Here is an 83,440-nt window from a genome sequence, read left to right as displayed (position 1 = left end):
TTTCCCGTCCGCCCCTGTCTGTCACTGTCTAAGACTTGCCAATCTGGTGGAGCCGGGGGGAATTGAACCCCCGTCCGCAAGCCCTCCGCAACCAGTTCTACATGCGTAGTCGACCTATTTAGTTTTAACCATGGACTTAGCCGATCGACAGGCCGGACCATGGCGATTCACGTAATTTAAGACTGAACCGTGTGACCCCAGTGCAGCCCGATTCCTTGTAAAGGACGCTGCTGCGATTCGAGGTTGCCCCCTAGGAAGTTGCCTTCCCTCGCCTGACCCAAGGACAGATCAGTGCAGCGGCTCACCGCTTAAGCGGCGAGAGCGAAACGCTCTTCGTTTGCGTTTAAAGTGTTCCAGTGGTTTTACGAGCTTACTGGTGCTCGGCATGCCCTGAGTTGTTTCGCGACCCACGTCGAATCCGGATCGGCCCCAAGATTCTCTATTGTACTCCAATTGGACCAGATAAAGCAGTCGCACACACCTCTCGCACAATCTGCGCAAACCGCTCCTCGGCGTCCAGCGGCAGGTCGCGTACCTGGCGTATCAAACTGACTGGCGGCAGCTCCCAGTTCCATTCCCAGGCCACGCGCGCAACGCCTCCGCCCTGCTCCATGTCATGCGCAATATCCTCTGGAACGATGGAAAGCAGGTTTTGATTGTTGCGCAACATCCCGGAGATCACATCGATGGAATAGGTCTCCACACGTGCGACGGGTGGGCGGACTTGTTCGCGGGTGAAGAGCTCGGTCACCATGTTGCCGATAGGGGTCGCCGACGACGGCAGGATCCAGTCTACGTCGGCCAACATGCGCCAGTCGGGTTTGGTGCGCGCGATGCGCCGGGCGAGCGCAGGATGGGCGATCAATGCAGGCCGCTGCGTGTACAGCACCTGGTGCCACATGTCGTTCATGCCAACGGCTGCTGCGGCGCGGCCGATGACGCAATCGATTTCGTGGGCGCGTAATTCCTTTAACAGCTGATCGGTGGTCGCTCGGTGCAGCACGACGTTGATGCCTTCGGCGCACAGGCGCTCCAGCGTCGGCGTCAGAATGCGGCCGGAAACAAAGGGAATCGCCCCTACCCGCAATTGGGCAGCTCGGCCTGAGCGTACGGCCTCCATTTCCTGGCCCCAATGGTCCAGGTCCAGCATCATCCGTTCCGCTCGCACCAGGGCCAGCTTGCCCAGCGGCGTAGGCTCCAGCCCCTGGCGCGAACGCACGAATAAGGGGGCCTCGAAGATGTCTTCGATTTCGGCCAGAGCCTTGGTCGCGGCGGGCTGGCTGATGCCCATCGCGTCCGCTGCGCGCGTCAATGAACGCAGACGCCCCAATCGAGTCAGCAACGTCAGGTGCCGCAATTTCAGCCGTGAAAACAATCGTGCGCCGGGTCGACGGCCGGCAGTATCGGAATGGGAGGAACGCGCAGTTGTCATGGCAATGACGAAGAAGAAAGACCGGTCTGGGTGAAAAAGAACCGAACGAAAAAACCGTGGTGGAGCCGGGAAAAAACGGCCTATAGCGCCGCTAAACGCCCACAAATGCATAACCAAATGGTTATGCATTGATTGGAAATACGCATATTACCGTTATTTGCACTCTTTATACTGACCTCCTCTTCCCCGCGCTTTCCTCCGGTATTCGCCTATGTCCTCCCCCAGTTTCACGACCCGCCCGGAAATCCGTGGCACGTTTGGCGTGGCATCGTCTACGCATTGGCTGGCCACGCAGGTCGCCATGAGCGTGCTGGAGCGCGGCGGCAACGCGTTTGATGCCGCCGTCGCGGGCGGTTTCATGCTGCAGATTGTCGAGCCACATTTGAACGGCCCTGGCGGCGAGGTGCCTATCCTGTTCTGGAACGAAAACGATCCGCGTATCCAATCGATATGCGGTCAGGGCACCGCGCCTCAATTGGCAACGCCCGCCTATTTCCGGAATATGGGCGTAGATCTGGTGCCCGGCGTGGGCCTGCTGCCAGCCACCGTGCCCGGCGCGTTTGGCGCGTGGCTGACGATGCTGCGCGATCACGGCACCTGGGAACTGGCAGATGTACTACGTCCGGCGATTGATTACGCTCGCAATGGTTTTCCGCTGGTGCCACGCATCGTGCAGGCGATTTATTCGGTACAGGATCTGTTTCGCCAGGAATGGCACAGCTCGGCCGATGTCTGGCTGCCTGGCGGCAAAGTGCCGCATCCCGAGCATCTGATGCGTACGCCTGCCATCGCCGATACCTACACGCGGATCGTTAGCGAGGCCAATAACAGAGGTAGCGATCGGCGTGCCCGTATCGATGCCGCACTGGAGATCTGGTATCGCGGTTTTGTCGCCGAGGCGATCGACGCCGCATACCGTACCCCGATGCGCGACTGCACCGGTGAACGGAATGCTGGCCTGCTGCGCCGCGAGGATATGGCGGATTGGCAGGCGACATACGAAGACCCTGCCATGGTGGATTTTGGCCGCTATACCGTCGCCAAATGCGGCGTGTGGTCGCAAGGGCCGGTGTTTTTGCAGCAGTTGGCGATGGCGCGGCATTTGCCGCTAGAGGGACTCGCAGCGGACTCGCCCGCGTTCGTGCACCATATCGCAGAGGCGGCAAAGCTGGCGTTTGCTGATCGACTGGCGTGGTACGGCGACCCACGTTGCAATGATGTGCCGTTGGCCGATTTGCTGTCAGATGATTATGCGCGAGCGCGCGCGGCATTGATCCGTGACCAGGCATCACGCGAACTCATACCCGGATCGCCTGGCGGGCGTACGCCACGGTTACCCGATCTGGACGCAGCACGCCGTGCGCTGGCGCAGGCCGATACGCGTTTTGGCGTGGGAGAACCGACCTTTGCCCAATTACCGCCCGTGGACCAATGGCTGGAGCGCGAGCTGTTTGTGGGGGATACCTGCCACATCGATGTCATCGACAAGGACGGCAACATGGTCGCCGCGACGCCATCCGGGGGATGGCTGTCGTCCAGTCCAGTCGTACCAGGGTTGGGGTTCTCTATCACGACGCGATTGCAGATGACGTGGCTCGACGAAGGTCTGGCAGGACAATTGCAGGCAGGTGCGCGGCCTTGCACCACACTATCGCCCGGCATGGCGTTGCGTGATGGCCAGCCGTATATGGCGTTCGGTACGCCCGGCGGAGATCAACAGGATCAATGGACGGTGGCGTTTTTCCTGCGCCATGCGCTATGCGGAATGAATCTGCAAGAGGCCATCGACGCACCGGCCTGGCATATCGATCACTTTCCAGGCTCATTCTGGCCGCGCACGACAACACTCAACCGTATCACGGTGGAATCGCGCATGCCGGAGAGCACATTGGACGCGCTGCGCGCGGCCGGTCACGAGGTCAAGGTCGGAGCGCCCTGGTCCGAGGGCCGCATCAGCGTATGTACGCGGGAACCGACCGGCAATGGCACGAGACTGCTGCGCGCAGGGGCAAATCCGCGCGGCATGCAGAGCTATGCCGCCGGACGTTGATCGCTATTCAACAAGCGGGCCCGCATTCGGGACTCGCATTTTGTATCGCGGCGCAGGCCGCACATAACAAGGGGATTGATCCATGACTTTTTCATTTCGCAGCGCATTACGCGCTTTCGTTTTAGCGGCAGGCATCGTGCCCGCTGCAGCAATGGCGGCATGGCCAGAGAAACCGATTACGCTGATCGTGCCGTGGGCAGCAGGCGGCTCGACAGACATTCTGGCGCGCATGTTGTCCGAACAGATGACCAAGACATATGGCCAGCCGGTGATCGTGGAAAATCGCTCGGGAGCCTCCGGCAATATTGGATCGGCGTTTGTGGCACGGTCAGAACCGGATGGCTATACCTTGCTGGTCGGGTCGATGAGCACCCATACGATGAACGAGGCGCTCTACGACAACATGCCATTTGATGGCGTGAAAAGCTTTACGCCGATCGCAGAACTCGCGCTGGTGACGAACACGATGGTGGTAAATCCTTCGCTGCCGGTCAATAACGTCAAAGAGTTCATCGACTATGCCAAGGCGAACCCCGAGAAAATCGCGTATGCCTCGGCAGGCCCCGGCTCGACCAATCACTTGAGCGCGGCCATGTTCGAGAAAGCGACCGGCATCAAGATGGTTCACATCCCCTATCGCGGCGGCGCACCAGCGGTCTTGGACACTGTCGCGGATCGTACGCAGGTGCTGTTCAGCGCGGGCACGCAGACTTTGCCGCACGTGCAGGCAAAGAAACTGAAGCTGTTGGCAGTGACCGAGGAATCGCGCTCGCCGCTGCTGTCCGATGTCCCTACCGTTGCGGAAACCGTGCCTGGCTATTCGATGGCGGTTTGGTATGGCGCCTTTGGGCCGGCCGGCATGGATCCTGAGTTGGTTGCCAAATTGAACAAAGAGATCAATCGCATCCTGGAACTGCCGGAGGTGAAAAAGAAAATGGGCGATATGGGAGTGCTGGTCATGCAATCGACACCCGAAGGCTTTGCCAAGACAGTGGCGGCCGATGCACAGAAATACTCCGCCATCGTGCGCGAATTGGGGATCAAGGCGCAATGACGGAATTGGACGTTCGAATCGCCCGGGCAGTACGCGACAGTGCCGCCGTGACCGATGCGCTGACCAGCGCCGATCCTGCGGCGGTATTTGCCGCCATGGATGAATGGTCTCAACCCGTGTTGCAACAAGCGCTATGCACCGTCAATCGTTTCGACTCGCTCAATATGGCTGTGGTGCGGCTCTATAGTTCGGATCCGGTGTCTTATCCGCCTGGCGGGTCGAAGCAGAAACGCGGCATGCCCTGGGGCGAACACGTGCTATTGCAGCGGCGTATCTATGTCGGCGAAGGCCCGGACGCGATCCGGGCCTCGTTTGACGATCATTCGGCGATCTTGGGACTGGGGCTGCAGTCGGTGATCAATGTGCCGGTGGTCGTGGGCGATGTATGCCTGGGAACGGTCAATTTTCTGATGCGCGAAGCACGTGTTCACGACGCGCATATCAGTTTTGCACGACTGGCGGCTTATTTGACGGTGTCAGGATTTCCGCGCTGATTCCGTTTCGAGCGATGGTTCGCGAACACTTTCCCGGCGCGAACCATGCGCCTCGGCATATATCCGAGTGAACTCCGCCCCGAGCAAGAATACCTGCGCGGCGTAATACACCCAGATCAGTACGATTACGAGCGAGCCTGCGGCCGCGTAGGAGGACGCGACCGAGGCTCTCCCCAGGTACAGTCCGATCAAGGATTTACCGATCTCAAATAGCACCGCCGTCACGAAAGCGCCGGTCCAGACGTCCCGCCAGGCAACTGGCGCCTGCGGCATGAATCGATAGATCAACGCAAACAGCAGCGTCAATGTCCCCAATGTCACGACGATATTCAGCCCCTGTAGCAAGATTTCCCAGCCGGGCATCATGACGCCCGCCCAGCTGCCCAATGCCGCGAGTATCGAACTGATGATCAGTGACACCATCAACAAGAAAGCCAGTGTCAGGACCAGCCCGAAAGACAACAAACGGGCCCGGATCATGCTCCATATCCCGGACTGTTTCTTTGCACCGACTTTCCAAATGCGATCGAGCGCGCTTTGCAGTTCCGAGAATACTGTCGTCGCGCCAACCGCCAATACAACAACACTGATAACGGTGGCCACGATACCTTGCGATGGTTCTTGGGCACCTCGGACGACGCCTTCAATCGTCTTGGCGCCTTCTGCGCCGATCATGGCATGGACCTGCTGAAACAGTTGGCCGCGTACGGCTTCTTCGCCCCAGAAAAAGCCGGCAATCGCGATGACAATGATGACTAAAGGCGCCAAAGAAAACACGGTATAGAAGGCGATCGCTGCGCCCATACTCGGCGCGTAATCATCCAGCCAACTATTAACGGCCTGTTTGGCTAAACCGTAGAAACGTTTGATATGCATTCGGCGCTCCGCATTGGCCGGGACTGCTTATCAGCTCAACCGCTTCACCACTCGCGCCACGCGCGCGATGCCATCTTTACCACTGGCGGCGCGGCCGATTAACGCGGTACCGACCGTAGTCAAAATGCCGCGTCGCAGCACGGTACGACTACGCATACCCGCGACCATCAGCAAGGCACCCAGGCTGAACACGATCAGATGCTCGCCCGGAAAACCGGGCCTTTCGTCGTCAAAGGATTTCAACTCTCTCAACATCGAGCCGGCATCTCGAGCGGAAATGGAAGCCTCGGGGAGGGAATGTGTAGGCATGATGTTCCTTGTTCGATACCGCACAAACCGATGGTCCAGCAAGTGACGTGCCAGAGGTCGTAGACGTCATCAAAACGGGGCGGCGTGTACCCGGCCCGTTGATTTCACCTCAACGACGGGGCCGTACTCGCATGCGGCCATGCAATCGGCGCCCCGTCGAAACGACCCGGATGTGCTCTCGCCATCCGGGCCCGCTATCAGAACATAGTATTGTTATTGGCCGATTTTTCCGGAATCGGCTGAACGGCATCCCAGTGTTCGACGATCTTGCCATTCTCCAGCTTGAAAATATCAATGATGGCGTTACCACGCGTTCCGGGCTCGCGCACCGAATGCACATGCAAGATGACGTAATCACCATCCGTAAATGAACGCTTTATCTCGCTGTGGGATTTGGGGAATTTCTCTTTGAGAAACGCGATGAATTTCCGAAAACCTTCGGGCCCGTCGGCAGCGTTCGGATTGTGCTGCACATAGCGATCACCCACATAAGCAAGTGCCGCGTCGGCGTCCTTCTGGTTCAAGCCTTTTTCATAAAAGGCAAGCACGGTCTGGCGATTAGCCTCTTGCTGCGCCTCGCTCGTTGCCGCTGCGGCGGTACCGGCGGACAGAGCCAGTGCAGCGACAACAACCGTGCGCAAAAGATATTTCGTCATAATGAAACTCATCAACGTTCTCCTGTTGCTGGCGAAAAACCGCAGTGATCAACACATCACTTATTTGCGGCCAACGTCTCTAATTTACCCAGCAACTCGCGAAAACGCACGTTATCGTTCTGTATAACTTCAGAGAACGCTTGTTGATCCCCGCATGGACCATTTGTTTACATTATGGAATGCGAGACTGTATTGTTTGCTGCCCACAGCTGCAATCTTTGGATTTATCCGTGGACGGACGAAATGCGACGTCCGTATGCGATCAAGCCTCGCAAAGTTGCGCAGATCATGGGTAGCATTAGCACTTTCATGGCTCATATCACTATGAACTCTCGTACGCACATCGAACCCACCACCGTCGGTGCGCTGGCCGGCTGGCGTGTCACCACGCCTTATGGCAGCGCGTTGATCTCTCAACAAGGCGCACAACTGCTGAGCTACACGCCAGCAGGCGGGCGGCCATTGATCTGGCTGTCTGAACAAGCAGTCTTCAAACCCGGCACTCCTGTACGTGGCGGAATTCCGATTTGCTGGCCATGGTTCGGCGTCTATGACCGCAACCCGCAATCAGTGCGAGACAGTGTGGCCGCCGCGCCGGGCGCCTCATCGCACGGCTGGGTGCGGCAGGTCGACTGGCAGTTGTCGGCACAACTCATAGAGGATGACACGGCGAGACTGGAGTTCACTTTCGAGGCGCCGCGAGACCATGCCCCTGGATGGACACATCATGCGCAGCTCACACTACTGATGCGGTTCGGCAAAAACATCGAAATCACGCTGTCCGTGCGCAACCGAGGGGTCCAGGACCTGACCACAACGCTGGCGCTGCATACTTACTTGGCCGTCTCAGACAGCCAGCATGTCACCATCCAGGGACTCGAGGGCCACCGTTATTTGGACACCGTGGAAAATTGGGAACCTCGGCAACAACAAGGTGCAGTCAGATTCAACGGCGAAACCGACCGGATATATCTGGACACGGCTACGCCACTCACGCTGCATGATCCTGGTTGGAAACGCGATATCCGCCTGCAAGCGAACGGCTCTCGATCCACCGTTGTGTGGAACCCTGGTGCAGCCAAAGCCGCTCGATTAGCCGATATGGCGGACGACTCGTGGTCGCACATGGCCTGCATCGAAACCGCACGGGTGCTTGACGATGCATTGACGGTAGCGCCTGGAGCCACTGAGCGTGTTTCGTTGTCGATTGGCTGGTTGACGACGGGCTAACGCGGTCAGATTGACTCTAGATCTGGAACAATCTGTCCACCAAATGCAGATTTATCTCGAATAACAACAGAATTACAGTAGTGAAAACGGCATTTCCAATGAATTGCCGCCCCTGTTTTATTGGAGAGATCTGCCATGCAAGCCCAACCTACTCTTTTCGTATCTCATGGCGCCCCGACTTTTGCGGTCGAGCCAGGTTTGGCCGGCCCACAATTGAAGGCGCTGGGCGAGCGCCTTCAATCTCCGCGCGCAGTGCTGATCGTCTCGCCTCACTGGATGACGCGCAGCCTGAGCATTACCGCCTCGGCGCATCCTCAAACCATCCACGATTTTGGCGGTTTTCCCGCTGAACTGTATACGTTGCAATACCCCGTCGCGGGCGACCCCGCACTGGCCGAACGCATCGCAGCGTTGCTGCGAAACGCGGGGTACCACGCAGACCTGGATACCGAACGGGGCCTGGATCACGGTGCCTGGGTGCCGATGATGCACATGTTCCCCGAACACCAAGTTCCCGTGCTGCAGCTCTCGTTGCCGATGCATATCAGCCCCGAACAGACCTGGGCGCTGGGACAGGCTTTGGCACCGCTATCGCAACAAGGCGTGTTGATTGTCGGCTCGGGCAGTTTGACGCACAACTTGTACGAGTTTCGTCAGCATGGCGCGGATGAACCGTATGTGAAGGCGTTCGCGGACTGGGCTCGCCAAGCCGTGCAAACGCATGATCAAAATGCGCTGGTGGGCTATTTGGAACACGCACCACAAGCACGGCGTGCGCATCCTACTGCCGAACATTATCTGCCGCTGTTGATCGCCGCAGGCGCGGCTGCGCCCGATGCCGAGGTCGATGTGCTGGACGGCGGCATCGCCCATGGCGTGTTGTCCATGGACAGCTATGTGTTCAATGCGCCCGCTGTGCACTGATTAATCAGTGCATTTCATGCCGAGGTCTTGCCGCGCATCGGCGACCTCGCCAAGAACGGGGATGACATTGACACTCGGAACGTCGCCCCGTGCCTTGGCAAGCATGAACGCAAGCCCACTGCCAAGGACTGGACTACTGCGATGCAGCGCCGCTCGTCGTAGGCTGCCCCGCGGGCGCATTCTGCTGCAGCCATTGCAGTGACTTCATCCCCGCGCGGCCATCGGGTGTCAGGCCGGCGTCGCGCTGGATGGATTTCAGGGCCTCGCGGGTACGCGCGCCTATCAGGCCATCGGGCTGGCCGATATCGAAGCCGCGCGCGATCAACAGGGTTTGCAGCTCGCGCCGTTGGGCGCGTGAGAGGCCGGGATCGTCGGTCGGCCACGCATGTACAAACGGCCCACCGCCGCGCAAACGATCCGACAGGTGCGAGATCGCCAATGCGTAGCTTTCCGCCGCGTTGTAGGAATATATCGCGTCAAAATTCCGCGTCACCAAAAACGCCGGACCCGAAGGGCCTGCGGGCAATAACAACGCGACCTGCATATCGCCCGTTGGCAATGCGCTGCCATCGGCCTTTTTGACGCCCTTTGCCGCCCAGGTGGATATGGGCTGTTTGTTGCGGCGTCCGGCGCCAGAGGTATCCATGCCATCAGGCAGACTCACCTCAAAGCCCCAAGGCATATCGGGCTTCCAGCCGGCGCGTTTGAGGAAATTGGCGGTGGAGCCCAGCGCATCGGGTACGCTATCGACCAGATCGCGACGGCCATCGCCGTCAAAGTCTACGGCCAATCGCAGATACGTTGAGGGCATGAATTGCGTCTGGCCAAATGCGCCCGCCCACGAACCATTCAGGCGCTCGACGCCCAAGTGTTCCTGCTGGATGATCTTCAGCGTGGCAAAGAACTCGCCACGGAAATAGCTTTGCCGGCGGCCGACACATGACAATGTCGATAACGATGTCAGCAACGGACGTCCGCCCAGGATTTTGCCGAAATTGCTTTCCACGCCCCACACGGCGACCACGGTCGCCGGATCTACACCGAACTGAGACTGCGCACGAGACAACTCGGCCTGCCACTGCTGCAAGGCGAGCTTGCCGTCGGCAACGCGCTCGTCGTCAACCAGCGAAGCCATGTAGTCCCAGATCGGCGTCTTGAACTCGGGTTGCGCGTCCAGCAGAGGCAAGACGCTCAGGTCTGGTTCCAGGTCTTTGGTGTAGGTATCGTAGGTGCTGGCCGATACGCCTTGCTTGATCGCCTGGCCACGCAATTGCGACAGGCACTGAGCGAAATCGGCCGAACTATAGGCGGTTGCCGAAGCGGCCTCGACCGCGGCATTGCCGGCCGTAGCGGCCGATGCCAGCGGTGCAGCGCCCGCCCACAGCGCGAGAGAGATAAAGGGCAAGGAATATCGTAGTGTCATGGGCGGGATTTTATAAGCTGGCGCAAAAAATAGCCGACTGGCGAGGTGACGCCATAGTATCGCGCTGTAACCGGCCTGACACGCTCGATCTGCCCTCCCCCCTTTTCACCGTAACAGCGGCCCAATAGTTGACAGACCATATCGGGCCGCCTGCCGATGCCTATCGATCAAGTCGGAGGAATACCCGCGCTCTCTACCGCCCGATGCCAACGCTCACGATCCTGTTGCAAAAAGGTAGCAAACTCTGCCGGTGTATTACCTACTACCTCAACCCCGTCATTGCTCAGACGCTTCGCGATTTCTGGTTTTGCCAGCACGTTGCTGACCGCCCGTTGCACCTTGTCCAGCACCTCGGCAGGCGTGCCCTTTGCCGCGCAAAGCCCTGTCCATGGCACCAGATCCAATTTGGGCAGGCCGACCTCCGACACAGATGGAATATCCGGAAACGCCGTCAACCGTTTCGGGTTCACGGCCGCCAAGGCACGCAACTGGCCGCTTTGCACATACTGGTACGAGCTGATGGGTTGGTCGAAGATGACCTGGACTTCGCCCGACACCAGATCGCTCAACGCCTGACCGGTGCCCTTGTACGGGATGTGCAGCATTTTCACATCTGCCAAATGCTGCATGGCCTCGCCTACCAGGTGGCCAGCCGCGCCGACTCCCGAAGACGCGAAACTCAGTTTGCCCGGATTCTGCTTCGCATAGTCGATGAACTCCTGCATGGTTTTCACAGGCACCTTGGCATTGACCAACGCCAAATAAGGCGTCATCCCAACCAAGGTCACGGGCACAATGTCGGTTGCGGGCTTGATCCGCAGGCTGGGATATAGAAACGGCTGCACCGACATGAAACCCGTTGTGCAAACCAGTAGGGTATGCCCATCCGGCTCGGCCTTGAGCAACGCATCGGCAGCGATATTGCCGTTGGCCCCTGGCTTGTTTTCAATCACGACTTGCTGGCCCAGTTCTTTACTCAACTCCGGCGCAATCAAACGCGCAATCAGATCGTTCGATCCGCCGGGCGAAAAACCGACCAGAATATGAATAGGCTGAGTTGGAAACTCGGCCGCAAGAGCGCTGGCCGCCATCATCGATAGTGCCGCACCGATCGTCTTGATCAGTAACATGCTGCGTTTGGTTTTCATTGATTCCCCTTGTAGCCAAACATGTGGATGTGGACGCAAAACGCCCACCGTCAAGAAAGCACTGCGCGAGCGCGCGCAATACGTCGACACCCTTCCAGCAACTGCGCGTCGCTGGCCGCGAAAGACAGACGGAAGTGGCTGGGAATTCCATAAGCACTTCCCTGCAGCACGGCCAGGTTCTCTGTATCGAGCAAATGCATCACCCACTCATCGCTGTTGTTGATCACACGCCCGTCCGGCGTTTTCAGGCCGAACAAGGCATCGCAAGCGGCGAAAATATAAAAAGCGCCCTCGGGCCGATAGGCCTGGATACCATCGATCTCGTTCAGCGCCTGAACCACCAGGTCCCGCCGTGCCTGAAAACTGCGGCGGCTGGTCGCAATGAAGTCCTGCGGCCCATTCAACGCGGCAACAGTAGCGGCCTGTGCAATGGCGTTGGGGTTGGACGTGCTCTGCGATTGCAGCTTGACCATGGCTTTACACAACTCGATAGGCGCGGCCCCATAGCCGATACGCCAGCCCGTCATGGCATAGGATTTCGAGACGCCGTTGATGGTCAGCGTACGATCCCTTAGTTCGGGTACGACTTGAGCCATCGTGCAAAATTCGCGGCCGTCGTAAAGCAAGTGCTCATAAATATCGTCGGTCATCACCCATACTTGGGGATGGCGCTTCAATACCTCACCCAATGCCACCAGCTCGTCGCGGGTATACGTCGCGCCGCTGGGATTATTGGGCGAATTCAACAGCAACCAACGTGTGCGTGCTGTGATGGCGCGCTCGAGATCCTCGGGTTGCAGCTTGAATCCCTGCTCGGACTTGCCCGTGACGAAAACCGGTTTGCCATCGGCCAGCAACGTGATGTCGGGATACGACACCCAGTACGGTGCCGGAATGATCACCTCGTCGCCTGGCTCCAGCGTGCTCATCAGCGCGTTGAACACGATTTGCTTGGCGCCCGTGCCCGCCACGATTTCGTTAACGGCGTAATCCAGCCCGTTCTCACGCAACAATTTTTGCCGAATGGCCTCGCGCAACTCTGGCGTGCCGCCTACATCGGTATAGCGGGTTTTGCCTTGCTGCATGGCTTGCCAGGCGGCTTCCTTGATGTGTTCGGGCGTATCAAAATCCGGCTCACCCGCCGTCAGGCCAACAATATCGCGCCCTTGAGCCCGCAATTCTCGGGCACGTGCGCCAGCCATCGAACTCGGGGAAGGCTTGATGCGTTGCAGACGGGAAGATATGGCAATCATGCTTGCGGACCGTTGTCATGGAAAAGACAAAAGTATGTGGCAGGTCCTCGCCAACGGCGTAACGAATAATCGGCAGTCCGGGCTATTCCTTTTTTTCCTGCCTTGGCTGACAATCACTTGCGTGAAATTCGTTCTGATTGTTTTGCGGCCGACCCACCCTCTCAAACCTATGAATCCCACATTCAAGCAGCTCGAAGCGTTTTATTTCAGTATCAAGCTGGGCAGTTTCAATGCTGCGGCCGCTCGATTGCATACGACGCAGTCCGCGATCTCCAAGCGCGTGAGCGAACTCGAAACCATGTTGGACGGCCTGGTCCTGCACCGCAGGCCGGCAGGATTGGCGCTGACCAGCCTGGGCCATCGCTTATTGCCGCTCGCCACCCAATCCATACAGCTGCGTACGCAAATCGAAGACTTGGCCGGCACCGAGCAGACCATCAAGGGCGTATTACGCATCGGCGTCACAGAGCTGATCGCGCTGACATGGTTCAGCCGCCTGATTCAACAATTGCATATCAGCCACCCTGAGCTGCGGCTGGAGCCGCTCGTGGAGTCTGGGGTCACCCTATTTCGCAAGGTGGAGTCGGGGCGGCTGGATCTGGCCATCATGGCCGGGACCTACTGGAAAAACGGCTATACCACCGTACGCGTCGGCCAGACTCAGGACTATTGGATGGCAGGTGCGCATGTGTCCATCCCCAACCGTCCGCTGCAACCTGCGGAATTCGCCAACTATCCCGTGCTGGAACAAGTCGAAGACTCTGCAAAGAATCGTTTTTACGCGGCGTGGAGAGCGGAAAACGGTTTTGTATTTGGCCCGGTATTCACGACCAACAGCCTGGTGGTGCGGCGTGAAATGGTGGCCTGTGGCCTGGGCATCAGCCAGATGCCGCTCGATTATGTGAGGCAGGATATCGATAGCGGTGTGCTGAAAATCGTACGCAGCAATCCCATGCCGCCCGAGACCATCTACAGCGCCGTGTGCCACGAGGACAGCCGCAGCCCCGCCGTCGATCTGGTCGTCAACAAGGCTATCGAGCTATGCGATTTTTCGTGCAGGCCGGAATACCCCAGCGCGGATAATGACCTGAATCCCACGATTCCGCTGCGTTAACGGACAGTCCCCTGCAGCGCTGCCAGCTCTGCCTCGTCGAACCCCGCCAACCGGCGCGCCTCGAGATTGAACGGTCCGCGCAGCTTTGGGGCGCTATAACGCTGCGCCAACTCAGCATAGCAAGCCACAGGATCCAGCCCCTGCTGATCGCAAAGATAACGAAACCATTGATTCCCAATCGCCACGTGCCCGATCTCGTCACGCAGGATGATGTCCAGGATAGCGCCGCCGTCCTTGTCCCCGGCGCTGATCAGCTTGTCACGAATGAGCGGCGACGCATCCAGGCCGCGGGCCTCGAGGGTGCGCGGCACGAGCGCCAGGCGGGCCAGCAGATCATCGCGGGTTTTTTCCGCCATTTCCCATAGCCCGTTGTGCGCAGGAAAGTCGCCATAAACGTGACCCAAGGTGCCTAGATGGGTATTGAGCAGGTCGAAATGATAGGCCTCCTCACGCGCCACCCGCAGCCAGTCGCGGTAGAAACCTTCGGGCATGCCCGGGTACCGCCACACGGCATCCAGCGCCAGGTTCACCGCATTGAACTCAATATGCGCGAGCGCATGCAACAACACGGCGCGGCCCTCACGGGATTGCACAGAGCGCTGTTTGACCTGTTGAGGCGGTACGAGCTCGGGCGCGTCAGGGCGTCCGGGTAAATTGACAGGCTCGTCCAACACCAGGTCGGTACTAAGCACGGCATCGTCGCAAATAGCTCGGACAGCAGCCAATTTGTCCGGCCAGGCTCTCGCAGCCAAGGCTGACAGTGCCTGGCTACGCAGATCGGGGCGAATCATGGCGGAAATCACAGTATCGGTCATACAAAAAGAGAGAAAATCATCACCGTGCGATGGGTGTGCTCCATAGTAACCACAATGCCGGTATCACGGATTGCGGCAACTCGTCGGCCAGACTTTATCATTACGCCATGACCTCTCCCGCTCGCCTCGGCATCGCCACCTCGTTATCCCAAATAGACCCGTCCGAATGGAACGCGTTGGCGGGCAATCAGCCATTTGTGCGCCACGAGTTTTTGTCGGCACTACATGAGACAGGCTGCGCGTGCCCCGATACGGGCTGGGCACCGTACTACTTGGTACTACGCCGCGACGAGCGTCTAGTCGGTGGCGTACCACTCTATTTGAAATCCCACTCACGCGGCGAATACGTTTTTGATTACGCCTGGGCGGATGCCTTTGAGCGGCATGGTTTGCGCTATTACCCAAAACTGTTGAGTTCAATTCCGTTTACACCGGTCGGAGGATCGAGGCTATTGGCCGGCACGCAAGAAGACCGTCTGACCTTGGCGCAGGGCTTGATTGAATTGGCACAGGGATTGAAGGTCTCTTCGCTGCACATGCTTTTCCCTGACGAAGACGATTTGCTCGCGCTGCGCGAGGCCGGCTATATGGTGCGCGAAGGGGTGCAGTTTCATTGGCGCAATGCGGGATATGCGCATCTGGATGATTTTCTGGCGGCGTTGAATCACGACAAACGAAAAAAAATCCGCCAGGATCGCAAAAAGGTCCTTGAGGCAGGCGTCGAGTATCGCTGGCTGCACGGCACGCAAATCGATGCGCAGTCCCTGGATTTTTTCTATCGCTGCTATGAGCAGACCTATTTTGCGCACGGCAATGCACCCTATCTGAGCGCAGAATTTTTTGAACGCCTGCATCGCGAGATCCCCGACACCCTGGTATTGATTGTGGCAGTACGAGACGGACAACCCATCGCCGCAGCCTTGAACATGCGGGGCGGCGACACGCTGTATGGGCGTTATTGGGGATCGCTGGAATTTGTCTCGGGCCTGCATTTCGAGACCTGCTATTTACAGTCGATCGACTACTGTATCCAACATGGACTGGCCAGTTTCGAGGGTGGCGCGCAAGGCGAGCATAAGATGGCGCGGGGCCTGCTGCCCACGCCTACGTGGTCGGCGCATTGGATTGCTGATGCCAGATTCGCCGCAGCAATCGAGGACTTTCTGGAACGCGAGACACAGGCTGTAGACGGGTATCTGGGCGAACTGGAAGCCCACACACCCTTTCGGCGCGTACCCTGATTACAGAAAGTGATCGAGCAAGCGCCGGCTGTGTTTGTCCAGCGCGGCAACATCGCGGATCAGATAATGAATGCCATGGCTATCGTCGATCAACAAGGTCTGGCCAACCAGGCGGCGGATGTCTTCCTCGCCTTTTAGCGTGAACGACGTGTCTCCCCTATCTGTCTGAACGTCCCATACAGAGGGCGTGGCGTAGGTGGACACCGCGTTAATGCGCAGAATTTCCGGCATGAATTCGCGGCTGGCCAAAGCATCATTTACCTGCTGCTGCGTTTCGCGAGGCAAGTCGTCCAGCGTGTCCAGCCACAGCAGCTCGTATCCGTCCGCACTCACAATCGAGATGCCATGCAGCGGATCGCTGATCGGAAACGCCCGCACGACTTGAACGTCCTCGTGTGCCTGACCATCGGATGATACGTATACCCAGCGGCCCGAGACATTGAGACGCAAGGAAAACGCCGGCTTAGTATTGTGCATCGTCGTCCTCCGAGGGCAGATCATTTTCGTTGGTGCGAGCCTGGGCCTGATACAGCCGGTAGTACGCCCCCTGTCGAGCCATGAGTTCTTCGTGCCCGCCCTGCTCGATGACGCTGCCGTGATCCAGCACCACCAGACGATCCGCACGGCGCAAGGTACTGAGACGGTGTGCGATGGCGATCGTCGTCCGTCCACGAACCAGATTGTCCAAGGCTTTCTGGATTTCTTTTTCTGTCGTCGTATCGACCGATGAAGTGGCTTCGTCCAGGATCAGTACGCGAGGATCGATCAACAACGCCCGCGCGATGGAAATGCGTTGACGCTCGCCACCCGACAGCGCTTGGCCTCGCTCGCCGACCAACGAGTCATAACCATGCGGCAGGCGCAAGATGAAATCATGTGCATGCGCCGCACGCGCCGCCGCCACGATCTCGTCGCGTGTCGCTTCCGGTTTACCGTAGGCAATGTTTTCCGCGATGGAACCAAAGAACAAAAACGGCTCTTGCAATACGAGACCGATGTTGCGCCGATAATCCGCAATGCGCAGCAAACGAATGTCGGTATCACCCACGAGGATGGCGCCCTCGGACACGTCGTAAAAGCGGCAGATCAGGTTGATCAAAGTGCTTTTCCCTGACCCGCTGTGGCCTACCAGCCCGATCATTTCTCCGGGCTCGATACTCAGATTCAGCCCTCGAATCACCGAGCGATTGCCGTAGCGGAACGCCACGTTTCGCAGCTCGATACGACCATCCACTCGCTCCAGCCGTGCAGGGACGGCAGGCTCGGGAACACTGGATACATGGTCGAGAATATCGAAGATCCGTTTGGCGCCTGCAGCCGCCTTTTGCGTGACGGACACGATGCGGCTCATCGAATCGAGCCGCGTATAGAAACGGCCGATATAGGCCAGGAATGCTGCCAGCACCCCTACCGTAATCTGTTTGTTGGCGACTTGCCAAATACCGAACACCCATACGATGAGCAAGCCGATTTCCGTCAATAGCGTGACGGTGGGCGAGAACAGCGACCACAAGCTATTGACGCGATCGTTGACCTCGAGGTTGCGGTTATTCGCCAGCCGGAAACGCTGAACCTCGCGCTTTTCCTGGGCAAAGGCCTTGACCACGCGAATACCGGGAATCGTATCGGCCAATACGTTCGTGATCTCGGCCCAGATGCGATCGACTTTCTCGAAACCATGGCGCAGCCGATCACGCACTGCGTGAATCATCCAGACGATAAAGGGCAACGGTGCGAGCGTGACGAGCGCCAACCAGGGATTGATCGACACCAGGATGGCTGCCGTCATGGCGATCATCAACACATCGGTCGCGAAATCCAGCAGATGCAAAGACAGGAAAACGCAGATGCGATCGGTCTCGCTGCCGATGCGGGACATCAGATCGCCGGTGCGCTTGCCGCCAAAATACTGCAACGAGAGTTGCTGCAAATGCTCGTAGGTCGTGGTGCGCAGATCGGCGCCGATGCGCTCGCTCACCCAGGCCAGGATGTACGTGCGCGCCCATCCCAAGCCCCACGCCAATAATGCCGACAGCAACAAGCCGCCCAGATACCAGCGCACCAAACCATGATCGATCGGCGTGCCGTTCTGAAATGGAATGAGCACATCATCCATCAAGGGCATCGTCAGATAAGGCGGCACCAGCGTGGCGGCCGTCGCCAGCAAGGTCAATATGAATCCAACGATCAAGGCTGCACGATAAGGCCTCGCAAAACGCCACAAGCGCAATAGCGCCCACGTCGACGTGGGCGGCTCGATCGCCTGCTCACAGGTCTGGCACTCGGCATCCTCCGCTGACAGCGGCTGACCACAGCCTGAACAGCGCGGTTTGTCGTCAAGTACCGTGCTGTGCTGCCGCGCCTCGAACTTTGCAAGTAAACGCAACGCTGCGGAATTATTTGCCAACGTAAAGCACCAAACCCCTAGCCCCACATCGCCCTCATTCAGCGACAAGACCGCAGCACCCGCATGATCATGCAAGCTCAACCGCAACGTCGACGTCAGCCCCCATTCGCGCCACTGCTCATGGTCGGGGGATTTCGCCAGCAATCGTTGATTGGTCAATACAACCAGGCCAGGCCGGAAACGCAGGCGAGTGTCCAGATCGGTTTCCAAGCAGGCCAGAATGGCTTCGCCGGGCGCAAGGCGGGACCGCATTGCGTCGTACAGGGCAGCGTGAGGCTGCCCGGAAATGCCCAAAAAAGGCGGCTTGTTTTTCATGAATGGGGGTCCGGCGAGGCCGGGAAGGCGGCCTGTCCCTTCCTTACAACAGCACGAGTTTATCGGCGTAAAAAGGCGGCGTATAGTAGCAGCCGGATTTATCAATTTCCACTACTAGGAATCATCCCAGCCCAGGCTTCGGCTTCGCATTCTGCACGACATCCCCGCCACATTGTGGGGCCCCCTGTCCGCCGACGCTCCTCCCCCCTCCTCGACCATGAACGATAAAGACATTGAATTTCTCGATGTCGTGGCTTTGCGCGGCCCGAACATTTGGACTTACCGCCCGGTTCTTGAAGCCTGGGTGGACATTGGCGCCCTGGAGGACTATCCGTCGAACCTGATTCCTGGGTTTTACGAACGGCTCTCATCCTGGCTGCCAGGCCTGATCGAGCATCGATGCAGCCCTGGCGTACGGGGCGGTTTTTTGCAGCGCCTGCGCGAAGGCACCTGGACGGGCCATATCCTGGAACACGTAACGCTGGAGCTGCAAACGCTGGCCGGTCTGCCGGGTGGCTTTGGCAAGGCGCGGGAGACCTCGCGGCGCGGTGTCTATAAAGTCGTGGTGCGAGCCTGGCAGGAACACGTCACGCGTGCGGCCCTGGACGAGGCGAGAGCCCTGGTATTGGCTGCCATCAAAGACCATGATTTTGACGTTGATCGCGCGGTAGCGCGGTTGCATGATCTGGTCGATACGCACTGCCTGGGCCCCAGCACCGCCTGTATTGTCGACGCCGCCGACGATCGCGATATTCCTTGCATAAGGTTATTCGAAGGCAATCTGGTCCAGTTCGGCTACGGCAACCGCCAGCGACGCATCTGGACAGCCGAGACTGACCGCACCAGCGCGATCGCAGAAGGCATCTCGCGCGACAAGAACCTGACCAAATCCTTACTGTCCGAGTGCGGTGTACCCGTGCCCGAAGGCCGTGAGGTCGACACCCCCGAAGCCGCTTGGGAAGCCGCCCAGGATATCGGCCTGCCCGTGGTAGTCAAACCCTGCGACGGCAACCATGGCCGGGGAGTTTTCACCAACCTGACCACCGAAGCCGAGGTCTTATCCGCCTACGCTGTCGCCGTAGACGAAGGCAGCGGCGTCATCGTGGAGCGTTTTGTGCAGGGTAATGAGCACCGCCTGCTGGTCGTAGGAGACCGCCTGGTTGCCGCCGCCGCGGGCGAACCGGCCTGGGTGACCGGCGATGGCCAGCACTCCGTCGACGAACTGGTCGAGCTGCAACTCAATACGGACCCCCGGCGCGGCCGCACGGAAAACCACCCTCTGAACAAGGTACGGCTGGATTCCGCCGCCCGCCTGGAACTGACGCGGCAATCTCTGTCGGCCGACAGCATTGCCGAGCACGGCAGGCGCGTCCTGATCCAGCGCAGCGGCAATGTGGCCTTCGATGTCACCGACCGCGTACATCCCGATACGGCCCACACCGTGGTGCTGGCCAGCAAGATCGTCGGGTTGGATATTGCTGGCGTGGATCTGGTCGCCGAAGACATCTCAAAGCCCCTGGAGGAACAACGCGGCGCCATCGTCGAAGTCAACGCCGGCCCCGGCCTGCTCATGCACCTGAGGCCTGCCGACGGGACGCCACGCCCGGTCGGCCGAGCTATTGTTGACCACTTGTTCCCAGAGAATGACGACGGCCGTATTCCTGTTGTCGGCATCACAGGCACCAACGGCAAAACCGTGGTGGCGCGATTGGTAGCTCGCCTGCTGTCCTTGTCCGGCCGGCAAACGGGTTTGGCGTGCAGCGAAGGACTTTATGTTGGTCCCCAGCACGTGCAAACCGGCGACTGCGCAAATTGGGAAAGCGCTCGGCGGCTGCTGATGAATCGTCGTACCGAAGCCGCCGTGATCGAGAACGACAGCGCGGTGATACTCGGTCAAGGGCTGGCTTACGATCGATGCCAGGTAGGCGTGGTGACCAACATAGGCCAGGGCGATCATCTGGGCGATTTTGACATTCAGGACACCGAGCGTCTGGCCAATGTGTTTCGCACGCAAGTCGACGTTGTGCTTCCCACGGGCACTGCCGTCCTGAATGCACGAGATCCGCTGGTCGCGGAAATGGCTCCGCTATGTGACGGCGAGGTGCTGTATTTCAGCCCGGATGCCAATCTGGCGGTGCTGCGCGCGCATCTCGAGCTGGGCCACCGCGCGGTTTTCGTGCGGGACGGCAACATCGTGCTCGCCACGGGCCGCGATGAAACCTTGCTGGCCCGCGTGGCCGACATCCCGCTCACGCATGGCGGCCGCGTTGGCTTTCAGATCGAAAACGTTCTGGCAGCGGCAGGAACTGCCTGGGCGTTGGGCATCCCGGAGTCCATCATCCGCGCGGGTATCGAGGCTTTTGACGTCGACCAGGCTGATGCGCCGTGGCAATTCACGTTGTTTGAACGCAGGGGTGTCACGGTGGTGGTGGATGACGCTCACAACGCGTCGGGGCTGCAAGCATTGCTCGATGCCGTGGAGAATTTTCCCGCTGAGCGGCGTTGCGCGGTCTATGCCGCGGGAGCAGATCGGCGCGATGCCGACCTCGTCGAACAGGGGCGATTGCTCGCCCAGGCGTTTGATCACGTGGTGCTGTATGACGACGCCACTGTGAATAGCCGCCGGCCGGCTGGCGAGGCGCGTGCGCTATTGCGCCGGGGACTGGCGCAAGCCGCATTGGAATTCTCTAAAACGATCAGGATCGAAGAAGAACCGGATCATGCTCGTGCCATTGATCAGGTGCTGAATGCTATTCAGTCAGGCGACTTTGTCCTCCTGCAATCTGACGAGCGCTATTCCGGTCCCACCATCGATCGCGTGCGTCACTGGATTCAACAATAAATAACAACGCCTCGCACAGGACTCTAGACTATGGAAGTCTCCCGTATTCGCGCCCTGCGCGGCCCCAATTTGTGGAGCCGCAATACCGCTATCGAAGCCATCGTCACCTGCGACGATGCCGAGTGCGCCATCGATGAATATCTACCCAATTTCGAGGCCGAGCTACGGGCTCGATTTCCGCAGATTGGCCGGCTGCGTCCTGACGGCCATCAGGGCGCCCTCTCGATCGCTCACGTTTTGCAGGACACCGCATTGGCGCTGCAGGCCCATGCTGGCTGCCCGGTAACGTTCGGGCGTACAGCAGCCACCATTGAGCCCGGCGTATTCCAGGTCGTCGTCGAATACAGCGAAGAAGACGTGGGGCGGCGCGCCATGGAGGCGGCCACGCAACTGCTGCAGGCGGTACTGGCGGGCTCGCCCTTTGATGTGCCGGCGGTCCTGGCCGAGTTGCATGAGATGGACGAAGACGTGCGCCTGGGGCCCAGCACGGGCTCTATTGTCAATGCAGCGCTGGCGCGCAATATTCCCTTTCGGCGGTTGACGCAAGGCAGTATGGTGCAATTCGGCTGGGGCAGCCGGCAACGCCGTATTCAGGCCGCTGAGACGGATGCGACCAGCGCGATCGCGGAATCCATCGCGCAGGACAAAGACCTGACCAAAATGCTGCTGCATGCAGCGGGCGTCCCCGTTCCCAGAGGGCGTTCTGTGTCAGACGCCGAATCCGCATGGCAAGCAGCACAGGAGCTTGGCGGCCCTGTCGTCGTCAAGCCTCGGGACGGCAGCCAAGGCCGCGGCGTTGCTGTCAATATCGAGAGCCGCGAACAGGTCATTGCCGCGTATGAGGTCGCCGCCGGGATCAGCGACGAAATCATTGTTGAACGCTACATCCCCGGCCACGATTTCCGGCTGTTGGTCGTGGGAGATAGTCTGGTCGCCGCAGCGCGCCGTGATCCCCCTCGAGTGACCGGCGACGGACGCCACACTATCCGCCAGCTCGTCGAACAGGTGAACGCCGATCCCCTGCGCGGCGATGGCCATGCGACGTCTTTGACGAAAATCCGTTTTGACGACATTGCGTTGGCCACCCTGCAAAATCAGGGCTATGACGCCGATGCTATCCCTGCGGCCGGGACTTTGATCACCTTGCGCAATAACGCCAATCTCAGCACGGGAGGATCAGCGACGGACATGACCGACGAGGTCCATCCGGAGTTGGCGGCCCGTGCTGTGACGGCAGCGCGCATGATAGGGCTGGATATTTGCGGCGTGGATGTGGTGGCGGAGACGGTGCACCAGCCCCTTGAGGAACAGCATGGTGGTGTCGTCGAGGTCAATGCTGCGCCGGGTTTGCGCATGCATTTGAATCCCTCGTTCGGCAAAGGCCGTGCTGTCGGTGAGGCGATTATTTCCAGCATGTTCGCCGACGGCGATAACGGCCGCATCCCCATCGTGGCAGTGGCCGGCACCAACGGCAAGACAACGACGGTACGATTGACTGCGCACTTGCTCGCCAGCGCGGGACATCGCGTCGGCATGACGAATTCCGATGGGGTCTATGTGGGCTCGCGCTGCATCGATACGGGCGACTGCAGCGGCCCTCGCAGCGCGCGCCGCATTCTCGCGCACCCCGATGTCGATGCGGCCGTATTCGAAACCGCACGTGGCGGCATTTTGCGTGAGGGCCTGGCCTTTGATCGTTGTGATGTCGCCATCGTGACCAATCTGGGCATGGGCGATCATCTCGGGCTGGGCTATATCAGTACGGTAGAGGACCTGGCGGTCGTCAAACGCGTGATTGTGCAATACGTGCATGCGGGCGGCGCTGCAGTACTGAATGCCACCGATCCTGCCGTCGCCAACATGGCGATCGCATGTCCCGGAACGGTGGTGTACTTTTCCAATGATCCGACGCATCCGTTGATCGGTACGCATCGCGCTCAAGGGCACCGCGTGGTTTACCGTGATGGCCCCCTCATTGTCGCTGCGCAAAAGGACAGCGAAATCACAATTGCGCTCAGTGATATTCCGTTGACGCGCAACGGCAGCATCGGGTTTCAGGTAGATAACGCCATGGCGGCAATGGCCGCCGCATGGTCTCTCGGCATTGATTGGGCGGTTATCCGGTCGGGGCTTGCGACATTTGTGAGTGATGCGTCGACCGTACCCGGCCGCTTTAATGTGTTCGACTACAAGGGCGCGACGGTCATTGCCGACTACGGTCATAACCCTGACGCGATCCAGGCGCTGGTGCAGGCGATCGACGCCATGCCTGCGCAACGGCGCAGCGTAGTGATCAGCGGCGCCGGAGACCGGCGAGACGAGGACCTGCGGCTGCAGACCGAAATCCTGGGCGATGCATTCGACGAAGTCGTGCTGTACGAAGATCAATGTCAGCGTGGGCGGGCCGATGGAGAAGTATTGGCGCTCTTGCGCGAGGGCTTGAGCGCCGCGCGCCGTACCCGGCATGTGCAGGAAATCCATGGTGAATTCCTGGCCATCGATACTGCGCTGGATCGTTTATCAGAGGGTGACTTGTGCCTGGTGCTGGTGGATCAAGTCGATGAGGCGCTGGCACACCTGCAGCGCAGAATCGCGGCAGCTGAACATCCCGTGCAGGCCTGCACCAACGTCGCAACCGGCTGCGAATAGCACCCTATCTCTGCCCATAATTCGCCGAAATGTCGTTACAACTTTCCGTCAAAATCGCATAAAACTTTACTAATCAGTAACTGCCCCTGGGGCCGTCGCGCTCCCGCATCTCAGTGCGGGAATCGCTACGGCCCTATTTACATTTACCAACAGCATCGTTTGACAGCCCGCCGGGGTGGCTCGTAGGGTGGTAACACGCTCATCAACCCGGAGGATCACTATGAACAACGATATCGTTGCAGGAAAGTGGAAACAATTGACCGGTAAAGCCAAGGCGGCCTGGGGCGAACTGACCGACGACGAATTGACTCGCGTCGAAGGCAATGCTGAACGGCTGAGCGGTTTGATCCAGGAACGTTACGGCAAAACCAAGGAAGAAGCCGAAAAAGAAGTCCGCACTTTTTTCGACGCCAATCGCTAATGGGCTAATTGCACTCTTCGAGGAGAACTAAAAATGCTGTACTACGCTGCCGTGTTCTTCGTGATTGCCATCATCGCCGCTGTCTTGGGCTTCGGCGGTATTGCCGCCGGCGCTGCCGGCATTGCCAAGATTCTGTTCTTCGTATTTCTGATTTTGGCGGTGCTATCCATATTGAGCGGTGCACTTAGAAAGAAATAGACCGCGCGCGGCCACGCTCGGCCGCGCCCTCCACCCGATGCCACGTCATCGCTATGTAGAAGGAGCATTTCTATGAACATGCGTAAACTGATCATTGCCACGGCCATCGGAGCTGGTGCCATGTTCGGCGCCGTCGGTACGGCAGTTCATGCTGCCGAGGGCGATACCAGCAAACAATCTGTTAGTGAGTACGCATCGGACACAGTCATCACGACCAAAGTCAAAGGCGCGCTGGTCGCCGACTCGACACTCAGCGCGCTGGACATCTCCGTCGAAACTACTGATGGAACCGTCATGCTCAGCGGCACCGTGGGCACCGAAGCCCAAGTCGAACAAGCCGCCCGTGTGGCCCGTGACGTCGAAGGCGTCAAGCAAGTGCAGAACGACATCAAGGTCGATCCAAGCAAAGCTGAAAAGAAATAGTTGATAGAGGCGTCAGACTACGACATGAACCGCGTCTGGTCTGACGCCAACTATTTCCGACCGCTGCCGCCCTGACCGCCGCCCGGCGTAAAGGGAAACGAAGAGAACATGGCGCGCGTCTGGTCTTGCATTTGATCCTGCATCTGCACGAACAGGTTTTTGCTCTGATCAATATAGTTGTTCATCATGTTCTGCAGCATCGGCGTCTGCACATTCATAAACTGCGCCCAGGCCTCCGGACCGAATTGGCTACCGTACAAGCCTTTGGACTGCTCTGCCATGCGTTGCTGAATTTCCATGAATGCCTGGATATTCTTTTCCAGGTACGAACCCATGATGCCTTGCATGGCGTGGCCATAGAAACGAATGATCTGCGAGAGCATGTTCGAGGAAAACATCGGCATGCCGCCGCTTTCTTCTTCGAGGATGATCTGCAGCAGAATGCTGCGCGTCAGGTCGTCGCCGCTTTTGGCGTCGATCACCTGGAATTCCTCGTTGGCCAACACCAGTTGCTTGACGTCCGCCAGCGTGATGTAGGTACTCGTCTGGGTATCGTACAAACGACGATTGGGGTACTTTTTAATCAGGCGCTGACCGGCGCCAGTTTGAGCTTGCGTCATGGTTGTCCCCGAGATCGGGCGATCTCTTTAGCTTTGAAGTATTCCTAGTGTAAGCCGGAAAGCCTGCACATGCTTTCCGGCTCGTCTTTCATCAACCCATGTGCAGGCCGCCATTGAGCGAAAAATCAGCGCCCGTCGAAAAACCGGATTCGTCTGAAGCCAACCATGACGTCATCGATGCGATTTCTTCGGGGGTTCCCAGACGACGCACGGGAATCGTCGCGACGATTTTCTCCAACACATCGGGACGGATGGCGCGCACCATATCCGTGCCGATATATCCGGGCGAGATCGTGTTGACCGTTACGCCTTTGCTGGCGACTTCTTGAGCCAATGCCATCGTAAAGCCGTGAATACCGGCTTTGGCCGTTGAGTAGTTGGTTTGGCCGAACTGCCCTTTCTGCCCATTGACCGAACTGATATTGACGATACGGCCCCATTGACGCTCGACCATGCCTTCGATGACCTGCTTGGTCACATTGAACAAGCTGTTCAGATTGGTATCGATCACTGCACGCCAATCATCGGCGGACATTTTGCGAAACAAGCCATCGCGAGTGATCCCCGCGTTGTTGACCAGCACATCGACAGGCCCCAGCTCATTGGACACACGTTCGAACGCGGCCACGGTGGAGTCCCAGTCGGATACATTGCCGACCGATGCATGGAAGGTAAATCCCTGGGCAGCCTGCTCATCGAGCCACTGCTGGTAGTTGCGGCTGGGGCCGCAGCCGGCCACTACGCGAAACCCGTCTTTGGCCAATCGGCGGCAGATCGCCGTGCCTATGCCGCCCATGCCGCCCGTAACGTATGCCAGTTTCCCGCTCATATCCCTTCCTCCTGCGCACTGAGCGCCTCAATAACGTACTACCTGCTACTGATACTGCCGGATTGCTTATTCGATAACCACTGCTTGCTGTGCATACTCACTCTTGGTTCAAAACACTCCCGTCCGTCCATACAAAAATCCTGCTCGAGCGGCTCAAGCTGCTCGGACTTTAACGTAACTGCCTGGCGCCGGTTCGATCGGCGCATAGCGGGTATTTCCGGCTTTGGTACGTGCGCGGCGCTTGACGCCGGCACGTTCCGCCAACCACTGAGACCAATCGGGCCACCAACTGCCTGCACGTTCGGCCGCTTGTGAAAACCATACGCCAGGATCTCCGGGCAAGGCGGCATCGTCGCTGACCCAGTAGCTGCGCTTGCCAGCCTCGGGCGGATTGATGACACCAGCGATGTGGCCTGACGCACCCAGCACAAAACGCAGCGGCCCACGCAGCAACTGCGTCGATGCATAGGCAGAGGTCCACGGCACAATGTGATCCTCGCGCGAGCCGTATAAATAGGCCGGCATTTTCAAGCGCGTCAGATCCAGTGCGACGTCTGCGGCGCGGGCGCGTCCGGGCACCTTGAGATTATTTTCCAGGTAGGTATTGCGGAAATACCAGGTAAAAAAAGGCCCCGGCAGGTTGGTGCTGTCGCCGTTCCAGAACAACAAGTCGAACGCAGGTGGCGTCTGCCCTTTCAGGTAATTGCTCACCACATAATTCCACACGAGCTCGTTGGGCCGCAGAAACGAGAATGTCGTCGCCAGATCGCGGCCTGCCATCAAGCCGCGCTGGCCGATCTGCTGATCGCGCAGCATGGCATGAGCTTCGTCGACGAAAACCTGCAGTACGCCGGTGTCATGAAAGTCGAGCAGCGTGGTCAACAGCGTCAACGATGCGGCAGGATGTTCGCCGCGGGCCTGTGCCAGGGCCAACGCCGATGCCAGCATTGTTCCTCCGACGCAGAACCCCAGTGCGTTGACCTGGTCTTGCCCAGAAATGTCACTGGCGACCTGCAGAGCCTTGAGCACTCCATTATCCAGATACTCGGACCAAGTGGCCTGGTCGACGCCATCCTGATCGGTCGACAGCGGATTGCGCCACGACACCATGAAAACCGTGTGACCCTGAGCGACCGCATAGCGCACAAACGAGTTGGCCGGCTGCAAATCCAATATATAGAACTTGTTGATATTGGGCGGCACGATCACCAATGGACGCTCGTAGACCGTATCCGTTTGGGGTGTGTATTGAATCAGCTGGAACAACGCGTTCTGAAATACGACCTGGCCCGGCGTCGTAGCGACATTGCGGCCGATCTCGAACCGGCTGTCGTCGGTCTGGCTGATACGGCCCTTGCGCAGATCGTTGGCCAGATTGGCCAGGCCGTCGCTCAACGCCCGGCCTGCCGTGTCAATGATCGACTGTTGCGCATCCGGGTTGAAGGCCAGGAAATTCGACGGCGACAGCGCATCCACCCATTGCATGATGGAAAAGCGCAGCCGATTGCGCAACGGCTCGCCCACCTGCGCGGCATCGACCATGCGCGACAGCACCCGTGCCGACAACAAATACGCGTGCGCCATCAGCAGATGCTGGCGGCTGGCAGCCCACGCCGCGCCACGAAAACGCCGATCCGCAGGTGGCGCCAGTACGCCACGCTGCGCCTCGTCGCAAATACGCAGCCACTCTCGCGAAAAGTCGGCTTGGATATCTGCCAGCGCGTCCGGCGCCACGCTAACCGGGACGGGCCAAGCAGCGGAAATAGGGGCGTTCACTTCGACACCTTGTTATGGTCTAAGGCAGGAATGCAGCATCAACCTGCCTCCCCGCGAGATTAAATCACCTGCGTGACAGCCCGATGGTGCATGGCGCCCCAGAGGCTGTCAATGCGGGTATACAAGAACTCGGGTTTATACCGAAAACGAACTGTCACGCCATGCCAGCAGGGCCATGCGGCCAGTCGTCCCGTCCCGCCGGTACGAGAAAAAACGCCCGGGATCGGAAACCGTACACAACCCAGAAGCATGTACGTCCTCAACCCCTGCCCGTCGCAGCCGTAATAGCGCGAGCGCGGGAAGGTCTGCCAGCCATTTGCCAGGATGCCCGGCACGAGGTGTAAAGCAGGCCAGGGCCTGCGGACCGCCGGAGGCAAAAGCCTCGCGTACATCCTCTCCGACTTCGAAATGGTCCGGACCGATACCGGGCCCGACCCACGCTCGCCAGCCGCGTGCGGCCGGCGCCTTGGTGCGCAGTTGCCGCAAAGTATTTTCCAGAACACCGCCAGCCAGCCCCCGCCAACCGGCATGGGCGGCGCCTACCACGGTGCCATCCAGATCCGTCATGAATACGGGCAAACAGTCCGCCACCATGATGGCCAACACCCGCCCGGGGGTTGAGGTCACACTGGCGTCAGCGGCAAACTCTACTGTCCCCGCATCGGCCGCCGGGCTGTCGGCATCGACTACCTCGGCGCCATGGACCTGGCGCAGCCACAAGGGTTCGGCAGGGACCGCTGCACGCACGCGGCGGCGATTCTCCTGTACGGTTTCCGGCACATCGTCGGCCCGCAGCCCCAGATTCAAGGTGTCATGCGGAGCGACCCCTACGCCCCCGGCTCGCGTGGTGCAGAAATAGCGAACGCCCGGCCATTGGGGGCCGGTAATAACAGGTAATCCGTGAATCACGTGCTCCATTGCGTGGCTTCCTGGGCTTGTCTCATGTCTTCGGGAGGATCGGCACGAAAGACGGCTTCGCCGCGGCCGCCCGGATCATCGAAATGCAAGGCGCGGGCATGTAACATCTGCCGTGTCGCGCCCGTAGCCTCGCGTCCCCCGTAGATGGTATCGGCCAACAGCGGATGGCCCAGGCTGGCCAGGTGCACACGGATCTGATGCGTACGCCCCGTTTCCAGACGGCAAACCACCTCGGTCACCGGCTCGCCCCCCGGGGCGCGGCCGTGCCGCAAAGGTGAATAATGCGTAACAGCAGGTTTCGGAGCAATCGGGCGCTCGACGCTCATGCGGATAGGCACGCGCGCATCACGGCCGATCGCGCGATTGACGACACCCGCAGTCTTCAGCCAGCCATGCGCCAGGGCGATATATTCCCGGCCCATGCTGCGCGCCTGAAGTTGTCGAACCAGATGAGTTTGTGCCAAGTCGTTACGGGCGACCACCATCAAGCCGGAGGTATCCTTGTCCAGGCGATGCACGATCCCTGCGCGCGCCACTCGCGTCAGTTCGGGGTAGCGGTGCAGCAGGCCATTGAGCAGCGTGCCGTGCCAATTACCGGCGCCAGGGTGCGTCACCAGGCCCGCGGGTTTGTTGACGACGATCCAGTCGGGGCTTTCGTCCACCACCCCGAACTCGACCGGTTCGGGCGTAAACGCCAGGCTTTCCGGGGCAGGCTGCTCCCAGACGGCGATGACGTCGCCGGGGCCGACCACCTGGCGTACCTTGGCTGCAGCGCCGTTGACCTGGACCCAGCCGGCCTCGATCCATCCCTGCAAACGGCTGCGGGAATGCCCGTCCAACAAGGCGGCCAGTACCTTGTCGAGGCGGTCGGCTCGCGTGCCGGGCGGCACAGTAATACACTGAGGTTCGTCATCTGCCGCGAAGCTGGCACTGTCATCGGCAAGGGCGTCTGTATGGGACATGAAGCAAGATCATATAATTCAGCCGTGCCATCCTAACACCAAGGAAACGTATCTCGTGATTTTCCGTACTGCTGCCCTCTCGAACCGCCCTGCTCTACGCGGCTCGCTCCTGCGCGCGGCCATCGCGCTGTCCGTCGCTCTGACTGTCGCAGGCTGCAGCGGCACCGATACCAAGTATGACAAGACCGCTGGCTGGAGCGCGGAACAGTTGTACGCCGATGCCAAAGTCGAAATGGACTCCGGCGGCTGGAACGAAGCGCGCGACCGGCTCACCGCCATTGAAAGCCGATATCCGTTTGGGGTCTACGCTCAGCAAGCCCTGATCGACTTGGCCTACGTCAACTGGAAAGACGGCGAAAACGAACAGGCGCTGGCCGCCATTGATCGATTCCAGCAGATGTACCCCAATCACCCTGGCACCGATTACATGCTCTACCTGAAGGGGCTGATCAATTTCACCCCTGCCAGTGCGTTCATGAGCAACCTGACGGGCCAGGATCCTGCTGAGCGGGATCCCAAGGGATTGCGGGCCTCTTACGATGCCTTCAACGAGCTGATCAAGCGCTTTCCCCAAAGCAAATACACGCCTGACGCCCAACAGCGCCTGACATGGCTGGTCAATGCCATCGCCATGAACGAGGTCTATGTCGCGCGCTACTACTACGAGCGTGGCGCCTATATCGCAGCGGCCAACCGTGCCCAGACCGTGATCACGGATTTTGAGGGCGCCCCGGCCTCCGAGGAAGCCCTGATCATCATGTCGGCCTCGTATGGCAAGCTCGGCATGACTGACCTGCAGAACGACGCCCAGCGCGTGCTCAAGACCAACTACCCGGACAGCACCATGGACGAAAAAACGCTGCTGACCGACAAGAGCTGGTGGAACCCGTTCTCGTGGAAATAATCTCCGCGTAGTCGATATGAAATGTGCCGCCCGAGAGGCGGCACATTTCATTTATCTACAGGCGGACCACAATGTGGCCGCCCGGGAACACTCACTAATCGCCCTGCTCGCGGCGGGCGTAAAACGCCAGGACCTCGTTCATATCGCGCGTGCGGGAAAATGGCGGCAAGCCCCGCCACAAACGCTTGCCATAGGGTTTTTCGACCAGGCGGGCATCCCCGACCATCAGCACCCCCCAGTCACTTTCCGTCCGAATCAGACGGCCAGCCCCCTGTTTCAGGGAAATTGCCGCCTCGGGCAATTGATATTCCGCAAAGGGATTGCCGCCGCGCTCTCGACACGCACGCAGCCGGGCCTCGATCACCGGGTCGTCCGGCGGCGCGAATGGGAGCTTGTCGATCGCGACCAGGGTCAGCACATCGCCAGGCAAGTCGATACCTTCCCAGAATGTCGCGCTGCCGACCAGCACCGGATGCTCGAGCTTGCAAAAACGATCCAACAGATCGCGCCGGGTCGCGTCGCCCTGTTTCAGCAACGGCCAGTCGTACCCCTGATCCTCGAACGTCTCGGCCAACAGCGCGGCCACCCGATCGACGGCGCGCAAGGTCGTGCACAACACCAGCGTCCCGCCTGGACTGGCCTCGAGTAGCGGCATCAGCGTCTGAACAAAACGCTCGGCAAAACGCGGCGATTGCGGCTCGGGCATGTCGCGCGGAACAAACAGTAATCCCTGGTTGGTGTAGTCGAAAGGGGACTCCCAACGCCCTGTTCGGGCGTCATTTAGTCCTAATTGACGAGTGTAGTGGCCAAAGTCCGCCTGCACCGACAAAGTCGCCGAGGTCAGGATCCAGGCCTGGCCAGGTTTGCGAAATTTTGAGAACGCCTGGGCCACCGACAACGGTGCAGAATGCAGCCGGACATGATGCTGCCCATGCTCGACCCAGCGCACGGCCGGGCCGCTGAACAACCGCGCCGCCGCAGCACCTTGCAGCAGGGCGCGAGCGGTAGAAAGGCCATCATCAGAGGATTGGCCCGACGAATCATCATCCGCCCGAGCCGGCTCGTCATCGTCCGCAGGCTGAGCCGACGCGAGGGCTTGCAGATCCTGCCCCCAGCCTTCGTCAGCCAGTGTTGATCCACTGTTGGCCGTTGCATCGTCGCCCTGAACGACAGCGCCTGCGTTGGAACCATCCCTGGCAGGTGTCGCCCACTTTGCCAGACGCAATGCGATGTCTGCGCCGCTGCGGGCCGCAGCGGCCAGATCGGGGTGCTTTTCCGCGACGCCCGCCAATGCCCTCGTGGCAGCCTCGACCGCGTGGCGCAAGGCCGCCAGCGCGGCATCGAATTGCTCTGCGTCCGGCATGGCTTCAAAGGTCGCCTTGCGCCCCGGCAATTGGTCCAATGGCGCACAGACCAGGCGCAGTTCGCGAGCTGCGGTTTCCACATGCCGGCTGACATCGGCCCATTTCGCGGCTTCACGAGCATAGGCCAGGCCTGCGACCTCCAGAGCGCGGCCGAAATCGAGCAACTGATGGGTCGACACACTGCTGCCCAAGAATCGGGTCGCCGTGTCGGGCAACTGATGTGCCTCGTCAAAGATCACCGTGTCCGCCTCGGGCAACAAGTCGGTCACGCCTTCTTCGCGCAGTACCAGATCGGCCATGAACAAAGCGTGATTGACGACGACGATGTCAGCCTCCTGGGCCTGACGCCGCGCCTTCAGCACAAAGCAGTCCCGAATGCGCGGGCATTCCTGACCGAGGCAGTTTTCGCGCGTAGACGTCACCCGGTTCCAGATATCGGCATCCTCGGGGATTTTTCCCAGATCGGTGCGATCGCCGGTTTTAGAGATGCCTGCGAAGACCTGGATCTGGCGCAACTGCGAAATCTCGGTACGTGATTTCAGGGCGCGCTCGTCGCCTTGCAGGCGATCCAGATGATAGTGACAGACATAGTTCCCCCGCCCCTTGAGCAGAGCCGCCGTCACGGGCGCAGCCAAGGCCGCGCGCACCCGCGGCAAATCGCGGGCAAACAGCTGATCCTGCAGCGTGCGGGTTCCCGTCGAAATAACGACTTTCCCCCCGGCCACCATGGCGGGCACAAGATAGGCCCAGGTCTTGCCAATGCCGGTCCCGGCCTCGGCCACCAGCGTTGCGCGATCGGTAATGGCCTGGCCAATTGCTTGCGCCAGCTCGATCTGGGCCGGACGGGGGCTATAGCCAGGCAAGGCCTTGCTCAACGGACCGTCAGCGGCAAAAAACTCGGAAATATCCAGATCTAGCATCAATCACATCAACGATTAGGGGCGCTCAATGATACCCCGAGCCCCCAGGGCACCGTGCTCAAAATAACCCTCGACATGCGCCTTGTCGCCGCCTTGTGGCAAAATCCGGCCCTTGATTTCCCTTTGCAGCCGTATCGAGATGCCTGACACTTCCGCCACCACGAGCACTGCGCCCAGCGTCGACCAAGCCCGTATCCTTGCCCAGCTTGCCACCGAGCTGGGCAGCCGCCCCTCCCAAATCGCCGCCGCCGTCGAGTTGCTGGACGACGGCGCCACCGTGCCCTTCATCGCACGCTACCGCAAAGAAGCGACCGGCGGCCTGGACGACACGGTATTGCGTAACCTAGAAGTCCGATTGGGCTATCTGCGCGAGCTCGAAGAGCGGCGCGGCACCATCCTGGAATCCATCACGCAACAGGGCAAACTTACGCCTGAATTGCAACAGGAAATTGCCACCGCAGATACCAAACAGCGTCTGGAAGACTTGTACGCGCCGTACAAACCCAAGCGCCGCACCCGTGCCCAGATCGCTCGCGAAGCCGGCCTGGAGCCCTTGGCCGACGGCATTCTGGCCGACCCCGCGTGCGACCCGGCCGAGTTGGCGGCGCAATACCTGAATCCCGAGGCCTCGATCAACGACGCCAAGGCAGCCTTGGACGGTGCGCGCGACATCCTGGCCGAGCGCTACGCCGAAAATGCCGACCTGCTGGCCGACATGCGCGAGCACCTGTGGTCCACCGGCCTGTTGTACGCCAAGGTCGCCGAAGGCAAAGAAACCGAAGGCGCAAATTTCCGCGACTGGTTCGATTTCAACGAACCGGTACGCACCCTGCCCTCGCACCGTATCCTCGCGCTGATGCGCGGCCGCCAACAAGGCGTGCTGGAACTGCGCCTGGGACTGGAGGCGGAACTGGAAGCGCAGACGCCGCATCCGTGCGTGGCACGCGTGGCCAACTTCCTCAAGCTCGGCAATGGCCTGTTCGCCCTGGATGCCTCGCCACGCGCGCGCTGGCTGGGCGAAGTCTGCCGCTGGACCTGGCGCGTCAAACTGTTGACCACGTTTGAAAGCGAACTGTTCGGCCGTCTGCGCGAAGAAGGCGAAGCCGAGGCGATCCGCGTATTCGCCGCCAACCTGAAAGATCTGCTGTTGGCCGCGCCGGCCGGCCCCAAGGCCGTGCTGGGCCTGGATCCCGGCATCCGTACCGGCTGCAAGGTCGCCGTCATCGACCGCACCGGCAAGGTCGTCGATACCGCCACCGTGTATCCGTTCGAGCCGCGCCGTGACCGCGAAGGCACGATCGCCACACTGGCAGCCCTGGCAGCCCGCCATCAAGTCGAGTTGATCGCCATCGGCAACGGCACCGCCTCGCGCGAAAGCGAAAAACTGGTGGGCGACATGATGAGCCAGTTCCCCGATCTGAAACTGACTCGCGTGGTCGTCTCCGAAGCCGGTGCATCGGTGTATTCCGCCTCGGAAACCGCCGCTCTGGAATTCCCCGATTTAGACGTCACGCTGCGCGGTGCCGTCTCCATCGCCCGCCGCCTGCAAGACCCGCTGGCCGAACTGGTCAAGATCGATCCCAAGGCCATCGGCGTCGGCCAATATCAGCACGACGTCAACCAACGCGAACTGGCGCGCTCGCTCGACGCGGTGGTCGAGGACTGCGTGAACGCAGTGGGAGTGGATGTGAACACCGCCTCGGCCGCCCTATTGGCGCGCGTGTCGGGGCTAAATTCCCTGCTGGCCAAAAACATCGTTGCCTGGCGCGATGAAAACGGTGCATTTCCCACTCGCGACCAATTACGCAAGGTCCCGCGCTTTGGCGAAAAAGCCTTCGAACAAGCTGCCGGCTTTTTGCGTATCCCGAATGGCGCCAACCCATTGGACGCCTCGGCAGTGCACCCGGAAGCCTACCCCGTCGTCGAACGCATCGTGGCCAAGATCAAGGCCGACGTGCAACAGATCATCGGGCAACGCGAGGCACTGAAAGGCGTATCGCCTGCGGACTTTACGGACGATCGTTTCGGCCTGCCTACCGTGCGCGACATTTTCTCCGAGCTGGAAAAACCCGGCCGCGATCCGCGTCCCGAGTTCAAGACCGCCCAGTTCAAAGAAGGCGTGGAAACGCTGAACGACTTGTACCCCGGCATGGTGCTGGAGGGCGTCGTCACCAACGTGGCCAACTTTGGCGCATTCGTCGATATCGGCGTGCATCAGGACGGTCTGGTTCACATCTCGGCCCTGGCAGAGAAATTCGTCAAGGACCCACGCGATGTGGTGCGCGTGGGCCAAACCGTCAGTGTCAAAGTGCTGGAAGTCGATGCCGCCCGCAAGCGTGTCGCCTTGACCATGCGCTTGAATGACACGGCCCAGCCCGCACGCCGCAGTGGTAGCGATGTGCCGCGCAATGGTGGCAATGGTGGTGGCGCTGCACGCGGCGCAGGCGGCGGACGCCGTCCCCAGGGCGATGCTGGCCGTAACAACGAGCCGCGCAACAGTGCCATGGCGGATGCCTTCGCCAAGCTCAAACGCTAAGGCACGTCAGCCCAGCGCTCGTCTCACCGAGCCCTCGGGGGCCGGCCCTCCAGCCCCTGAACCGCACCCCAAACGTTGACATTGCGTTCAACCTTTGGGGTGTTTACGTTCTGGCGCCCAGGACAGGCCATCATCCGGCCCCTTCTGACCAAGCCTCTGCCGAATTACCGCGCCAACGCGTTACACTGGACGATTGTCCAATCATGCTTTCCGCCTCGACTCATGAGTACCCGCGTTCTAACCGGCATCACCACCTCTGGCACTCCTCACCTCGGCAACTGGGCTGGCGCTATCCGCCCGGCCATCAACGCCAGCACCCAGCCGGGTACCGACGCGTTCTACTTCATGGCGGACTATCACGCGCTGATCAAGTGTGACGATCCCGCCCGCGTAGCGCGGTCCCGGTTGGAAATCGCCGCCACGTGGCTCGCCGGTGGCCTGGACCCCGAACGCGTAACGTTTTATCGCCAATCGGATATCCCCGAGATTCCCGAACTGTGCTGGATCCTGACGTGTGTCACGGCCAAGGGCCTGATGAACCGCGCGCATGCCTACAAAGCCTCGGTCGATCAAAATACCGCCAAGGGTGTCGAACCCGATGACGGGATCACCATGGGCTTGTTTTCCTACCCGGTGCTGATGGCCGCGGACATCCTGATGTTCAACGCGAACAAGGTCCCGGTGGGGCGCGACCAGATCCAGCACCTGGAAATGGCGCGCGACATCGCCCAACGCTTTAACCATCTCTACAACGGCGAGTATTTCGTCCTGCCGGAAGTCGTCATCGAAGAATCCGTCGCCACCCTCCCGGGTCTGGACGGGCGCAAGATGTCCAAGAGCTACAACAACACCATCCCGCTGTTCGAGGGTGACCCGGCCGCGCTGCGCGCTGCCGTCATGCGTATCGTGACGGACTCGCGCCAACCGGGCGAGCCCAAGGATGCCGAGGGTTCGCATCTGTATACGCTGTACCGCGCCTTTGCAACCGAGGATGAGTCCGCAGCCTTTCGCGCGGAGCTCGAGGCCGGCATGGGCTGGGGCGACGCCAAACAAGCCCTCTACGAGCGCCTGGAGCGCGATATTGCCCCCATGCGCGAACGCTATCAGGCCCTGATGGCGCATCCCGAGCGTATCGAGGACATTCTGCAAGCGGGCGGCGAAAAGGCCCGCAAACTGGCCACGCCGTTCATGGCGCAATTGCGCGAGGCCGTCGGTCTGCGCCGCCATACCGCCATCCCGGCAACAAACAAAACCGCCACCAAGAAATCCAGCAAAGCAGCGCGCTTTGTCAGTTTCCGCGATGACGATGGCACGTTCCGTTTCCGGTTGCTCGGCGCAGATGGCCAAGAGCTCTTGCTATCACGCAGCTTTGATAATCCCAAAGAAGCGGGCGCCCTGGTACAACGCCTGCAGGCCGGCAGCGACCAGGACATTCTGCAGGTAGATGGGCTGACTTACACGGCAGTGCTGGATGGCTCGGCCATCGCTCAAGGACCCGCCGTTGCTGATGAAGCGCAGCGCGATGCGTTGTTGGCTCAAGTGCGTCTAGCCTTGGCTGCGCAAGGCTGACAAAACGCGAACGAAGCCTTTCCCGAACAAGGATGATCTTGAATCCCGCACCAACGTGCGGGATTCAAGAGGCTGCTCTGGCACAAAGACTGCTTAAAACCCGTACAAGCGCACCGAGTTCTCAACCAGCACACGCGTACGCAGCGCCTCGTCAGACAACCAGGTGCTGATTCCCTGCGCCAATCGTTCGCGGCCTATCTCCCGATAGGCGCTGACCTCGTGCGGTGACTTGCCCGGCTCGCGATTGGTGTGTGGCCAATCGCTGGCCCATAGCATCCGATCAGGATTGGCCTCGATGAATGCCGCCGCCAATCGTGCCACAGCCTCAACGGCAGCACCCGATGCATCGATGCGATATGGCGCGGACAGCTTGACATAGGCCGCGCCTGAGGCAACCAAACCCAACACCGATTGCACCCGCGAGTCTGTCAACGCAGTACCTGCCGGCACGCCAGCAAAGTGATCCAACACCACAGGCACAGGTAAGGTCTGCAGAATGGGGATCACCTCTGCGATGACGTCCAACGAGGCATACACCTGCACGTGCCAACCCAGCGGCGCCAACCGTTGCGCCCACACCTGCAGATCATCACGCATGCGCTGCGTATCGCGGCTACCTGTGCTTTCCAGGTTCAGCCGCAATCCGCGCACACCCGATGAATGCAAATCATGCAGCAACACATCAGAAGCGCCGTCATCCAACACCGCCACACCACGCCCTGCTCCATCCAGATCGCGCAAACCATCGAGCATGCAAGTATTGTCCGTGCCATACACGCTAGGCTGCACGATCACTGCACGGGTGGCACCCAATGAGCTCATGTGTTGCTTCAGGTCCGTCACCGAAGCGGCCCCTGGCGTGTAGTGGCGATCCGCCACCATGGGATAACGGACTGGATCGCCCACGATATGAACGTGGCAATCGCAAGCTCCCGGCGGCAGTGCTGGCGTGGCCATGATCATGCCGCCCGCAACTGATCGACCACGGCCTTGCCGGCAGCACGCGTACCGAGCTTGCCACCGACATCGGCCGTGCACTGGCCCGACGCAATGCTCGTAGCGAGCGCAGCTTCGATTGCTTTACCGGCGTCGAGGAATTTTTGTCCTCCTTTGCGCTGGCCGTACCAGGTCAACAGCATGGCAGCCGATAACAGTTGCGATGCGGGGTTAGCCAGATCCTTGCCTGCGATATCAGGAGCCGAACCGTGTGCAGCTTGCCCCATGGCATGATCACGTCCAGCGTTCAGCGAGCCCCCCAATCCCAGACTGCCAGAAAGCTCCGCAGTCAGGTCCGACAAGATATCGCCGAACATATTGGTCGTGACAATCACGTCATAGCGATCCGGTGCGCGGACCACATGCGCCATCATTGCGTCGACAATGACATCATCCACGCGCACCTCGGGAAACTCCTTGCCCACCTCGTGGCACGTATCGATGAACATGCCATCACCGATTTTCAACACATTTGCCTTGTGCACGATCGTCACATGTTTCTTGCGCGTCATCGCCAACTCAAACGCAGAGCGCGCGATACGTTCGCAACATTGACGCGTGATACGACGCAATGACACGACCACATCCGGCGTAATCAGCATCTCGCTGCCACCCGATTCGATATTGCGATCCGCGTAAAACCCTTCGGTGTTCTCACGCACGACAACCAGATCAAATTCGCCTAATCGTGCAGGCATACCCGCATAGGTGCGGGCTGGACGAATGTTGGCGTACAGGTCCAGATTTTTCCGAAAGAATTTCGAAGGATTGATTTCGCCTTTGGATTCATCCTTGAAATCGTACGTAGCCATAGGACCCAGCATCAGTCCATCGGCAGCCAGGACTTTTTCCAACAACGCGGGCGTCACCGTCGCACCATGACGCTTGAGACTGTCGTGGCCCGCCACGTCGTGATCCAACTGCAAGCCTAGATCGAAACGTTGCGACACAGCCTCTAGCGCATCTACTGCAACCGCCATCGTTTCAGCGCCAATACCGTCGCCCGGCAATACAACGATCTTCATGAGAACACCTCGAAAATAAATGACGTTAAGGTTCGATAGATACGCCGGTTTGCGCGACCAGGCGTTGATATTTTTGCATTTCGCGACGAACAAACGCCGCGAACTCATCTGCCGTATTCGGCCGAATAACGACGCCGTCTTCCTCGAAACGTTCACGTATGGACGCATCGGACAGCGCAGCGTTAATGTCTTTATTCAACCTTTGCACAATCGGGGACGGCGTCGCAGCGGGCGCAAAATATCCGCCCCATAAACTGAACTCGAATCCGGCCACCGTGTTTTCGGCTACCGCAGGGACATCCGGTAACGCGGCGATACGCTTGGGTGTGGACACCGCCAAAGCCTTCAGCTTGCCAGCAGAAATATGCGGCATCGCTGCCGCGGCGCTGGAAAAGAAGAAATCGACGTGCTGCCCCAACAAATCCGTCATCGCCTGGCCCGCCCCTTTATAAGGCACATGCACCATCGTACTCTTGGTCCCCAACGCCAATGCCGCCGCTGCCAGATGGCCTGGTGTTGCCGTACCGGACGAGGCATACGTCACACTATCCGGTTTCGCCAATGCAGCGTCAATCAATGACGCCAGCGATTTGTACGGTGAGTCCGCTGGCACAACGAGCACTAAAGGAGAGTCGCCCACCAGCGCGACGGGCACAAAATCCTTTTGCGGGTCATAACCCAGGTTTCGCATGGCAAACGGGTTCACTGCCATTTCACCCGTCTGTCCCAGCAGCAAGCGATATCCATCGGGATCATCGCGTGCAACCATGCGGGCGCCGATCGCGCCGGAGGCGCCGGGCCGGTTTTCCACCACCACGGTCTGCTTCAATGACTTGCTGAGTTTTTCGCCGATCAGACGCGCAAACACATCGCCTTGGCCCCCCGGCGCATAGGGAACGATCACCGTCACAGGCTGCGAGGGATAGTCCGCCTGGGCAAATGCAGTACGCCCGCCGATGGCCATCCAGGCAGCGGCAGCGCCCGCGCTAGCCAGCAGGCGGCGGCGAGCCGGCTGCTGTAGCGAGGAATTATTAGACATAGGGAATCTCCTGCACCGATACATCAATCCAGGCGCATGCCGGATTGCTTCACCACACCGCGCCACAATGCCAGTTCTGCAGACAGCGCCTTGCCAAAATCACCGGGTGTACCCGCAAACAAGTCTGCACCCTCGTTCGTCAATCGTTGACGCACCAGGTCTGCAGCCGCGGCTTCATTTACCGCGGTATTCAATTGCTGAACGATCGATGCCGGAGTGCCAGCAGGCGCCAGAATGCCCCACCACGTCGAAATATTGAAGTCAGATACCCCCGCTTCCGCCATAGTCGGCGCATCGGGGAACAAGGGAGAGCGCTTCTCCCCGGTCACAGCCAAGAGCTGCACCCGCCCTTCTTTAACCTGCCCCAAAATCGTCGGTACCGTCGCAAAGAACACCTGCACCCGGCCGGCCAGCAGGTCCACCGTTGCGGGGCCGCTGCCCTTGTATGGCACATGCATCATCTGCACATTGGCTTTTTGCTTGAATAGTTCGCCGGACAAATGATTGATACTGCCCGCACCGGCGGAGCAGAAATTGATTTCGTCGGGACGCTCAGTGGCCAGCTTGCGCAAATCCGCGATCGACTTTACGCCCAGGTCTTTGTTAGCCACCACCAGCAAGGGGCCACGACCGATCAGCGCCACCGGCGCGAAAGATTTCTCCACGTCATAGGTGCTGGAAACCTCAGCCGCGGCGTTGGTGACGAACGTCGACGTCGCGAACAGCAAGGTGTATCCATCGGGGTTGGCATGAGCCACGTTATTGGCCCCAATAGAGCCTCCGCCGCCGCCGTGGTTCTCTACCACGACAGGCTGCCCCAGGCGCTCACTCAAGGTGCGGGCCATATCGCGCGCAATGCTATCCGTACCGCCACCTGCGGCAAACGGCACCACCAGCTTGATGGGTTTAGTAGGAAAACCCTGCGCGCCGGCCAAGGCGGGCATGACGCATGCAACCGCTAAAGCTGCATATCGACGGATGTGCTTTAAGTAACGCATAAGGCGATGTCTCCTGATTGCCTGAATGGACTGGATTCTTTTGGTGAAATGACACAAGCTCTTTTGTTCTGGTCCCGCCGAAATGATTTGATATGCGACTACGTCAGCCGCGCTGCCGCAGCAATTTGAGGCGCTCCAGCAATGCCTGGTGAATGTGATGCCGCGCAGCGGCTGCGGCACGCTCAGGGTCGCGGCTGCGGATGGCTTCCACAATATCGTTGTGCTCTTTCATCGCGACCTTGGCACGCGCTTTGGAGCTCAACGTACTGCGTCCCAGCAGATAGGTGGTATCGGTCAAAGAGCGCAACGACCGGATCAAATGCCGGTTATGCGCGGCGCTGTAGATAGCGTCATGAAAACGCAGATTCAACGCCACCGGATCCGCATCGCCCTCGTCCAGAATCGCCTGCATATTGGCGATCTCGGCATCCGTGGCATGCTGTGCCGCCATTGCGGCAGCGGCCGACTCCAGCACTTCGCGCATGGCATAGAGCTCGCCCACCTCTTGCTGATCCATCGTGGCTACGACCATGCCTCGTCCGGGCTCATGGCGCAGCAGTCCTTCGTCCTGAATGCGCTTGAGCGCCTCGCGCACTGGCGTACGCCCCATGTCCAGTAAGGCCGCAACCTCGATCTCGCGCAACCGCATGCCGGGCGTAAATTCGCCCATGAAAATGCGCTGCTTGATCTCGTTATAGGCGGCGAACGCCTGCGAACTGGTTTGCGGAATAGGCATGAGCATCTCTATATATTCTTAAATATATTTTTGCATACAAAAAATAGAAGCGCAAATAGAGACAACGATGCCGCGTCTTATTTTTGACAGCACTGTGAGCGGCCGCCCTCCCTCATCCGCCTGTTACAGCTATGCTGAGTAGCCACCTTTCAGATAAGGTGCGTGGTTTCTCAACATCCTCAGATGCTCAGATTTCCACTTTCCCTATGTTGCGAATTTTGGAGGCAATCATGCGCAAACTTTCTTTATATGATCTTTCGAATGTATATGGCGGCATCACGCCGGACTCTGGCGATGTAGAGCTACAGAGAACACTGTTCTTGAGTATGGCGGCTCATGCGGCAGGCTACGCAATGGGTCAAACGCTGGGTGGGCAGTTTGATTTTGGAGACGCAGCGACATCAACGAAAGACAGCTTGATCGTACCGCTCGCCAGCGATTCCGTCTTACGCTGTATGGACGCTGGGGCGATCTCTGCAAGGCTTCGCCAAGCCGCCGTCCTCACCGCAGCGGGGCTATATGGATTCGCAGAGGGGTGGGACGATGCCCATGCGCATACCTTGGAAGTCCGCTGGTAAAGCGGCTCTTCGTGCTCTATAGCAACTGATCTATCGTGAAGCCCAAAAAAATGGATCAGTTGCCTACCTAACGGGCTTTCCCGAAGTGCCGAGGCCGCTCCCTCAAGCACAGCGTTACGATTTTGCCGGATTTCCTGGTCCTGGAGGCGCATGCTCCAAGGCCGCCGCCAATGCCAACACGTTTGCTGCCTCTTGTTCTCCGTTATCAAGCAGCGCGTGCATCGCCGGAAAAAAGTCGATGCCCAGACGGATGAACTGTTGCACTGTTGCTCGATAATTGAATCGTCCTAGATCCATTAACGCCTCGGTAGGCGACGCGCCAACAGACAAGAGAAGCTTCACCTCGTCGAGTGATTTACTGGTTTTCGCCATATCCCGTAGCAGAGCAGACGCTGCCGGCTCTGCCCCCTCGAGAACCACGGCTTTTAGGGCTGATCGCTTCTCCTCTTCGGATATACCGTCCGCCTGGAGTATATTTTTTAACTCAACATAGGCTAGAAGGTTGGCTGCAGGCCAGCTAGCAAAACACCGAGCGCTACGCTGGCGCAGAATCTGCAACGCGCCGACAACGTCACCGCCCCACTCGATCAGTTTTTGTAGTAGTTTCTCGCCTCCCTCCCACACACAGTGATGCACAAGTAACTCTCGACTATCCAGCCCGACTGCAATCAGCAATCGCACGCGCTCAAATCTCGGGGATTTAAACAGCGCCGCCCATTCTTGTTCATTTGGGGTGACACCTTTTTTGTACAGAATGGCGCCACCTCCTAGCCAACGCTCGGGTTCCGCACCCGGCACAGCCATCAGGCGCTTTAGCGTCTTTATCTTCTCGTCATCAGACCGGCTTTGCATGTCATCCAACATGAGGCATACCATGTCGTGCTGCGCAAGTCTCTTTAACACGTCGTTCTTGCCCGCGCGCTCGGCTTGGTCTAGAACGACAAAGACATCATCGGCACGGATGTGCTCGCGCAGAACAAGTTGATGAATTACGTCCCGGAAGGGCAGGCGCTGCATGGCGGGTAGCGTACTTGCCCCGGCGTCAAAAAATAATTTTGCGGCATATCTCGATCTGTGCTCCATGGCGAGAGCGAAGGCTTCGGATATATCGCCTCGCGCTTCGATCAGCATCAGCGCCGTGATCGTGGCCTGCTTGGCCGGCGACTCATAGTTCCCTCCTTTTTTTGCCAGAGAACCGAGAGCCACGCTGTCGTCTGTGCGAGCGCCCACATCGATCAATGCTTGCATCAACGCGACATTGCCCTTTTCCGTCGCGCGCATTAATGGGGTATATCCATCGCGATCCTTGGCGTCAAGAATCTGCGGATCATTACCCGCCCGGCCCAACAGCATCTTTACCATTGCATCATGACCGCCAGCGATTGCCTGATGGAGTACCGTCTGTCCCTCACGCTCGTCAATAGTGGTCAAGTCGAACTGATATTCATCAAGCAGATGCACAAGCGCGTCGATATCGCCCGTTTCCGCGGCGTGAAAAGCGCCATCCGTAATCATTTCCGGCGCAGGCGGCGTGTCGATCGACGGCATGGAAGGTGCCGTTTGGGAGATAGAACTCTGTAGTGTTTCCATGATGAAGCCTCCAAGAATGCAATAAGTAACTACAGCGCCAGGTGCGTTCCATCCAGCGCTGCTGATGCGATCTTAGTGACCTAAGTTCGAGTCCTCCCCGTATTGATACTTCCTGAGCAAGGGTGAAAATGGGAATCGGCGATAAATCAGCCCTGCTCTGCGCGCACGCCTTGTAGCGCGCCACATTCTGCTCGTTAGGTGGATACAAACCCGGCAACGGCGTGCCCGCCTTGACCTCGGACATGATCCAGCCCTCCAGGCGCTGCGCCGCCGTTTGCCCATACAGGCAACCCGGTTCCCAATACGCCCTCAAGGTAACGGCAGAACCGAATGTATTCCGTCTAAAATTTTTTGACATCCAATCAGGCCACGGGAAAAACGATCTCTGTCCCGGCTATACGTACTGCCTGGCGTGCTTGCCCGAGTGGTCGAGACCGTTCGAGTCACCGAGATGGGCAAGCTCGCTTGGCCCATACCGCGCGGGGAGAGACTCGTCAGCGCACACACCGGCAGCACTCAGGATCTCGACTGCGTTGAAATTCCCGCCTTTCAGTTCATCCTGAAGAAGTCGTTTGGCCCCGTGCACGACCGCGTCGTCACGCGCCAACAATTCTCTGAGTAACGTTATTCTGTCTGAAGCGGATAGATTTTTGGGCGCAAGTACGAGGACTTTTATCGCCGAATAGGCAATGAGGGCCTTTGATTCTAATGGAGCATCCGCCTTCAGCGCAGCAGTGGCATTGGCCCCCAATGCGATCAATATCTGCATTGGCAACATCTCGCGTTTGGCAGCCATCTTCAGTAATGTGCGAGCGGCAACCATTCCGACTACAGCCCTAAGGCTCTCCATGTCCGTTCTCCCCCAGAGCAACAATAAATTCCCAAGCATGGGTTCGGCAACATCAATATTCGCAGCAGCCAGGATTGTTTTCATAGCACTTACCTTTTCCGGATGCGCTTCCTCTTCCTTGCCAGCAATGTCAATCAACAGCAACACTGGATCGAATTCCCGAGTATCAATTAACGCTTTGACTCCCGTCACATCACCCTGCATGGCGAAACGCGTTAACAGATCCCTGGCTACCGTTTTTTCGTTCTGGCACGGCTGCCGTACCAATGGCACATCTCCGGTGGTTGAATCATCCATGACTTGATGGACATCATCAGAGGGATTTTTCGACAAAGACAGGACATCGACTACGTGCATTGCGGATGATGAATTGAAAGCCAGACTGTGTGCTTGTGTCATGCGGAAGGCTCATTAGGAGAAATAACGAACAGGACAGAACACCACAGAAGATCTATCGAACTGGTGTGGGCTGTGGTCGAGTCTTATTATTCGTACCCTAGCCAGTTCTGAACACGTCTATCAGTCTGAAATTCGCGTGCTCCTGCATTCCATACGAGGGAAGCATGCGATCACGAAATACGACGCCAACGCCTTGAGGAAAGAGGCACCCAATGCGACCGGTCATTTCCTGGAGACAACCAGTATTGCGCCCCTGAGCAAGATTGCTCAGGGGCAAAAAAAGATACAACGACGGATCAGCCCTGCTCTGCGCGCCACGCCTTATAGCGCGCCACATTCTGCTCGTTAGGTGGATACAAACCCGGCAACGGCGTGCCTGCTTCGACCTCGGACATGATCCAGCCCTCCAGGCGCTCCTGCTCGACAGAGGCCTCGACCACATCATTGATCAGATCTGCGGGAATCAACACGGCGCCGTCGCGATCGAGCACGATGTAATCGTTCGGAAAGACCGCCACGCCGCCGCAACCCACGGGCTCTTGCCAACCGACAAAGGTCAGGCCAGCAACGGATGGAGGCGCTGCGCCGCCATTTGCCCACACAGGCAACCCTGTTCCCAATACCCCTTCGAGATCACGCACGACACCGTCTGACACCAATGCACTCACTCCACGCTTTTTCATCCGCGCGCAGAGAATATCGCCAAAAATCCCCGCATCATTGACGCCCATTGCATCCACGACGGCAATCGCGCCCTCTGGCATAGCCTCGATTGCCGCACGCGTGGATATAGGAGAGGACCATGATGCAGGCGTGGCGAGATCCTCGCGAGCAGGTACAAAGCGCAAGGTAAACGCGCGGCCGACGATGCGTTTGGCAAAAGGAGCCAGCGGAAACGCGCCGCGCAGCCAGACATTGCGCAGGCCCTTCTTGAGCAGAACGGTGGTCAGCGTCGCGGTCGTGACGCCTTCCAGGGCTTGTTTGATCTTCGGTTCAATAGGCAATGCATCTACAGACATAGGAGGCTCCTGAAATGAATAAGAGAACAAACGGGAAATCAATCGGCCAGATCGGCCAACAGACGTTGCTTGCCTGCCAGTACGTGTTGTTCGGCCAGCTCGCCAGCGCGAACCACGTCACCCGCCTTGATGGCGTCGACAATGCCGCGGTGCTCTGCATTGGAACGATTCATTTTGGCGGTGTAGTTGAAAAATTTACGGCGAAACAGATGCAGCTCGTTGACATATTCCGTGTATGCACGCGCGGCATGGCGGTTGTTGCTGTATTCCAGGATCAAGTCGTGGAATTTCAGATTCAGCTCGTAATAGCTGCCGCCATCGGAGATTTCGGCAGCAGCCTCCATCTGGGTCAACAGATCCTCCAGTGCGGCAGTGCGCTCGGGCGACAGATACTCTGTCGTGCGCCGCGCCGCATAACCAAAGATCAACGCACGCAGGTCATAGCTCTCGAGCATGTCCCGCATCGACATCTGGCGTACGAACATGCCTCGATGCGGCACCGCAGTGACCAGGCCGCTGCCGGCCAGGATGCGTATAGCCTCACGGATCGGCCCCCTGCTGAACCCCATCCGCTGTGCCAGCGCGGCCTCGTTCAGCCGTGACCCTGGCGCAATGTCGCCCGAATAGATCAGACGCTTGATTTCCTCGGCCGCGGTCGCCGCGAGCAACGGTAGCTTTTGTTCGGATGGTTCAGTCATAGGCACGGAAAAGTGAGCAGGAAAGTGTCGCTGCGACAAGGCGATTATGACGGCAAATTGTACCTGCGCGCCTGTCAGTCCGCCCCACATCGAAGACAAATTTCAAACAATCGTATTCGATTTAAATAAAATTGTTGACACTTTTTGAGTGACTTCATACCATGACTTCACAAAACAAGAGCAAAAACCGGCCGCGCCCTTGGGGCTCGGCTCTCGCCTGGCCCATCGCCTCGCGGTAAAGGATGGGTCCGCCACGTCATGAGAGGAGCACTCGCCCATGTCTGACACGCAACACTCGCTGCCCTTGTCGCCCTACCGGGTCATTGATCTGACCCGGGTACGAGCCGGCCCGACGGCCGTACGCCAATTGGCAGACTGGGGGGCCGAGGTCATCAAGATCGAAGAGCCCGTCAACCCTGCCACCGAGACGGAGATGGGGGGAATGAGGCTAGGCCCCGATTACCAGAACCTGCAACGCAATAAGAAAAGCCTCACGCTCAATCTCAAGAGCGCCGAGGGGCGAGCCGTGCTCGAAAAACTGGTGAAAAACGCCGACGTCATCGTCGAGAACTACCGGCCCGACGTCAAACATCGACTGGGGATTGATTACGAGACACTCCGGCAGATCAACCCACGTCTGGTCTACGCCAGCATCTCCGGCTTTGGCCAGGATGGCCCCTATGCCAAGCGCCCCGGCTACGACCAAATCGTGCAAGGCATGGGCGGCTTGATGTCTGTCACGGGTCTGCCTGAGTCCGGGCCTGTGCGTGCAGGTATTGCCATCGCCGACACTACTGCCGGCCTGTATTGCTCGATCGGCATTTTGATCGCCCTGCTCGATCGTGAGCGCACGGGTGTGGGTCAATGGGTGCAGACATCACTGTTGGAAGCCCAACTGGCGATCCTCGACCTGCAGGCGGCCCGCTGGCTCGTGGCAGGTGAGGTTCCCGTCCAGGCGGGCAACAATCACCCCACGATCATCCCGACGGGCTTGTTCACTGCCCAGAATGGCCCGATGACGTTGCAGGTGCCAGGTCAACTGATGTGGGAACGCCTGTGCAAGGCGCTGGACAAGCCGCAGTGGCTGGACAACCCGCAATACCGCACCAATCGGGATCGATCCATCCATCGCGAAGCACTCAATCAGGAAATCAACGCGATATTTGTGCAGCAGCCTCGTGAATACTGGATCGAAAAACTCAATGCTGCAGGCCTGGCCTGCGGCGCCGTCAACACGGTGGATCAGGCCTTTGCCGACCCGCAAGTACAGCATCTGGGTATCGCGTGGCCGGTACGGCATCCCCAGTTGGGTGATATTCAATTGGTCGGTCAGCCGATCAAGAGCAGTCGGCACCAACCCACGTTACGGACGGTGGCGCCGATGCCGGGCGAACACAATACCGAAGTGCTGCAAGGGCTGGGCATCGACCAGTCCGAACTCCAGACGCTAAGGAATCAGCATGTCATCTGAGCACACTCCCATGCTGCGTTATCAAAAAGATGGCGGCGTAGCCACATTGTCCATTGATCATCCCACGCGGCATAACGCGATGACGTTCGACATGTGGGCGGCGTTGCCCGGGTTGATTGAACAGGCGGACGCCGATCCCGATGTACGCGTATTGGTGTTGCGCGGCGCAGGCGAAAAAGCCTTTTCGTCCGGCTCCGATATCTCGCAATTCGGCGAACGCCGCAGCACCGAAGCCGGCGTAAAGCTATGGAACGACACGGTGGTGGTCGCTGCAGATCGCTTGGTCCGCCTAGGCAAGCCCTCCGTAGCGCTGATACGCGGATTATGTTTTGGAGGTGGCGTCGGGCTGTCGTTGCATTGCGATCTGCGTTTTGCGACGCCTGATGCGAGCTTCAGCATCCCCGCAGCAAAGCTGGGGGTGGGCTACTACCCTGCTTGGCTTAAACGGCTGTCATCGCTCGTGGGACCTGCCGTCGCAAAGGAAATCATGTTCACGGCGCGCCGGTACGATGCAGCCCAGGCGTTGAAGGTAGGCCTGGTCAACGATGTGCGCGACGAGGCCGAAACACTGGAACTCGTCACCAGGATGGCGAGCCTGGCGCCGCTGAGTCTGCGCGCCAGCAAAATGGCCATCGACGAAGCCGTCGAACCGGGCAAGTACGGCGACGATGCCTGCCAACAAGCATTGCGCACGTGCTTTGCCAGCCAGGACTACAAAGAAGGCCAAGCGGCATTTCAGGAAAAACGGCCACCCGTATTCGCTGGCCGCTGATCTTCACCCAGCCTACCCCGACGCCCTGCAACAGGAAATAGGAGACAGAAAGTGAAGATAGAAAAAATCACCGCCACGCTGCATCGGCATGAGATCGACCTGCCCGATATCGGCAAATCGATCGAGAGCCGCATGTTTGTCTTTGTCGAAGTCACGACCGACGAGGGTCAAAGCGGCTTTGGCATCACGGGTTCAATCCTGCCCTGGGCCGTCATCGCCTGCATAGAAAATCATCTGGCACCGGCCCTGAAAGGACGCGACGTATTGCACACCGAAGCGATTCATGCGCACGTGTGGAAACAGCTGAACAGCCGCGCGTATACCGGCGTGATCTCCAATGCGTTGTCGGCTATCGACGTTGCGCTGTGGGATCTGCGAGGCAAGCGAGAGTCGCGCTCTGTGCACGAGTTGTTGGGCGGCTTTCGGAATTGGGCGCCGACTTATGCGACCTTTGGCTATCCGTTTTTTGATGAACGGCAACTCGCTGACTACGCGCGCAAGTTCATCGACGATGGGCACACGATGCTGAAGATGGTGGTCGGTGGAGAACCGTCACGCACTTGGCGCGACGATGTTCGGCGCGTGCACGCCGCGCGCGAGGCCATCGGCTCGGACGCGGCGCTGATGATAGACGCTAATTGCTGGTTCAACCCCTATGAGGCGCGCTTGTTGTGCCGCGCGATCGAGGATTGCGAACTGATGTGGTTCGAGGAACCCATCCAGCAGAATGATGCTCGCGCGCTGGCAGACCTGCGGGCCAATACTTCCATACCGATTGCCGCCGGACAAATGGAAGGTCATCGTTGGCGTTATCGCGAACTGGTCTCGCATCATGCGGTGGATGTGTTGCAACCCAATGTGCTCTATAACGGCGGCTATACCGAATCGCTGAAGGTGGCGCACCTGGCCCAGGCCTACAACCTGCCCATGGCCAATGGAGGCGGCTGGCCGATTTTCAATATGCATTTGCTATGCGGCCTGATGAATGGCGGACCGGTCGAATTCCATTACGGGATGTGGCAAACGGGCAAGCATTTCTTTTACGGCACGCCAGACCCTGTGAACGGCCGCATGACCTTGTCAGGCAAGCCTGGACTGGGATTTACGCCGAATTACGACGCGTTGGAGGCAGCCCGTATCACGGACCCATCTCAAAGCCGACTCGAAGGGCGCGATAGCCACGGATACTTGCTGCGTGAGGCCATCACCGCGACATAGAGCACCCCAGTTTTCGCAGTTCTGCAAAAAAAGGCCTCACATCACGCCTGCGGCTGACTACTCGCCCACGAGCACTTTTACCGTAAGGCAGACTCGGCAGCAAAACGAAATCCGGTCCATGGCACCGGATACATCCTGGAGGAAGACAAATGAGTATCTCTATCGCCGCTCGCATGGCGTCGGCCTGCGCAGTGCTCGCACTACTCTCTGCACCTGTCTCGGCTCATGCGGAGTATCCAGAAAAGAACATACGCATGATCATTCCGTTTGGTGCGGGCGGGGGCAGCGATGTGCTGGCTCGCACGATCGGCTCGGTCATCAAGGACCTCAAGCTCGTACCGGTGGATTTCATGTATGAGAATCTGCCCGGCAGCAGCGGTGCGCGCGGGTACAAGGAAGCGTCGCGCCGCAAGGGCGATCCATACACGATGGCAACGGTCAGCGTGAGTTTTTTCACGACGCCGCTCTTGGGCCGTGCGCCGTTCAAACAAGAGGACTTCACGCCTATTGCAGCGATTTCGATGTCACCGTATGTGCTGGTGGTAAAGAGCGACTCGCCTTATCAATCCCTGAAAGACATGGCTCAGTCCAAACGGCTGACTACGGGTACGGTAGGCGTGGTCTCGGACGCACGGCTGTTGGCTGACATGGTGAGCAAGCAGATGAAAGTCAAAGTAGACGTGGTGCCTTTCGATGGCGAAGGGGAAATCACCACGGGCGTGTTGGGCAAGCATATTGATTTCATGTTTGGCAATCCCAGCGAAGTCATGCCTCAGATCGAGGCCGGCACGATGCGCGCCCTGGCCGTGAGTGCAGGTCAGCGGTTGTCCTCGATGCCTGATGTCCCGACGTTCAAGGAACAAGGCTACGACATCGAACACACCATGCTGCGCAGCGTCGTGATGCCCAAGGGCGTCGAACCGGAGGTCGTCGCGTACTGGGAAAACGTGCTGCGTAAAGTCGCAGAGAGCAAAGAATGGAAAGAGCGCTATCTGGATCGCTACAAGGACGAGCCGCGCTATGAAGACGCGGAACAGACTGCGGCGCTGATCCAGCAAACCAACCAGCGCTATGTCGCCATCATGAAGGAACTGGACATCATCAAATAACTACCGGAACGCCAATAATGAAAATCGAGACACTGGATCGTGTTTTTGCGATGTTCTTGTTTCTGTTGGGCCTGAGCATCGCTTATTTTGCACCCTCGTATGGCTACATGACCGATGGCAATCCTGGCGCAGGATTTTTTCCGCTATGGGTGGGATTAGCCATCGCAGGACTGAGCATGGTGAATTTCGTGCGCAGCGTAGCAGGCAAGGAAAAACTGGCTCAGGAAATCGCATTGTCCAGCCTGATCAAACCGGTGGCCCTCACGGGTGCCCTGGTGGCCTTTGTTTTTCTGGCAGAGCCATTGGGCATGATGCTGGCGTGCGCGGCACTCGTGTTCGCGATAGGCTGGATCATCCGCCCGCACTGGGACCGGGTTTTTACCGCAAAGATCGTCGCAACGGCAGTGCTGTTTCCGGTCGCCGGCGAACTGGCCTTCGGCGTGTATCTTGGCGTGCCTTTGCCCAAAGGGTTGTTGGGAATCTGACTGTACACACATTAAATGAGGGAACAACATGGACTCCATCGTCCTGCTACTCGAAGGTATAGTCAACGCACTGTCATGGTCGGTGCTGGCAGCCACACTGATCGGTGTCTTGATCGGATTGTTCGTCGGTGTATTGCCGGGTCTGGGTCCCGCTGCCGGTGTAGCGATCATGCTGCCGGTAGCGGTCGGCTTTGGCGGTGTCGAAGCCATCGCCGGCCTGGGCGGGATTTATTACGGCGCCATGTTTGGCGGTGCTGTTACCTCCATTCTGCTGGGGATCCCTGGAGAGTCCGCATCAGTCATGACCGTGCTGGATGGCTATGCAATGGCCAAGCAAGGCAAGGCGGGCGAGGCGTTAGGCATCAGTGTGTTTTCCTCGTTCACCGGCGGCATATTCGGTCTGCTGGTCATGGCACTGCTGGCGCTGGCGATCGCGCGCGTAGCCATTGAATTTGGACCGACCGAAATGACGGCCGTCATGGTGCTGGCCTTTTCGCTGGTGAGCGTGCTGGGTGGACGCAACATCATCAAGGGATTCACTGCGCTGTTTCTGGGTATCTGGATCGGCATGATAGGCATGGATCCCATTTCGGGACCGCCGCGTTATACCCTGGGGTCGATGGACCTGCTGGATGGCGTGGATTTCACCATCATTGCGGTTGGCATATTCGGGCTCGCCGAGATATTTTTCAATCTGTCGGAAAAGGCTGAAGGCACCCGAGCTGCAGCCAATTATTCATTGCGCTCGTTACTGCCCCGCGTGAGCCATATGATCCGCTGCAAGGGCGCGGTGGTGCTGGGATCTATCATGGGTTTTCTCGTGGGCGTGCTGCCTGGCGTGGGCGCGACGGCGGCCACGATGTTGGCCTATGCGGCCGCCAAAAAGGTATCACGTACTCCCGAAGAGTTTGGCAAAGGCGCCATGCAGGGCGTTGCGGCTCCTGAGGCAGCAAACAACAGCGCAGCCTATGTGTCCATGGTGCCTATGTTCACACTGGGCATCCCCGGCTCGGCGACCACTGCCATCATGCTGGGAGGGCTCTTGATGTTGGGCCTGCAACCAGGGCCCTTGCTGTTTACCAACAATCCGGATTTCGTGTGGACGGTGTTCGGCAGTTTCTGGATAGGCAACGTCATGCTGTTGTTTCTGACACTGCTGATGATTCCCTTGCTGGCAAGCGTAGTGTTCGTTTCTACGGCGCTGCTCTACCCGGTTGTAATCGGCATGATTCTGTTCGGGGTATTTTCGATCAATTACTCGATGTCTGATGTCCTGCTGGCGCTGGGTGCAGGGGTGCTGGGCTATCTGATGCTCAAGCTGGAGTATTCGGCGGTCCCACTGGTGCTGGGAGTGGTGCTCGGCCCCATGCTGGAGAACAATATCCGCCGAACCTTGATCCTGTCCGAAGGCGGACTGGGCGTGTTCTTCGAGCGCCCGATCTCTCTGGCGTTCTTCCTGCTGGCCGCATCAGTGGTGCTCTTTCCGCTGATATCGAAATGCTGGAAACGAAAATCGGACAGGAGTTAGAGATCAGAAAAAAGCCAACACGGGGGCCGCCACTGCGCATAGCCCCCCGGCGGACAGTGCAGCGACTGGCCGATAGCTGACGAACCAAATCAGAATCAAGCCCGCAAAACTCAAGATACCGATCCATTCCACGGTGCCATAGGACCACCCCCATACCGCAGCCGACGCCCATAGCGACAACGCCAGTGCGGTCCAACCAACGATACGCAGGGGGGTACGATGACGGCGCGGCAATTCGCGGTCGAACACATCCTCGTAGTGGCGATCCATACCCAGGCACAACGCGGAGAAGCCAGCATAGGCCAAGCAGAAAGCGGCAATACTCATCATGACGTCACCTCATTAACAGTACAGCTGGCGGTGACGGAGGTGGCTGCAGCACGTGCTGTACTGACCGCATCAGGGCGAACGGCCTTGCGGCCTGCCGGAACTGGGCGGGCCGATGTTGTCTTGTTTTTCTGGTACGCCTTGCGCGCCTTGTGAGCCATCCAGCCAAACAGGACGGCCGCAGCCAGCGAGGTCAGGTCAAATCCCGCCATGACCCAATCGCCGGCCGGCAACGACATGCCCAAGTGCCGGTCCGTCGTCAAGGCATTCAACACTGGCAATGCCAGCGCCAACACCGCAGTCAACGACAACAGATCCATCCACTTGCGCGTACGAAATGCAAAGGCATAAATAAAACTCAAGCCCCAGACAATGAAGAACGCGCGGGTTTCCCAAGCGCCTCGCCCAACCAGGTCAGCGGGCACCAACCGGTTTGCCCAGAAGTACACCACCACCGCCAGACAAAAACCGGCGATGCTGGCGGCGTTCAGGGCATCGACCAAGCGCAGCGAAAACTTCTGCTGAGCCGCGGCGCCGACTTTCTGGCGACGCTTGGCAACCCATAACACCAAGCCGGTGCCGACCATCGCCGTCCCTGCCAGGCTGACCAGGAAATACAGCCACCGCAGCAGCGGCGCAGCAAAAAAACCCAGATGCAAACCGATGATCGTATCGGCAGTCGTCATCGCAGCACTGTTGTTATCGTGCCGCGATAGCAGCGCACCATCGATCCCATTGAATTGCATGCTGGGAGCATTGCGGCCATACGATACGCGTTCGCCCGAGTCTCGAGACACCGATACCATCGCGTTCTGTTTGCCGGGATTCGTCACCACCAGGCGTCCCGCACTACCGCCCTGCCACAGCGAGGTTGCCTGTGCCACCAACGGACCCAGCGGCAACAGCTCGGCCTGGCCGTCGGTCGGACGCTGCTGAGGCGAGCCCGGGAACCGCTCGTCAAAATATGCACGGGGCGTGTCATAGGCAGCCGAAATCCCCGCAGGCAACAGCATGACCACAAAGAGCAGCAGCCCGCTGAACGTAATCATCAGATGAAACGGCAATCCCAACACTGACAAGGCGTTGTGCCCGTCCATCCACGCGCGCTGCCCGCCCTTGGCGGGCCGGAATGTAAAGAAGTCCTTGAAGATTTTCTTGTGCGTCACGATGCCGCTGATGATGGCCACCAGCATGAACATCCCCGCGATACTAGCCAGCCAACGCCCCCATGGACGGGCCATTTCCAATTCGAAATGAAAGCGATATAAAAAATCGCCACCGCGCGTTTCACGGGCCTTGATTTCCTGACCGGTCGCGGGATCGAGTGTCACGCGTTTGAACCCCCGTTCGCCCGGCGCGGGCTTGAGAATTTGGTACAACAAACTCAGATAAGGCTCGCGTGCCGAGGGCAAATCAATGAACCAGCGCGAGGCGTCCGGCGCATGTGCGCTCAGATAACGCTGCGCCATGTCGGCGGCCTGGTCTGCAGGTAATACCTGCTGCTGCGCTGGCGCCTCTGGCTGCATCCACGTAGTGATTTCGGGCCGGAAAAATGCCAATGTCCCAGTCAGGAACATCGCAAACAAGATCCATCCGAACACCAACCCGGCCCACGTGTGCAGCCACGCCATCGCTTGCCGAAAGCCCTCACCCTGTTCGGAAGGAGAGCGCATGGATTTCGACTTCGCGAAAGCCTTGGACGACACCGAACTGTCTGGCGTCACTGGGGACGTGGCCTGAGCAGCGCTGGATTTTGAGGCTTTTGTCATGCGGCCCCCGCCAACCGGCTGAGCCAGAACAGCCCTGCCAGCAGCACCGTCGGCACGAGGATCCCGGCCCACGCGCGCCACGTATTACGGGCGGCAAACACCCACATGACGGCAATCGTATAGGCGACGAACGCAAGCATGCTCGCCGTCACGACGGCATCGACACGCACCATGGGCAGCCACACGGCCAGACTGGCGGCCGTTGCCGATGCCAACGCATACCCGCCAAATACCGCAGCGATAATGCGCGAGACGACGGCCCATCGATAGCGCGCCAACCCGGCGCCGGGAATAGGTTTCACTGCAAATCCTGCGAACTCGATAATTTGAGAATTATAATCATTACGAGAAAAAACGGGCGCTTCTTTCCCGCCTTCGTAGAATGAAGGCCGTCCAGCAGGCGCCCGCCTCGGCGTTACCAGCGATAGCGCACCGCAGCCTTGACGGTGCGGTCATAGCCGTACCAGCACCAAGCCTCGCTCAAGCACGAGGCCACATAACGCTTGTCAAAGACGTTCGCGACGTTCAGGCTGACCTGCCAGCCTTTCAGTGCCGGCTGATAACGGCCGAGGTCGTAGTCCAGTCCCAAATCAAACAGTGTGGCGCTGGATACCTTGAACGTATTGTTGGCATCGCCCCAGGTTTCGCCCAGATAGCGCACACCGGCCCCTACTCCCAGACCGGCCAGCGGCCCGCTTTGCATTTCATAGTGCACCCATGCCGACGCCTGATGCTTGGGTACGCCGGCCGGTTGTGTACCCTTCATGCTGACACCTGCGGCATTGGGATTGTCTTTGGTATAGGCGTTCTGCATCCAGCTGTACGACGCAATCACGCTCAGCCCGTCGACCGGCTCGGTTTTGGCCTCAAGCTCCAGACCGCGGGTGCGCACCTCGCCCGCTTGGATACTGCAACGTCCGCCGCTGCAGATATGGGTCGGATCCGGGTCCGTCGTGGTCAGGTTTTTGCGACGGATGTCGTAGACCGCAGCCGTCAACAAGGTACGCGAACCGGCGGGTTCGTATTTCACGCCCAACTCGTATTGCTCGCCCTCGACCGGATCAAACGGAGCCCCATCCCAGCCCGTGCCGTTTTGCGGCTCGAACGACTGCGAATAGCTGAAGTACGGCGCCACGCCATTGTCGAACAGATAGAGCAACCCCGCGCGACCGGTAAAGGCCTGTGCGCGCTGAGGCGTATGCGTGCGCACCCCGGTGTTCAGATTGGTCGCGTTGGTGTTGGTACGCGCCCAGTCATAACGCCCGCCCAGCAGCACCGACAGACGGCCGAGCTTGATTTGGTCCTGGAAATACAGGCCGGCTTGATATTGCGTCTGGGTCTGGTCGCTGGTGAAGGCCGGCATGGTAAAGCCCATGTCGTAGTTTGGATTCCAAGTGTCCAGATTCAGGAAATCACCAGTCTGCGAGGCCGACAAGGTATCCGTATTGACGCGCTGATAATCAAAACCCAACAAGGCCGTGTGATCGAAAGGCCCCGTGGAGAAATTGGCCAGCAGATTGTTGTCCAGCGTCAAGGCATCGAACTTGACGTCGGTACCGGTCAGACCGCGCTTCAGGTAGCGATAGGTGCCTGGATCTGCCCAACCGCTGTTATAGATACTGCGATATTCGGCATCCGCGTGCACATAGCGTAATTTCTGGGTTGCTTTAAAGGTGTCGTTAAAGCGATGCTCAAACTCATAGCCCAAGGAATAGTGCTTGCGGTCGCTGCGCTCGAAACCTTTGTCCCCATCGTAGAAGCTGCGTGAGAAACGGCTGCCATCCGGTAAGGCATGCACCGTACCCATCGCAGGCAGGGCCCCGTACGCCCCCATATCGGGATCGCGCTGGAAATGCGTCAACACAGTCAAGCGGGTATCCGCAGTGGGTTGCCACAAGAACGACGGCGACACGTAATAGCGGCGTTCCTTGGTATCGTGCAATTGGCCGTCAGCCATATAGCCTGCGCCGACTACGCGATATAGCAAGGTGCCGTCGTCGTTCAGACTGCCGCCGACATCAGCCATCCCGCGCAACAACGAGTTGGTGCCGACTTCGACACCGAGCTCATTGACCTGCCCGGCCACCGGCCGTTTGCTGACCTGGTTCACCACGCCGCCAGGGCCGCCTTGGCCGTACATGACGGACGAGGGGCCTTTCAGGACATCGACCCGTTCCAGCCGATAGGCATCCACCTGCGGCAAGGCATCCCGGCCGCCGAAGACACGCAGCCCATCCAGGTAGGACGTAGCGGAAAAGCCCCGGATCGTGAACTGATCCAGTCGAGTCGCGGTCGCACCTCGCGTTTCCACCGCTACGCCAGGGGTATAACGCAGCACCTGGTTCAACGTGTTTGCGCCTTGTTGAGCGATTTGGGTCTGCGTGATCACCGAAATGGATTGCGGCGTTTCCAACAACGGCGTGTCCGTCTTGGTGCCAGTGGACGCGACGGTGGAAACCACACCATAGGTCTGGCCCGTGCCGGTCTCGCCCTGCCCTTGCACCACCACGGGAGCCAGGCTCACCGTGTCGCCCGCCATCGACGGTGAGCGCCGCAAATGCCAGCCACCCGTCCCGGGATAAGCCTCCAGGCCGCTTCCTTGCAAGATGGCGCGAAAACCCTCGCCAGCGGAATAGCTGCCCTGCAAACCCGATGCGCTCAATCCCGATACCAGGCCGGTATCGAATGAAATCAGTACGCCGGCCTGCCGCGCGAATGCGGTCAATACCTCACCCAGTGGTCCAGCAGGCACCGAAACACTGCGTGCGCCGGCTGCCGATTGGCTTGGTTGGGCGCCAGCCGCCTGCGCCAGCACAGCCGGATGCACCGACACCAGCCCTGCGCCCGCCAACGCCAACACCAGCGCGGGCAATGCGCCAGGATGCCGGGCGCCTCGTATGTCATAGCCAGCGCTTATGCGACGGGCCGCCCGGGATGAGAACAAGGAAGCAAGAAAAGACAAAACAAGACTCCTGCGGAAATGAACGGGTTACAAAAGCCATTCCGCACGAGCACGCAAAACCTGCAGGCGATGAGACGACTGAATAGAAACCAAAAGTAAATCCAGAGTGCCTGCGACGATCTACACGCTTCGCTGTTGAGAGTGCTCGTCAACGCCATCGACTCGCACCCACCACGATCCCCAGCGTTTGATCGTGATCGGCAAGACGTGCTGCAGCATTTCCAACGCACCATCCGTGTCATCCAACGGAAATACGCCGGATACCGATAAATCCGCCACATCGGGACTGACCGAGAGCACCCCGTGGCGATAGCGCGCCAGCTGGGCAACGACCTCGGCCAATCGATCATCATTAGCGACAAGCAACCCGTCCATCCAGGCGGCCCGGCTGCTCTGCGCCGCTGTCTCATGCCAGGCGTCGGCCTGGCGATATAACGCTGCGCCCGCATTCAGTACTCGAGGCTCGCTGCCCTGCGCACTCACACGAAGTGAGCCCTCGTAGACATCGACGCGTATTCCAGACGGCTGCCGCCACAACGAAAAATGCGCGTTGATCGCCTCCAGGCGGCTGCCGTCGACATTCACCAACAAAGGAGACACGCTTGGGTCGCGATCGACAGCGATGCCCATTTCACCTCGCCACAACGTCAACTCACGCTGCCCGTCGCGAAACGCCGATGACACCGCCGTATCGCTGGCCAAATCCATCCGGACATGGTCCGGCAACACGACACGGCGCCGTTCGCCCACGCGCGTACTGTAATCGGCCACCAAACGCTGCCAAGGGGTCCATTCATACGTGGCGGCACCGGTACCACCCAGGACGGCGCCTGCAATCAGTCCCTTGAGCACGGCGCGCCGCTGTCGGCCATGCGAACGGCTGCCCTGCCGAGCGGTTGTCGCCTCCACTAAATGCGCATGCGCAAAGTCCGAGGGAATATCACGTACGGCATGAGCGAGACCCTCCAGGCGCGCCCAGGCGTGCTCATGACGCGGATCTGCTGCTCGCCATTGCCGACAGGCATTCAATGCAGCAGTCCCGCCCTCACCGGATTGCAATTTGACCCACCACGCGATGGCGGCCTGGGCAATGGGATCGCCCATCGTCTCAATCCTGGAGGCAGACATAGCAGGCCATCAACGCGCGGGTCATATATTGCTGTACTGCACTCAAGGACACGCCGAGCCGCTCGGCGATTTCGGCATAGCTCAAGCCGTCAATCTGGGCCATCACAAATGCCCGCCGCACATTGTCGGGCAGATCCGCCAGCATCCGATCCAGCATGGCAATCTGCTGCAAAACTGCTGCACGCGTTTCTGCGGAGGGTTGATGAGGTTCCGGCAAGGCGGCCAGATAATCGAGATACGCCTGCTCCAGGCCGGCGCGTCGATAATGATCGATCAGCAAGCCCTGGGCGATCGTGCGTAAAAATGGACGGGCCTGCTCGGCCCGGACTTGCTTGCGGCCGGCAATGACCCGCACAAACACGTCCTGAGTCAGGTCCTCTGCCCGGAAAGGATTGCCCAGCTTGCCCCGCAGCCATCGGAACAGCCATGGCTGATGATCACGGTACAGCTCGTCAATGGGCGCCGCCGCGGGCGCGACGGCCACGCTCGGTATGGAGGTTTTCACGGCGGGCAGAGAAAAAGCGCAAACCGCGATGGTAATTGATAACTACTATTATTATCAATCAGATTACGCAGAGATGCTGCCGCACCCAGGCCATGACGTGTTGGCACAACAACACGTCACCCTGCCCTCCTTCCTGAAGCGACCGCTTGCAGTTCTTACAGCCCGACCGTCAAACGGCGCTCGGACTCCAAATACTCGCGTGACTGCATTTCCAGGATGCGCGACACAGTGCGGTGAAACTCATTGGCCAACGCGCCTTCGGTGTAGAGCTCCTCGGGCTCGCATTCCGCCGACATGATCAGCTTGATCTTGTGGTCGTAAAACACGTCGATCAACCAGGTAAACCGGCGAGCCTCGGACGCTTGGCGTGGTCCCATGCGAGGCACATCCGACAAAATCACCGCGTGAAAACGGCTGGCCAATTCCAGGTAATCGTTCTGCGAGCGCGGACCACCGCATAGCGTCGCAAAATCGAACCACACCACAGACCCGGCCAACGCCTGTGCACGCAGCTCGCGATGCTCGATGTGCAACACAGGCTCTTGCGGCGGCGTGTCGGCCAGCCGATCAAAAGCGTCCTGCAAAGCAGCCTTGGACTGCTCATTCAGCGGCGAGTGATAGCACTGCACCTGCTCCAGCGAGCGGCGCCGATAATCAATCCCCGCATCCACGTTCAAGACATCCATGCGTTTCTGGATCAGCTCGATCGCCGGCAAAATCCGATCGCGATGCAAGCCATCCGGATACAAGGTCGATGGCTCGTAGTTGGACGTCATCACAAACGACGTGCCGTACTCGAATAGCTTGAGCAACAAACGATAGAGAATCATCGCATCGGCCACGTCCGACACGTGGAACTCGTCAAAACAAATCAAGCGATAACGCTTGGCCACCCGGCGCGCCACCTCATCCAGGGGATCTTGCATCCCTTTGACGTTTTCCAGCTCGCGATGCACGCCGCGGATGAACTCATGAAAATGCAGCCGCGTTTTGCGCACCACGGGTACCGTGGCATAAAACGCGTCCATCAAAAAGCTTTTGCCGCGCCCCACTCCCCCCCACAGATACACACCGCGCGGGACATCGGGCCGGTTCAATAACTTCTTTAACGCATTCGAGCGCAGGGCCTTGAAACGCACCCAGTCGTCGTAATACGCCTGCAATCGGTCAATGGCTTGCTTCTGCGCCACATCAGGGTGATACCCCCGCTCCGCCAGGGATTGTTCATAGTATTCGCGGACGTTCATATCGCAGCTGCAAACCTAAAAGAAAAAAGGCGGGTCAACCGCCTCATACTATTCATCTGGCAATCTGTCGTATGCACCACCGGCAAGGGGACACCATCGCGCATAGGCGAACAAACATTTGCCATCGTATCGGCCAACACGCACAGGCCCGAACGAACCATCACTACACAGACAAGCGCCGAGCCGTTGCAGCCCGGCGCCCATCTATACATCGCTCAGAATCAGAAATTCAGCGTGCGCTTGTCCACCGCCAGAGCGGCTTCTTTCACGGCTTCCGACAGAGTCGGGTGAGCGTGGCAAATACGCGCGATGTCCTCGGCCGCACCACGGAATTCCATGATGGTCACGGCTTCGGAAATCAGCTCCGATGCCATCGGGCCAATGATATGCACGCCCAACACCTCATCGGTCTTGGCATCCGCAATCACTTTGGCAAAACCCGTCGTATCACCCAACGCGCGCGCACGGCCGTTCGCCATAAAGGGGAAGCTGCCCGCCTTGTACTCGCGGCCTTCCGCCTTGAGTTGCTGTTCGTTCTTGCCCACCCAGGCGATTTCCGGCGACGTGTAAATAACCGACGGCACCGTCGCGAAATTCACATGGCCATGCTGACCGGCGATACGCTCGGCCACCGCCACGCCTTCTTCTTCGGCCTTGTGCGCCAACATCGGACCACGCACCACATCGCCCACTGCCCATACGTTGGGCAAGTTGGTCTTGCAGTCATCATCGACAGCAATGAAGCCGCGCTCGTCCAGTTGCAGACCCACGGATTCGGCGTTCAAACCGCCGGTGTACGGCACACGCCCGATCGACACGATCAGTTTGTCCACCGCCAGCTTTTGCTCGGCGCCCTTGGCATCCACATACGACACGTTGACCGACTTCGCCGTCGCCTTGACGTCACCGATCTTCACGCCGGTCTGAATATTCAGGCCTTGCTTAGTCAGCACCTTCAGAGCTTCTTTGGCGACTTGCTGATCAGCGACCGCCAAGAAGTCAGGCATGGCTTCCAGGACAGTGACCTCAGCGCCCAGACGGCGCCACACGCTGCCCAGCTCCAGGCCAATCACGCCAGCGCCAATCACGCCCAGCTTTTTCGGCACAGCATCGATACTCAGCGCGCCGTCGTTGGACAGCACGACTTTTTCATCGAACGGCAGGCCCGGCAACTCGCGCGCCGACGAACCCGTTGCCACGACCACGTGCTTGGCAACCAGGTCTTCTTCGGTCGTGCCGGTGACCTTGATCGCATAACCGCCGTCAACCTGACCAGCAAACGCACCCTTGCCATGGAAGAACGTGACCTTGTTCTTCTTGAACAAATACAGGATGCCGTCGTTGTTCTGCTTGACCACCGTGTTCTTGCGGCCAACCAGCGTATCGAGCTTCAGGCTAACGCCTTTGACTTCAATACCGTGCTCGGCAAAGTGGTGGTTGGCCTGTTCAAAATGCTCCGACGACTGCAACAACGCCTTCGACGGAATGCAGCCCACGTTCGTGCAAGTACCGCCGGGTGCCGGGCCGCCTTGGCCGTTTTGCCACGCGTCAATGCAAGCCACGGACTTGCCCAACTGCGCAGCACGAATCGCCGCGATATAACCGCCGGGGCCAGCACCGATGACAACAACGTCAAATTGTTTGGACATAATGATCTCGAAATTTGGGAATTAAAGAAGCGCCAGCCGATGTAAACACCACGGAGCACATCGCATCAGAGGTACAGCCTGCCTCTTTAAAGGCGAGCAGACGCAGATGAGTCATGAACGCCAGCGATGTGCCGGGGCCAAGAGGCTTCGGTGCGGCGGGCCCGTTGAGGCCGCCGAGCGCTACCGAAGGAAGGCGGGGGGAAGTCGGCTGGGCATGTTTGAGCGTAGCGAAGCGGAGCGAGTTTGCCCAGCCGCCCCGCCTGACGAGGTAGGCGACGGGGAGTCTGGCCGCGCAGGCGGCCAGACCGGCCGAACGGGTCCGTCGCACCGAAGCCTCTTGGCCCCGGCACATCGCGACAGAAGAACCCATCCTCACGCCCGTCAAACTATTCAACGCTAGAAATTACAGATCCAGCAACAAACGCTGCGGATCTTCCAACGCGTCCTTCATCGCAACCAAGCCCAACACCGCTTCGCGACCATCAATAATCCGATGGTCATAAGACAGCGCCAGGTAGTTGATCGGACGAATCACGATCTGACCTTTTTCAACCACCGGACGCTCCTTGGTCGCATGCACGCCCAGGATCGCCGATTGCGGCGGGTTGATGATCGGGGTCGACAGCATCGAACCGAACACACCACCGTTCGAAATCGAGAAGGTACCACCGGTCATCTCTTCGATGCCCAGCTTACCTTCGGCAGCGCGCTTACCGAAATCGGCGATCGTCTTTTCGATCTCGGCGAGCGAGAGCTGATCCGCGTTGCGCAGAATCGGCACCACCAAACCACGGGGGCTACCCACCGCGATACCGATGTCAAAGTAGCCGTGATAGATGATGTCCTTGCCGTCGATCGACGCGTTGATCAACGGGTACTTTTTCAGGGCGGCAACAGCAGCCTTGACGAAGAACGACATGAAGCCCAACTTGACGCCGTGCTCTTTCTCGAACTTTTCCTTGTACTTGTTGCGCAGATCGATCACAGCCTGCATGTTGACCTCGTTGAACGTGGTCAAAATGGCGTTTTCTTGTTGCGATTGCAGCAGACGCTCAGCGATACGGGCACGCAGGCGGCTCATCGGCACGCGCTGTTCCGGACGGCCATCCAGCGACAACGTGGTCGGCGCCGGTGCAGCGGCAGCGGCCTTGGCCGGCGCAGCGCTGGCGCCCTGAGCATCAGCCTTGGTCACACGACCGTCACGGCCCGTGCCAGCCACGCTGCCAGCGTCCACGCCCTTTTCGGCCAGGATCTTGGCAGCGGCCGGCGAAGCAATACCAGCCGAACCCGACGAGGCCGGTGCAGCAGCGGCAGCAGCCGGAGCCGCGGCAGGCGCAGCGGCTTCAGCCTTGGGAGCAGCAGCCGGGGCAGCAGCAGCCTGGGCAGCCGTATCGATTTTGGCGATGAGTTGGCCCGACGTCACCGTGGCGCCATCGGCTTCCACGATTTCAGCCAGCACGCCCGATGCCGGAGCCGGCACTTCCAGCACCACCTTGTCAGTTTCGATTTCGATCAGGATCTCGTCTGCCTCGACAGCAGCGCCAGCCTGTTTCTTCCAGGTGAGCAAAGTCGCTTCCGACACGGATTCGGACAACTGGGGGACAACAACGTCAGTAATAGCCATGGTAATAAGTTCCTAAATAGAGAGATTCGATATCGGCGGCTGAACTTACTTAGTCAGCATGAAGCCTTTGTATTTCGCGGCAAAAGCCTGTTCGATCAGTGCTTTCTGTTGTTCCTGGTGCTTGGCCAGGTAGCCTACCGCAGGCGACGCCGAAGCCGGGCGACCGGCATAGCCGAGTTTCTGACCGTCGGCCATATTCTCGTAGAGGTGATGCTGAACATAGAACCACGGACCTTGGTTCTGAGGCTCGTCTTGCACCCAGACCACTTCGGTTGCGTTCGCGTACTTGCGCAGCTCGGTTTCAAAAGCCTTGTGGGCAAACGGATACAGCTGCTCGACGCGAACGATTGCCACGTGCTTGGCATCGCGGTCGGTGCGCGCGTGAACCAAGTCGTAATAGACCTTGCCCGAGCACGCCAGTACGCGTTTGACCTTGCTCGCGTCGATCGTATCGTCCAACTCGCTGATCACCGGACGGAAGCTGCCGCCGGCCAACTCGGTCAGAGGCGAACCTGCATCCTTATTACGCAGCAGCGACTTCGGCGTGAAAATCACCAGCGGCTTGCGGAACGGACGGATCATTTGGCGACGCAGCAGATGGAAAATCTGCGAAGCGGTCGTGGGCTGAACCACCTGAATGTTGTTGTCGGCACACAGTTGCAGGAAGCGCTCGATACGACCCGACGAGTGCTCGGGACCTTGGCCCTCGTAACCGTGCGGCAGCATCAACGTCAGACCCGACTGGCGGCCCCATTTGGCTTCGCCCGAGCTGATGAACTGGTCGATCACGACCTGAGCGCCGTTGACGAAGTCACCGAATTGAGCTTCCCAGATGGTCAGCGTGTTCGGTTCTGCGCAGGAATAACCGTATTCGAAACCGAGCACGGCCTCTTCGGACAGCACCGAGTCGATCACCGTGAACGGCGCTTGGCCGTCGGAGACGTTTTGCAGCGGCACATAGGTGCCGTCATTCCAACGTTCGCGGTTTTGATCGTGCAATACGGCATGGCGGTGCGTGAATGTACCGCGGCCCGAATCCTGACCGGTAATACGAATCGCATAGCCCGAAGCCACCAACGTCGCGAACGCCAGATGCTCGCCCATGCCCCAGTCGAGGTTTTGCTCACCCTCGGCCATCTTGCGACGCTCGGTCAACAGTTTCTTGACCAGCGGGTGCGGGGTGAAGCTATCGGGCACCGTGGTAATACGTTCACCGATGCGTTTGAGTTCAGCCAACGGCACTGCCGTGTCGGCCTGATCGGTCCATTTGGCGCCCAGGAACGGCGACCAATCGATCGCGTACTTGCTCTTGTAGTCAGTCAGCACAGGTTCGATCGTGCGCTGGCCGTCTTCCATGAGCTGACGGTAATCCTTGACCATCTGGTCGGCTTCGCCGTCGGCCAGCACACCTTGCGAGGTGAGCTTGTCGGCGTACAGCTTGCGCGTGCCGGGGTGATGGCCGATACGCTTGTACATCAGGGGCTGGGTCAACGCCGGGGTGTCTTGCTCGTTGTGGCCGAGTTTACGGAAGCAGACGATATCCAGAACCACGTCGTGGTGGAACTCCAGGCGGTAGTCCAGCGCCAGCTTGGTCGCGAACACAACCGCCTCGGGGTCATCACCGTTGACGTGGAATACCGGCGCTTCGATCATTTTGACCACGTCGGTGCAATAGAGCGTCGAACGCGTATCGCGCGGGTCGGAGGTCGTGAAACCGATCTGGTTGTTGATGACGATGTGCAGCGTGCCGCCCGTGCCGTAGCCACGCGTTTGTGCGAGGTTCAGCGTTTCCATCACAACACCCTGGCCGGCAAAGGCCGCGTCACCGTGCACCAGCACCGGCAAGACTTGCTTGCCTTCGGGGTCGCCGCGGCGCTCTTGGCGAGCGCGGGCGCTACCCTCGACCACGGGGTTGACGATTTCCAGGTGAGACGGGTTGAACGCGAGCGACAAGTGAACCGGGCCGCCGCGCGTGGACAGATCGCTGGAGAAACCGTTGTGGTATTTCACGTCGCCGTCGGTCAGGCCCTCGGCGTGCTTGCCCTCGAATTCGGCAAACAGGTCACCGGGCATTTTGCCCATGATGTTGACCAGCAGATTCAGGCGGCCACGGTGAGCCATCCCGACCACGACTTCCTGGACACCGGATTCGCCAGCGTGGTTGACCACCTCGTCCATCGAGGCGATGAAGCTTTCGCCGCCTTCGAGGGAGAAGCGCTTCTGGCCCACGTACTTGGTGTGCAGGAAACGCTCGAGACCTTCGGATTCGGTCAGTTGCTGCAGGATGTGACGCTTTTCTTCGTTGCTATACGACGCCGCGCCAAAGGTCTTTTCCAGGCGTTCCTGGATCCAGCGCTTGGCGGCTGGATCGGAAATATGGGTGTATTCGGCACCGATGCTGCGGCAGTAAGTGTCACGCAGGGCCTTCAGGATATCGCGCAGCGTCATGGTGCTGGCGGTCGTGAAGTAGGTGTTGGTAGCCGAATAGGTCTGGTCCAGATCGGCTTCGGTCAGGCCGTAGAACGACGGGTCCAGCTCAGGGATCGGGGGACGTTCCTGGCGCTTGAGCGGATCCAGGTCGGCCCAGCGCGAACCCAGCGAACGATAGGCGCCGATCAGCGACTGTACCGAGACTTGTTTGCTGGCGATCGACAGATCGGGTTGGGCAGAGACTTGCTGCACGAACCCATTGCTGCGGGCGCGCTGAGCAAAAGACTCGACGATGGGGGCATGCGCGCGGTCGCGCGTCGTTTCCTGGCCATCGGTCGCAGGAGCATGCTGCAACTGATCGAAATACTCGCGCCAGTTATCGGGCACAGAGCCAGGGTTGTCCAGATACGCCTCGTACAGCTCTTCGACGTAGGGGGCATTGCCACCAAATAGATATGAGGTGGAAAGAGATTCTGATTCGGAAGACATATATTGCTTCACCTTGCGAGTGCTTCACTCGATACGATGCAGGAAAACCTTCCGCGACACGGGCTTCCCGTTAGCGGATAGCAGGGGCAGAAGGCACGTACAAGCCCTGAAAGCCTATGGCGCAAAAGTATACTCCCCGGGATTGCACCTGTCTTGCCGCATTGCGGCACGACCCCTCTGTGCCCGGGCGAGGCCGCAGACTGGGATAGTTCAGAAGTCCCCGCCAACATCCGTCATGATGCTGGCTATGCGCTCGAAGTCTCCTTGATCCAGTTTGGGAAAAGTCCTGGCCGGGCTGTGACGCGAAAACCACGAAGCCATCGCGGGAAAGCCGGTTTATACGATCTAACCGCACGACGGCCGCCTGTTGCACTATTTTTCCGCGCTTTTATGACACTCGTCCTGCTGACACGATACGTCTATAGAAGAGTACCGCCACACTAGCAAAGACCGCCAGCCCCAGCCAGTTGGCGATCGGCGCGAAGTCCGCTCCTGCCACGGCCAGGGGCGCCTCGCTGCCCGACGCCCCGATGATGGCCGCCATCAATACCCCCACCAGGCTTTCTCCCACGATCAACCCGGAGGCCAACAAGGTGCCGCGCCGATTCGGCAGCTCAGCATAGCTGTCATAGGATTGCCCCGCCTGCTCCGCACGGCGGCGCAGCGCCCGCTCGATCAACCAGGCCAGCAACGCCCCCACGACCAGCGGCGCACTGACCGTCGGAGGCAGATAAATCCCGATCCCTACGGCCAACACCGGCATCCGGGCAACCCGGCAGGTGCGTTTCAGGATCCCGTCCACCACGATCAGCCCCACGCCCACCGCCATACCAATCAGAATCATGACCCAGTTCAACTGATGGGTGAAAATCCCGCGCGCAATGGCCAACATCAGGGTGGCCTGCGGTGCCGACAATGCCTGGCCGGGGTCCATGCCGGCATGCGGCAAGGCATCGGCAAAACCATAGGCGTTATAGAGCAACTCGAGGATCGGGGAAATCACCGCCGCTCCCACCACGCAGCCGATCAACAGCGCCACCTGCTGGCGCCAGGGGGTGGCCCCGACCAGCCAGCCGGTTTTCAGGTCCTGCAGGTTGTCGTTCGCAATCGAGGCCACGGCGACCACGGCCGAAGTCGTGAAAATCGCCAGGGCAATGGCCATCTGGACACCCTCCTGGCTGCCGAGCAGGCCGGTCGAGCGCTCCAGCCCCAGCATCAGCAAGGACACCAGCACGATGGCCACAATACCCACCCCGGAAATCGGGCTGGTCGATGATCCCACCAGCCCAGCCATATAACCGCAGGCAGCAGCGACCAGAAAGCCGAAAATAAAGGCAAATGCGACGGCGTACGTCACCAGCAGTCCTACGCTGCCGGCTGTCACCGGCTCGGCCCGTAAAAACGACGCAAACGTCACCACCAGAATCACCACCAGCACCAAGGTGACGACAGCAATCCAGCGCCCGGACAGATCTTGTTCAGTACGCAATGCCCCACCTTGATCGGCTCTGCGCGTCGCGCTGAATGCCGAGAACGAGGTTCTGATACCGCGCATCATGGGGACAAACAGGGTGGCCAGCGTCCAGATCGCACCTACGCCTATCACCCCTGCCCCAATGAAACGGACCTGTGAGCTCCACAGCCCGGTGGCATAGTCCATTACCGACAAATCGGCCGGGCGGTCCCCCAATGCGGTCAGCACAGGAACGGAAATACCCCAGGCGATGACCAAGCCCGTCAGCATGGCCAGACCCGCCACGATACCGATCAAATACCCCGCCCCCAATAAGGCCATGGAGAAACCCATCGGCAGGCGAAACACCGCAGCGCCGATCGTCGGCCACACGCTGACGGCATCGCCCAAGACCCGCAGGCCGCTGGAAGCAAAGCTCACTGCAGCGGCGATGCCGGCTCCGCTGAGAATATCGGCCATGCCCGTAGCCGCCGGTTTAGCTCGGCTCGCTCCCGTTGCAGCGGCGTCCGTCGAGACCGATTGGACGTCTAAGCCGCGTGCTGACGGCGAAGAACCACGCGACGCCTGACCAGCGCCGTCGGCTTGGGCGCCTCCCTCGGCCGTACCACTACCCACGCGCAGGATCTCTGCCGCCGCGACACCCTCTGGATACGGCAGATCGCTCTGCACCACCATGATGTGCCGCAGCGGGATGGTGAACATCACCCCCAGCATCCCGCCCGCGGCGCAAATGCCCAGCGTTTCCCAGAAAGGAAAGCCGTGCCAGTGCCCCATCATGACAAGTGCCGGCAAAATGAAAATAATGGATGACAGGGTGCCCGCGGCTGACGCTTGCGTCTGCACCATGTTGTTTTCGAGGATATTCGAGGTTCGAAACAACCGGAGCACCGACATGGAAATGACCGCCGCCGGGATCGCCGACGAAAACGTCAATCCGACCTTCAGGCCCAGAAACACGTTGGATGCGGTGAACACTACGGTAATCAATGCGCCAATCAGGACGCCGCGAACGGTGAGTTCGGGCAGCGTGATCGAATCAGGAACGCGCGCAGGTTCTGCCATGAGTCAACATGTCCTTGCCAAAAAGGGTGATGATTTTTAGAGTGTCGCGGATTCTACCGCCCTGCTTGGAAAATAAATCTATTCCAAGGGTAACGCGGTCTGATATTTGACCTGCTTTAACGCGAATCCCGATCGGATATTTCGAACGCCGGAAATCCGCGACAATCGGCTGACGACAAAGCGTTCCAGCCCCTGGATGTCAGGCACGACCACACGCAATAGATAGTCCGCATCGCCGCTCATCAGATAGCACTCCATGACCTCGGGGCATTCGGCCATGGCGTTCTGAAAGCGATCCAGCTCGGTCTCGACCTGTTTTTCCAGGCTGACCTGGATGAACACATTCAGGCTCAGGCCCAATTGCAGCGGATCGGCCAGCGCCACGTACCCGCGTATCACGCCCGCCGCCTCCAGCGCCTTGACCCGCGCCAGGCAGGGCGATGGAGACAGGTGTACACGGCGTGCGAGCTCGACATTGGTCAGGCTGGAATCTGTTTGCAAGATGCCCAGAATGCGGCGATCAATGCTATCTAGCGAGGCGCTCGGCATATTTATCCTATGTATTTAACAATTGCAGATTATTATGCCGCCAACCTGGGTTTGGCGACGCATATTCGATCACTTATGCCACAGTGAAAGCGCTAGGATGAACGTCTATACGGAGACTTCATCATCATGCTCGACATAGTGGCCACGCCCCAGACCAGCGACATCGACCCAATTGAAACCAGCGAATGGCGCGACGCGCTGCTATCGCTGGTACAAACCGCCGGCATCGAGCGCGCGGCCTATGTCCTGGAGGCCCTGCTCGCTCAGGCAGCCGCGCTGGGGGTGCGTGCGGGCGGCCAGACGCGCAGCGCTTATTTAAATACGATCGCGTTGCGCAATGAGCCGCCGTTTCCCGGCGATCTGGCGATCGAGGAACGCATTGCCTCGATCAACCGCTGGAACGCCCTGGCCATGGTGGTACGCGCCAACCAGGCACACGGCGAATTGGGCGGGCACATTGCCAGCTACGCGTCGGCGGCGGATCTGTTCGAAGTGGGGTTCAACCATTTCTTTCGCGCCCCCTGCGAGGGATTCGCCGGGGACCTCGTCTACCTGCAACCGCATTCGGCGCCCGGCGTCTATGCCCGGGCGTTTCTCGAGGGCTTTCTCAGCGAAGACGATCTCGCCCATTTCCGTCAGGAGATCACTGCGCGCGAACGTGGCCTGCGTGGACTGTCGTCGTATCCTCATCCGTGGCTCATGCCTGATTTCTGGCAATTCCCCACCGGATCGATGGGAATCGGGCCGATCAATGCGATCTACCAAGCCCGTTTCATGCGCTATCTGGAACACCGGTCGCTCGCGCAGCCCTCTGGCCGCAAGGTCTGGGGTCTGTTCGGCGACGGCGAAATGGACGAGCCCGAATCGATCGCCGCATTGACATTGGCCGCGCGCGAAAAGCTCGACAACCTCGTGTTCGTCGTCAACTGCAACCTGCAACGCCTGGACGGCCCAGTGCGCGGCAACGGCCGCATCATCGACGAGCTCGAAACGCTCTACGCCGGCGCCGGCTGGAACGTCATCAAACTGGTGTGGGGCGGCGACTGGGATGCGCTCCTGGCGCGCGACGCCGATGGCGCCCTGGCACGCGCTTTTGCTCACACCGTGGACGGGCAGTTCCAGACCTTTGCCGCCAATGACGGTGCCTATAACCGTGCGCACTTCTTCAATCAAAACCCCGAGTTGGCGGCCCTGGTCGCAGACTGGTCAGACGAGGCCATCGACCGGCTGCGTCGCGGCGGCCACGATATCGTCAAGATCCATGCCGCCTATCATCGCGCCGTACGCCATCGCGGCCAGCCGACCGTCATCCTGGCGCAGACCAAGAAAGGCTTTGGCATGGGCACGGCTGGTCAGGGCAAGATGACCACCCACCAGCAGAAAAAGCTGGATGACGAGGCACTGCTGGCGTTTCGCGACCGGTTTGCACTGCCGATCTCGGACGATGACTGCCTGGCGTTGAAGTTCTATAAACCCGCTTCTGACAGCGCCGAACTGCGTTATTTAGAATCACGCCGGGCTGTCCTGGGCGGCCATCTGCCGCGCCGGCGCACCGAATCGCCTCGTCTGCCCGTGCCCCCTGCCGAGCAATGGGCGCGTTTCGCGCTGCAGGCTGATGGCAAGGAAATGTCGTCCACGATGGCCATCGTACGCATGCTGGGCGGATTGTTGAAGGACGAACAATTGGGCTCGCGCATCGTGCCCATCGTGGCCGACGAAGCACGTACCTTTGGCATGGCCAATCTGTTCCGACAGATCGGGATTTATTCCGCACAGGGTCAGTTGTACGAACCCGAGGACATCGGCTCGGTGCTGTACTACCGCGAGGCGCTGGACGGGCAAATCCTCGAAGAAGGCATTACCGAAGCCGGCGCGATTTCTTCGTGGACGGCCGCGGGCACCAGCTATTCGGTCAATGGCCTGCCGATGCTGCCCTTCTATATTTACTACTCGATGTTCGGCTTCCAACGCATCGGTGATCTGATCTGGGCCGCGGCCGATCAACGCGCGCGCGGATTCCTGATCGGCGCCACGTCGGGCCGCACGACACTGGGCGGCGAGGGCCTGCAGCACCAGGACGGCTCTAGCCATCTGATTGCCTCCACGGTTCCCAACTGCCGCGCCTACGATCCGGCCAACGCCTATGAGGTCGCCGTCATCCTGGAACACGGCATGCAGCGTATGCTGGATCAGCAATGCGACGAGTTCTACTACATCACGGTCACCAACGAGAATCTCGCTCAACCTAATCTGCCCAGCGAAAACGCGCGCGAGGGTATCCTGCGCGGGATGCATCGCGTCCGAACTGCAACGTCTCCTGGCGAACGAGCAAGGGGATCCGAGTCGGGAAAATCTTCTGCGGCGGGTGCTGCAACGGCGCAGAACAACATAGACAACGATGATCTGCCTCACGTGCGCCTGCTCGCGGCTGGCCCCATGCTCAACGAAGCCCTGCGCGCTGCAGAGCGGCTGCAGCAGGACTTTGGTATCGCGGCCGAAGTCTGGAGCGTGACCAGCTTTTCCGAATTGGCCCGCGATGGCCGGGCCTGCGAACGGGATCGCGTACTCGGCCTGAGCCGTCCGGCTGCGCAGAGCTGGCTGGAACAATGCCTGCCCGGTACGGTTCCCGTAGTCGCCGCCAGCGACTATGTGCGCGCAGTGCCGGACCAGATCGGTGCATGGATCAAGGCCCCGTATCGCACGCTGGGCACCGACGGCTTTGGCCGCAGCGATACCCGGGCCCGGCTGCGGGATTTCTTTGAAGTCAGTGCAGACTGGATCGCGCTGCATGCGCTCGATTTGCTGGCCGAACAAGACGCGCGCCATGAGGCCGCCCGGCAGCAGTTGCGAGACCAGTTAAACACGAAGCAACGCACTGTCGTGCCATGGCTGAACTAAACCGCCGATATCGTTAGGCGGGCGTTGACCATCAATTCGCTGCACTGCAGCAAACATTGATGCGCGGTTTCTGTTGAAATATACGCCTTCGCGATCCCCAAACGGGCCCCTTGCGGGCCCGTTTTCTACTTTGTCAGCAGTGCAGCATAGGCCTTCCCCACCATGGACGAAACCCTAACCAAACTGGCGCTTGATTATCACGCCTACCCCACCCCCGGCAAAATCTCGGTCACGCCGACCAAGACCCTGGCCAACCAAGACGATTTGTCCTTGGCCTATTCGCCCGGCGTTGCCGCAGCGTGCATGGCGATTTTCGACCAAGGTGATGACGCTGCCTCCATGTACACCTCGCGCGCCAACCTGGTTGGCGTGATCACCAACGGCACCGCCGTTCTAGGTCTGGGTAACATCGGCCCGCTGGCGGCCAAGCCCGTGATGGAAGGCAAAGGCTGCCTGTTCAAGAAATTCGCCGGCATCGATGTGTTCGACATCGAACTCGCCGAAACCGATCCGGACAAACTGGTCGACATCATCGCAGCCCTCGAACCGACCCTGGGTGGCGTCAACCTCGAAGACATCAAAGCGCCCGAGTGCTTCTACATTGAAAAGAAGCTGCGCGAGCGCATGAAGATCCCCGTCTTCCATGACGACCAACACGGTACCGCCATCATCTCCTCGGCCGCCATTCTGAACGGCCTGAAGGTCGTCGGCAAAGACATCAGCCAGGTCAAGCTCGCGGTATCCGGCGCTGGCGCCGCCGCGATCGCCTGCCTGGATGTGTTAGTAGGTCTGGGCATCAAGCTCGAAAACATCTACGTCGTCGACTCCCGTGGCGTGATTTGGGAGGGCCGTGAAGAAAACATGGAGCCCAACAAAAAGCGTTACGCGCAAAAAACCGACGCACGCACCTTGGCTGATGTGGTGCGCGGCGCGGACATATTCCTGGGTTGCTCGGCGCCTGGCGTGCTGACCGGCGACATGGTCAAGACCATGGCCGGCAAGCCGCTGATCCTGGCCCTGGCCAACCCCGAGCCCGAGATCCGCCCCGAAGTCGCCCGTGCTGCCCGCCCGGACTGCATCATTGCGACTGGCCGCTCGGACTACCCGAACCAAGTCAACAACGTTCTGTGCTTCCCCTTTATTTTCCGTGGCGCCATGGATGCCGGCGCCTCGCGCATCACCGAGGAAATGAAGCTGGCTTGCGTCAAGGCCATCGCCGAGCTCGCCGAAGCCGAACAAAATGACGAAGTCGCACTGGCCTATGCTGGCCAGGAACTGTCGTTCGGCCCGGAATACATCATTCCCAAGCCCTTCGACCCGCGCCTGATTGTGCAGATTGCGCCTGCGGTAGCCCAGGCCGCCGCCGACTCCGGTGTGGCCGCACGCCCCATCGAAGACATCGAAGCCTATCGCCAAAAGCTGATGGGCTTTGTCTACCACTCGGGCCAACTGATGCGTCCGCTGTTCGCCCAGGCCAAGAAAGCGCCCAAGCGCGTGATCTATGCCGACGGCGAAGACGAACGCGTGCTGCGCGCCGTGCAGACCGTCGTCGACGAGAAGCTGGCGCAGCCGATCCTGGTGGGCCGCCCTTCCGTCATCGAAATGCGTATCCAAAAGGCGGGCCTGCGTCTGGTGAACGGCCAGAACATCGAGATCGTGGATCCCGAAGACGACAACCGTTTCAACGAAACCTGGAACGCGTATTACCAGCTCAAAGGCCGCGAAGGGGTCACGCCCGACATCGCCAAGGCCATGATCCGCAAACACAACACCTTGATCGGCGCCATGCTGCTGCGTCGCGGTGATGCGGATGCCTTGCTGTGCGGTGTGGCCAGCAAATACGACAACCAGTTGAAGTACGTCGAGGAAATCATCGGCCGCAAGCCGGGCCAGACCTTTGCCGCGCTCAACGTGTTGATGCTGCCGGACCAAACGCTGTTTGTCACCGATACGCACGTCAACGAAAATCCGACCGCCGAAGAAGTCGCCAGCATCACGATCCAGGCCGCTGACGAAATGCGCCGCTTTGGCGTCATGCCCAAGATCGCGCTGCTGTCGCACTCGAACTTCGGCAGCCGTGTCACCGAATCGTCGCGCAAGATGTCCGAAGCACGCCGCCTGGTCGAAGAACGCGCGCCCGAGCTGGAAGTCGAAGGCGAAATGCATGCCGACTCGGCTCTGTCGGAAAAAATCCGTCAAAAGGCCTATCCCGACAGCAAGCTCAAAGGCCCGGCCAATCTGTTGGTAATGCCCAATCTGGATACGGGCAACATCACCTACAACATGCTGAAGATGACCGGCAGCAACGGTATCGCCATGGGCCCCATCCTGCTGGGTGCGGCCCGTCCGGTGCATATCCTGACGACCAGCGCCACCGTACGCCGCATCGTCAACATGACCGCACTGGCCGTGGTCGACGCACAGCAAGAGGCCGCTGAAAAACGCTCGGCCTGATTGCATGCAGCAAGCACGCCTCGCGCGTGCTGTTTGACCGCTGGCGGATCAGATACACTGATCCGCCAGTTGGCTAGCAGGTCCTGCCAACACGACGCGCATCGATTACCGGAGCCCATTCATGTTGCAAGACGCCCTGCTCGCCTGGATTCACTACCTCGCGATCTTTCTCTTGATCGTCGCTATGACCGCACAGACAGTATTGCTGCGGCCCGATATCACTCCCTCTGTTGTACGCCGATTGGCCTTGTATGACCGCCTGTACCTGGCCTGTGCGATCGCCGTACTGATTACCGGACTATTGCGCTTGAGCCTGGGCGCCAAAGGGGCGGCCTTTTATATGGCCAATCCCTGGTTTCACGCCAAGATCGGCTTGTTTGTTCTGATCGCCTTGTGCTCCATTCCACCGACACTGGCTTTTCTACGGTGGAACAAACAAGCACGCAACGAAGCCGGCTATGTCCCCGATGCCCAGCAAGTCAAACGCGCGCGGCGCTGGGTGATGCTGGAGGCCCATCTGCTGGTGTTGCTGCCGCTATTTGCCGTGTTGATGGCACGCGGCATCGGTATGTAATCGCCAGGCATACGCCTGCAGGTAGCAGGCATGCGTGCAAAAATTTACGCAGAATTTATACGCCTGCGCGTTTCCGTAATAGAGAGTTTACGCATCTGCGCTGAATACTTAGGCATGGCTGTTTCGCCATTTATTTGCGAAATCAAAACATGTCTGAGTATCTCTTATTCCTGGCGCTGCTTATCGCGCTTGGCTGGCCTTTGGGCCGCTATCTCGCTGCCGTCATGCGTGGCGCGCCCATGCGCAGCGACATCCTGTTCAACTGGATCGAACGACCTCTTTATGCCTTGCTCGGCACGCGCTCCGATCAGGGCATGAGCTGGCGCAGCTACGCCGCTGCGTTTCTAGTAAGCAACCTGTTTCTGGCCTTGGTCGTATGGGTTATTTTCATGACCCAGGCGTGGCTGCCGTTCAACCCTGATCATGTCCCAAACATGAGCTGGGATCTGGCGCTGCATACGATGGTGTCGTTTCTCACCAATACCAACCAGCAGCATTATTCCGGGCAGGCCCAGCTTTCCTATTTCTCGCAGATGACGGGCATTGTCGGCCTGCAGGTGGCCACGCCCATCATGGGTTTGGCATTGGCCGCCGCGACACTGCGAGGACTGTTCGGCGGCCGTCAGGCCAAAGCCCCGTCTGACGATACCGCAGACACCACGGCGGCCACGATAGATGTCGGCAACTATTGGGCCGACGTGATTCGTGCCGCCTTGCGATTCGTGCTGCCGCTATGCCTGGTCTGGTCGACGCTGCTGACCTGGCAAGGCGTGCCTGCAACGCTGAACGGTGCAGCTATTGCCGCTCCGATGGACATGCCCGCAGCCATGACAGAACAAAAAATCCCAGTAGGGCCCGTCGCACCCATGGTGGCGATCAAACAACTGGGCAGCAACGGCGGAGGCTGGTACGGCCCCAACAGCGCGACGCCGCTGGAAAACCCTACGCCGTTGTCGAACTTTCTGGAAATGTTGGGCATCACCTTGATTCCTGTTGCCGTCATTTTCATGATTTCGCCTTTCACCGGCCGCCGCAGATTCGGCGCAATGGTTTTTGGCACGATGCTGACCCTGTCCGTGATTTCCAGTGGCCTGGCGTTATGGTCCGAGAGCGGATCCGACACCACGGCCGACATCGCGTTGATGGAGGGCAAAGAAGTCCGCTTGGGCGCCGATGCCTCGGCGCTATGGGCTGCTGCGACGACGCAGGTCAACAACGGGTCTGTCAATATGATGATGGACTCCGCCGCGCCGTTGACGGGCATGGTTGCCATGGTGAACATGCTGATCAATGCCATCTGGGGCGGCATAGGTTGCGGCCTGCAGCAATTCATCGTGTATCTGCTGCTGAGCGTCTTTCTCGCAGGCTTGATGACGGGCCGCACGCCAGAGTTGTTCGGGCGCAAGATCGAAGGTCCCGAAGTCAAGCTCCTGGGCATCCTGGTGCTATGGCAGCCGCTGGTCATCCTGGCCTTTACCGCCGTGACGCTTTCCATACCTGCGTTGACCGGCAACTCCAACCCAGGATTCCATGGCATCAGTCAGGTGTTCTATGAATACGTATCTGCTTTCGCCAACAACGGCTCCGGATTCGAAGGGCTCGGAGACGCCACCCCCTGGTGGAACGTCACCTGCGCCGTCGTGCTGGCTGCCGGGCGATACCCTGCCCTGATTATTCCCCTGGCCATTGCCGCCATGCTCGCCCGCAAACGGCGGGCCGCCGAAGGCCCCGGCACCCTGCAAATAGAAACGCCGACCTTCGCGCTCACCTTGATTGGCATTGTCATCATTCTCACGCTGCTGCAGTTCATGCCCGTGCTGGTGCTGGGACCCGTTGCGGATCACTTGTCGTTGATGCCGCTGCTCGCCCGTTAAAAGGAATTCAACATGAACACCATGCATACTGCGCAAATAGAGCACCACACTGAGGGCGCCACCGTGGAGCATCCGCTGAAAGCCGCGCTCATCGATTCGTTTATCAAACTGGCTCCGCATCATGTCTTGAAAAATCCCGTCATGGCAGTTGTCTGGGCAGGCACCCTGCTGACAGCGATAGCGGCGCTATCAGGCTGGACCGCTGCCGGATTTGGATGGGCCGTCACGGCGGTGCTATTCATCACCGTGCTATTCGCCAATTTCGCCGAGGCGGTAGCCGAGGCACGTGGCCGCGGTCAAGCCGCCGCACTACGCCGCGCCCGCAAAGACCTGGTGGCACATCGTCTGGACCAGTCGGGCAACACCAGCATCATTCCCGCGGCAGATTTACGCCCTGATGACCGTGTCGTCGTGCAAGAAGGTCAGTTGATCCCCGCCGATGGCGAGATCATCGAAGGGCTGGCATCCATCAATGAATCCGCCATCACGGGTGAATCCGCACCGGTCCTGCGCGAAGCAGGAACAGACCGCTCAGGCGTGATCGGCGGCACCAAGGTGCTATCGGACCGCATCATCGTCCGCATTACGGCCGAACCCGGCAACAGTTTTCTGGATCGCATGATCGCCTTGGTCGAAGGCTCCAGCCGGCAAAAAACACCCAATGAGATTGCACTGGGCCTGCTGTTGGCGGTCATGACCCTGACGTTTCTGATCGTGGTCATCACGCTGCCTTTTATTGGCAACTTCGTAGGCATCAAAACGGACGTCGTCCTGCTGGTGGCGTTGCTGGTGTGCCTGATTCCAACCACGATAGGCGGCCTGCTTCCCGCCATTGGCATCGCAGGTATGAATCGCGCACTCAAAGCCAATGTGCTGGCCAAGTCCGGCAAAGCCGTGGAAATCGCAGGAGACGTCGATGTCCTGCTCTTGGACAAGACCGGCACCATCACGCTCGGTGACCGGCAGGCGACCGCCTTTCATGCGCTGGAGGGCATTGATGAGCCGCAGTTGCGCCAGGCAGCGTGGCTGGCCTCGCTCGCCGATCCTACGCCAGAAGGCAAATCGATCGTCAAACTGGCCGTCAGTAAAGGTGGCCTCGGCGATGCCCCCAAAGACGCGCAGTTCATACCTTTTTCCGCTCAAACCAGAATGTCTGGTGTCGACCTGCCAGATGGGCGCATCATCCGCAAAGGCGCTATTGATGCCATCGCCGAGTATGTGCAAACGCATGGAGGCAACGTCCCGGCAGCCTTGCAGACGCGCGTCGCCGATGTCGCGCGCAAAGGCGCGACGCCGCTGGTGGTATGCGACGACAACACCATACTCGGGGTCATCGAGTTATCCGATGTGATCAAGCACGGCATCAAGGAACGCTTTGCCCGCCTGCGGGCGATGGGTATCAAGACCATCATGATTACGGGAGACAACCCGCTGACCGCAGCGAGCATCGCGGCCGAAGCCGGCGTCGACGACTACATTGCACAGGCCAAACCGGAGGACAAGCTGGCCCGTATCCGCGCCGAACAAATGGATGGCAGGCTAGTGGCGATGGTCGGTGACGGCACCAACGATGCACCCGCTCTGGCCCAGGCCGACGTCGGACTGGCGATGAACTCTGGAACTCAAGCAGCCAAGGAGGCAGGCAACATGGTGGACCTGGATTCCGATCCAGCCAAGCTGCTTGCCGTGGTCGAGATAGGCAAACAGCAGCTCATCACACGCGGCGCATTGACGACGTTTTCCTTGGCGAATGACGTCTCCAAATACTTTGCCATCCTGCCCGCGCTATTCGCAGCATCGATCCCGCAAATGGCGGCATTGAACATCATGCAACTGTCGAGTCCGATGAGCGCGGTGCTGTCGGCGTTGATTTTCAACGCCATCATCATCCCGCTGCTGATCCCGTTGGCCTTGCGTGGCGTGCGTTTCAAGCCCGCCAGCGCAACGGCGCTCTTGCGCAACAACATGCTGGTGTACGGCGTGGGTGGCGTGCTGCTCCCGTTCGTCGGGATAAAACTCATCGACTTGATGTTATCAACGCTATTCAGTATCTAAGACAATTGCCATGACAGCTATTACAACCACTACTACGCACGGCACATTCACCGCTCAGTCCCGCACAAGTATCGTGCGCGGCGCCATTGCCCTGACACTCATCACGCTAGCGGGATTCGGATTTCTCTACTCGCTGGCTGGCGTAGGCATTGGACAAGCCCTGTTCCCCCACACTGCCAATGGCAGCCTGATCGCACGTGACGGCACAGTGATCGGGTCCGCACTGGTGGCACAACCGTTTGTCAGCGACAAGTATTTTCATCCTCGCCCGTCAGCCAGCAATTACGACCCGACGGCGCTGGCGGGCAGCAATCAGGCCCGCACCAACCCAGAACTGCGCAAGCGTCTGGAAGACACTCGCGCCGCTATCGCACAACGCGAAGGCGCAGCTCCGCTCTCGGTGCCGGGCGACCTGTTCACGCAATCCGGTGCAGGCATTGATCCGCATATCACTGCCGCGAGCGCCGCTATTCAGGTGGATCGCATTGCCCGCGCCCGCGGGATGCCGCGTGACGAGATTGCCAATCTGCTGGCGCAGCACACCGAGGCAAAGCAATGGGGCGTGTTCGGGCAGGCGCGGGTCAATGTCCTGCAACTGAATCTGGCACTGGATTCAGTCGGGACAAAAACGCCGCGTTAACGAAATAGCGCGGTAGCCATGCACCACGCTGGCGCCGCTCCAACGTTGCCTGCGTTTCTGACCTGAATGAGGCAAAGGCGACACGCCAGCATCCATACCGAGGCAAGTCCCGGTTCGCGTCGACGATTCTGCCGTGCTGCCATAACCGCCCACTAAATGCGAGAATAGGCCCACGACGAGACTGTGAGTGCCCCGTGATCCATGAGTGCCAAACAGACTGAACAAGCCAACGCCCTGCTGGGCGAACTCAACCGCCAGGCAGCTGGCCGGTTGACCGTGTTCTTGGGCGCGGCGCCGGGGGTCGGTAAAACCTACGCCATGCTGGTGCGTGCACACGAACTGCACCGCCAGGGCGCGGACATCGTGATCGGGATTATCGAAACGCATGGCCGCAGCGAAACCCAGGCCCTCGTTGCGGGACTGCCGATACAGCCGCGAAAATTGCTGGACTACCAAGGACGGCAACTAGAGGAAATGGATCTGGACGGGCTCCTGGCCCGCAAGCCCGCCATTGCCCTCGTTGATGAATTGGCCCATCGCAACGTCCCCGGCAGCCGTCACGAACGGCGCTGGCAAGACGTCGTGGAGCTGCTCGACGCCGGCATCGACGTGTACACCACCGTCAATATCCAGCACCTGGAAAGCTTGAACGATGTGGTGCATCAGATCACCGGCATTCGAGTCAGCGAAACCGTTCCCGATGCGGTTTTCGAGCATTTGCGCGACATTCGTCTGGTCGACCTGCCTGCGCGCGAACTGATCGAACGCCTGAATCAAGGCAAGGTGTATTTACCCGAGCAAGCCGCTCGTGCCTTGCAGGCCTTCTTTTCCCCGTCCAACCTCACGGCGCTGCGCGAGCTGGCGATGCAGACCGTGGCTGCGCACGTTGATGCCGACCTGCGTGAAACCCGTGCGGCCCGCGGCCTGGGGGCACTGGCCATCCAGCATCATGTGCTGATTGCCATCGATGGTAAAGGGCAATCGGAATATCTGGTGCGGGCCGGCGCACGCATTGCCGAGCGCCGCGGCGCGCCATGGTCGGTCGTCACGGTAGAGACGGGCACGGCAGCCGACGCGACATTGCCCGCCAAACGCCGCGATGAATCACTGGAAACGACATCGAGAACGGCCGCTCGTGCAGAACAACAACGTCTGCTGGAAATAGACAAAGCCTTTGCGCTGGCACGTACGCTGGGAGGAGAAGCCGAGATCCTCCACAACAGCGACATCATCCAAGCCCTGCTGGACGCGGCTGCCGCACGAGGCGCCAGATCGATCGTGATCGGCCGTACCCGCGAACGTCCTATTGCACGGATTTTCAATCGAACACTGACACAACAGCTTCTGCAGCGCGGCGTCCGATACGAACTGACCATCATCAGTACGCCACACGCAAAACAAAAGTCGTTCTGGGCATCCCGCATCAACGGCAAAGGCCTGCTGTGGCGGGAGTCCCTGCTTGCTGTACTGACCAGCGTAGGTGCAGTAGGCGTCGCGACACTGGCAGAGCGTTTCCTGGGTTTGCAGGATTTGTCATTAGTGTTTCT

The 83,440-nt window shown here is 59.4% G+C and carries 66 protein-coding genes and 1 other RNA gene (1 of these 67 running past the window's edge); 29 read left to right on the top strand and 38 right to left on the bottom strand.

What is annotated here, in order from left to right:
* Positions 1-44 precede the first annotated feature (44 nt).
* Together ssrA and ACYVI2_RS03340 are read right to left on the bottom strand one after the other, a co-directional pair.
* Positions 45-431: a transfer-messenger RNA gene (ssrA, locus tag ACYVI2_RS03345) on the bottom strand.
* Between the two features lie 8 nt (positions 432-439).
* Positions 440-1,432 carry a LysR substrate-binding domain-containing protein gene (locus ACYVI2_RS03340; RefSeq protein WP_415819011.1) on the bottom strand — a complete coding sequence of 331 codons (993 nt, stop codon included), beginning with the start codon at positions 1,430-1,432 and terminating at the stop codon, positions 440-442.
* Between the two features lie 211 nt (positions 1,433-1,643).
* Here ACYVI2_RS03340 and ACYVI2_RS03335 point away from each other — a divergent pair, with 211 nt between their 5' ends.
* The 3 genes from ACYVI2_RS03335 (at position 1,644) to ACYVI2_RS03325 (ending at position 5,030) form a co-directional block, all read left to right on the top strand.
* Positions 1,644-3,482 carry a gamma-glutamyltransferase family protein gene (locus ACYVI2_RS03335; protein WP_415819012.1) on the top strand — a complete coding sequence of 613 codons (1,839 nt, stop codon included), beginning with the start codon at positions 1,644-1,646 and terminating at the stop codon, positions 3,480-3,482.
* Between the two features lie 82 nt (positions 3,483-3,564).
* Positions 3,565-4,536 (top strand): Bug family tripartite tricarboxylate transporter substrate binding protein, encoded by a 972-nt coding sequence (locus ACYVI2_RS03330; RefSeq protein WP_415819013.1) that lies wholly within the window; start codon positions 3,565-3,567, stop codon positions 4,534-4,536.
* A complete protein-coding gene (locus tag ACYVI2_RS03325) occupies positions 4,533-5,030 on the top strand; it encodes a GAF domain-containing protein (protein ID WP_415819014.1) in 498 nt (165 codons plus the stop codon). The genes ACYVI2_RS03330 and ACYVI2_RS03325 overlap by 4 nt, the downstream gene beginning before the upstream one ends.
* Here the strand turns inward: ACYVI2_RS03325 and ACYVI2_RS03320 are convergent.
* The 3 genes from ACYVI2_RS03320 to ACYVI2_RS03310 all read right to left on the bottom strand — a co-directional run bounded on the left by ACYVI2_RS03320 (position 5,013) and on the right by ACYVI2_RS03310 (position 6,871).
* A complete protein-coding gene (locus tag ACYVI2_RS03320) occupies positions 5,013-5,906 on the bottom strand; it encodes a YihY/virulence factor BrkB family protein (RefSeq protein WP_415819015.1) in 894 nt (297 codons plus the stop codon). The two genes, ACYVI2_RS03325 and ACYVI2_RS03320, sit on opposite strands and share 18 nt — an antisense overlap.
* 30 nt (positions 5,907-5,936) lie before the next feature.
* On the bottom strand, positions 5,937-6,215 hold the full coding sequence (locus ACYVI2_RS03315; protein ID WP_415819016.1) for an adenine nucleotide alpha hydrolase family protein: 279 nt from the start codon (positions 6,213-6,215) through the stop codon (positions 5,937-5,939).
* Between the two features lie 197 nt (positions 6,216-6,412).
* The gene (locus tag ACYVI2_RS03310; RefSeq protein WP_415819129.1) at positions 6,413-6,871 is read right to left on the bottom strand and encodes a nuclear transport factor 2 family protein; all 459 of its coding nucleotides are present in this window, start codon (positions 6,869-6,871) and stop codon (positions 6,413-6,415) included.
* Between the two features lie 309 nt (positions 6,872-7,180).
* On the opposite strand from ACYVI2_RS03310, the gene ACYVI2_RS03305 reads away from it, so the two are divergent.
* Positions 7,181-8,101 carry a D-hexose-6-phosphate mutarotase gene (locus ACYVI2_RS03305; RefSeq protein WP_415819017.1) on the top strand — a complete coding sequence of 307 codons (921 nt, stop codon included), beginning with the start codon at positions 7,181-7,183 and terminating at the stop codon, positions 8,099-8,101.
* A gap of 135 nt (positions 8,102-8,236) precedes the next feature.
* The gene (locus tag ACYVI2_RS03300; protein WP_415819018.1) at positions 8,237-9,025 is read left to right on the top strand and encodes a DODA-type extradiol aromatic ring-opening family dioxygenase; all 789 of its coding nucleotides are present in this window, start codon (positions 8,237-8,239) and stop codon (positions 9,023-9,025) included.
* Between the two features lie 133 nt (positions 9,026-9,158).
* Here the strand turns inward: ACYVI2_RS03300 and ACYVI2_RS03295 are convergent, their stop codons facing one another.
* The 3 genes from ACYVI2_RS03295 to ACYVI2_RS03285 all read right to left on the bottom strand — a co-directional run bounded on the left by ACYVI2_RS03295 (position 9,159) and on the right by ACYVI2_RS03285 (position 12,849).
* On the bottom strand, positions 9,159-10,448 hold the full coding sequence (locus ACYVI2_RS03295) for a lytic murein transglycosylase (RefSeq protein ID WP_460490261.1): 1,290 nt from the start codon (positions 10,446-10,448) through the stop codon (positions 9,159-9,161).
* Positions 10,449-10,615: 167 nt separating this feature from the next.
* Entirely contained in the window at positions 10,616-11,596 is a 981-nt protein-coding gene (locus ACYVI2_RS03290) for a Bug family tripartite tricarboxylate transporter substrate binding protein (RefSeq protein WP_415819019.1), read from the bottom strand.
* Positions 11,597-11,646: 50 nt separating this feature from the next.
* Positions 11,647-12,849, bottom strand: a complete 1,203-nt coding sequence (locus ACYVI2_RS03285; protein ID WP_415819020.1) for a pyridoxal phosphate-dependent aminotransferase — start codon at positions 12,847-12,849, stop codon at positions 11,647-11,649.
* A gap of 169 nt (positions 12,850-13,018) precedes the next feature.
* On the opposite strand from ACYVI2_RS03285, the gene ACYVI2_RS03280 reads away from it, so the two are divergent.
* Positions 13,019-13,963 carry a LysR family transcriptional regulator gene (locus tag ACYVI2_RS03280; RefSeq protein WP_415819021.1) on the top strand — a complete coding sequence of 315 codons (945 nt, stop codon included), beginning with the start codon at positions 13,019-13,021 and terminating at the stop codon, positions 13,961-13,963.
* Here ACYVI2_RS03280 and ACYVI2_RS03275 read toward each other — a convergent pair.
* Entirely contained in the window at positions 13,960-14,778 is an 819-nt protein-coding gene (locus ACYVI2_RS03275) for a ferritin-like domain-containing protein (protein WP_415819022.1), read from the bottom strand. The genes ACYVI2_RS03280 and ACYVI2_RS03275 overlap by 4 nt on opposite strands.
* A 107-nt stretch (positions 14,779-14,885) precedes the next feature.
* Here ACYVI2_RS03275 and ACYVI2_RS03270 point away from each other — a divergent pair, with 107 nt between their 5' ends.
* Complete coding sequence (locus ACYVI2_RS03270; RefSeq protein WP_415819023.1) at positions 14,886-16,019, top strand: GNAT family N-acetyltransferase; 1,134 nt, start codon at positions 14,886-14,888, stop codon at positions 16,017-16,019.
* Here ACYVI2_RS03270 and ACYVI2_RS03265 read toward each other — a convergent pair whose 3' ends face one another.
* The gene (locus ACYVI2_RS03265; RefSeq protein WP_415819024.1) at positions 16,020-16,496 is read right to left on the bottom strand and encodes a cyanophycin metabolism-associated DUF1854 family protein; all 477 of its coding nucleotides are present in this window, start codon (positions 16,494-16,496) and stop codon (positions 16,020-16,022) included.
* The gene (locus tag ACYVI2_RS03260) at positions 16,483-18,741 is read right to left on the bottom strand and encodes a cyanophycin metabolism-associated ABC transporter (RefSeq protein WP_415819025.1); all 2,259 of its coding nucleotides are present in this window, start codon (positions 18,739-18,741) and stop codon (positions 16,483-16,485) included. The genes ACYVI2_RS03265 and ACYVI2_RS03260 overlap by 14 nt, the downstream gene beginning before the upstream one ends.
* Before the next feature lie 217 nt (positions 18,742-18,958).
* On the opposite strand from ACYVI2_RS03260, the gene cphA (ACYVI2_RS03255) reads away from it, so the two are divergent.
* From cphA (ACYVI2_RS03255) to ACYVI2_RS03235, 5 genes are all read left to right on the top strand, one after another.
* The gene (gene cphA / locus ACYVI2_RS03255) at positions 18,959-21,583 is read left to right on the top strand and encodes a cyanophycin synthetase (RefSeq protein ID WP_415819026.1); all 2,625 of its coding nucleotides are present in this window, start codon (positions 18,959-18,961) and stop codon (positions 21,581-21,583) included.
* A 30-nt stretch (positions 21,584-21,613) separates the two neighbouring features.
* Entirely contained in the window at positions 21,614-24,232 is a 2,619-nt protein-coding gene (gene cphA, locus ACYVI2_RS03250) for a cyanophycin synthetase (RefSeq protein WP_415819027.1), read from the top strand.
* Between the two features lie 220 nt (positions 24,233-24,452).
* On the top strand, positions 24,453-24,653 hold the full coding sequence (locus tag ACYVI2_RS03245; RefSeq protein WP_094820351.1) for a CsbD family protein: 201 nt from the start codon (positions 24,453-24,455) through the stop codon (positions 24,651-24,653).
* 33 nt (positions 24,654-24,686) lie between these two features.
* Positions 24,687-24,851 (top strand): DUF1328 domain-containing protein, encoded by a 165-nt coding sequence (locus ACYVI2_RS03240; protein WP_415819028.1) that lies wholly within the window; start codon positions 24,687-24,689, stop codon positions 24,849-24,851.
* A gap of 72 nt (positions 24,852-24,923) precedes the next feature.
* On the top strand, positions 24,924-25,274 hold the full coding sequence (locus ACYVI2_RS03235; RefSeq protein WP_415819029.1) for a BON domain-containing protein: 351 nt from the start codon (positions 24,924-24,926) through the stop codon (positions 25,272-25,274).
* A 50-nt stretch (positions 25,275-25,324) separates the two neighbouring features.
* Here the strand turns inward: ACYVI2_RS03235 and phaR are convergent, their stop codons facing one another.
* The 5 genes from phaR to ACYVI2_RS03210 all read right to left on the bottom strand — a co-directional run bounded on the left by phaR (position 25,325) and on the right by ACYVI2_RS03210 (position 30,379).
* Positions 25,325-25,894 carry a polyhydroxyalkanoate synthesis repressor PhaR gene (gene phaR, locus ACYVI2_RS03230; protein WP_415819030.1) on the bottom strand — a complete coding sequence of 190 codons (570 nt, stop codon included), beginning with the start codon at positions 25,892-25,894 and terminating at the stop codon, positions 25,325-25,327.
* 91 nt (positions 25,895-25,985) lie between these two features.
* Positions 25,986-26,723, bottom strand: coding sequence for an acetoacetyl-CoA reductase (gene phbB, locus ACYVI2_RS03225; RefSeq protein ID WP_415819031.1), 738 nt, complete (start codon positions 26,721-26,723; stop codon positions 25,986-25,988).
* 153 nt (positions 26,724-26,876) lie between these two features.
* A complete protein-coding gene (phaC, locus tag ACYVI2_RS03220; protein ID WP_415819032.1) occupies positions 26,877-28,499 on the bottom strand; it encodes a class I poly(R)-hydroxyalkanoic acid synthase in 1,623 nt (540 codons plus the stop codon).
* 135 nt (positions 28,500-28,634) lie between these two features.
* Positions 28,635-29,417, bottom strand: a complete 783-nt coding sequence (gene pgeF, locus ACYVI2_RS03215) for a peptidoglycan editing factor PgeF (RefSeq protein ID WP_415819033.1) — start codon at positions 29,415-29,417, stop codon at positions 28,635-28,637.
* Positions 29,405-30,379, bottom strand: a complete 975-nt coding sequence (locus ACYVI2_RS03210) for an RluA family pseudouridine synthase (RefSeq protein ID WP_415819034.1) — start codon at positions 30,377-30,379, stop codon at positions 29,405-29,407. Before ACYVI2_RS03210 ends, pgeF begins: the two co-directional genes overlap by 13 nt.
* A gap of 109 nt (positions 30,380-30,488) precedes the next feature.
* On the opposite strand from ACYVI2_RS03210, the gene ACYVI2_RS03205 reads away from it, so the two are divergent.
* Positions 30,489-31,283, top strand: a complete 795-nt coding sequence (locus tag ACYVI2_RS03205; protein ID WP_415819131.1) for an outer membrane protein assembly factor BamD — start codon at positions 30,489-30,491, stop codon at positions 31,281-31,283.
* Positions 31,284-31,377: 94 nt separating this feature from the next.
* Here ACYVI2_RS03205 and ACYVI2_RS03200 read toward each other — a convergent pair whose 3' ends face one another.
* Positions 31,378-33,567, bottom strand: coding sequence for an ATP-dependent DNA helicase (locus ACYVI2_RS03200; protein ID WP_415819035.1), 2,190 nt, complete (start codon positions 33,565-33,567; stop codon positions 31,378-31,380).
* A gap of 139 nt (positions 33,568-33,706) precedes the next feature.
* On the opposite strand from ACYVI2_RS03200, the gene tex reads away from it, so the two are divergent.
* Both tex and ACYVI2_RS03190 read left to right on the top strand, forming a co-directional pair.
* Positions 33,707-36,103 carry an RNA-binding transcriptional accessory protein Tex gene (gene tex, locus ACYVI2_RS03195; protein ID WP_415819036.1) on the top strand — a complete coding sequence of 799 codons (2,397 nt, stop codon included), beginning with the start codon at positions 33,707-33,709 and terminating at the stop codon, positions 36,101-36,103.
* Positions 36,104-36,325: 222 nt separating this feature from the next.
* Entirely contained in the window at positions 36,326-37,672 is a 1,347-nt protein-coding gene (locus tag ACYVI2_RS03190; RefSeq protein ID WP_415819037.1) for a tryptophan--tRNA ligase, read from the top strand.
* Between the two features lie 93 nt (positions 37,673-37,765).
* Here ACYVI2_RS03190 and ACYVI2_RS03185 read toward each other — a convergent pair whose 3' ends face one another.
* From ACYVI2_RS03185 to ACYVI2_RS03165, 5 genes are all read right to left on the bottom strand, one after another.
* Positions 37,766-38,629: an amidohydrolase family protein gene (locus ACYVI2_RS03185; protein ID WP_415819038.1), complete on the bottom strand. Its 864-nt coding sequence runs from the start codon at positions 38,627-38,629 to the stop codon at positions 37,766-37,768.
* A 2-nt stretch (positions 38,630-38,631) separates the two neighbouring features.
* Complete coding sequence (locus tag ACYVI2_RS03180) at positions 38,632-39,693, bottom strand: isocitrate/isopropylmalate dehydrogenase family protein (protein WP_415819039.1); 1,062 nt, start codon at positions 39,691-39,693, stop codon at positions 38,632-38,634.
* Between the two features lie 25 nt (positions 39,694-39,718).
* The gene (locus ACYVI2_RS03175) at positions 39,719-40,732 is read right to left on the bottom strand and encodes a Bug family tripartite tricarboxylate transporter substrate binding protein (RefSeq protein WP_415819040.1); all 1,014 of its coding nucleotides are present in this window, start codon (positions 40,730-40,732) and stop codon (positions 39,719-39,721) included.
* 23 nt (positions 40,733-40,755) lie between these two features.
* Entirely contained in the window at positions 40,756-41,730 is a 975-nt protein-coding gene (locus tag ACYVI2_RS03170; protein WP_415819041.1) for a tripartite tricarboxylate transporter substrate binding protein, read from the bottom strand.
* Between the two features lie 103 nt (positions 41,731-41,833).
* Positions 41,834-42,466 (bottom strand): GntR family transcriptional regulator, encoded by a 633-nt coding sequence (locus ACYVI2_RS03165; RefSeq protein WP_415819042.1) that lies wholly within the window; start codon positions 42,464-42,466, stop codon positions 41,834-41,836.
* Between the two features lie 230 nt (positions 42,467-42,696).
* On the opposite strand from ACYVI2_RS03165, the gene ACYVI2_RS03160 reads away from it, so the two are divergent.
* Positions 42,697-43,044 carry a hypothetical protein gene (locus ACYVI2_RS03160; protein ID WP_415819043.1) on the top strand — a complete coding sequence of 116 codons (348 nt, stop codon included), beginning with the start codon at positions 42,697-42,699 and terminating at the stop codon, positions 43,042-43,044.
* A gap of 114 nt (positions 43,045-43,158) precedes the next feature.
* On the opposite strand, the gene ACYVI2_RS03155 is transcribed toward ACYVI2_RS03160, so the two are convergent.
* The 4 genes from ACYVI2_RS03155 to ACYVI2_RS03140 all read right to left on the bottom strand — a co-directional run bounded on the left by ACYVI2_RS03155 (position 43,159) and on the right by ACYVI2_RS03140 (position 47,600).
* Positions 43,159-44,634 (bottom strand): ankyrin repeat domain-containing protein, encoded by a 1,476-nt coding sequence (locus ACYVI2_RS03155; RefSeq protein WP_415819044.1) that lies wholly within the window; start codon positions 44,632-44,634, stop codon positions 43,159-43,161.
* A 394-nt stretch (positions 44,635-45,028) separates the two neighbouring features.
* The gene (locus ACYVI2_RS03150; RefSeq protein ID WP_415819045.1) at positions 45,029-45,883 is read right to left on the bottom strand and encodes a hypothetical protein; all 855 of its coding nucleotides are present in this window, start codon (positions 45,881-45,883) and stop codon (positions 45,029-45,031) included.
* A 296-nt stretch (positions 45,884-46,179) separates the two neighbouring features.
* Entirely contained in the window at positions 46,180-46,902 is a 723-nt protein-coding gene (locus ACYVI2_RS03145; protein WP_415819046.1) for a ribonuclease activity regulator RraA, read from the bottom strand.
* A 38-nt stretch (positions 46,903-46,940) separates the two neighbouring features.
* Positions 46,941-47,600, bottom strand: a complete 660-nt coding sequence (locus tag ACYVI2_RS03140; RefSeq protein ID WP_415819047.1) for a GntR family transcriptional regulator — start codon at positions 47,598-47,600, stop codon at positions 46,941-46,943.
* Positions 47,601-47,877: 277 nt separating this feature from the next.
* Between ACYVI2_RS03140 and ACYVI2_RS03135 the strand changes: the two genes are divergently transcribed.
* From ACYVI2_RS03135 to ACYVI2_RS03110, 6 genes are all read left to right on the top strand, one after another.
* Positions 47,878-49,071: a CaiB/BaiF CoA transferase family protein gene (locus ACYVI2_RS03135; protein ID WP_415819048.1), complete on the top strand. Its 1,194-nt coding sequence runs from the start codon at positions 47,878-47,880 to the stop codon at positions 49,069-49,071.
* A complete protein-coding gene (locus tag ACYVI2_RS03130) occupies positions 49,061-49,843 on the top strand; it encodes an enoyl-CoA hydratase (RefSeq protein ID WP_415819049.1) in 783 nt (260 codons plus the stop codon). Before ACYVI2_RS03135 ends, ACYVI2_RS03130 begins: the two co-directional genes overlap by 11 nt.
* Before the next feature lie 51 nt (positions 49,844-49,894).
* The gene (locus tag ACYVI2_RS03125) at positions 49,895-51,061 is read left to right on the top strand and encodes a mandelate racemase/muconate lactonizing enzyme family protein (protein ID WP_415819050.1); all 1,167 of its coding nucleotides are present in this window, start codon (positions 49,895-49,897) and stop codon (positions 51,059-51,061) included.
* Between the two features lie 149 nt (positions 51,062-51,210).
* On the top strand, positions 51,211-52,170 hold the full coding sequence (locus ACYVI2_RS03120; RefSeq protein WP_415819051.1) for a Bug family tripartite tricarboxylate transporter substrate binding protein: 960 nt from the start codon (positions 51,211-51,213) through the stop codon (positions 52,168-52,170).
* A 17-nt stretch (positions 52,171-52,187) separates the two neighbouring features.
* Positions 52,188-52,655, top strand: coding sequence for a tripartite tricarboxylate transporter TctB family protein (locus tag ACYVI2_RS03115; RefSeq protein WP_415819052.1), 468 nt, complete (start codon positions 52,188-52,190; stop codon positions 52,653-52,655).
* Positions 52,656-52,683: 28 nt separating this feature from the next.
* Positions 52,684-54,183 carry a tripartite tricarboxylate transporter permease gene (locus tag ACYVI2_RS03110; RefSeq protein WP_415819053.1) on the top strand — a complete coding sequence of 500 codons (1,500 nt, stop codon included), beginning with the start codon at positions 52,684-52,686 and terminating at the stop codon, positions 54,181-54,183.
* Between the two features lie 3 nt (positions 54,184-54,186).
* Here the strand turns inward: ACYVI2_RS03110 and ACYVI2_RS03105 are convergent, their stop codons facing one another.
* The 12 genes from ACYVI2_RS03105 to ACYVI2_RS03050 all read right to left on the bottom strand — a co-directional run bounded on the left by ACYVI2_RS03105 (position 54,187) and on the right by ACYVI2_RS03050 (position 71,398).
* On the bottom strand, positions 54,187-54,513 hold the full coding sequence (locus tag ACYVI2_RS03105; protein WP_415819054.1) for a DUF3325 domain-containing protein: 327 nt from the start codon (positions 54,511-54,513) through the stop codon (positions 54,187-54,189).
* Complete coding sequence (locus tag ACYVI2_RS03100) at positions 54,510-56,183, bottom strand: PepSY-associated TM helix domain-containing protein (protein WP_415819132.1); 1,674 nt, start codon at positions 56,181-56,183, stop codon at positions 54,510-54,512. The genes ACYVI2_RS03105 and ACYVI2_RS03100 overlap by 4 nt, the downstream gene beginning before the upstream one ends.
* A gap of 92 nt (positions 56,184-56,275) precedes the next feature.
* The gene (locus ACYVI2_RS03095) at positions 56,276-56,581 is read right to left on the bottom strand and encodes a DUF3649 domain-containing protein (protein WP_415819055.1); all 306 of its coding nucleotides are present in this window, start codon (positions 56,579-56,581) and stop codon (positions 56,276-56,278) included.
* Positions 56,582-56,694: 113 nt separating this feature from the next.
* Positions 56,695-59,178, bottom strand: coding sequence for a TonB-dependent siderophore receptor (locus ACYVI2_RS03090; RefSeq protein WP_415819133.1), 2,484 nt, complete (start codon positions 59,176-59,178; stop codon positions 56,695-56,697).
* A 183-nt stretch (positions 59,179-59,361) separates the two neighbouring features.
* Complete coding sequence (locus ACYVI2_RS03085) at positions 59,362-60,345, bottom strand: FecR family protein (RefSeq protein ID WP_415819056.1); 984 nt, start codon at positions 60,343-60,345, stop codon at positions 59,362-59,364.
* A gap of 4 nt (positions 60,346-60,349) precedes the next feature.
* Positions 60,350-60,883, bottom strand: a complete 534-nt coding sequence (locus tag ACYVI2_RS03080; protein ID WP_415819134.1) for a sigma-70 family RNA polymerase sigma factor — start codon at positions 60,881-60,883, stop codon at positions 60,350-60,352.
* 146 nt (positions 60,884-61,029) lie between these two features.
* Positions 61,030-62,121: a cell division protein ZapE gene (gene zapE / locus ACYVI2_RS03075; RefSeq protein WP_415819057.1), complete on the bottom strand. Its 1,092-nt coding sequence runs from the start codon at positions 62,119-62,121 to the stop codon at positions 61,030-61,032.
* A gap of 221 nt (positions 62,122-62,342) precedes the next feature.
* A complete protein-coding gene (gene lpdA / locus ACYVI2_RS03070) occupies positions 62,343-63,770 on the bottom strand; it encodes a dihydrolipoyl dehydrogenase (RefSeq protein ID WP_415819058.1) in 1,428 nt (475 codons plus the stop codon).
* Between the two features lie 403 nt (positions 63,771-64,173).
* On the bottom strand, positions 64,174-65,394 hold the full coding sequence (gene odhB / locus ACYVI2_RS03065) for a 2-oxoglutarate dehydrogenase complex dihydrolipoyllysine-residue succinyltransferase (RefSeq protein ID WP_415819060.1): 1,221 nt from the start codon (positions 65,392-65,394) through the stop codon (positions 64,174-64,176).
* Positions 65,395-65,439: 45 nt separating this feature from the next.
* Complete coding sequence (locus ACYVI2_RS03060; protein ID WP_415819061.1) at positions 65,440-68,313, bottom strand: 2-oxoglutarate dehydrogenase E1 component; 2,874 nt, start codon at positions 68,311-68,313, stop codon at positions 65,440-65,442.
* Positions 68,314-68,701: 388 nt separating this feature from the next.
* A complete protein-coding gene (locus ACYVI2_RS03055) occupies positions 68,702-70,849 on the bottom strand; it encodes an OPT family oligopeptide transporter (protein WP_415819062.1) in 2,148 nt (715 codons plus the stop codon).
* Between the two features lie 78 nt (positions 70,850-70,927).
* A complete protein-coding gene (locus ACYVI2_RS03050; RefSeq protein ID WP_415819063.1) occupies positions 70,928-71,398 on the bottom strand; it encodes an Lrp/AsnC family transcriptional regulator in 471 nt (156 codons plus the stop codon).
* Between the two features lie 126 nt (positions 71,399-71,524).
* On the opposite strand from ACYVI2_RS03050, the gene mdeB reads away from it, so the two are divergent.
* The 7 genes from mdeB to ACYVI2_RS03015 form a co-directional block, all read left to right on the top strand.
* Positions 71,525-74,296, top strand: coding sequence for an alpha-ketoglutarate dehydrogenase (gene mdeB, locus ACYVI2_RS03045; protein WP_415819064.1), 2,772 nt, complete (start codon positions 71,525-71,527; stop codon positions 74,294-74,296).
* A 162-nt stretch (positions 74,297-74,458) separates the two neighbouring features.
* Positions 74,459-76,750: an NADP-dependent malic enzyme gene (locus tag ACYVI2_RS03040; protein ID WP_415819065.1), complete on the top strand. Its 2,292-nt coding sequence runs from the start codon at positions 74,459-74,461 to the stop codon at positions 76,748-76,750.
* A gap of 121 nt (positions 76,751-76,871) precedes the next feature.
* Complete coding sequence (locus ACYVI2_RS03035; RefSeq protein ID WP_415819066.1) at positions 76,872-77,324, top strand: DUF2214 family protein; 453 nt, start codon at positions 76,872-76,874, stop codon at positions 77,322-77,324.
* 149 nt (positions 77,325-77,473) lie between these two features.
* Positions 77,474-79,198: a potassium-transporting ATPase subunit KdpA gene (kdpA, locus tag ACYVI2_RS03030; protein WP_415819067.1), complete on the top strand. Its 1,725-nt coding sequence runs from the start codon at positions 77,474-77,476 to the stop codon at positions 79,196-79,198.
* A 21-nt stretch (positions 79,199-79,219) separates the two neighbouring features.
* Complete coding sequence (gene kdpB, locus ACYVI2_RS03025; protein WP_415819135.1) at positions 79,220-81,253, top strand: potassium-transporting ATPase subunit KdpB; 2,034 nt, start codon at positions 79,220-79,222, stop codon at positions 81,251-81,253.
* 10 nt (positions 81,254-81,263) lie between these two features.
* Positions 81,264-81,893 carry a potassium-transporting ATPase subunit KdpC gene (gene kdpC / locus ACYVI2_RS03020; RefSeq protein WP_415819068.1) on the top strand — a complete coding sequence of 210 codons (630 nt, stop codon included), beginning with the start codon at positions 81,264-81,266 and terminating at the stop codon, positions 81,891-81,893.
* A 201-nt stretch (positions 81,894-82,094) separates the two neighbouring features.
* Positions 82,095-83,440: the start of an ATP-binding protein gene (locus ACYVI2_RS03015; RefSeq protein WP_415819069.1), read on the top strand. 1,396 nt of this gene lie beyond the right edge of the window; the window shows 1,346 of its 2,742 coding nt (coding positions 1-1,346); the start codon lies at positions 82,095-82,097; its stop codon lies beyond the right edge, outside the window.

The organism is Bordetella tumbae (assembly GCF_054780995.1).
Note: the sequence above shows the minus strand (reverse complement) of the source record. Positions and strands in the feature narration are given on the sequence as shown.

What these genes read in the sequence shown, in the direction of transcription:
- ACYVI2_RS03145 (WP_415819046.1), bottom strand. Translation starts at nt 46,902, where the DNA reads ATGTCTGTAGATGCATTGCCTATTGAACCGAAGATCAAACAAGCCCTG.
- ACYVI2_RS03060 (WP_415819061.1), bottom strand. Translation starts at nt 68,313, where the DNA reads ATGTCTTCCGAATCAGAATCTCTTTCCACCTCATATCTATTTGGTGGC.
- kdpC (WP_415819068.1), top strand. Translation starts at nt 81,264, where the DNA reads ATGACAGCTATTACAACCACTACTACGCACGGCACATTCACCGCTCAG.
- ACYVI2_RS03305 (WP_415819017.1), top strand. Translation starts at nt 7,181, where the DNA reads ATGGCTCATATCACTATGAACTCTCGTACGCACATCGAACCCACCACC.
- ACYVI2_RS03320 (WP_415819015.1), bottom strand. Translation starts at nt 5,906, where the DNA reads ATGCATATCAAACGTTTCTACGGTTTAGCCAAACAGGCCGTTAATAGT.
- ACYVI2_RS03330 (WP_415819013.1), top strand. Translation starts at nt 3,565, where the DNA reads ATGACTTTTTCATTTCGCAGCGCATTACGCGCTTTCGTTTTAGCGGCA.
- odhB (WP_415819060.1), bottom strand. Translation starts at nt 65,394, where the DNA reads ATGGCTATTACTGACGTTGTTGTCCCCCAGTTGTCCGAATCCGTGTCG.
- phaR (WP_415819030.1), bottom strand. Translation starts at nt 25,894, where the DNA reads ATGACGCAAGCTCAAACTGGCGCCGGTCAGCGCCTGATTAAAAAGTAC.
- ACYVI2_RS03310 (WP_415819129.1), bottom strand. Translation starts at nt 6,871, where the DNA reads ATGACGAAATATCTTTTGCGCACGGTTGTTGTCGCTGCACTGGCTCTG.
- ACYVI2_RS03170 (WP_415819041.1), bottom strand. Translation starts at nt 41,730, where the DNA reads ATGCGTTACTTAAAGCACATCCGTCGATATGCAGCTTTAGCGGTTGCA.
- ACYVI2_RS03235 (WP_415819029.1), top strand. Translation starts at nt 24,924, where the DNA reads ATGAACATGCGTAAACTGATCATTGCCACGGCCATCGGAGCTGGTGCC.
- ACYVI2_RS03185 (WP_415819038.1), bottom strand. Translation starts at nt 38,629, where the DNA reads ATGGCCACGCCAGCACTGCCGCCGGGAGCTTGCGATTGCCACGTTCAT.
- ACYVI2_RS03200 (WP_415819035.1), bottom strand. Translation starts at nt 33,567, where the DNA reads ATGCTAGATCTGGATATTTCCGAGTTTTTTGCCGCTGACGGTCCGTTG.
- ACYVI2_RS03135 (WP_415819048.1), top strand. Translation starts at nt 47,878, where the DNA reads ATGTCTGACACGCAACACTCGCTGCCCTTGTCGCCCTACCGGGTCATT.
- cphA (WP_415819026.1), top strand. Translation starts at nt 18,959, where the DNA reads ATGAACGATAAAGACATTGAATTTCTCGATGTCGTGGCTTTGCGCGGC.
- ACYVI2_RS03270 (WP_415819023.1), top strand. Translation starts at nt 14,886, where the DNA reads ATGACCTCTCCCGCTCGCCTCGGCATCGCCACCTCGTTATCCCAAATA.
- mdeB (WP_415819064.1), top strand. Translation starts at nt 71,525, where the DNA reads ATGCTCGACATAGTGGCCACGCCCCAGACCAGCGACATCGACCCAATT.
- ACYVI2_RS03295 (WP_460490261.1), bottom strand. Translation starts at nt 10,448, where the DNA reads ATGACACTACGATATTCCTTGCCCTTTATCTCTCTCGCGCTGTGGGCG.
- ACYVI2_RS03300 (WP_415819018.1), top strand. Translation starts at nt 8,237, where the DNA reads ATGCAAGCCCAACCTACTCTTTTCGTATCTCATGGCGCCCCGACTTTT.
- ACYVI2_RS03240 (WP_415819028.1), top strand. Translation starts at nt 24,687, where the DNA reads ATGCTGTACTACGCTGCCGTGTTCTTCGTGATTGCCATCATCGCCGCT.
- tex (WP_415819036.1), top strand. Translation starts at nt 33,707, where the DNA reads ATGCCTGACACTTCCGCCACCACGAGCACTGCGCCCAGCGTCGACCAA.
- ACYVI2_RS03175 (WP_415819040.1), bottom strand. Translation starts at nt 40,732, where the DNA reads ATGTCTAATAATTCCTCGCTACAGCAGCCGGCTCGCCGCCGCCTGCTG.
- ACYVI2_RS03115 (WP_415819052.1), top strand. Translation starts at nt 52,188, where the DNA reads ATGAAAATCGAGACACTGGATCGTGTTTTTGCGATGTTCTTGTTTCTG.
- ACYVI2_RS03110 (WP_415819053.1), top strand. Translation starts at nt 52,684, where the DNA reads ATGGACTCCATCGTCCTGCTACTCGAAGGTATAGTCAACGCACTGTCA.
- kdpB (WP_415819135.1), top strand. Translation starts at nt 79,220, where the DNA reads ATGCATACTGCGCAAATAGAGCACCACACTGAGGGCGCCACCGTGGAG.
- ACYVI2_RS03325 (WP_415819014.1), top strand. Translation starts at nt 4,533, where the DNA reads ATGACGGAATTGGACGTTCGAATCGCCCGGGCAGTACGCGACAGTGCC.
- ACYVI2_RS03035 (WP_415819066.1), top strand. Translation starts at nt 76,872, where the DNA reads ATGTTGCAAGACGCCCTGCTCGCCTGGATTCACTACCTCGCGATCTTT.
- ACYVI2_RS03040 (WP_415819065.1), top strand. Translation starts at nt 74,459, where the DNA reads ATGGACGAAACCCTAACCAAACTGGCGCTTGATTATCACGCCTACCCC.
- ACYVI2_RS03340 (WP_415819011.1), bottom strand. Translation starts at nt 1,432, where the DNA reads ATGACAACTGCGCGTTCCTCCCATTCCGATACTGCCGGCCGTCGACCC.
- ACYVI2_RS03260 (WP_415819025.1), bottom strand. Translation starts at nt 18,741, where the DNA reads ATGAAAAACAAGCCGCCTTTTTTGGGCATTTCCGGGCAGCCTCACGCT.
- ACYVI2_RS03285 (WP_415819020.1), bottom strand. Translation starts at nt 12,849, where the DNA reads ATGATTGCCATATCTTCCCGTCTGCAACGCATCAAGCCTTCCCCGAGT.
- ACYVI2_RS03335 (WP_415819012.1), top strand. Translation starts at nt 1,644, where the DNA reads ATGTCCTCCCCCAGTTTCACGACCCGCCCGGAAATCCGTGGCACGTTT.
- ACYVI2_RS03245 (WP_094820351.1), top strand. Translation starts at nt 24,453, where the DNA reads ATGAACAACGATATCGTTGCAGGAAAGTGGAAACAATTGACCGGTAAA.
- ACYVI2_RS03100 (WP_415819132.1), bottom strand. Translation starts at nt 56,183, where the DNA reads ATGCGCTCTCCTTCCGAACAGGGTGAGGGCTTTCGGCAAGCGATGGCG.
- ACYVI2_RS03055 (WP_415819062.1), bottom strand. Translation starts at nt 70,849, where the DNA reads ATGGCAGAACCTGCGCGCGTTCCTGATTCGATCACGCTGCCCGAACTC.
- ACYVI2_RS03180 (WP_415819039.1), bottom strand. Translation starts at nt 39,693, where the DNA reads ATGAAGATCGTTGTATTGCCGGGCGACGGTATTGGCGCTGAAACGATG.
- pgeF (WP_415819033.1), bottom strand. Translation starts at nt 29,417, where the DNA reads ATGGAGCACGTGATTCACGGATTACCTGTTATTACCGGCCCCCAATGG.
- ACYVI2_RS03120 (WP_415819051.1), top strand. Translation starts at nt 51,211, where the DNA reads ATGAGTATCTCTATCGCCGCTCGCATGGCGTCGGCCTGCGCAGTGCTC.
- ACYVI2_RS03155 (WP_415819044.1), bottom strand. Translation starts at nt 44,634, where the DNA reads ATGGAAACACTACAGAGTTCTATCTCCCAAACGGCACCTTCCATGCCG.
- ACYVI2_RS03165 (WP_415819042.1), bottom strand. Translation starts at nt 42,466, where the DNA reads ATGCCTATTCCGCAAACCAGTTCGCAGGCGTTCGCCGCCTATAACGAG.
- ACYVI2_RS03130 (WP_415819049.1), top strand. Translation starts at nt 49,061, where the DNA reads ATGTCATCTGAGCACACTCCCATGCTGCGTTATCAAAAAGATGGCGGC.
- ACYVI2_RS03150 (WP_415819045.1), bottom strand. Translation starts at nt 45,883, where the DNA reads ATGACACAAGCACACAGTCTGGCTTTCAATTCATCATCCGCAATGCAC.
- ACYVI2_RS03280 (WP_415819021.1), top strand. Translation starts at nt 13,019, where the DNA reads ATGAATCCCACATTCAAGCAGCTCGAAGCGTTTTATTTCAGTATCAAG.
- ACYVI2_RS03105 (WP_415819054.1), bottom strand. Translation starts at nt 54,513, where the DNA reads ATGATGAGTATTGCCGCTTTCTGCTTGGCCTATGCTGGCTTCTCCGCG.
- ACYVI2_RS03050 (WP_415819063.1), bottom strand. Translation starts at nt 71,398, where the DNA reads ATGCCGAGCGCCTCGCTAGATAGCATTGATCGCCGCATTCTGGGCATC.
- cphA (WP_415819027.1), top strand. Translation starts at nt 21,614, where the DNA reads ATGGAAGTCTCCCGTATTCGCGCCCTGCGCGGCCCCAATTTGTGGAGC.
- ACYVI2_RS03210 (WP_415819034.1), bottom strand. Translation starts at nt 30,379, where the DNA reads ATGTCCCATACAGACGCCCTTGCCGATGACAGTGCCAGCTTCGCGGCA.
- ACYVI2_RS03315 (WP_415819016.1), bottom strand. Translation starts at nt 6,215, where the DNA reads ATGCCTACACATTCCCTCCCCGAGGCTTCCATTTCCGCTCGAGATGCC.
- ACYVI2_RS03160 (WP_415819043.1), top strand. Translation starts at nt 42,697, where the DNA reads ATGCGCAAACTTTCTTTATATGATCTTTCGAATGTATATGGCGGCATC.
- ACYVI2_RS03290 (WP_415819019.1), bottom strand. Translation starts at nt 11,596, where the DNA reads ATGAAAACCAAACGCAGCATGTTACTGATCAAGACGATCGGTGCGGCA.
- ACYVI2_RS03190 (WP_415819037.1), top strand. Translation starts at nt 36,326, where the DNA reads ATGAGTACCCGCGTTCTAACCGGCATCACCACCTCTGGCACTCCTCAC.
- ACYVI2_RS03265 (WP_415819024.1), bottom strand. Translation starts at nt 16,496, where the DNA reads ATGCACAATACTAAGCCGGCGTTTTCCTTGCGTCTCAATGTCTCGGGC.
- ACYVI2_RS03085 (WP_415819056.1), bottom strand. Translation starts at nt 60,345, where the DNA reads ATGGGCGATCCCATTGCCCAGGCCGCCATCGCGTGGTGGGTCAAATTG.
- phbB (WP_415819031.1), bottom strand. Translation starts at nt 26,723, where the DNA reads ATGAGCGGGAAACTGGCATACGTTACGGGCGGCATGGGCGGCATAGGC.
- lpdA (WP_415819058.1), bottom strand. Translation starts at nt 63,770, where the DNA reads ATGTCCAAACAATTTGACGTTGTTGTCATCGGTGCTGGCCCCGGCGGT.
- zapE (WP_415819057.1), bottom strand. Translation starts at nt 62,121, where the DNA reads ATGAACGTCCGCGAATACTATGAACAATCCCTGGCGGAGCGGGGGTAT.
- ACYVI2_RS03140 (WP_415819047.1), bottom strand. Translation starts at nt 47,600, where the DNA reads ATGACTGAACCATCCGAACAAAAGCTACCGTTGCTCGCGGCGACCGCG.
- ACYVI2_RS03275 (WP_415819022.1), bottom strand. Translation starts at nt 14,778, where the DNA reads ATGACCGATACTGTGATTTCCGCCATGATTCGCCCCGATCTGCGTAGC.
- kdpA (WP_415819067.1), top strand. Translation starts at nt 77,474, where the DNA reads ATGTCTGAGTATCTCTTATTCCTGGCGCTGCTTATCGCGCTTGGCTGG.